This is a genomic window from Pelagimonas sp. (genome assembly GCF_058892305.1).
The window spans coordinates 1-112,772 of sequence record NZ_JBZXVN010000005.1 but is presented as its reverse complement, the minus strand read 5'-3'; the positions used below and the strand labels follow the sequence as shown (position 1 = coordinate 112,772).

Genomic DNA, 112,772 nt, shown 5'->3' with positions numbered 1-112,772 from the left:
AGGCGAAATCAGGGTCACGCCCTTGGTCGAATGACGCAGGCGGGCAATCAGGTCGGTGACCTTCATCCCTGGAAGCTGACCACCCTCACCGGGTTTCGCACCCTGAGCAACCTTGATTTCAAGCTCTTCACAGTGGTTCAGATATTCGGCTGTGACACCAAACCGGCCCGAGGCCACCTGCTTGATCTTCGCACTTGGGTTGTCGCCATTTGGCTCCGGTACAAAATGCGCCGGATCTTCGCCGCCCTCGCCAGAGTCGGATTTCGCACCGATCCGGTTCATCGCCACGTTAAGCGTTTTATGCGCCTCAGGCGACAGCGCGCCAAGGGACATGCCCGGCGTTACGAAACGCTTGCGGATTGATGTGATGCTTTCAACTTCTTCAATGTTGATCGCCTCGCCAAGCGGCTTGATCGCCAACAGATCGCGAAGATGGATCGGCGGGTTGGCCTGCATCGCCTTGGAATAGGTCTTCCACATCTCATAGCTGGCACGGTCACAGGCCGATTGCAGCAAATGCATGGTCTGTGCGCCCCAAGCATGGGTTTCACCGGATTTACGCGCTTTGTAAAAGCCACCAATCGGCAAGACATCCTGACCATTGGCATAGGCCAAGGCGTGGATTTCTTCGGCTTTTTTCTGCAAACCGCCAAGGCCAATACCGGAAATACGGCTGATCATGCCGGGGAAGAATTCCGCACACATCGCCCGCGACAGGCCCACGGCCTCAAAGTTCAAACCACCCCGATAGGACGATATCACCGAGATGCCCATTTTGGACATGATCTTGAGAAGGCCTTGATCCACCGCTTCGCGATATTTCGCAACGGCTTCGGTCAATGTCAGATCAAGCAACCCGCGATTGATACGGTCGGCAAGGCTGTCCTCAGCCAGATAGGCGTTGACCACGGTCGCACCCGAGCCGATCAAAACCGCAAAGTAATGCGGGTCGATACATTCGGCGCTGCGCACGTTGAGGCTACAGAAGGTCCGAAGGCCCTTGCGGGTCAGATGGCTATGCACCGCGCTTGTCGCCAAGATCATCGGCATCGCCACTTTGTCCGCACCGACGTTTTCGTCGGTCAGGATGATGTGGCCGGAACCCGAGCGCACAGCGTCTTCGGCTTCGGAACGGATACGATCCAAGCCTTCGCGAAGCGCACCGGCACCCGCTTCAAAGGTACAGTCAATGGTCACACAGGGTGAGTTGAACTGCTTTTGCAGTTCATCAAACTGAGCGTTGCCAACAAACGGCGTGTCCAGAACCAAAATCTCGGTCTGCGCGCTGCTTTCATCCAGAACGTTCTTAAGGTTCCCGAACCGCGTCTTAAGCGACATGACGCGATATTCGCGCAATGAATCGATCGGCGGGTTGGTCACCTGGCTAAAGTTCTGACGGAAGTAATGCGACAGCGGGCGGTATTTCTTCGACAGAACCGCGCTCGGGGTGTCATCCCCCATCGAGGCCAGCGTTTCTTTGCCATCCTCGGCCATAGGTGCAAGGATTTGCTCAAGCTCTTCAACACTATAGCCGGCGGCGATCTGACGGGTGCGCAATTGCGCGCCCTCAAACATCGCCTTCTCGGTCAACGCACCCAATGGCCCGTCAAGCTCGGTGATCTTCTGCACCCACTCGCCAAACGGCAGCGCCGAGGACAGGCGGTCCTTGATCTCTGTGTCGCGGTAGAGCTTGCCATCTTTCATATCGACCGCAATCATCTGACCCGGCCCAAGCGCGCCTTTTTCGCGAACAGTGCCCTCATCGGTCGGCACCATCCCGGTTTCCGACCCGGCAATTAACATCCCGTCACCGGTCACAACATAACGCATCGGGCGCAGACCATTCCGGTCAAGACCACCACAGACCCAACGGCCATCGGTCATCGCCAGGGCGGCCGGGCCATCCCATGGCTCCATCACACCGTTGCAATAGCTGTACATATCGCGCCACGCCTGCGGCAATTCCACCGCCTGCTTGGACCAGCTTTCCGGCACCAACATGGTTTTCGCCATCGGGGCCGAACGACCCGCACGCACCAGCACCTCAAACACCCCATCCAAAGCCGCCGAATCCGACGCGCCGTTGGAAATGATCGGCTTGATGTCTTCTGCGAAATCACCAAACGACGCCGACGCCATGCGGATCTCGTGCGATTTCATCCAGTTGACGTTGCCCTTAAGCGTGTTGATCTCGCCGTTATGGGCCAACATGCGGAACGGCTGTGCCAACCACCACTGTGGGAAGGTGTTGGTCGAATACCGCTGGTGATAAATCGCGAAAGACGATTCAAACCGCTCGTCCTGCAGGTCGGGATAGAACTCCGCCACCTGCTCGGCCAACATCATGCCCTTGTAAATGATCGACCGGCACGACAGCGACGCAATATAAAGCTCACCCACGGCCGCCGCCGCAGCCGCCTTTTCAATCCGGCGACGGATCACATAAAGCTCACGCTCAAACTGCTCTTCGTCCACACCCTTAGAGTTCGAGATCAAAATCTGCTCGATCTCAGGGCGGGTCGCATTGGCTTTCTCACCCAAGCACGCCACATGCACCGGCACGTGACGCCAGCCATAAATGTAGTACCCCATGCGCAGAACTTCGGTTTCCACGATGGTCCGGCATGTCTCTTGCGCGCCAAAATCGGTACGTGGCAGGAACACCTGCCCCACCGCAATCAGCTCATCTTTGCGCGGGCGGTGCCCTGTGCGCTCGACCTGATCGTAAAAGAAATTCACCGGAATCTGCACGTGAATGCCCGCGCCGTCACCGGTCTTGCCGTCGGCATCAACCGCGCCGCGGTGCCAAATCGCTTTCAGCGCGGTGATACCGGCCTCAACCACCTTGCGGCTCGGCTTGCCATCAATCGACACCGCCAAACCAACACCACAAGACGAATGCTCTTCGCTTTCGTCATAAAGGCCGTTTTCGGCCATCCATGCGCGCTTGGCTTTCTCGGCTGCGACCCAATTTTCATCATATTTGGTCATTCTGGCTCTCCTTCTTCGGCGTCAGTGGGCGCAAACAGTGCTAGCACTTCCGCCTCGGTCAGTTGCTTACGCCCCTCAGGGAAATCATAAGCACGGGTTTTTCGATCAGTGTAATACTCAGTTCCCAGCGTCAGATCGCTGGTGTCATCCAAAAGGCCAACGCAAATGCTGCGCCCGCCTACATAAGGCCCGTCCGTCACTTCATACCAAAGCGAACTGCCGCATGTGTTGCAAAACGCCCGCTTGGCCCAGTCAGACGTCACCGCTTCGGTCACGCTATCCCCGCCGGTGATGTTCAAGTCATCTTTGGCCACATGCAGGCCCATAAAGCGCCCACCGGCCCAGCGTTTGCACATGTCGCAATAGCAGATATTGAACGTGCTCGGCACATTCTTCGCCGTCAATTTGACAGCACCACAGAGGCATTGTCCGGTTTTCTCAGACATAACAGACCTCCGCATCGTACCGCCCGGCCTTCAGGCCGGGCCGCGCCCGACCGTCCCGTCGCACCCAAAGGTGCGCCAAAGTCGTCAGCACACTTTTCGCGTGACGGGAGGGCGCATTCTCGACGCTGGATAGCCAATCAAAGTTAGGCACGACCGAGATGCTTCTCGACGAAACACCGTCACAAGCGCCCACCCAGGCTCGGGCGCGTCCCTCAGTGATCATCCTCACGCCCCCTCATCCAAAACACCAAACTTCGCGACACAATCCGCCCGCGTCAAAACCGTCCGCCCCTCGCCCGCATAGGCAAAGCTGTCGGGCTTGTGGTCGATGTAAATCTCGTTGCTCATCTCAAACCCATTCGGGTCATCAAATACGCCAATCGGAAACTCAAGGTTGCCCGACCATTCACCTTGCATCGTCACGCGGAAAAACATCCCCGATCCGCATTGGTCACAAAATCCACGTTCGGCCCAATGGCTCGACGTGATCCGCTTCAAATGCGTTTCATCATCCCAGCTGACATTGCCCTCGGGCACCGTCACACCAAGCAAGGCCGATCCGGTCCAGCGGCGACACATCTCACAATGACAGGCCCCGAATTTGGTCGGCACATCACGCGCTGTGAAACGAACCGCTCCGCACATGCATCCTCCCATCTTCTCTGTCATTGCTTTACCCTTTCGCAAGGTTTGGCGGTGTTTGGGTCAACCCCTCTGCCGCTTAAGCTGTGTTAATCTTGAATCGCACCCCATCGGGGGCCGAGGCTTGGTTTGGGGGCAATCTCCCCCAAACGCGGGGTGTTTTGCACAGATTGCCAAAATCACCCCTCATGGGGGCCGGATTTTGGGCGGGGCAATCTCCCCCATCGACGATGGGTTTTGGACTGATTGCCCGTCCCTAGATCACTCAGCGGCGACAGCGGCCTTGGCGTTAAGGTCGGTTAACACCGCCTCGACACAGTCGCGCCCGTCGCGGATCGCCCAGACAACAAGGCTCGCGCCACGCACGATATCGCCAATGGCATAGACGCCCGGCATTGCCGTGCGGCCTGTGGTGAACTCGGCCTTGATGGTGCCCCAACGGGTCACTTCCAGCTCGGGCTGATCCCAAAGTGTTGGCAGGTCCTCGGGGGAGAAGCCAAGCGCCTTGATCACAAGGTCAGCAGGCTCATCATACTCAGAACCGTCAATGACTTCAGGGCTTTGGCGGCCCGACGCATCCGGGGCCCCAAGGCGCATTTTCTCAACGATCACCGCTTCGACGGCGTCCCCTTTGAAACCTTTGGGCGCGGTCAGCCATTCGAACTGAACGCCTTCTTCTTCGGCGTTTTGGGTTTCGCGCTGCGATCCCGGCATGTTGGCGCGGTCACGACGATAGAGACATTTGACGCTTGTCGCGCCCTGACGAATGGCTGTGCGCACACAGTCCATCGCCGTATCACCCCCGCCAATGACAACAACCTTTTTGCCCTCAGCATTCAGCTCGCCGCTCTCAAATTCCGCAACCGTATCACCGAAATTTGCTGCACGATTAGAAGCAGTTAGATAGTCGATCGCCTTGACGATACCCGTGGCACCGGCACCCGGCCCACCAAGGTCACGGCTCTTGTAAACGCCAGTGGCGACGATGATCGCATCATGCTTTTCACGCAGTTCCGCAAAGGACACGTCCTTGCCGATTTCGCAGTTCATCACAAACTCAACACCGCTGTCTTCCAGCTGTTTGTTGCGACGCATGACAATGTCTTTTTCCAGCTTAAAGCCGGGGATACCATAAGTCAGGAGGCCGCCTGCGCGGTCATAGCGGTCATAAACCGTGACCTGCACACCGGCGCGGCGCAGCATATCCGCCGCCGCAAGGCCACCGGGGCCTGCGCCGATGATGCCAACGCTTTCGCTGCGCTCATGGGCGGGTGTCACAGGCTTGACCCAGCCTTTTTCCCAAGCGGTATCAGTGATGTACTTCTCAACCGAGCCGATGGTCACAGTGCCGTGGCCGGACTGTTCGATGACGCAGTTGCCTTCGCACAAGCGGTCCTGCGGGCAGATACGGCCACAGATTTCCGGGAAGGTGTTGGTGGCTTGGCTGGTCTGATAGGCCTCTTCCAAACGGCCGGTCGCGGTTAGGCGCAGCCAGTCAGGAATGTTGTTGTGCAACGGGCAGTGGCTCTGGCAATAGGGCACACCACATTGGCTACAGCGGCTCGCCTGCTCCTCAGCTTTCGCCGCGGCGAACTCCGCATAGATCTCATCGAAATCCTGGTTGCGCAGATCAGCATCCCGCTTCTCCGGCATATCACGATCTACATTTACAAACTTGAGCATCGGCTGCTTGGCCATCGGCATTGCCTCTTTCTCGAAAGAACTTGGGTCGGGACTGCATATACAAGCCTGAAAGTGAATAAAAGTCAGGAATGCTGACCTTTATTCACTTTGTCACACGGACATCACAGTCCAAACATAGGTTCAAGTCCAAATTAAAGGTCCACTTCGGTATCAACTTACAGCTTTTCAAAAGAATACAATAGGTTATACACAACATGAACTGCTACTTTGGGCAAAACCAATGACCTACACCTATTTGCTAATTCTCGCTTTGATCCAAGGTATTACCGAATTTTTACCGGTCTCCTCCTCTGGGCACCTGATTCTTCTTCCGAATCTCACTGGCGCTCAGGACCAAGGACAAGTCATCGATGTTGCCGTCCACGTTGGCACATTATTCGCTGTCATCCTCTATTTTTGGGCCGATGTTAAACAAGTCTCGCTTGGCCTACCCCGGCTCCTGACCGGCAAAACTGACACTCCGGGGGCGCGTCTCGCCTTCCTTTTGATTATGGCAACCCTTCCCGTCATTCTCGCTGGGTTGGTCCTGAAACTCACTGGTCTCAGCGATATGATGCGCTCAACCGCCGTTATCGGTTGGACCATGCTGGGATTCGGTCTTGTTCTTTTTTGGGCAGACCGCACCGGACCCGAAATCAAGACCGAGACTGATTGGACCCTCAAAGACGCGATGATCATGGGCCTATGGCAGGCTGTCGCACTTATTCCCGGCACGTCCCGCTCAGGCATCACAATTACCGGCGCGCGCAAACTTGGCTACACACGCCACGACGCCGCCAAACTATCGATGTTGATGTCGATACCGACAATCATCGCCTCGGGCACACTTCTGGGATTAGAAGTCGCCAGCACCGCTGATGCCCAAGCCGCCCGTGACGGGGCCATTGCCGCCGCGATGGCCTTTGTTTCGGCGCTCGCGGCTCTGACCTTGATGATGCGCCTCCTAAAGACGGTCAGCTTCACGCCCTACGTCATTTACCGTGTTATCCTTGGCGTGATCCTTTTGATCATCGCCTACTCCTAACTCGGCCTCTTCTTTCAAAAAATATCCCTAGGGAAGTCCGCTTGCGGGCGGGGGTAGCGCCCCCATTAGACCCGGTGATAGGGACTTCCAGCCAGAATACTGGCTGCGCGATAAAGCTGTTCTGACAACATCACGCGCACAAGCATATGCGGCCAAACCATTTTGCCAAAGCTTAGCAACCGGTCGGCATCTGCCCGCAACGAGGGGTCAATTCCATCGGCGCCCCCGATGATAAAGGCCAAATCCTGCGCCCCGTTATCGCGCCAACACTCCATGCGCCCGGCAAAATCGGGTGAGGTCATAACCTCGCCCCGTTCATCCAACGCACAGATCACCGCACCCTTGGGAACGGCACGTCGCAACAAAACGGCTTCGGCGGCCATCCCGCCGCCTTTTTTGTCTTCGACCTCATGTACAGAAACCGGACCAAGGCCATGGGCCCGCCCGGTTTTGTCAAAGCGTTTCAGATAATCGTCGATCAAATCGCGTTCGGGGCCGGACCGAAGCCGCCCCACCACGCAAAGATGAACGCGCATTTACTGCGCTGTTGGGGCCACACCCTTGGACAAGGGCACCCACATTTTTTCGAGCTGATAGAACTCGCGCACTTCGGGACGGAATACATGAACCACAACGTCACCCGCATCAATCAGAACCCAATCGCCGGTGTCTTTGCCTTCGATCTTGGACAGAACACCAAGACGATGCTTGAGCTCTTCGACCAGCTTGTCGGAAATCGCAGCCACCTGGCGCGAGGATCGACCGGAACAGATCACCATGCTATCGCACACAGAAGATTTGCCGCGCAGGTTCACCTGCACAACGTCTTCGGCTTTGTTCTCGTCGAGAATTTCAAGAGTTGCGGCAAGGATATCTTCACTTGTCGCGTTAACCTGGGGTGCGCCGCTCATGGGGTTCCCCTGCTCAGCGGTATCACCCGCATTTGCCAAAGATGACAGGACATTGTCCTCCTATTCGTTGCGCGCCGTCACAGCCCCGGCGCAGGGCACTGACCTCAAGATAACACCGCAAAGGTAAAATCTCAATGAGGGGCCGCAAACATGCTTTAAAACAGGCAAGGACCGACCGGTTGCCCGGCTGATTTCAACTCTTGCAGGTAGAGTTCGGCCGGAATTGGATGCAACAAGGGCAAAATGCCAAAGGACCCAACCGAGATGTCAATCGAGACCGGCTCTTGTAAATCAGGCCCATCGTCTCGCAAACAAACACCAACGTCGACACCCAAACTACCTTTGGTGTCATCGGGGCTTTGTTCTTCCCATGCGCGGGCTTCGGTCTGCAATTCGCGCATACGCGCGACATCTTCGTCCGTTAACGAAAGCGAATAGCGGCCATTTTCTGCGACTTGATCCAATAGGTATTTCTCAACCAGAGAATCGCTGCCATTGCTGGCCTCGATCTTCAATCGCGCACTCTCGGGAACAAGTTCCAACCCTTTGGGCAGGTGGGCAATGATCTCAAACTCCGCCGGATCGGCTTCGATCGGGTCAAGTTGATTGAGCTTATTCACGGTTGCCACATCAATTGCGGTACAACCGGCCAAAGCCAACGCCAAAACCCAAATGCGACCCATAAAAATCCCCTTATGGAATAATTGTTACCGTCTTACGTCAAACAAACATCGTTTTACAACGCGATGCGCCATGATATTTTTGTCCGTCACACCCAAAACTTGGGGCTGGTTGGTGAAATTCTTTGGACCCCTGCGAGGTTGGTTGGGCGCGAGGCGGTCCCCCGCGCCACCATCTCTAGGCACCGTAGGGCACCCAAACGGTTTTGACTTCGGTCGCCGCATCAAGGAAGTCACGGCCAGCGCCCTCAGCCCCCATCCACTCACGCGCCAACCCGTTGTTGACCCACGTCCGTTTCAGGTTACCCGCGCCGCCGGATTCGATTGCCGCCGACACATCCGCCCCCGAGAAGGACCAGACCGCTTCGACATCCATATGGGTGGCAAGCGCCGGGGCAAGTTCGGCGTGATTGCCGGTCAGGATGTTTACGACACCGCCCGGAACATCAGATGTTTCAAGCACTTGGTAGAAATCAGTCGCGACCAAAGGGAAAGGTTCAGACGCGACAAGCACCACTCGGTTGCCCATGGCAATCGCCGGGGCCATGACCGACACCAGACCAAGCAAGGGTACGTCATCCGGGCAAAGCGCCCCGATCACACCACAGGCTTCGCGCATGGCCAAGGCCACACCACGCATCGGCACTTGGCGCACTTGACCATCGAATTTGTCGGCCCAAGCCGCATAGGTGAACAGCCGATCAACCGAGGCATCAACCTCGGCCGCGCCGGTTTTGCCACCGGTCAGGCGGTTGATCTGGCTGGCGAATTCCTCTTTGCGAGTCGCAAGGTTTTCAGCCAGGAAATACAAGACCTGCGCACGGTTATGCGCGGTGGCTCCGCTCCACCCCTTGGCGGCACGGGCCGCTTCGACAGCGTTGCGGACATCTTTGCGGTTGGCAATCGGGGCCTGCCCGATCAGCTTGCCCGCCTTGTCAAACACGTTGCGGGCATAGCCACCATCGGGGCGCGCTTGCTTGCCACCAACATAAAGCTTGGCAGTACGGTCCACCGGTTGCGGTTCCGCCGTATCCCCTTTGAAGGGCTCAACACGTTTTAATGCCTTGGCTTTGCTCTTGGGCTTGGTATAGGCGCTGAGGCCTTCCCAACCACCTTCGCGACCAAAGCCGCTTTCGCGCACACCGCCAAATCCGGCGGCGGCGTCCATCATATTGGTACCGTTGATCCACACGATCCCGGCAACCAGCTGCGGGGCCATATCCAGCGCGACGTTGATATTTTCCGACCAAACCGACGCCGCAAGCCCATAGCGGGTGTTATTGGCCAGCATGACGGCTTCGGACGGGGTGCGGAAGGTGGTCGAGACCAGAACCGGACCAAAGATTTCATCCTGCATCAATGCCGAAGCCGACGCGAGATTGGAGACCAAGGTTGGCGGATAGTAACAGCCCTCGGGCAAATCGCAGGCGGGTTGATAGACATCGCCTTCGCCACCATGGGCATCGACCAGAGCCGCAATGCGTTCACGCTGAACCGGGTCGACGATGGCGCCAACGTCGATGCATTTATCCAGCGGATTGCCAATGCGTAGCTTGTCCATACGGGCGCGCAATTTTGCGTGGAATTTCTCGGAAATGCCTTCTTGGACCAAGAGACGAGATCCGGCACAGCATACCTGTCCTTGATTGAACCAAATCGCGTCCACCAACCCTTCAACGGCGGAATCAATATCGGCGTCTTCAAAGACGATGTAGGGGGATTTTCCGCCCAGTTCCAAAGTCAGCGCCTTGCCGGTTCCGGCGGTCGCTTCGCGGATGCGGCGGCCCACGGCGGTCGATCCGGTAAAGGCGATTTTGTTGACGTCGGATTTGACGATCATCTCACCAACCTCACCGTCACCAGTGACGATATTGACCACCCCCTTGGGCAGACCCGCCTGACGGCAAATATCTGCGAAGCACAGCGCGGTAAGCGACGTCCATTCCGCCGGTTTCAGCACCACGGTGTTGCCCATGGCCAGTGCCGGAGCGATCTTCCATGACAGCATCAAGAGAGGGAAATTCCACGGGATAATCTGACCACACACACCAAGCGCCTCGGCATCGGGTAGTTCGCTGTCCATCAGCTGGGCCATGCCCGCGTGATAATAGAAATGCCGCTGCGCTTGCGGCACGTCGATGTCACGCGCCTCGCGGATCGGCTTGCCGTTATCAAGGCTTTCGAGAACCGCAAAAAGGCGCGAATGCTTTTGCAGCAACCGCGCCAAGGCATAAAGGTATCGCGCACGACCAGCCCCGCCTAGCTTTGCCCATGCCGGTTGCGCCTTGCGCGCGGCGGTGACGGCACTATCGACGTCGGATTGGGTGGCTTGGGTCAATGTCGCCAACACTTCGCCGGTGGCGGGGTTGCGGCTATCGAACCCGTCGCCGGAGGCGGTAAAGCTGCCGTCGATGAAATGGCCGAACTTGCTGCCTTGATCAACGATCCAAGCCAATGCGTCGCCTGCGGATTCAGGGGCTGGGCCGTAGTCCATGGTTTCGAAGATGTCCTTGATGGTCATTTTGGAGGTCTCCCGCATGCGAAGATGCGTTGTGAAAGCGTGATTGGGCCACAAAGGGCCGCGCCCGACCGCGTGGTGCGATTCAAGGGCAGGCCAGCCGACTGTGGAACATTCAAAGTGTCAGTAACAAACTGACGGATAGGGAAAACGCCGCCCCGTGTGGGGGCGGTCCGGCGCTGCCCAGCACAGGGCCGGGCGAGAGATCGCCGCACATACATCACCTATCCGGCCGCATGACGCCAAGAGGCCGAATAGGCCCCGGTGACGTGGTGTTCGAGCTGGCGTTCGATATCACCCAAAAGCGATGAGGCCCCAAAGCGGAACAGATCGGGACGCAGCCAGCGATCCCCAAGTTCCTCTTTGACCAAAGCCAGATAGTTGATCGAATCCTTGGCCTTGGAAATCCCGCCAGCTGGTTTGTAGCCAACGCGGAAACCGGTTTCTTCGTAATATTCACGAATGGCGCGCATCATCACCAAGCTGACCGGCAGGGTCGCATTGACGCTTTCCTTGCCCGTCGAGGTTTTGATGAAATCCGCACCAGCCATCATGCAGACAAGCGAGGCGCGCGCAACGTTTTGCAGAGTTTCAAGTTCACCGGTCGCAAGGATCGCTTTGACATGGGCATCGCCACAGGCGGCACGCATGGTTTTCATTTCGTCATAAAGCCCCTGCCAATCGCCGTTCAAAACCAAACGGCGGGAAATCACAATGTCGATCTCTTCGGCACCGGCTTTGACGCTTTCTTCGATCTCGGCAATGCGCAGGTGAAACGGCGATAGACCCGCCGGAAACCCGGTCGACACCACAGCAACCGGAATGCCGGTTCCGTCCAAGGCTTTGAGCGCATGGGGGATCATGTCGTGATAGACACAAACCGCACCGGTGGTCAGCCCTTCAAGACCCAGTGCCTCAAGAAGATCGGCGCGCACCGGCTGTTTCGCCTTGGCGCACAGACGCAGCACCCGACCGGCGGTATCATCCCCGGCCAAAGTGGTCAGGTCGATACAGGAAATCGCCCGCGCCAACCACGCGGCCTGATAGTCCTTTTTGACCGACCGCCGTCCGGGCAGTGTTTTGGCCCGGCGTTCAATGGCCGAGCGATTGGCGCGCGCATGCATGACGCGGTCCATGTCCAGATCCATCCCCGGATTGCGAGGTTCGATCGTCTGAGGAAGCTGATGTGTGTCCAAACTGGCCCCGGCTTGCGTTGTTAACTGCGCCATAATGTCCTCCGAAAGAGCGAAAGGCAAACCGCACCCTAGCCCCCACTCGGGCTAGGTTTCAAGCTATTCTGACCAAATAGTCAGATTTTGAAACGTTCGGTCATGTGCATTTTTTGTGCAGTATCCGGTTTTCAGCCCACTCCTTATTGCGAATAAGTCGCAAGAGCATTGACTTTCTGCGAATGATTATCATATTCAGTGTTCGAAAGGGAGACTTTTATGCTTTCTCGCAGAGCGATTCTGGCTGGACTGGCCGCAACCCCGTTGATTGGAACAGGCACCTTTGCCGCTGGGCCGTTGAGCGTGGTTGCCACAACCGGAATGATTGCCGATGCCGCCCGCGCCATTGGTGGTGATCTGGTAACAGTTCAGGCCTTGATGGGCCCCGGCGTTGACCCGCATGGCTATCGCCAAACCCGCTCTGACATTGTCGCGATGACCCGCGCCGATTTGTTGCTCTGGAACGGTCTCTATCTAGAAGCGCAGCTTGAGCATTTCATCGAAACACTCTCCAAGCGTGTGCCTGTCGCCGCCGTGGCAGAAGCGACCCCTAAGGATCAGTTGCTTCACCACGCCGACTATGAAAATCGCCCCGATCCGCATGTCTGGATGGCCCCGCAGCTTTGGCGCCATACGGTTGCGGCCATACGCGACGCGATGATGGCTCAGCGCCCCGAAAACGCCGCCGTGTTTGCCGCCAATGCCGACATCTATCTGGCCGAGGTTGACCGCGTTGGCACCTATGCCAGCAAGATGACAGAGCAAGTGCCGGATCAGGCCCGTGTGTTGGTGACGGCGCATGATGCCTTTGGCTATTTCGGCCGCCAGTTTGGCTTTGAGGTTATGGGTATCCAAGGCATTTCCACCGGTTCCGAAGCCGGGTTGCAGCGCATTCGCACGCTTGTTGACGAGATCGTCACCCGCAAAATCGGTGCTGTTTTTGTCGAAAGCTCGGTGTCCGATCGCAACATTCGTGCCTTAATCGAAGGGGCCGCCGCCCAAGGTCACGACGTCAAAATTGGTGGCGAGCTGTTCTCGGACGCGATGGGCGAACCGGGGAGCTATGAGGGCACCTATGTCGGCATGATCGACCACAACGTTTCTGTCATTGCTGGTGCTTTGGGGGCCGATGTGCCGACCGGCGGCATGGATGGCAAGCTGAGCCATGGGGTATAAAAGATGACCGCGATTGAACTCGCCGCCGAAAATGGCCAGACCATTGCCGAAAACCTCGACAACAGCCCCTTGGCATTGCGCGGGGTCACGGTGTCCTATGGCAATGAGCCCGTGGTATTCTCCGTCGATATGACGATCCAAACCGGCACAATGACCGCGATTATCGGCCCGAATGGTGCTGGGAAATCAACGCTGTTGAAAGCCGCGCTTGGCATTGTCAAACCACTCGCGGGCCGCGTGACGACATGGGGCAAACCGCTCGATGCCCAGCGCCAGCGCATTGCCTATGTGCCACAGCGTGCCAGCATTGATTGGGATTTCCCAACACAGGTGCGTGACGTGGTCATGATGGGGCTGTTTCGCGAACTTGGCTTGTTGCGCCGGGTGCGCGCCAAGCATCATGACAAAGTGATGGAGTGCCTGACGCGGGTCGGGATGCAAGATTTTGCCGACCGTCAGATTGGTCAATTGTCTGGCGGCCAACAGCAACGGGTTTTCTTGGCCCGCGCTTTGGCCCAAGAGGCCGATCTTTACCTGCTCGACGAACCCTTTGCCGGGGTTGATGCTGCCACCGAAGCCGCCATTATCGCCGTTCTGAAAGAGCTGCGTGATGAGGGTAAGACCGTTGTCGCCGTGCATCACGATCTATCGACCGTCGAAGATTATTTTGACCGCGTGTTCCTGATCAATCGCCGTCGCATGGGCGAAGGGTCGGTCGCCGATGCCTTTACCCAAGACGCTCTGCACACCACCTATGGCGGCCGTTTGGGCGACGGGTTGATTGCCCGCGCAGGATAAAACCGAATGCTTGAGGCTCTGACACTTCAGCTCGGCTATAACGCCGTATTGGTGACGCTTGGCTCCACGGCATTGGGCGTGGCGGCGGGTGCGGTTGGGGCGTTTCTATATCTGCGCAAACGCGCCCTTGTGTCCGATGCGATTAGTCACGCGACCCTTCCCGGCCTGGCTCTGGCCTTTTTGGTCATGGTTGCGCTTGGCGGCGAAGGGCGGTTTTTGCCCGGTCTGATGCTTGGTTCGGCCCTGTCGGCCTGGGCTGGCCTCTATGTGGTAAGCTGGATCACCCGCAAAACCCGCCTCCCCGAAGACGCGGCCATTGGTGCTGTCTTGTCAGTCTTTTTCGGGTTCGGGATCGTGTTGCTCACTGTGATCCAAACCATGCAATCGGGTCGCCAAGCCGGGTTAGAAGGGTTCTTGCTCGGCTCGACCGCCGGCATGTTACGTGCCGACGCCCTGGTGATCGCCACAGGCGGGGCGCTGGTTTTGCTGGCCACGATGTTGCTACGCCGCCCGATGTTGATGACCGCCTTTGACGAGAGGTATGCGCAAGTTCAAGGGCTTAATACGGCGCGCATCGACATGGCCCTGATGGTGCTGGTTTTGGCCGTCACGGTTGTGGGCCTCAAAATCGTCGGCCTCATCCTGATTGTCGCGATGCTAATCATTCCCGCCGTTGCCGCCCGGTTTTGGACCGAAAACGCAAGCCGCGTTGCGCAACTTGCCGCGCTGTTTGGCGGGGTATCGGGCTATGTCGGCGCGGCCCTGTCTGCGACAGCCCCTGACCTCCCCACCGGTCCGATCATCGTCTTGGTCGCCTTTGCGCTCTTTGCTTTGTCGTTACTTTTCGCCCCGTCGCGCGGTGTCCTCGCGTCTGCTCTGCGTCACCGCCGCCTCCAACACGAAGTCCACCTGCGTCAGGGGCTTTTGGCCCTCGCCCACGGGCAGCCGGTATATGAAACCATGACCCAGCGTATGCTACGTGGCCGGGGTTTAATGCGCGCCGATGGCGTCCCAACCGACGAAGGCCGCAATGCCGCCGCCCAAGCGCTTTTGGATGAAACCCGCTGGCAGGAACTGCGCCGCATCGAAGAACTCGCCAGCCTCGCCATTCGTGATGACGGCCTGACCCGGATCGACGAGGTGCTAACCTCCGATCAGGTCAAATTGATCGACACCCGCCTCAGCCCCCAAGGAGCCGTGTGATGGGATATGAATTTGTCGCCCTGTCGTTGCCACCGATGGTGATTGGCATGTTGGCTGCGATGGCCTGCGCCCTGCCCGGTAACTTCCTGCTCTTGCGCCGCCAATCGCTTATTGGCGATGCCATTTCGCATGTCGTTCTTCCCGGCATTGTTGTGGCCTTTCTCATCACCGGGGCCATCACGACGCTACCGATGATGTTTGGCGCGGCGGGCGCGGCGCTTGTTGCCGTGGTCCTGATCGAGGCCATCCGCCGTCTTGGCAAAGTCGAACCCGGGGCCGCCATGGGCGTGGTCTTTACCGCGATGTTCGCCGCCGGTGTGTTGCTGTTGGAGCAATCCGATACATCCGGCGTGCACCTTGATGTCGAACACGCCCTTTACGGCAATCTCGAAAGCTTGATCTGGCTTGACGCGGTCGGCTGGTCCTCCGTCACGGATCCAACCGCTTTGGCGGGTTTGCCGCCGGAACTGTTCCGCATGGGCTTTGCCCTGCTGATTGTCGGCGCGCTGACTTGGCTGTTCTGGCGCCCGCTAAAACTCTCAACCTTCGACGAAGGTTTCGCCCGCTCTCTTGGCCTGCCAACCACTCTGATCAGCCTCGGCGTCGTGGTGATGGCCGCATTGGCTGCGGTGGCGGCTTTTGACGCCGTCGGGTCCATCATTGTGATTGCGATGTTCATCTGCCCCCCGGCGGCCGCGCGCCTCATGACCAATCGGCTTGAAACGCAAATCGCGTGGTCGCTGATCTTTGCCTGCGTATCGGCCATCCTCGGATATATCTTTGCTGGCTATGGCCCGCTTTGGATCGGGGCCTCCGCCTCTGTCTCCGCCGCCGGTATGATCGCCACTGTGTCGGGCTTGATTCTCGCTCTCGCTGCACTTTTCGCGCCCCACCGACACGCTTAGGGTCCGGTCCCTTTCACCTTGCCCGTTAATCTCCCCCCAGAGGCCCGCTTTTTCATGGGAAAATCACTCTCTGATACTTAGGAAATTCAGGACTCCAAATTAGAACAAAACGTGAATATGCTACCCCCATGTTTGCCGAACTTAGCATCACATCCAACTTCACCTTTCTCACCGGGGCCTCCCACCCCGAGGACTACATGGACCGTGCCGCCCTGATCGGGCTCAGTGCAATTGCCATTGCCGATGTGAACTCCGTCGCCGGGATCGTGCGCGCCCATACTAAAATGCGTGACATCGCCCGACAGGTTCGCGAACGGATCGACCTTGAAACCCGCGATGGCCCCATTGGCCCACCGGCCCCCAAGCATCTGGCCAAACCAGCCTCACTTCCCATCACCAATGTGCCCCGCCTCATCCCCGCGGCCCGCCTGTGCTTTACCGACGGGATCGAGGCCACCGCCCTCACCGCCACCCGTCAAGGCTGGGCGACCCTGTGTCGACTGCTCTCCACAGGACGGTTGCGGGCGGAAAAAGGCGGCTGCACGCTCCATATGTCCGACCTTCCCGGTGATCTGAGCGGGCTGATCCTGATCCTGCATCCCTCTCCCCAGATGCAACAACCGCCGCGCGGCGCGGACATGTGGCTGCAACAGGCGCAACAGCTGACGCGCCGCCTCCCCCAGAACACATACCTCGCCCTGTCGCCGCAATATGACGGGCAAGACCCCCAGCGCTTTGACCATCACGCCGAATTGGCCCAAACCCTGAACATCCCCACCATCGCCAGCGCCGCGCCGCGTATGCATCATGGCCGCCGCCGTCGCCTTGCCGATGTTCTAACGGCCATTCGCACCGGCACCCGCGTTGACCAACTTGGCCGCAACAGCCTCGCCAATGGCGAACAACGCCTGCGCTCGGAAACCGAGATGCGCAAAATCCTCGGCCCCCATAGCCCCCATGCCGAAGCCGTGACACGCGCCGCCCAACTCGCCGAACGCTGTCAGTTTGATCTTGCCAGCCTGCGCTATGAATACCCGTCTGAAATCACCGACAATGAAACCCCCAGAGGTCGCTTGCGACGCCTCTCCGAAGACGGCCTGCGCTGGCGCTATCCCCACGGTGCGCCGGACAAAGTGCGCGCCATGCTCGAACATGAACTCACCCTGATCGGCAAGCTGAAATACGAACCCTACTTCCTCACCGTGCGCGACATCGTCGCCTTTGCCCGATCCCGCGACATCCTGTGCCAAGGGCGTGGCTCTGCGGCCAATTCCGTGGTCTGCTACTGCCTTGGAGTGACCTCGGTGAGCCCCGAAATCGGCACGATGGTTTTTGAACGCTTTGTCTCAGAGGCCCGCGATGAACCGCCCGACATTGACGTTGATTTCGAACATGAGCGCCGCGAAGAGGTCATCCAACATATCTACGAACGCTACGGCCGCCACCGCGCCGGGCTTTGTGCCACGGTGATCCACTATCGTGGCAAACGCGCCATCCGCGAAGTCGGCACCGCCATGGGCCTATCCCAAGACACCATCGGCGCGCTCAGCTCCCAACTTTGGGGCTTCTTCTCTGCCAAAGGGCTAGAGGAAAGCCGCATGCGTGAGATCGGCCTTGATCCCAATGATCGCCAGCTGCAACTCACCCTTGAACTGGTCTATGAAATCATCGGCTTTCCCCGCCACCTGTCCCAACATGTTGGCGGTTTCATCATCACCGAAGGCCGCCTTGATGAGCTGGTCCCCATCGAAAACGCCAGCATGGATGAACGCACTGTGATCTGCTGGGACAAGGATGACATCGACGCGCTTGGCATTCTCAAGGTCGATGTTTTGTCCTTGGGCATGCTCACCTGCATCCGCAAAGCTTTCGATCTCATCACTCGCCATCACGGCCCATCGCATACGCTCGCCAACCTCCCGCAAGAGGATCCGCGCGTCTACGACATGCTCTGCCAAGCCGACAGTATCGGGGTGTTTCAGGTCGAATCCCGCGCACAGATGAACTTCCTGCCACGGATGAAACCGCGCAATTTCTACGATCTGGTCATCGAGGTCGCCATCATCCGCCCCGGTCCGATTCAGGGTGACATGGTCCACCCCTATATTCGCCGACGTAATGGCGAAGAAGAGGTTAGCTTCCCCTCCGACGCCCTTGGTGCGGTGCTGGGAAAAACCATGGGCGTACCGCTGTTTCAAGAACAAGCCATGCAAATCGCCATCATCGGCGCCGGGTTCACCCCCTCCGAAGCCGACCGATTGCGCCGCTCGCTTGCCACCTTCAAGAAACACGGCAACGTCTCGGAATTTCGCACCCTCTTCATGCGCGGTATGCGCAAAAACGGCTATGACGAAGACTTTGCCGCCCGTTGCTTTTCCCAGATCGAGGGCTTTGGCTCCTATGGCTTTCCCGAAAGCCACGCCGCCAGTTTTGCGCTCTTGGTCTATGCCTCAGCTTGGATCAAATGCCACCATCCCGGCATCTTTGCCTGCGCGCTGCTCAACTCCCAACCCATGGGCTTTTATGCCCCCGCGCAAATCGTCCGCGATGCCCGCGAACATGGGGTCGAGGTGCGCCCGGTTTGCATCAACGCCAGCTTTTGGGACAATATGATGGAACCTGACGACGATGGCGGGTTGGCCCTGCGGCTCGGCTTTCGCCAGATCAAAGGGCTTAGCGAAGAAGACGCGGGATGGATCACCGCCGCGCGTGGCAATGGCTATCAATCGGTGCGCGATGTCTGGCGCAAGGCCGGGCTGGGCCCGGACATCCTCACCCGCCTCGCCGAGGCCAACGCCTTCACCAGCACCGGCCAAAACCGCCGTGACGCCCAATGGGACACCCGCGCTCTAACCAAAGGGCCCGAACTCCCGCTCTTTGCTCTGGATATGGATGGAGAGGCCATCGCCGAACCAACCGCCAACCTACCCGAAATGACGCTTGGGGAATCCGTGGTCGAAGATTACGTCGCCACCAGACTGTCTTTGCAAAACCATCCTGTCGGCTTGTTGAGACCCATCTTAACACCCCAAGCACAAACTCTCGGCAAGGGAGCGAGCCCCCTCTGCGGGTAAACCCGCATTCACCCCCAGGAAATTTAAGGAAAGAAGAAACCATCAGTAAATCTCCTTCTTTCCTCAAATACCGCCACCGAGGGAACCTCATATCCTGAAAAACACCATCTCGGTTGAACGCGACATGTGCCAAGTGCGCCAACGCGAAGCCCCCGCACAGGGCGGGGGCTGAGGCATCAAGCGCGGGCCTTGGCCCTCCCCTTTTGACAGTTCAATCAGATACCGACCTTGATGATCGCATCCGCCAGAATTGGAACCGATTGCTTGTTCAAGCCAGCGATATTCAGACGGCTGTCCCCAACCATATAAATCGCATGCTCCTCACGTAGTTTTTGCACAAGTTCCGGAGTCGCGCCCAGGCGCGAGAACATACCACGGTGCTGGGCAATGAATCCAAACCGATCCGAACCCGACGCCCGTTGTAGCTCGGCCGCAAGCTGTTCACGCAGGCCCAGCATCGAGGTACGCACCTCTTCCAACTCTTTCGCCCAATCCGCGCGCAGCACTGGATCAGTCAGAACCATGGTCACAACGCGCGCACCGTGATCCGGCGGGAAGGAATAGTTCTGGCGGTTCAAAAACGCCAAAGTGCCTTGGTTCAACTTGGTTTTAGACGCATCCGCAGCAATCGACATCAACAAGCCGGTCCGTTCGCGATACACACCGAAGTTCTTGGAACAGCTGGCTGCGATCAGGCATTCCGGAACCGAAGAGGCCACCAAACGCACCGCCGCCGCATCTTCCTCCAGACCGTCACCAAACCCCTGATAGGCGATGTCGATCATTGGAACCGCACCGGTTTTGTTCAGCACATCCACAACGGCTTGCCATTGTGTCAGGTTCAGGTTCGCACCCGTTGGGTTGTGGCAACATCCATGAAGCAGGATAATATCGCCGGGGCCCGCCTGGGCCAAGTCGTCCATCATGCCATCAAAGTTAACGCCACGGGTTTCACCATCGAAATAGCGGTAAGTCACCACTTCGATACCCAGATACTTTAGAATCGCAACGTGATTTGGCCATGTCGGATCAGACACAAACACCCGAACGTCGGTCTTTGCCAGTCGCGCCAGCTCAAACGCCTGACGCACCGCTCCGGTGCCGCCGGGAGTTGCCACGGCCGCAACGTTTTCGCGGGCCACGCTGTCGGACAGAACCAGATTGATCATCGCATCGGCGAACGCAGGATCACCGGCAAGACCGGTATAAGCCTTGGTGTCTTGTTCGTCCCATAGCTTCTTTTCTGCCGCCTTAATCGCACGCATAATTGGCGTTTTGCCCGTTGCGTCTTTGTAAACACCAACGCCGAGGTCAATTTTGTCCTCACGCGTGTCTTCACGATACATCTGCATCAACTGCAGGATTTTATCGGCAGGTTGCTCTTTGAGAGTTTCGAACATCAGTCTTCTCCGGTGGCGACGGGCAGAGTGGGGAACTGCCCCCACTCGCTCCAGGACCCGTCATAAAGCGAATGATCACGTTTCCCCAGCACCTCTAGCGCCAGGTTAATTATGGTTCCGGTCACGCCAGACCCGCAGGATGTGATGGCAGGTTTATCAAGATCAACGCCCGCCGCAGCAAAAGCCGCGCGCAAGCCGTCAGGGTCTTTCATCGTGCCATTTTCAGTCAATAGCATCCCAAAGGGGACGTTTTTAGCGCCGGGAATATGGCCCGACCGCATGCCTTCGCGCGGCTCTGGTTCCTCCCCTCGGAACCGACCAGCCCCACGCGCATCAATGAGCTCATAATCGCGCAGCTTTGAGGCCGCCGACACTTGGGTTACGTCTTTGACCAAATGGGCCTGACGGCGCACGGTCATGTGGCGATCCCGGATCACCGGGGGCAGGTCTTCGACCTCACGCCCTTCCGCCTGCCATTTGGGCAAACCGCCATCCAGAACCGCGATGTTGTCTTGCCCCATCAAGCGGAACAACCACCAAACACGCGCCGCCGAGAACAGCCCCATGCCGTCATAGACAACAACCTGATGGCCATCCCCAACCCCCATAGCCCGCAGGCGCGACATGAATTTCTCAACCGTCGGGGCCATATGCGGCAGATCGGACCGATTGTCAGACACGTCATCAATGTCAAAGAAGCGTGCGCCGGGAATATGCGCGGCGTCATATTCGGCCTTGGGATCGCGGCCCATGGCGGGCAGATACCAGCTGGCATCTAGAATGCGCAGATCGGGGTCTTTGATATGCTTGGCCAACCATTCGGTCGACACAAGGGTTTTGGGATCGTCGTAAGACATGGCATACCCCCGGTGTGATGGATCATTGTGTCCATAGGCCCGGGGGCAGCGTCATGCAAGTCAGACAGCGCAAACAGCTGCTTAAAATGCGTCTTAGCCGGTGATTTTGTTACGGATCACCCCAACAATCGCCAGAACAACACCACCGCCTACGCCGCCACCGGCAACCTGAGTGATGATAGAGCCAATATCGAACGAGCCCATCGCCCCGGCCGCGCCTTCCATGCCACCAACGCCCAGCGCCGATAGAATCGTGCCACCAAGGCCACCGCCGACAATCCCGGCAATCGAGTTGATGAGCACGCCTTGGTTCAGGTTCTTCAACAAACCACCGGCAGCATTGCCACCAATCGCGCCTGAGATCAGACCAATAATCATTTCCATAAGTGTTCCCTCCACACCGTCCCGAATTGATCGGGGTTACGGCGCAGACCTTACAGATTGGGCGCTAACAGCGGTACGGGAAGAACACGGAGATGTTCCCCCTGCTACCCTTGCTTAAGCAAGCGCGCCTTTTGACGGCCCCAGTCACGCTTGGCATCGGTTTCGCGTTTATCGTGGTTTTTCTTACCCTTAGCGATGCCAATTTTGATCTTTACCATGCCCTTGTGGTTGAAATACATAACCAGCGGCACAAGGGTCATGCCCTTGCGCTGGGTGTCATTCCACAGGCGCGACATCTCTTTGCGCGACACCAATAGCTTGCGGCGCTTGCGCTCTTCGTGGCTAAACATTGCCCGGTCATAGGGTGCGATATAAGAGTTCACGAGCCACAGCTCACCCTCTTCGACGGCGGCATAGCTTTCGGCGATATTGGCCGAATTCACCCGCAGGGATTTCACCTCAGAGCCCGACAGGATGATGCCGCATTCAATGTCATCGGCAATCGCATAGTCATAACGCGCGCGCCGGTTTTCGGCGATCACTTTGTAATTCGGGTCTGATACGGGTTTCTTAGCCATAGCGCGTAGATAGTCATTGCACTAAGCCATGTCCATCCGTTGCCCGACCCAATGCCACATCGCGATGCCAAAACTGACTAGCGCAAAGCCATCTTTGGCCCGGCCCTCATTTCAAAGTGTTTTCAGGAGACGAATATGACCCGCGAAATCATTCCCGAAGGCTATGGATCAATCACACACTATTTTTACCGTGCCCGATGCCGACGCGTTCATCAAATTTGCTAAGACCGTTATTGGCGCCAAAGTCATCAAAGATGACCGGTTTGAAACCGGTCGCATCCAACACGCCCGCCTATGTATTGGCACCTCAATTGTCATGCTGAACGAAGCAAACGAGGCTTACCCGGCCAACACCTCACAAATGCATCTCTACGTGGAAGACGCCGACACCTGTTACAAAACCGCTCTGGCAGCAGGGGCAACATCCCTCATGGCCCCGAACACCCGGCCCCATGGCGATTGCATGGCCGGGATCAAGGACCCGAGCGGCAATGTTTGGTGGCTTGCTACGCCACAGACCGTCTAGGCGTAGACGGCGATATGTCTCGACAAATCACGTTTTGTCTTTGTTCTTGTCGCGCGCCGCCTTTTCTTCCTTGGTCAGGGTCTGCCCCCATGTTCCTTTGGACAAGCCCAGCTCAGGCTTGGGCGGTTTGGTTTTGCCTTTGGTGACCTTGCCGCCTTTTTTCAGAAATTCCTGAATAAGCGCATCATCGGTGGTGTCTTTGGGCACATGTTTCATGGCAATCATCCCTTTCGAGGCAGGCTACCCCCACCCTAGCCCGCCAAAATGAAATTACCACGACATTCATCGCCGCAGGTTACGACCCGCGGTAAGTCGAATAGCCATAGGCCGACAAAAGCAAGGGCACATGGTAATGGGCGTCTGCATCCGACATGCCAAAGCGGATTGGGATTTGATCAAGAAACAGCGGGTCATCCCCGTCCTGCCCGGTCGCGCGCAAGTAATCACCGACGAAAAAGATCAGCTCATACGTCCCAGTTTTGAAATCTTCGACCGGCAGAATCGGTGCATCGGTCCGGCCATCGTCGTTGGTCACCGTTTCGGCAATCTTGCGGTGCGCATTTCCCGAAACGCGATAAAGCGCGATCTTGACCCCAGCGGCGGGCACACCGCGTGCGGTGTCCAAAACATGCGTAGTTAGGTATCCATTGGCCATAACCTGCCCTCCTTTTCGACATTTACTGCCATTTCCGACCAAGTCTTGCGCAGTTTGCGTCTACAAGTCTTTTCGGAAAATCTTGAAAATCCTATCTGATTATTCGGATAGTCTATGGGATTAATACCCCTAGGGAGAGTAAAGTAAATATGAACCGCTATCCCCGCGATATGGTTGGCTACGGCCCCAATCGCCCCGATCCGCAATGGCCCGGCGGCGCTAAAATCGCTGTGCAATTTGTTTTGAACTATGAAGAAGGTGGTGAAAATTGCCTGCTGCATGGGGACGGCGGGTCCGAAGGGTTCTTGTCTGATATTCCCGGAGCCCAGCCTTGGGACAATCAGCGCCATTGGAACATGGAATCGATCTATGAATACGGCGCACGGGCGGGGTTTTGGCGATTGCATCGCCTGTTCACCGGGCGCGACATACCCGTTACGATCTACGGGGTGGCGACGGCCTTGGCGCGCTCCCCCGAACAAGTTGAGGCGATGAAAGCCGCCGATTGGGAGATCGCCAGCCACGGGTTGAAATGGGTCGAACATCGCGACATGCCCGAGGCCGATGAACGCGCCCAGATTGCCGAGGCAATCCGCCTGCACACCGAAGTTGTCGGGGAACCACCCCGTGGTTGGTATACCGGACGGTGCAGCATGAACACGGTCCGCTTGGTGGCGGAAACTGGTGCGATTGACTATATCTCAGACACTTACGATGACGACCTACCCTATTGGTCGCAAAATGGCGGGCGCAATCAGCTGATCATTCCCTACACGCTCGAAGCCAACGACATGCGGTTTTCCGGTGCGCCGGGTTGGGTCACGGGGGGCGACTTTGGCGACTACCTGATTGACGCCTTTGACACGCTTTATGCCGAAGGGGCCGAAGGTCAGCCGGCGATGATGTCGGTGGGTTTACATTGTCGCCTCATCGGGCGCCCCGGCAAAATCGCCGGCCTGAAAAAGTTCCTCGATCACATCGCAAAACATGACGGTGTCTGGATGCCACGCCGGATCGACATTGCCGACCACTGGGCCGCCACGCACCCGCCCAAACCCCATAACCGCCCATCGCAAATGGCGCGCGACGAATTCGTCACCCGCTTTGGCGGCGTGTTTGAACATTCTCCTTGGATCGCCGAAAGGGCCTGGGACCTTGAGCTTGGCCCGGCCCATGACCGCGCCGCCGGGGTCCACAACGCTTTGGCGCGCATTTTCCGAACCGCCAGCGAGGAACAACGCCTTGGCGTGTTGCGCGCCCACCCGGATTTGGCCGGAAAACTGGCGCAGGCCCAGCGCCTAACGGCCGAAAGCACATCGGAACAAGCCGGTGCTGGCCTTGATGCCTTGACCGATGCCGAGCGCGCCCGGTTTACGGAACTCAACACCGCCTATACCGAAAAACACGGCTTTCCGTTTATCATCGCGGTGCGCGATTACGACAAATCCGGCATTCTCGCCGCTTTTGAACGCCGCATCGCCAATCCATCACAAACTGAATTCAACGAGGCCTGCAAACAGGTCGAACGCATCGCGCGCCTGCGCCTTGAGGACATGATATGAGTTACGCGTTTCCGCCCGGCGGGCTTCCCGACCAATCGCAAAATCCCGAAGGCACCGCCGTTTTCACCGAGGCTTATGCCGTGATCCCGGCGATCACCATGCGCGATATCGTGACGTCCTTTTTGCCCGGCTGGCGCGACACCCGTGTTTGGATTATCGCACGCCCGTTGACCGGATTCGCCGAAACCTTTGCGCAATATGCGGTCGAAGTCGCCCCCGGCGGCGGGTCGGACAGCCCCGAACCCGATCAGCAAGCCCAAGGCATCTTGTTTGTCACCGATGGCACAATGGCGCTGACCATCGACGGCGCGTCCCATTCCCTATCGTCCGGCGGCTACGCTTATATCCCGGCGGGTAGCACATGGGCCCTCACCAACCCCGCCGACACAGCGCTTAAATTCCACTGGGTTCGCAAACAATGGGAACCGGCCCCCGGCATCGAAAAACCGACGGCTTTCGTCACATCTGATCAAGAAACACCCATCAACCTGATGGCCAATACCGACAAATGGGGCACCACCCGTTTTGTCGAACCTGATGATTTACGCCACGACTGCCACGTCAATATCGTCACCTTCCAACCCGGCGGGCTCATCCCCTTCGCCGAGACCCATGTCATGGAACATGGGCTGTATGTTCTCCAAGGCACCGCCCGCTATCTGCTTAACAAAGACTGGGTCGAGGTCGGGCCGGGTGACTTCATGTGGTTGCGTGCCTTTTGCCCACAGGCCTGCATCGCAACGGGAGACGAACCGTTCCGTTACCTTCTTTACAAAGACGTCAACCGCCACCCCGCCCTTCATCTCGCCAAATAAACGATGAGGAGCGCGAGAGGCTGACCCCTCGCCCGGATATAGGAAACATTATGCAAACGATCCAAGCCTTACCCTTAACGGCCGCCGCTTTCGCCCCGTTTGGCGACGTGCTTGATTGCACGGGTGCGCCGGATAAGTTGATAAATGCCGGGCTTTGCGGGCGCTTTCACGATCGGGCGACTCTGGATTTCGGGCCTGAGGGGCGCGCGGGGCTCAATATATTTAGCGCCGAACCGCGTAGCCTACCCTACACGCTCGATCTGCTTGAACATCATCCAGAGGGGTCGCAGGCGTTTATCCCGATGCATGAAAACCCTTGGCTGATCATCACCGCCGACGCCGGTGACACACCCGGCCAAATCCACGCCTTTCTCGCCGCACCCGGTCAGGCGATCAACTTTCACCGGGGCACATGGCATGGGGTTTTGACCCCGCTGCACGCTCCCGGACTTTTTGCCGTCCTCGATCGGATCGGCACCACCGCAAATCTAGTCGAGCACAGGATGGAGGAGCCTGTGCTCATCACCGGCCCATAGGGCCACCCCATGGTGGACGGCTCCAACAGAAAGGCCGCCACCCCAACCGAGAGGACAAGAAATGACAATCGGAAATGCGCTAGGGACGCCAGAACAGCTGGCCGATCCCGACTTCACCCCGCCATTGGCCAAGGCCGTGCCACTGGGCATTCAACATGTGCTGGCGATGTTTGTCTCAAACGTCACCCCCGCCATCATCATCGCCGGGGCCGCGGGCTTTGGCTTTGGCTCAGATCAAGGCGCTCAGGGCTTTCCTGACATGACCTATATGATTCAGATGTCGATGCTATTTGCGGGCATCGCGACCTTGTTTCAAACCATCGGAATGGGTCCTGTTGGCGCTCGTTTACCCATCGTCCAAGGCACCTCGTTTGCCTTCCTGCCTGTGATGATCCCCGCCGTGGCGGGCCAAGGCACCGGGGCCATGGGGGCCTTGATGACCGGCATCGTGATCGGTGGCATCTTCCACTTCCTCCTTGGCACCGTCATTGGCAAAATCCGCTTTGCCTTGCCGCCACTTGTCACCGGTTTGATCGTGTTGATGATCGGCTTGGCCTTGGTCAAAGTCGGCATTCAGTATTCTGCTGGAGGTGTGCCTCTCAAAGGCAAACCCGAATACGGCACGCTCGCCATGTGGTTCCCGGCCATCGTGGTGATTGTCGTCACACTGGCGCTGAAATTTTTTACCAAAGGCATGCTCTCTGTTGCCGCGGTTCTGGTCGGCATCATCGTTGGCTATGTTGTGGCACTGGCCATGGGTCAGGTGAATTTCGGCAATGTTGGCAAAGCCGCGCTCTTTGCCCTTCCCGAACCGTTTAAATGGGGTTGGGAGATCAACTGGGCCATCATGATCGGCATGTGCTTTATGGCGGTGATCTCGGCCATCGAAACCGTGGGGGACACATCCGGCATCACCAAAGGCGGCGCAGGTCGCGAAGCCACCGACAAGGAAATCACCGGGGCCACCTTTGCGGACGGTCTTGGCACGACCATCGCCGGTCTGTTTGGGGGGCTGCCCAACACGTCCTTTAGCCAGAACGTCGGCCTGATCTCCATGACCGGCATCATGAGCCGCCATGTGGTCACAATCGGCGCGATCTTCTTGATCCTTGCGGGTTGTGTGCCGATGATAGGCGCGATCATCCGCACCGTCCCGATCAATGTTCTTGGCGGTGGTGTGATTGTCATGTTCGGCATGGTCGCGGCGGCAGGTATCAACATGCTGTCTGACGTGACCTGGGATCGTCGCAACATGGTGATCTTCGCGGTGTCCTTGGCGGTTGGCCTTGGTCTGCAACTGGAACCCGATGCATTGCAGCACTTGCCTGCAACAGCAAAAATCCTGATGACCTCCGGCCTGCTTCCTGCTGCGGCGCTGTCGATCATCCTGAACTTGGTTTTGCCCGAAAACTTGGACTGACCGAACACAAAGAAGGGCCCCAATATCTGGGGCCCTTCACGCAGGGGCGGGACAGGCCCCCATCCCTCGCTCATGCGAGAGACTGCTCGTTTTGGACGTTACCGACGACCGGAGACGCGGAAACCGTGATTGCGCAGGCAGCGTACGCTATAACCTTTGCGCTTGTTGCCACGCTGCCAGAACGATGTTTTGCAGGCTTTGGGCAACCGCTTGAACCCACGATAATTATGCTTGAGGCAATTGCGCGTCGCGACCCGGCGGCGGTCTGACTTTTTGCCGTGGGTTGAGCGGATACAATGTTTGGGAATCGGCGGCTTTTTGGTTTTGTACCCACCATGGCCACCATGACCGCGCCCGTTATCGCGCCCGTGGCCAATGATGACCTTGCCGCCATTGTTGCGTTCGGCTTCGCGGATCAATTCGTTGAGCAAATAAAAGGTCGTCGCGCCAATCACCACTTTCTTAAAGGCATCATTGTTGTTGCGCGCTTGGGCGGGGGCGGTGGCAAGTGCCGTGATCAGGGCAGCGGCGGTCAAAACACCGGTAATGAACTTGGCAGACATCTTGTTCTCCTCTCGGGTCAAATCCTTGCGCTGCAGATCAGCGCCGATGGATCAACCCTGCCCTCCCCCTGCAAAATCGGGCAATAACAGCGCTTGGTTATCAAATATCCGCCCTGAAAAAGCTCATCGTTGCTGCGTGTTATTGAATTTCATCGCCGCTCGGCGCAGGTTGGGGACATGAGACATTTCATAGCCCCCCTTCTGATCGCGCTCGCCCTGCCCACCGGGGCGATGGCCGATTGCTTTGTCGAATACAAAGCCAAAATGGATAATCCCCTCCGCCTGCACTACGGCATCCTGTCACTTCAGGGGTCTTGCCCAAGCGCGGGACAAGCCGCAGGATTGGCAAGCCGGCGGGTGTCTGCCGGCGGTTGGACCTTGCTGAATGTTGTGGGTCTGTCACAAAACCCGCCTTCGGGCGCGAAAAAGGCAAATGCTGGTGAGTACTACCTCCGTTACTGACAGCCTGCGCGCAGGCAACCGGATCGTCACTATTGGGATCGCCGTGATAGTGGCGATCCTTGTGTTGTCTGGTGTGATGCTTTTGCTGACCTTGCCCGACGCAAACGCGTTTAATGCGCGGGTCGAAAAGATCTTTGTCGAAAACGACAACCTGACCGCCCAACCGGTGGTCAAATTGTTAGAGATTCTGGCGCAAAGCGGCACCGCCTTCGGCGACACGTTGACAAGTTACCGCATGGTGATCTTTGTTTTGCTGATTTTTGCCGCAGCGATGTTGGTGGCCGCCATGGTGTTCCTTGTGATGCTGGTTGCGTTGAACCGGCGCATGGCCACGATTGAGCGATCGGGCATCGAAGTCAGTTCCTTGGTGATCTCGCGGGCAGAGAACAAAGTGTACCTCAATACGATGGGGTTCAAATTGACCGACGCGATGATGGAAACCATGGCGGTTTTGGCCGAGGCGAGAATGGATGATGACATCATGACCGGGGCCCAGATCGAAGCGGTGATTTCGGGGCGAAATGAAACCGATTGTGAAGAGGCCGCAGGGGCAACACGCATCAAGCGGTTGCGCGATGGGTTGGGCAATCAGTTGGTCTCAGAACTTCTGGTCAAGAACATTGCGCGGCGTGGCTATGTTCTTTCAATCGACAAAAGCGTGATTGAAGTATCGTGATGGATTTCGCAGCGCCTTAGCGCTGCGACCGGCGGGGGCGTTGCGCCAGACCCTCAGAGTTTATTTGGCAAGATGAAGGGCAGAGGCGGTTGGTGACCGAATGGCTTCCCCTGTGACGAACCGGAGAACCTGCGCGAATCCCCTTGCTAAAATCGCATTGCTCCCCTATATCCCCCTCAACAGCGGAGTGCTGGGGTCCAAACCCAGTCACCCACCGGACAATACGCACGGGCCGCTGGCCCGTTTTTTTATGCCCGCAGGAAACATGCCTGCATCCAATGCCTGAAAGGCAGAACACATGAGTGATCTAATCGCCAAATCCGCCATGGATCGGCGTCTGGCTGACATTATCGCCCCGGTGATCGAGGATTTGGGGTTCGAGCTGGTGCGCGTTCGTCTAATGGGCGGCAACACCAAGACCCTACAGATCATGGCCGAACGCCCCGAGGGTGGCATCGAGGTCGACGAATGCGCCAAGATTTCCAACGAAATCAGCGCCATTCTGGATGTCGAAGACCCAGTAGTTGAGGCCTATAATCTTGAGGTCTCCAGCCCCGGTATCGACCGTCCTTTGACCCGTCTCAAGGACTTTGCCAATTTCGAAGGCTATGAAGCCAAGCTAGAGACCAGCGATCTTATCGACGGGCGCAAGCGGTTTCGCGGTGTTTTGGCCGGTGTTGAAGAACAAGACGTTTTGATCAATCTGGATCAGGACGGAGAAACCATCACAGTTGGTCTGAACTATGACTGGCTGTCCGAAGCCAAGCTTGTCATGACCGACGAGCTGGTTACAGAAATGCTGCGGGCGCGCAAAGCGCAGGCCGTGGATGAAACCAAGTTTGACGAGATCGAGGCCGACGACGGCCCTCAGGAGGACTGAACATGGCAATCACCTCTGCCAACCAGCTTGAGCTGTTGCAAACCGCCGAGGCCGTGGCCCGCGAAAAGATGATCGACCCCGGTCTGGTTGTCGAAGCGATGGAAGAATCGCTCGCACGGGCAGCCAAGTCACGCTACGGCGCGGAGATGGACATTCGCGTGTCGATCGACCGCAAGACCGGCAAGGCAACCTTTACCCGTGTTCGCACCGTGGTTGAGGACGAAGAGCTTGAGAATTATCAAGCCGAAATGACCGTTGAGACAGCCAAGCAATATATGGCCGATCCGCAGATTGGTCAGACCTTTGTCGAAGAGGTCCCCCCGGTTGAGCTTGGTCGGATTGCCGCCCAAAGCGCCAAGCAGGTTATCCTTCAGAAAGTCCGCGAAGCCGAGCGTGACCGTCAATATGACGAATTCAAAGATCGCAACGGCACCATCATCAACGGATCGGTCAAGCGCGAAGAATATGGCAATGTCATCGTTGACGTCGGTCGGGGCGAAGCCATCCTGCGCCGCAACGAAAAAATCGGCCGCGAATCTTACCGCCCCGGTGACCGCATTCGCTGCTACATCAAAGATGTCCGTCGCGAGACCCGTGGCCCACAGATTTTCCTAAGCCGGACCGCGCCAGAGTTCATGGCCGAGCTGTTCAAGATGGAAGTGCCAGAAATCTATGACGGCATCATCGAAATCAAAGCCGTAGCCCGTGACCCGGGTTCGCGCGCCAAGATCGCCGTGATTTCCTATGACGGCGGCATCGACCCTGTTGGGGCCTGTGTTGGTATGCGCGGATCGCGCGTTCAAGCGGTTGTAAACGAGCTTCAGGGCGAAAAGATCGACATCATTCCATGGAACGAAGATGTTCCGACCTTCCTTGTGAACGCATTGCAACCCGCAGAAGTGTCCAAGGTTGTTCTGGATGAAGAGGCCGAGCGCATCGAAGTTGTCGTTCCGGACGAACAGCTGTCTTTGGCGATTGGTCGTCGTGGTCAAAACGTGCGCCTTGCGTCACAACTGACCGCGCTCGATATCGACATCATGACCGAGGAAGAAGAATCCAAGCGTCGTCAGGCCGAATTCGAAGTGCGTACCAAGCTGTTCATGGAAACGCTGGACGTCGACGAATTCTTTGCGCAGTTGCTGGTTTCCGAAGGATTCACCAACCTCGAAGAAGTTGCGTATGTTGAGCAAGACGAGCTCTTGGTCATTGACGGTGTCGACGAAAGCACCGCCAACGAGCTTCAGACCCGAGCCCGTGAGTTCCTAGAGGAACAAGCCCGCAAGGCTCTGGCCCGTGCTCATGAGCTGGGTGTGCAGGAGAACCTGATCGGGTTCGAAGGCATGACACCTCAGATGATCGAGGCCCTTGCCGAAGACGGTGTTTTGTCGCTCGAAGACTTTGCGACCTGCGCCGACTGGGAACTGGCCGGTGGCTGGACCACGGTTGATGGTCAGCGTGTCAAAGACGACGGTCTGCTCGAGAAATTCGACGTCTCGTTGGAAGATGCGCAAGGCATGGTTATGACGGCGCGCATCCTTTTGGGCTGGGTTGATCCTGCCGACTTGGAAACCGACGCCGAAGAGGTCGAAGGTGAAGACGGCGACGCGACAGGCGAAGAGGTCTGAATCGGATGTCCAGAGGTGGCCACAACAAAAACCGTGAAGACGGGCCAGAGCGCAAGTGCATCGCCACAGGCGAAACACAGCCGAAATGCGGCCTAATTCGCTTTGTTTTGGGTCCCGATGGGCGGATTGTGCCCGATCTTGCTGGAAAACTGCCCGGTCGGGGCGTATATGTAAGTTCTGACCGCACGGCGCTGGAAATGGCCTTGAAAAAAGGTTTGTTCCAGCGGTCACTGAAACAGCCGGTTCAGGTTCCCGAAGGGATGCTGGACCTGCTTGAGCAGATGTTGTCGCGGCGGGTGATCGATTTGATCAGCCTTGCCCGGAAATCTGGTGACGCGGTAGCAGGCTATGAGAAGGTTAAGGATTGGCTGGGTAAAGAAGAGGCCAGCGTGCTGATCCAGGCGAATGACGGCTCTGAGCGTGGCAAGTCCAAGCTTAGCACACCTTATGGTGGAACCTATATCGGGTGGCTGTCTGCAGATGAGTTGGGAATGGCGTTTGGACGTCAATCTGTGATACATGCGGCGCTTGGCACTGGCGGTCTGGCCTCACGTGTTGTAGAGGAAGCCCAAAGATTGAAGGGTATGCGTGCTCAGGCGTCCAAATCTGGGACGAAAAGCACGGATCGCGGCGGCAGCGGCCGCCGGAAAGGATAAGAAGCTTCATGAGCGATAACGACGGCAAAAAGACATTGGGTTTGCGTGGTGGGGCCCGTGCGGGCAACGTGAAGCAGAGCTTCAGCCATGGGCGCACCAAGAACGTCGTGGTGGAAACCAAACGCAAACGCGTTGTGGTGCCCAAGCCGGGTGCCGGCGGCGGAAGAGGGCCGGGCGTAGGTCCGTCTGGAGCGGGCGGTAAGCGCCCCGCAGGCATCACGGATGCGGAAATGGACCGTCGTCTCAAGGCGTTACAGGCTGCTAAAGCCCGCGAAGCCGAAGAGACAGCCAAACGCGCGGCCGAGGAAAAAGCCCGCGAAGAAGAGCGGAACCGTATGCGTGCGGAAAAAGAAGCTAAGGCAAAAGAAGCTGCCATAGCGGAAGAACGCGCACGCCAAAAAGCCGAGGACGAAAAGCGTAAAGCCGAAGAAGCGGCTGAGGCGGCCAAACGTGCTGCTGCGGCCCCTGCGCCGACGCCTGCTCGTGGCGGAGACGATGCTCCGAATCGCAACAAGCCAAAAGAGGCGACGCCCCGTCGCGATGATCGCGGCAATGACCGCAATGATCGCAACGCCCGGAACACGCGCGGCCGTGACGACAACCGTCGTTCAGGCAAGCTGACGCTGAATCAGGCGCTGGGTGGTGGCGGCAACCGTCATAAATCCATGGCCGCGATGAAGCGTAAGCAAGAGCGTGCGCGTCAAAAGGCGATGGGCGGACAACAGCAGCGTGAAAAGGTTGTTCGTGACGTTCAGTTGCCAGAGGCCATCACAGTTGCTGAACTGGCCAACCGGATGACCGAAAAAGTCGGCGACGTGATCAAGGCGCTGATGAATAGCGGCATCATGGCCACGCAGAACCAGTCGATCGATGCGGACACCGCGGAATTGATCATCGAAGAGTTCGGCCACAAGATCACCCGCGTTTCTGATGCGGACGTCGAAGACGTGATCCAAACTGTTGAAGACAAGGACGAGGATCTGAAATCTCGCCCACCCGTCATCACCATCATGGGCCACGTTGACCACGGTAAAACATCGCTTCTGGACGCCATCCGCGATGCCAAGGTTACTGCGGGCGAAGCCGGTGGGATCACCCAGCACATCGGGGCCTATCAGGTTACAACCGATAATGGGTCTGTGTTGAGCTTCCTCGATACTCCGGGCCACGCGGCCTTTACTTCGATGCGCTCTCGCGGTGCTCAGGTCACGGATATCGTGGTTCTGGTTGTTGCGGCGGACGATGCGGTGATGCCGCAGACCGTCGAAGCGATCAACCACGCCAAAGCGGCCGGTGTTCCGATGATCGTGGCGATCAACAAGATCGACCGCCCGGCAGCGAACCCAACCAAGGTGCGCACAGACCTTCTGCAACACGAAGTTGTCGTGGAACAGATGTCCGGTGACGTTCAGGACGTTGAAGTATCGGCCATTACCGGTCAGGGCCTCAATGAATTGCTCGACGCCATCGCGCTTCAGGCAGAGATTCTTGAGCTGAAAGCCAATCCAGATCGCAACGCCGAAGGCGCGGTGATTGAGGCCAAGCTTGATGTGGGTCGCGGCCCGGTTGCCACAGTTCTGGTTCAGACAGGTACGCTGAAATTGGGCGATATCTTTGTTGTGGGTGAGCAATACGGTAAGGTCCGTGCGCTGATCAACGACAAAGGCGAGCGCATCAAAGAAGCTGGCCCGTCCGTGCCTTGTGAGGTTCTTGGCCTCAACGGCACCCCCGAAGCAGGTGACGTTTTGAACGTGGTTGAAACCGATGCACAGGCGCGTGAAATCGCCGAGTATCGTGCCAACCTTGCCAAGGAAAAGCGCGCCGCAGCTGGTGCCGCAACCACCTTGGAACAGCTGATGCAGAAGGCCAAAGAAGACGAAGATGTTTCCGAACTTCCCGTTTTGGTCAAAGCAGACGTTCAAGGCTCTTCGGAAGCCATCGTTCAGGCGCTGGAAAAAGTCGGCAACGGCGAAGTCCGCGTTCGTGTCCTGCACTCGGGCGTTGGCGCGATCACCGAATCCGATGTCAGCCTTGCCGAAGCCTCCGGATGTCCGGTCATTGGCTTTAACGTTCGTGCAAACGCATCGGCGCGTAACTCGGCCAACCAAAAAGGCGTGGAAATCCGTTATTACAGCGTGATCTACGACCTAGTGGATGATGTCAAAGCGGCGGCCTCTGGCCTGCTCTCCAAAGAGATCCGCGAAAACTTCATTGGCTACGCGACCATCAAGGACGTGTTCAAGGTTACCGGCGTTGGCAAGGTTGCAGGTTGTATCGTCACCGAAGGCGTTGCACGTCGTTCGGCCGGTGTGCGTCTGCTACGCGACAACGTTGTGATCCACGAAGGCACGCTGAAAACACTCAAGCGCTTCAAAGACGAAGTGGCCGAGGTTCAGTCGGGTCAGGAATGTGGTATGGCGTTCGAGAACTACGATGATATCCGCGCCGATGACGTGATCGAAATCTTCGAACGTGAAGAGATCACACGCACGCTGGACTAATCCTAGCACTTTATGACAATTAAAAAGCCCGCCGAATTTCGGCGGGCTTTTTGGTATCCAAAACCTCTATCAAGCGGCTTTTGCTATCGGTTTGACCGGATGCCCCGAATAAAGGCGCCCCCCAACCCGAACACAAATACGCCCATCAGATAGGGTCCTCTCGAAATGTCCCTGAACCGAGACACAACTTCCAAGAATGATCGTTCTAAGCACGGCAATTCTCCCCAAAGAAACCAGTGGAAGAATGGTTAGGTAAGAATGGTTAACAATTCCTTCCACTACCGGTCGGTTGGTTAAGAAAAACGGTCCAACAAGATTGGTACGCAATCTGTTGGGGCCTCTGGACCCGACTTATAGCCAATCCCGAAGGATCGGGATCAAAGGGACGTCTGCCGGCGGCATTGGGTAGTCACGCAACTCACCTGCTCGTACCCATTTCAAGGTCTGGCCTTCCTGCGCCCGAGGGATACCCTCCCATTTGCGACAGGCAAAAAGCGGCATCAGCAAATGGAACTCATCATAACTATGTGAGGCAAAGGTCAGTGGGGCCAAACAGCTTTGCCAAGTATCAATCCCTAGCTCTTCTTGCAACTCGCGTATCAAGGCAACTTCGGGCGTCTCACCTTGCTCGACTTTGCCCCCCGGAAACTCCCACAACCCAGCCATGGATTTGCCCTCGGGGCGTTGGGCGAGCAAAACACGACCATCGCGATCAATAAGGGCAACAGCAGAGACCAGCAGGGTTTTCATTGGCGTTCCAATCATATTTTCAGCGTCAGGGACGAGGGGCCAGCCCCTCGCGCTCCCCGGAGTTTATTGAGCAAGATGAAAGGCGGATCAGGACCGGTAATCGGCGTTGATCGTGATGTATTGATGGGTCAAATCACACGTCCAAACAGTGGATTTGCCGTTGCCCAAGCCAATATCGACTCTGATGTCGATCTCTTGTTCTTTCATCAGAGCTGCGCCGTCTTCTTCGCGATACGTCTCTGCGACCCACCCGTTTTCGGCAACCAGAACATCGCCAAATTTGATCGAAAGAAGGTCACGATCAGCCGCGGCACCGGATTTTCCGATCGCCATAACGATACGGCCCCAGTTCGGATCCTCACCAGCGACAGCCGTTTTGACCAGCGGCGAATTCGCAATGGACAGCGCATGCGTCCGGGCGTCGGTGTCAGTTGCGGCGCCGGTCACCGATACGGTGACAAATTTTGTTGCACCTTCCCCGTCGCGCACAACTTGATGAGCTAGGTCGAGAAACACCTCTTGAAGGGCTGCGCCAAATGCTGGGTTGCCGGTGACATCTACATCAGATGCGCCGGTCGCCGCCATCAATAAAGTGTCCGACGTCGAGGTATCACTATCGACCGTTATACAGTTGAAGGTGCGATTGTTGACCGCGCTGACCAAGTTTTGCAGGTCAGACCGGGCGATTTTTGCATCGGTAAAGATATAGACCAACATAGTTGCCATATCTGGCGCTATCATCCCCGATCCTTTGGCAAAACCGGCGATGCGTACGGGCTTTCCATTGATAACAACCTCGGTCGACGCCCCCTTGGGGAATGTATCCGTCGTCATGATTGCAGCGGCGGCATCCTTGGCCGCCGTATCCGATAGGCCCGCAACCAGATCACCCAATTTGGCAGTGATCCGATCATGCGGCAAGCGTTCACCAATTACGCCCGTTGACGAGGTGAACACGCGGGTTTCTGGCAGGCCGGTTGCCTGAGCAACAGCCGCGCACATCGCGGCAACCGATCCGTCACCAGCTTTGCCAGTAAAGGCATTGGAGTTGCCCGAATTCACAAGAAACGCCGCACCTTCGTCGCTATCAAGTTGAATTTTTGACTGACAGTCCAAGACATTGGACGACCGTGTGGCCGAACGGGTAAACACCCCGGCCACCACCGCGCCAGGATCAAGCTGAGCCAACATGACATCGGTTCGACCCTGATATTTGATCCCTGCGGCAACGGCGGCAAATCGCACGCCTTGAATGACGGGAAGATCAGGGAATGCCGGAGGGGCGAGTGGTGATCGGGGCAGTGACATTTAGTTCTCCAACAAATCAATTTTGGAAAGGATCGAGGTGTCGACCTCATCTCTTTTGGTCCGGGTCACATTGGCAGCGCCAACCAGGTCGTCGATTTTCTTCGAGACCACTTGCTGGCGTATCTGGGCCTCAAGCGCGGAGCGAACCGAGTCCAGAGCAGGTGCCTCTTTGATACGGGTTTCATTGAGCTTGATCACATGCCAACCAAACTGAGTTTTGATCGGACCTGCAACGGCACCGGGCTCAAGCTTTTCAACCGCGTCTTGGAAGGGCGCGACCATCATGCCCTTGCTGAACCACCCCAAGGACCCGCCATTTGGCCCCGATGGGCCGGTGGATTTCTCTTGGGCCAAGCTGGCAAAATCTGCACCTGAGCTCAACTCACCGACCAAGGCTTGGGCCTCTTCTTCGGTGTTCACCAAAATGTGAGACGCGTTGTATTCCATGCCCTGATCGGAGCTCATGTATTCGGCTTCATAAGCGGCTTTCAGCGCCTCTTCGGTGACGGCATTATCGGCCAGGGTCGCAATCACAACCGACGCCAACTGAGTACGGCGTTCGTTATCTAGCGCGATGCGAACACGGGGCGTTTCAACCGCCAGTGCGTCCGTAGATAGAACCTGTTGTTGGATCAACTGGTCGAGAATACCATCCCAGAGCACTTCGTTGCCAAGTTGTTGATACTGCTCCGGCAACAACGCGCGCACCATCAACATATGACCCAATGTGATTTCGACTCCGTCAACGGTCGCCACAACACTCTCCACGCCCAGCTCTTCGGCCTGTGCAGGAATGGCAAAGCTGAGTGCGAGCGCCGCTGCACCCAGAAAATTGCGGGATTTTAACATCGTTTTGGTCCTTCCAGACGGGCCGCGACCTCCGCGGCGTTGACACTCTATGGCCCGGCCCTTACATGCCGATAGGGCTTTGTTTGGGCCGGTCGTTTCCTTCCGTCATATGGGCTGTATGCGCGCCGGGCAAGCAGATGCCTCTAGACGTTAGATGAAACAGGTAGATTGAGCATGTTTGGAAAACTCGCGCGGAAGGTGTTCGGCACCCCGAATGACCGCAAGATCAAGGCCACCCGTCCGCTGGTGGAAAAGATCAACGCGCTGGAGGCCGAGTTTGAAAAACTCGACGATGCTGGCCTGATCACTAAAACTGAAGAGTATAAAAAGCGAATCGCCGATGGCGCAAAGCTTGATGATATGCTCCCAGAGGCTTTTGCAAACTGCCGCGAGGCCGCGAAACGCGCCTTGGGCCTGCGCGCCTTTGATGTCCAGCTGATGGGCGGGATATTCCTGCACCAGGGCAACATTTCGGAAATGAAAACCGGTGAGGGAAAGACCCTCATGGCGACCTTTGCCGCCTACCTGAACGCGCTAACCGGGCGCGGCGTGCATGTTGTGACGGTGAACGATTACCTTGCAAAACGCGATGCCGAGTGGATGAGCAAGGTTTACGGTGCCCTTGGGATGACCACTGGCGTTGTCTATCCCCGTCAGCCCGACGAGGAAAAGCAAGCCGCCTACGCGTCCGATATCACCTATGCCACCAACAACGAGCTGGGTTTTGACTATCTGCGCGACAATATGAAATCTGAGCTCAACCAGATGAGCCAGCGCGACCATTATTTCGCCATCGTCGATGAGGTCGATTCGATCTTGGTCGACGAAGCCCGAACACCTTTGATCATTTCGGGCCCTGCCGAGGACCGTTCCGAGCTTTATGTCCAAATCGACAAGCTGATCCCCGATCTGCAAGAAGACCACTACGCGGTTGATGAGAAAACCAAGAACGTCACATTCACCGACGACGGCAACGATTTCCTTGAGCAACATCTTCAGGCGCGTGGTTTGTTGCCGGAAGATCAGTCGCTTTATGATCCGGAATCGACAACCATTGTTCATCATGTAAACCAAGGCCTGCGCGCCCATGTTTTGTTTACAAAGGACAAGGATTACATCGTTCGCGACGGCGAGGTTGTTTTAATCGACGAATTCACCGGACGTATGATGGCTGGGCGTCGGTTGTCCGAAGGGTTGCATCAGGCGATTGAAGCCAAGGAAGGCTGTAAAATTCAGCCAGAGAACGTCACCTTGGCCTCGGTAACCTTCCAGAACTATTTCCGTCTTTATGACAAATTGGGCGGCATGACCGGTACGGCGGCGACAGAAGCCGAAGAATTTGCCGAAATCTATGGGCTAGGCGTTGTCGAAGTTCCGACCAACCGCCCCATCGCTCGAATTGATGATGACGACAAAGTGTACCGCACCGCGCGCGAAAAATTTGAGGCGATTGTCGAAGAGGTCAAGCTTTCTCACGAGAAAGGTCAGCCGGTCTTGGTTGGCACAACCTCGATCGAAAAGTCCGAGATGCTAAGCCAAATGTTGACGGCTGCTGAGTTGCCGCACAACGTTCTGAACGCCCGTCAGCACGAACAAGAAGCCCAAATCGTTGCCGATGCCGGTAAACTTGCGGCCGTGACCATCGCCACAAACATGGCTGGCCGCGGGACCGACATCAAACTGGGCGGCAATGTCGAGTTCAAGATCATGGAGGCCATCGCCGCCGATCCTGAAGGTGACCCAGAGGCGATCCGTCTGCGGATCGAAGAAGAGCACACCACCGACGAAGCCGCCGTCAAAGAGGCCGGTGGCCTTTATGTGTTGGCGACGGAACGCCACGAAAGCCGTCGGATCGACAACCAGCTGCGCGGCCGTTCCGGCCGTCAGGGTGACCCGGGCCGCTCGTCCTTTTTCCTAAGCCTCGAAGATGACCTGATGCGGATCTTTGGATCGGAACGGCTTGATAAAGTGCTGTCCAGCCTTGGTATGAAAGAAGGCGAAGCGATCATTCACCCCTGGGTGAACAAATCGCTGGAGCGCGCCCAAGCCAAAGTCGAAGGCCGCAACTTTGACATTCGTAAGCAGCTTTTGAAATTCGATGACGTGATGAACGATCAACGTAAGGTGATCTTCTCGCAGCGTCGTGAAATCATGGAAGCCGAGGACCTGTCGGAAATCGTACAGGACATGCGTCACGAAGTGATCGACGAGTTGGTCGACATCTATGCGCCTGACAAAACCTATGCCGAACAATGGAACATGCAGGGCCTATATGCTGCGTCTATTGAAAAACTGGGGCTTGATCTGCCGCTCATCGGCTGGGCCGATGAAGATGGCGTTGATCAGGACGTGATCCGCGAACGTCTTGAAGAAGCCAGCGACACGTTGATGGCCGAAAAAGCCGAGGCCTTTGGCGCGGACACCATGCGCCAGATCGAAAAACAGTTCCTGTTGCAAACCATCGACGGCAAGTGGCGTGAACACCTGTTGACGCTCGAACATCTGCGTTCGGTTGTTGGGTTCCGGGGCTATGCCCAGCGGGATCCGTTGAACGAATACAAAACCGAGGCGTTCCAGCTGTTTGAAAACTTGCTCGAATCTCTGCGTGAAACCGTCACCACCCAATTGGCTCAGGTTCGTCCGATGACGGAAGATGAGCAAAAGGCGATGATGGCAGAGATGATGCAGCAGCAAATGGCGCAACAACAAGCCGTTCAGCAGGCCGCAGATGCGTCATCAGCACCAGCACAACCAGCCGATGCACCAGAGCCGCTCATCGCCGGTTTTGATGAAAATGATCAATCGACCTGGGGTAACCCAGGCCGCAATGATCCTTGCCCATGTGGCTCTGGCAAGAAATTCAAACACTGCCACGGCAGCCTCGCCTAAACACCTAACGGCGGAGTCAGCGGTCAGATTTACCGCGCAGAAATGCCCAAATGACTCCGCCCCCCTGCCCCAGACCTGCCACGTTTGGCTGCCAATCTGCACCCTGATCGTAATAGACAGGAGGCCAAAATGGCGCGTCTCAAGAGTTATCTACTGGCTGGTACAACCTTGGTCTGCGCCTTGGGTATTGGCTACGTCATGCAATTCGGCCTCGCCCTTCCGGGTCAGAGTAAATCCGCTCAGGTCGGCCCGCTGGAAGTCTCGGACATCACCGAAGTCTCCTCAGCGACCGCCCTTCCCCTACCGCCAACTGACTTGCAGTTTGATATTGAAATGCCCGGCCAATCTGTTGAGCTTGCGGCCGCCGATGCCGGTTTGATCGGCACCGAATTGCCACAGGAAAACAGCGCTGAAAGCTTTGGCTGTGACGTTCGCATGGAAGCAAGCCCTGCCGCTGGTGCGATGGTTAACCTATCGCTGTCCTCAGCTTGCCACGCCAGCGAGCGTGTCACAATCCATCATCAGGGTATGGTGTTCACCGAAGTTATGCAGCCCGACGGCTCCCTTGACGTTTCCGTGCCTGCCCTTGCCGAAGCGGCCGTCTTCATGGCGTCCTTTGCAAGTGGTGACGGCGCGATGGCAACAGTTGAAGTGACCTCGATGCCATTTTACGACCGCGTTGTGCTGCAATGGAAAGGCGATGCAGGCCTGCAATTGCACGCCCGCGAATTTGACGCCGACTATTTCAGTGATGGCCACGTTTGGGCCTCAACGGCTGGCGATTTGACCGCGGCGGCCCGCGGCGAAGGTGGTTTCTTGACCCGCCTCGGTCAATCCGACGCGCCCGAAGCCCTCTTGGCGGAAATCTATTCCTACCCAAGCGGCACGACCAAACGCAGCGGCGAAATTGCCCTATCGGTTGAAGCCGAAGTCACAGGTGCAAATTGCGAAACCCGTGTTGAGGCGCAAACATTTGAGATGGCAGCCGGTTCCGACCTGCGTGTCCGCGACATGACGTTAGAAATTCCCGGCTGCGACAGCACAGGTGACTTTCTGGTGTTGAATAATCTTGTCCAAGACCTGACAATCGCCGCGAGGTAAATCGCGCCAGGCAGGACAAGATATGCACATTTGGCGTGCGGCGATATTCGCCGCACTTTTCATTTTAGGGATCGTGTCTTCGGCTTTGGCCCAAGACATCACCCTCCGGTCCCGCGATGGCGCGATCGAATTGACCGGCACCTTTCTTGGGTTTGACGGCGAGTTTTACCGTATCGACACCAAATTCGGCGAGCTAACCGTCGATAGCTCTGGTGTGCTTTGCGACGGCCCTTCTTGCCCATCGCTCACGGACTATGTCGCCGAACTCTCAGTGTCTGGGTCCGCCACTGTTGGCTCGGTTTTGATGCCTGCATTGTTGGAATCCTTTGCTTTGCGCAACGGGCTAAATGCCAAACGACAAACGATAAGTGACAACCGCTTTGCCTATATTCTCAGCGATACCCGCAGCGGCAAAATGGTTGGGATCTTTACCTTTCGGGTAACCAACACCGACGAAGGTTTCGCCGATCTGTTGGCCGGAGAGGCGGATATTGTCATGTCACTGCGCGAAATCCGTCCCTCAGAAATCGCGCTGGCGCGAGAGGCGGGCCTTGGCAATCTCGAAACCCCCAATCGCGCCCGAGTTTTGGCCCTGGATGCTTTGGTGCCTGTGGTCGCGGCCAATAATCCGGTTAACAAGATTTCGCTAACTGATCTCGCAAGGGTTCTCTCTGGAAAACTGTCAAATTGGCGAGAGTTAGGAGGCCCCGATGCCCCGGTCACCGTCCATGTTCGCGATGCCAACTCGGGCCTGTCGCAGGAGCTAGAGGACAAAATACTACAACCGGCTCAGACAACATTGACGGCTTTGGCACAGCGTTACAATACGAACGCAAAATTGGCGGATGCCGTCGCGAAGGACCCATTTGGCATTGGCATCGCCAGCTTTTCCGACATCGGAAACGCCAAACCTTTGTTGATTGGGGGGAATTGTGGCTTCTCGTTGCGCGCCGCGCGCCGCTCGATCAAAACCGAAGATTTCCCATTAACCGCACCTATGTTTCTATACGTTCCGGCCCGCCGCCTCCCGGCTTTGGCCCGTGAGTTTTTGACATTTACCCGCACACCACCGGCGCAAATTGTCATCCGGAGAGCGGGGTTTGTTGACCAAGCTCCCGAGGAAATCCCAATCGATTTGCAGGGAAACCGGTTCACGAATGCGGTGCTTGTGACTGATGGCGATAACTCGTTAAAGGAACTCAAACGTCTAACCCGAACCCTATCTGAAATGCGCCGACTGACCACATCCTTTCGATTTGAAACCGGATCGACCCGGTTAGATGCGCAATCCCGTTCAAATGTTCAACAACTCGCCCGCTCTCTCGAGGCCGGGATTTATGATGGGCGCAAGCTGGTGTTTGTTGGGTTCTCGGACGGGGTCGGCCCGGCGCAGGGGAATTTGACAATTGCCCGAAAACGCGCCGAAACCGTGCGCCGCGCAGTGGAACTGACTGCGGAAACAGCGGATTTGGATCAAATAGAAGTGTTGACCGATGCATTCGGTGAGGCCATGCCCATGGCTTGCGATGAAACGTCTTGGGGGCGTCAGGTGAACCGGCGGGTCGAGGTCTGGGTGCGCTAAAGGCTTGCGGTGGCAAATTCCGTGCACGGAATTTGGGCGTCTAGAGCAACCCTTCGGCTTTGAAACTCAATTCCTGCGATTTGCCGATCACCAAATGGTCATGCAAGGTCAGCCCAAGCACTTCGGCAGCTTCTCGAATTTGCTCAGTCATTTCAATATCTGCCCCGCTAGGTGTTGGGTCCCCTGACGGATGATTGTGCACAAGGATCATCGCCGTCGCGTTCAACTCTAAGGCGCGTTTGACAACTTCCCGCGGATAGACGGGGACGTGGTCGACCGTGCCACGCCCTTGCGCTTCATCGGCGATCAAGACGTTCTTGCGGTCCAAATACAGCACGCGAAATTGTTCGACCTCACCATGTGCCATTGCTGTTTGGCAATAGGTCAGCAAAGCATCCCAACTGCTCACCACGTGCCGTTTTAAAACCTTGGCTTGCGCCAAACGGTGTGCCGCCGCCTCAACGATTTTGAGTTCGGTCACAACCGCGGCGCCGACACCTTTGACCTCTGCCAATCTCATCGTAGGTGCAGAGATAACGCCGTTGAAATCTCCAAATTGGTCAAGCAACTGCCGAGCGAGTGGTTTAACGTCCTGACGAGGAATGGCACGAAACAAGACCAGCTCCAAAAGCTCATAGTCGGGCAAGGCTTCGGCCCCACCAATCCGAAAACGCTCACGCAACCGCGCACGATGATCTTTGATATAGGATGGCAACAGCTTGGAATCGGGCACCGGTTGCACCGGAGCTTCGTCCAAGTCGAACAATGCCGCTTGTGAATCTGAAAAATGTGGTCCCTGAGCCATGCCTCATCTTTGCTGAAGCATGGTGAACGAATGGTAAATGTTGTCACTCCGTTCCCACAAAGAAAAAGCGGCACCCATCTGGGCACCGCTTTCTGAAAAATCTGGGATTTGGGAAGGGGGTCTACCCTTTCATACTGTCCCAAAACCCTTTGACCGACGAGAAAAAGCTCGAGCTTTCGGGGTTGTTGTTTTCGGCTAGGCCTTCAAACTCGCGCAAAATCTCTTTTTGACGAGAGGTCAGGTTCACCGGTGTTTCGACGGCCAGTTCGATGAACATGTCACCGATGCCACCGCCGCGTAGCGCTGGCATGCCTTTGCCGCGCAACCGCATCTGGCGGCCAGATTGGCTTCCCGATGGGATTTTCACCCGCGAACGACCGCCATCAATGGTCGGCACTTCGATATCGCCACCCAAAGCAGCAGAGGTCATCGACACCGGCACTCGGCAATGCAACTCGCTGCCTTCTCGTTCGAAAATCTTATGCTCTTCGACTTCGATGAAGATATAGAGATCACCCGGAGGGCCACCACGCATGCCCGCCTCACCTTCGCCCGCAAGACGAATGCGCGTGCCGGTTTCAACACCAGCTGGGATGTTCACAGACAGTGCGCGTTCTTTTTGAACACGGCCATTTCCACCGCAGGATTTGCATGGGTTCTTGATGATTTGACCAAGGCCAGAACAGGTTGGGCAAGTCCGCTCAACCGTAAAGAAACCCTGTGTTGCCCGAACCTTACCCATACCGGAACAGGTTGGGCAGGTAGTCGGTTCTGCTCCGCCTTCGGCACCAGACCCTTCGCATTCACCACATTGCACCGAAGTTGGCACATTGATGGTTTTCTGCATTCCCGCAAAGGCGTCTTCGAGTGTGATCCGCAGGTTATAGCGCAAGTCCGCCCCGCGTGAGGCGCGCTGACGCCCGCCACCGCCGCGCTGGCCACCCATAAAGTCGCCGAATAGATCGTCGAACACATCAGAGAAGGCACTGCCGAAATCACCGGGGCCACCGCCGCCAAACCCGCCACCGGGTCGACCACCGCCACCCCCCATGCCGCCTTCGAATGCGGCATGACCGTAGCGGTCATAGGCTGCTTTCTTCTCAGGATCTTTGAGGACATCATAGGCCTCATTGATCTCTTTGAACTGAGCTTCTGCGTTTGGATTGTCCGAATTGCGATCCGGGTGCAGTTCCTTGGCCTTCTTGCGATAGGCCTTCTTGAGCTCATCTGCAGAGGCCCCTTTGGAGGCTCCTAGCAGATCATAATAATCACTTTTGGACATCTACGTCCTCCTTTCCAGGAAAGGAAAAGGGCCAGTCCGGCTACCGGACCGGCCCCCGATCAGTGTCACAAACCGGCCTTAGCCACGTTTGTCATCACCCAGATCTTCGAAGTCGGCGTCAACGATATCATCGTCGGCACCAGCAGGACCCTCAGCATCCGCAGCTGCGGGCTCTTCGCCGGCTTCTTCGGCTTGGGCTTTGTAGATCGCTTCACCAAGGCGCATTGCGACTTCGGTCACGTTCTGGATACCGGCCTTGAGCTTCTCAGCTGCAACGTCGTCTTTCTCCAGATCGTCTTTCAGCGCTGCAACCGCAAGCTCAATCGCCTCAACAGTGGACGGATCGACCTTGTCGCCATGCTCTTCAACCGATTTCTCGGTCGAGTGCACAAGGCTCTCGGCTTGGTTGCGGGCTTCGACCAGCTCTTTGCGCTCTTTATCCGCTTCGGCGTTTTCTTCGGCTTCTTGGACCATCTTTTCGATGTCCTCATCCGTCAAACCGCCCGAGGCTTGGATGGTGATCTGCTGCTCTTTACCGGTGGCTTTGTCCTTGGCACCAACGGACACGATGCCGTTTGCGTCAATGTCAAAGGTCACTTCGATCTGTGGCATACCACGAGGCGACGGTGGGATGTCTTCCAAATTGAACTGGCCGAGCATCTTGTTGTCAGCCGCCATCTCGCGCTCACCCTGGAAAACCCGGATAGTCACGGCCGACTGGTTGTCTTCGGCGGTCGAGAAGACCTGAGACTTTTTCGTCGGGATGGTGGTGTTGCGGTCGATCAGACGGGTAAATACGCCGCCCAGAGTTTCGATACCAAGCGACAGAGGTGTTACGTCGAGAAGAACAACGTCTTTGACGTCCCCCTGCAGAACACCGGCCTGAATGGCCGCGCCCATGGCAACAACTTCGTCAGGGTTCACACCCTTATGTGGCTCTTTGCCAAAGAACTTGGTCACTTCGTCAAAGACGCGTGGCATACGGGTCTGACCGCCAACCAGAACGACTTCGTCGATGTCAGCCGTGGTCAGGCCGGCGTCTTTCAACGCGGCTTGGCAAGGCTTGATAGACGCTTTGACCAGATCACCAACAAGGCTTTCCAGTTTGGCGCGGGTCAGTTTCACAACCAGGTGCAAAGGTGCGCCTGTGGCCGGGTCCATGGTGATGAACGGCTGGTTGATTTCGGTCTGAGTGGCCGAAGACAGTTCGATTTTGGCTTTTTCAGCGGCTTCTTTCAGACGCTGCAGGGCCATCTTGTCTTTGGTCAGGTCGGCACCGTGCTCTTTTTTGAACTGGTCCGCGAGGTAGTTGACGATGCGCATGTCAAAGTCTTCACCACCAAGGAAGGTGTCGCCGTTGGTCGATTTCACTTCGAACAGACCGTCGTCGATTTCCAGAATGGTCACATCGAAAGTACCGCCACCAAGGTCATAGACCGCGATGGTTTTGCTTTCTTTCTTGTCCAGACCATAGGCCAGAGCCGCCGCTGTCGGTTCGTTGATGATCCGCAGCACTTCGAGACCGGCAATTTTACCGGCGTCTTTGGTGGCCTGACGCTGGGCGTCGTTAAAGTACGCAGGAACGGTGATAACCGCCTGAGTGACTTCTTCGCCAAGATAGCTCTCGGCGGTTTCTTTCATCTTGCCGAGGATAAAGGCAGAGATTTGCGACGGAGAGTATTTCTCACCCTTGGCCTCAACCCATGCATCGCCATTGCCGCCATCAACGATGGCGTATGGAACAATGTCCTGATCCTTGGTGACTTCTGCATCGGTGACGCGGCGGCCAATCAGACGCTTCACCGCAAAAACGGTGGCTTCTGGGTTGGTAACAGCCTGACGTTTGGCTGGCTGGCCAACAAGGCGTTCGTCGTCAGCAAATGCAACGATAGAAGGAGTTGTGCGTGCGCCTTCGGCGTTTTCAATGACGCGGGCGGCAGAGCCGTCCATAATGGCAACACAAGAGTTCGTTGTACCGAGGTCGATACCGATCACTTTACCCATGTTCGATCCCTTTCTTAACAGGCGATATCACGTGGCGCTGGACCCGTAACGGCATCCGGTGCCCCGTATGGCAGGAACGCCGGTCCGGCCGGATCCGGCGCGTTCGGACGGTATATAAGGAGCCGCTTTTGTCCCTGCAAGCACCTGCAACACAGCAAATGTGCAGAATTGCTTGGCTAACGTTAGGAATCACGAAAGAAAGAGGCATGAAACCTGCAAATTCACCCGTGATCCGCCAAAAGGGCTTTGTCATTCATCCCGAATTTCTGGATCGGGCCGAACAAGAATCGCTTGTTGAGGAGTTGCGCGGGATTTTGCGGAGCGCCCCTTTGGTTCAGCCCGTGACCGCGCGGGGAAAACCGATGTCGGTGCGGATGAGCGCGGCGGGTGATTTTGGCTGGATCAGCGACAGGCGCGGCTATCGCTATGAAACGCAGCATCCAAATGGCGCAGCATGGCCCGCCATCCCAGCCTCAATTCTTAAAATTTGGTATAAAGTTGACAGCTGTCAACACCTCCCCAAACGCGACCCGGAATGCTGTTTGATCAACTGGTACGGCGAAGACGCGAAGATGGGACTGCACCAAGATCGCGACGAGGCGGCTTTCGACTACCCGGTGGTGTCTATCAGCCTTGGCGACGAGGCGTTGTTTCGGATGGGTAATGTGGACCGTGGCGGCAAAACCGAGTCGATCTGGCTGAAATCCGGCGATGTTGTTGTGATGGGTGGTGACGCACGGCTGGCGCATCACGGTGTGGACCGGCTCCGGTTTGGGTCATCAAGCTTGCTGCCGCAAGGCGGGCGGATCAACTTGACTTTACGTGTTGTGACGTGACCGAAACGGACTACCAATCCCGTTCTTGATCCTGTTTCTTCGCCAGTGCTAACCTGATATTGCGCGTTTTGATCAATGAGACATTTTAGTCATGCCCTTTTTACGCCTTGTCCTTGGCCTCGTATTTTTGACGACGTCCGCCCTTGCCGACCCCCCAATTTTGCCGGCCAATCCCCAATGGTTAATGATTGACCGAAATCGCGAAGTCTTTGTTCGAAAGTCGGATCAAGTCACCGGGGGATGTTGGCGCAACACTCAAAGGTCGATTGACGAAGTTAGCCTCGAACTCATTCGCAGTGGTTTTGACATTGCCAAAACTGATGATTTTGGAACCATCGCTGAGGTAACTGCAATTGGTTACGCCCTGAATCAGTACAATTGCGCAGTTATCGTTCAGATCAATGTTTGGACGCCGGTGCTACAGGACGTGATCGTAGATGGCAAAGAGTTCACCAGCATTTACCGACACAAGATTTGGAGCACATCTTCAATTTTGACAGGACCAAAAAACGGCATGAGCAGCCGGGTCGCGCAAACTCATCGCCACATGGTTCAGAGCTTTCTTCTAGATTTAGCATCCGAAACGAAAAACGTTCTCACACAAGCCGCTCGGAACTGATCAAGGTGCCATCAGACGACAACAGCCATGCATCATTTTCTGCGCCTCGCCAGTCACAAAAACCGTCGCCTCTATCCCGGTAAATGTTTCAATCATCGTACTCCAGCATTGCTCGGTTTCGATCAAGGCCGAAACATGCAGCGTGCCGTCGCTGGCCATAATGGCCGTTGCGCGGGTATTTTCACTTGCCGTCGCGATCGGACCAGACGCAAGATGCCGCCCTGGCCCTTCGTATCCGGCGCGATAAATCACACCCTCCCCCTCTGCGTAGCGTAGGGACCATGCCGCTTCGGAGCCGGAACATTGCAAATACGGCCATTCTGGAAAAGTAGCCCCCGGAACAATCTGCAAATAGCGCGCAAAGACCCACCCCATGCCCGCCTCTCCGGCGCTGACCTGTGCCCACCGACCTGACGCGTCCAAGGCTTCAATTTGAACATAGTCCGCATCATGGGCCAAAACGCCGATTACTTGCCCCTTGGAAGAAGGTTTAGAACGGATGTTCAGAGTGTCATCAGAGGCCACATCCACAACATTGTAGAGCGCTGGAAAGGACTCCGCCAAGGCCGCCGAAGACATCAACAGAAAAACCGTCAGCATCTTGATAATGTCATTTACTCCGATTGGATCGAGCAGCAACCCGACAAAACTTCCATGTTATATCCGCTGATCACAACGGTTCCGTTCAGGCCGAACAAGCGGTCCGACATGCCATCGGAACAAATTTCCTTGTCCATCACAATTGCAATATTTTCCCCCTGTGCGCTCCCTAAAATAGCAAAGGGGGCCGGGCGGGCATTGGCGGCGCGGGCAAGCCCCATCTGGAACGGGCGGTCATGTCCTTCGGGGGTCGACAAAATCGCAGGGCCGCCGTTTTGCACATCAAGAGACCAAAACGGTTCGGTCCCGAAACAATTGAAATGCACGGCGTTTGGCAGCGCCGTGTCAGGTTGCTCGGCCAGAAACGTCATCGAGGCCCATCCCGAGCCTTCGTCAACATTGACCCGGCCCCAGTTGTCCTGAACCTCGACCACTTCGACCGACTTGGCATCAAAGGCCAAGGTGCCGATGATATTGGCCCCTGCCATCGGACGGGTCCGAACATTCAGCACGTCATCAGAGGCCACACCCGTCACATCAAACAGGGCTGGCAAATCTTGGGCAACCGCCGTCGTTGCGGTGGCAAGCATCAGGGCAAGGGCGCGGATCAGCATAGGAAACTCCTTGGTCAATTGACCCAAGACTATGCGGAACATCGGTTTTGCCAAAGTGCGGTATTCCATAGTCCGGAATACCGTCTAATCTTAGCGACGGGCCCCCCAAGAGGCCGAGGCATGTTTGCGGGTGTAAAATTCACCCATCAAGCCAATCATGATAAGAAAGATCGACAGATACAGGGCGTATTCCCAGCTGGAATTACGAGGGCTGTAGTCGAGAAACGCAAAACCGCGCGATTGGTCGATACAGTGGAACAATGGGTTCCAATCAAACATGGTTAGCATGTAGGGCGGCAAGGTGTTTGCAACGAACATCTTGCCAGAAGCAATCATATTTGCGCGCTGATACACCGTTGAGATGATGCCGACCGGGGTTGGGAACCACGGTTTGGCGGCCAAAAACACCATTCCAATTGCCGCGCCCGAGAACCAAGCAAGCAAGACCATGCCCAGACACCCAATCGGATCATAGATTTCCAAAAGGACACCAGGGGCAAAGGCCGCGTCATAGACAAACAAAATCGCAACAAGCGACAGAACCTGAATGTACAGTGTGCTGATCATCGCGGCTGCAATCGCAATCGCCGTGTTCATCGGGGCGTGTTGCATCATCGGACTTGCCGGACCTTCGGACCCGGACACCGCACCCAGTGTTTTGGAATGCGTCATGTAGAGGAAAATCCCGGTCATGATATAAACCATGAAATCGCCACGCAGCGCCGTTCCACGCAGGCCCAGAATTTGGAACATCACATAAAACGCCATGACGAAAACAATCGTCTGCAGCATGTTCATAAAGATCGCCATAAAGGCGTTCCCGTGGGATTTACGCACAGATCGAACAGAATTGTGGTAAATCAGTTCAGCAATATAAATTGCCGAGCCCAGCCGAGACCGGGGTGTTGTCATCTGAAACATGGGGCGCTGCTCCGATACGCGGCCTGATACTTTCGGCATTCTTGCCGTTCTTGTTGAATGGCACCATAAGACGCAAAGGCTTTCAAATCAATAAAACCCGACATTTTGCCGGGAAGGGGACATTTCGTGGACTATTCGGAACTGACAACAGTGATCCGCAAGCTGGCACTGGAGGCCGGTGACAAGATCATGGAGATCTACAACGCCGACGATTTCGACGTGAAAGTGAAATCGGATGACAGCCCGGTGACCGAAGCGGACGAAGCCGCAGACGCGATCATCTCGGCCGGATTGCGCGCCACTTTTCCCGATGTCGCCCTTGTCACAGAGGAACAAGCCGACAGCCATGGTGTTGACGCCAAAACCTTTTTGATCGTTGATCCGCTGGATGGCACCAAGGAATTCATCAAACGCCGCGGTGATTTCACCGTCAACATCGCCCTGGTCGAAGACGGTGTACCGGTGCGCGGTGTGGTCTATGCCCCGGCCCGCGAACGGATGTTCTATACTCTGGCAGATGGATCAACCGTCGAAGAGATGGGTCCCTTTGACAAAGACACCGCCGGCGAAACCAAAGCCATCTCTGTTAGCACACCTGACAACAGCGCGTTGATGTTGGTCGCGTCCAAATCACACCGCGATCAAGCCACCGAAGATTACATCGCCAAATATGCCACCAAAGACAGCAAAAGCGCCGGATCGTCGTTGAAGTTTTGCCTTGTCGCCACGGGTGAGGCCGATTTGTACCCACGCGTTGGCCGCACGATGGAATGGGACACCGCCGCAGGTCAGGCCGTGTTGCATGGTGCCGGTGGCAAAGTTGTGCGTTTCGACGATCACACCCCGTTGGTCTATGGCAAAGACGGTTTCGCAAACCCGTTCTTTATCGCCTACGCGCCGGGCGTTGAGCTGCAAAAGGCCTAGTGCATGGCCTTGTCCGTCAGTGTGGTGGTTGTGAGCCGGGGCCGCCCCCAGGCCCTTGCCCGCTGCCTGATGGGCTTGGCCCAACTTGACTACGCCCCATTCGAAGTGATTGTGGTGACTTGCCCGGATGGGGAAGCCATTGTGCGCGCCCGGCCGGATGCGTCATTCATCAAGCTTGTTGGCTTTGACGTCCCCAACATCTCAGCGGCCAGAAACCTTGGCATCGCACAGGCAGCGGGTGACGTTGTCGCGTTTATAGATGACGACGCGGTTCCCGAACCGCTCTGGCTTGCACATTTAACGGGTCCGTTCGAGCAACCCGATGTCTCAGCCGCCGGTGGCTATGTCATCGGGCGAAATGGCATTTCATTTCAGTGGAGGGCCCGGACGGTAGATTGCACCGGCACGCCGTCCCCCTACCCCCTACCGGACACAAGGCCGGTTGTACCAAAAATCCCCAATGGCCATGCCCTCAAGACGGAGGGAACAAACATGGCGTTTCGACGGACTGTTCTTCGGGAATTGGGCGGGTTTGACCCCCAGTTTCACTTTTACCTAGATGAAACCGACCTCAACATGCGCCTTGCTCAACAGGGCCATCAAACCGCTATAGTGCCTCTCGCTCAGGTCCATCACGGTTTCGCAGAAAGTGAGCGGCGAGAGGCGTCGCGCGTCCCCAAGGACCTGACCCAAATTGGGGCCTCGCAGCGCGTGTATCTAAGGAAATTTTGCCCCAAAGCGGATCAGGACCGCGCTTGGGTGGCCTTTTGCGAAGAGCAGAGGTTGCGGCTGTTTCGATTTGCCAAAAAGCGTCAACTAAACGCGGAACGGATGGCGCAATTACTGCGCGGATTACAGGATGGCGGAGCCGAAGGTCAAAGGCGGCCCATCACAACCCTGCCAGTCCCAAAGGCAGTTGCACCGGCGTTTCAGGACTTTCCCGGACGTCCCAACGCCCCACGCGTCGTGTTGGCCGGTCGGATTTGGCAAGCCCCTAGATTGCGACGTCGTGCTGCCGAACTGGTCGAAGACGGCAGCATTGTGAGCTTGTTCATTTTTCTACCAAGCCCAAGGTTCCATACGGTTTCGTTTACAAGCGGTGGGTATTGGGAACAATTTGGCGGAAGATTTGGGCGCAGTGAACGCACCCAGCGCTTCTCTCGTTACTGTCGGTTCGCGACACGAGTGAACGAAGAACAGGACCGAGTATCCGCAGTCCGCGGCTAAATTGTACAGAAAAACCGCCATTTCGCAGCAGAACTACAACGAATTGGAAACAATACCCGGTTATTCAGCCTATCGTATCAAAAATTTGGTAGCGACCTCAAAAATCGCGTGCGATAAGCTGTCAAAAGATAAAAACAGGAGCAGACCGATGCGCAAGAAGGTCACGAAAGCCATTTTTCCCGTTGCAGGTATGGGAACCCGCTTTCTTCCGGCAACCAAATCGGTACCCAAAGAGATCATGACTTTGGTCGATCGTCCGCTGGTCCAGTATGCCATTGACGAAGCGCGCGCCGCTGGGATCAAAGAGTTCATTTTTGTGACCTCGCGCGGCAAAGGGGCCTTGGAAGATTATTTTGACCACGCGCCACAACTCGAACAAGAGCTGCGCAAAAAGGGCAAGGATGAACTTCTCGACATTTTGAAGTCCACAAACATGGACTCAGGTGAAATCGCCTATATCCGCCAGCACCGGGCCCTTGGCTTGGGACATGCTGTTTGGTGCGCCCGCCGATTGGTCCACAACGAACCCTTTGCCGTCATGCTACCCGACGATGTGATCGCCGCCGAGAAACCATGCCTACAGCAAATGGTTGAAGCCTACGAAGAAACCGGTGGAAATATGGTCGCCGCAATGGAAGTTCCTGCGGAAAAAGCCTCTAGTTACGGTGTCTTGGACATCCAAGAGGACATGGGAAATATGGTCAAAGTCAAAGGCATGGTTGAAAAACCTGCCGTTGACCAAGCGCCGTCTAATTTGGCCGTCATTGGCCGTTACATTTTGTCGCCTGATGTCTTCCGCCACCTGAACAGGATCAAGTCCGGTGCTGGTGGTGAAATTCAGCTCACCGATGCGATTGCCCGCGAGATCACCGAGGGCAATGGCGTTTACGGCTATCGCTTTCGGGGCCAACGCTTTGATTGCGGGTCCAAAAGCGGCTTCTTGCAAGCCACCGTGGCATTTGGCCTATCGCGCGATGATCTAAAAGACGACCTCGAAGGGTACTTGCACGAAATCATGTCTGCACGAAAAGCGGCGGAATAGACCTTTGGCACATGTTTTAGTAACTGGTGGCGCGGGCTATATCGGTAGCCATGCCTGTAAGGCACTAAAAGCCGCCGGGTTTACGCCCGTGACCTTTGACAATCTGTGTACCGGCTGGCAGGACGCGGTGAAGTTCGGGCCATTTGAACGCGGTGATCTAACGGATCGGGCCCGGTTGGATGAGGTTTTTGCCAGATGGCAGCCCGTCGCCGTGATGCATTTCGCAGCGCTTAGCCAAGTTGGCGAAGCCATGGCCAAACCCGGCATGTATTGGCGCAATAATGTCGAAGGATCACTGACCCTGATCGAGGCCGCCGTCGCCGCCGGATGTCTGGACTTTGTGTTTTCCTCAACTTGCGCAACTTACGGCGAACACGACAACGTTGTTCTGGATGAAAACACGCCGCAAGAGCCGCTGAATGCCTATGGGGCCTCAAAACGCGCGGTAGAAAACATATTGCGCGACTTTGAGGCCGCTTACGGATTGCGCCATGTGATCTTTCGATACTTCAATGTGGCTGGTGCGGACCCAGAAAGCGAGGTTGGAGAACATCATCGACCCGAAACTCACCTCATCCCGGTCATGTTAGAGGCGATTGATGGCAAACGCCCGGCGCTAACCATTAACGGCACCGATTACGAGACGCCCGATGGCACCTGCATCCGTGACTACGTGCATGTCTGTGATCTGGTTGATGCCCATGTTCTTGGCCTGAAATGGTTGCAAGACGGCAAAGGCAGCCAGGTTTTCAATCTTGGCACCGGCAGTGGGTTTTCGGTCAAAGAAGTCATCACTTCCGCCGGTACCGTCACCAATCAGGAAGTCCCCTGTTCCGAAGGACCACGCCGTGCCGGAGATGCCACCAAGCTGGTATCTGGGTCCTCGCGCGCCAGTGAGGACCTTGGCTGGAACCCGACGCGATCAACGATGGCAGAGATGATTGCAGATGCATGGCGGTGGCACAAAAATGGCCATTACGACGCCTGAGGCTCCGACCCGACTGCTTGACCTGACACGGTTGATAAGCCGGGCGGGTCGTCCGATGACGGGTGTCGACCGGGTCGAATTCGCCTATCTAGACAACCTATTAGACCAAGGAGAGCTTTGGGGCTTGATCCGTAGTTCATTGGGTTATGTCTTGCTAGACCCTGCTGGATGTACCGCGCTACGTGATCGAATTCTTGATCAGAATTGGGGGCCGGCGGACCGGTTGTCAAAACTGCGCAAGGGGCTGCATCCGGTACGCCGTCAGGCCGAAACCTACTTGCGCAGAATATGCCGCGACCGTTGTCTGCCCCTACGCCTGTCGCGGATGCTGGCGCGCCATTTGCCAATGGGTATGCATTACCTCAACACCGGTCATTCGAACCTAACCGATCGGGTGCTATCGGCCATGCGGCTCCGCAAGGCGCGGGTGGCGGTGATGATCCATGACACTATTCCGCTGGACTTTCCCCAACACCAACGCCCCGAAACCATCGCGCCCTTTCGCGCCTTTCTGAATCGGGCCTGCACCCATGCCGATGTGATCCTGTGCAACTCCCGTCAAACCGCAGACGACATTGGCCGACATGTGACCGGCCCACTCCCGGACAGGATCATCGCTCATCTTGGTGTGTCTATTCCCGAAACGGGAACAGCCCCAGAAGGCCCTTGGACCGCCCCCTATTTTATCTGCCTCAGCACAATCGAGCCGCGAAAAAACCATGCGCTTCTGCTCGATATTTGGCCAGACATTCCTGATTCTCACCTTCTGATATGCGGCAATCGCGGTTGGGAAAACCATGATGTTTTCAGTCGCTTAGATGCAAAGCCAGAGCGCATCCACGAATTGCATGATCTGCCGGATGATCAGCTTTTTGCTCTTTTGCAAGGCGCAGCCGGATTGCTCTTTCCGAGCTTTGCCGAAGGCTATGGCCTCCCGCCTATCGAAGCCGCCGCTCTTGGCGTTCCGGTGCTTTGTAGTAACCTCCCGATTTTCCGGGAAGTTCTGGGAAATATTCCCGTTTACGCAGAGGCTTCGGACAGGTATCTTTGGCAAACAACGATAATAGAGATGGCTGACCAGCATCGAACAGGTTTAAGTGGTACTCAGACGTTCACTCCTCCCTCTTGGGATGAACATTTCAAGACCGTCTTAACCTTGATCTGATAGCGACCATCTATAACGAGGGGCCGGTCAACCGGCTTGGACAAGGGCACACGATTGGGCGCATGGCAGTCATACCGACTTCGGGTTCAGCGTAAGCGCTGGCGCATTCGTGCGTTTCGCAAGCGACGCGATTTGCGCCCCGTGGCCAATCGTACTTCCGATATTGCGCCGTCTGATATCCTGTTGTTCTCGACGCAACGAAATGAAGGCGTGCGCCTACCGTGGTTTCTGAAATACTATCGGGACATGGGAGTTAACCATTTTTTCTTTGTCGACAACGACAGCACCGACGGGTCGCTTGATTACCTTGCCAAACAACCAGATGTCTCTGTTTGGACCACCCAAGCCAGCTATAAGAGATCGCGCTTTGGGGTGGATTGGCTGAATTGGCTGGCTTTGAAATACGCCCATGATCACTGGGCGCTGACTGTCGATCCGGATGAGCTTTTCTTGTATCCCTTTTGTGATACGCGCCCTTTGCGTGCCTTGACCGACTGGCTCGATGCCTCCTCGATCAAATCTTTTAGCGCCATGCTGTTGGATATGTATCCCAAGGGGCGGATCGATGCCCAACCATATCAAGCCGGGCAGGACCCGCTTGAAATTGCCTCTTGGTTTGATGCGGGCAACTACACCGTTGAAAAGAATAAACAGTTCGGAAACCTATGGATTCAAGGCGGGCCACGGGCCCGGATGTTCTTTCAGGACAAACCGAAACTGGCCCCGGCGCTGAACAAAATTCCATTGGTAAAATGGAACCGCCAATACGCCTATGTCAGTTCGACCCACAACCTTTTGCCACGCGGCTTAAATCAGGTTTACGACGAATGGGGCGGCGAAAAGGCCAGCGGCATTCTGCTGCACACGAAATTTCTCGACACCTTTGCCGCCAAAGCCGAAGAGGAATTGGCGCGCAACCAACACTATGGGGCCAGCCGCGAATATATCGCCTATGCAAACGGCGTTAAGGACAATCCTGATCTTTGGTGCAAGTGGTCTGAAAAATACATCAACTGGCGCCAGCTTGAGATTTTGGGGCTGATGTCCAAGGGGAACTGGGCATGAGTGTCGGGATCGTCATGCTGGTCCACACCGCGCTTGACCGCGCCGAAGAAGTTGCACGCCATTGGACACGCGGCGGATGCCCTGTTGTCATCCATGTCGACAAAATGGTGCCACGCCAAACCTATGACGCCTTTGTTGCGCGCCTGTCCGATACGCCGATGGTGTTGTTTTCCAAACGCCACCGATGCGAATGGGGCACATGGGGGCTTGTGGCCGCCTCTCAGGACGCTTCGGAACTCCTGCTCGAAAAATTCGAGGAGGTGCGCCATGTCTATCTATCATCCGGATCTTGCCTACCGCTGCGCCCCGTAGAAGAGCTTGTCGACTACCTCGAACAACGCCCACGCACCGATTTTATCGAGAGCGCCACAACCGCAGATGTCCCTTGGACCGTAGGCGGGTTGGACCAAGAGCGCTTTACGATGCATTTCCCGTTCAGCTGGCGCAAGAACCGCTACCTGTTTGACAAGCTTGTGGAGTTTCAGCGGGCAGCCGGCTACAAACGCCGAATTCCGCGCGGTTTGGTCCCCCATATGGGGAGCCAATGGTGGTGCCTCACCCGCCAAACTCTCACCGCTATTCTACAGGACCCTGAACGCGATAAGTTTGACCGTTATTTTCGCCATGTTTGGATCCCGGACGAAAGCTATTTTCAAACTCTGGCGCGGCTTTATTCCACCAATATCGAAAGCCGGTCGCTAACACTGTCCAAGTTCGACTTTCAAGGCAAACCGCATATTTTTTACGACGATCACCTGCAATTGCTTCGGCGGTCTGACTGTTTTGTGGCGCGCAAAATTTGGCCAGAGGCCGGGCGTCTTTATGATGCGTTCCTGACCGACCCCAACGGTGCCATGTCCCAGCAAGAACCCAACCCCGGCAAAATTGACCGCATTTTTGCCAAAGCAGTTGATCGGCGGACCCGCGGTCGCCCTGGCCTTTTCATGCAAAGCCGTTTCCCGAATTTGGGTTGGGAGAACGGGGTGACGGCCGGGCGTTATTCGGTTTTCCAAGGGTTTGCAGAGCTGTTTCAAGATTTCGAAAGCTGGCTTGCCCGTGCGACCGGTGCTCAGGTGCATGGCCACCTATATGGCCCTGATTGCGCTGAATTTTCCGGTGGTCAGATGGTCATCAATGGGGCCCTGTCCAATAACGCCAATCTTCGTGATGCCAACCCGCGCGCCTTTTTGACCAACCTACTTTGGAACACCCGTGGCGAGCGGCAGTGTTTTCAATACGGGCCCCATGATAACCCCAAAATCAACTGGCACATGTCGCGCGATCCCAATGCCCAGATCAGCGTGATTTCGGGCGCTTGGGCTGTGCCGCTTTTTAAATCCAATACCAATTTCGCGGAAATTCGTGCCGAAGCCGCCGCCCTGCAAAAGATTGAGAGCAAGATGCTCGATGAATTGCGAAGTCCGGACGTCAAGGCGCGGGTGCGCATTTGGACAATGGCCGAATTTATCGAAGCACCGATGGAACCCTTGCAGGTGATCATCGACGAAATCGGTCAGAAAAGCCTGCGCCGCCTTGCCGAAGCCCCGCGTTTGGAAGATTTGGCCGGTTTTGGTCAGTTCTTGCAGAACCTAAAGAACCAGGGGATGCACCCGTATCTCATGGGTGACTTCCCGGTTGACCCCGCGCCGCGCAACCTGTCCGGTGGTCATCGCAAACCTTACTTGATCAAGAAATAGGCCCTTTGAATGTCTGATCGTTTCGATTGTTTTGTGGTGTTCGCCGAAATGCGCACTGGGTCCAATTTCCTTGAGGCCAATCTAAATGCGTTTGACGGTATCACCTGTCATGGCGAAGCGTTCAATCCGCATTTCATTGGCTATCCAAACTCCGAAGACATCCTTGGCATCACTCAGGATGAACGCGACGTTGATCCCACGCGCTTGCTTGGCCAAATCCGCAAGGCCACACCAAGCGGCATTGGTGGGTTCCGCTATTTCCACGACCATGATCCGCGTATTTTGAATGACCTTCTGAGCGACCCGAAAATCGGCAAGATCATTCTGACCCGCAACCCAGTTGATAGCTATGTTAGCTGGAAAATTGCGCAAGCCACCGGTCAGTGGAAGCTGACCAATGTCAAACGGCGCAAGGACGGTCAGGCGCAGTTTGATGCAGCAGAGTTCGAACAACACCTTGCCGATTTGCAGGCCTTTCAAGTGCAGATCATGAACACCTTGCAACGCAGTGCGCAGACAGCGTTTTATGTCGCCTACGAAGACTTGCAGGATGTCGACATCATGAACGGGTTGGCGCGCTGGCTCGGGGCGTCATCGCAATTGGACAGCTTGAACACAGCGTTGAAACGGCAAAACCCACAACCCGTTTCTGAGAAAGTTAAAAATTTCGACGAAATGGAAGGATCTTTGGCGCGGCTGGATCGGTTTAACCTAACCCGAACACCAAATTTTGAACCGCGTCGTGGTCCGGTTGTCCCCTCCTATGTGGCGGCGGCAAAAACGCCCCTTCTTTACATGCCAATTCGCTCCGGCCCAGAAGCCACCGTTTGCAAATGGCTGTCTGCTTTGGACGATGTCGACGAAAACGAGCTTGAGCGGAATTTCAAGCAAAACACGCTACGGGCCTGGAAACGCCAACACCCCGGCCATCGCAGTTTTACCGTGATCCGCCACCCTTTGGCGCGGGCACATGAGGCATTTTGTTCGAAAATTCTAACCACGAAGAAAGGCAGCTTTGCCGGTATTCGTAAAACCCTTCGACGCGCCCATAACCTCCCTATTCCAGAAGGTGAGCCGGGCGACGATTACACTGTTGATGCCCATCGCACGGCCTTTACCGCCTACCTGGCGTGGGCCAAGGCCAATCTATTGGGGCAAACGGCGGTTCGGGTCGACGGGCATTGGGCAACGCAGGCCCAGTGTATCCAAGGCATGTCCGAATTCACTTTGCCGGACATGATCATCCGCGAAGACGAGATGGCGCTTTACCTTCCGGCCTTGGCCATGCAGGTGGGACACCCTGCCCCGCCCGAGCCTGTGGCAAACCCAAATTCCGCCCCCTTTGCGCTTGCCCAAATCTACGATGACCAAATCGAAGCTTTGGCCCGCGAGGCCTATATGCGTGATTACATTATGTTTGGCTTCGACAACTGGGCCTAGAAGCCGGCCAGTTCTAACGGGCGCCTTGACGCGACCGCGCATGTGACCTTGGCAAATTCGGCGCGGGTTACGCGGCTTTGACAGATTCTGTTTCCGTCAAAATTGTATAGAGCGTTGTCGGATTCGGATTTGCCCGCAGCTTGGCGCACAGGCTTGCTTCTCGCAGATTGCGAGACACCAAAGCCAAGGCTTTGAGGTGCTCTACACCGGCGTCCTGCGGTGCAAACAACGCAAAAACCAAGTCGACAGGCTGCCTGTCAACCGAGTCAAAATCCACCGGCTTTTCCAAGACCAAAAAGGATCCAACAACCGAGTTCAGACCTTCGATGCGGGCGTGTGGCAAGGCAACCCCCTGCCCCACACCAGTTGGTCCAAGCGTTTCACGCTCCATCAAGGCTTCGACAATCTCTTGAGTTGGCAGATCATAAGCCGAGGCCGCCAGATCGGCGACCTCATGCATAAGCCGCTTCTTGCTAGAAGCCGACGCAATAGTTTTGACGGCCTCAGGCTTGATGAGATCAGCGAATTTCATAGTCTACCTGTATTCAGAGCGCTTTTCGCGACACTCCGGCTTTATGGATCAATCCAGCCGATATTGCCGTCTTCACGTCGATACACGACGTTTACGCCATCCTTTTTTTCGTTGCGGAACACCAGAACCGGCGCACCGGCCAATTCCATCTGCATCACGGCTTCACCCACTGTGAGAGATGGGATTTTTGTCTCCATCTCAGCCACAATAATGGGCTGCAGCGAGTCAGGTTCTTGTGCTTCCGAATCCGTATCGCTGGCGAGGATATACGAGGATGCACCGAATATTTCAACGGGCTCTGTTCTATCTTTGTGGTGGTCTTTCAACCGGCGCTTGTAGCGACGCAGCTGTTTGTCCAATTTTTCACCACAGTCATCGAAGGCTGCATAAATTTCAGTCGCATGTGCTTTGGCTGCTGCTGTCAGCCCGGTCGACAAGTGAACCGTGGTTTCACAGACAAATTCATGTCCGCTTTTGGAGAAGATAACATTCGCATCTGTAGGGCGCTGCGAATACTTTTGTAAGACAGCCCCTAGTTCGTCTTTCACGTGGGTTTGCAAGGCGTCGCCAATGTCGATGTGCATTCCCGTGATTTGATAGCGCATGTTGCATCCTTTTTGTTTTTGGCAACCAAGACGATACGTGCTGGCCAAGGCCAGGTGTTCGGTTAGTCGCTTTTCAGGAAAGACACTTGGCAGTGGCTTGTCAAAACCCGTCCCCGCAAGCGGAAACAAAGGTCAGACAAAGATCCAGCAAACCAAAATGCCATGCCCCATTTGACGGTGGAAAGCGGGGGAGAGTCAATGACAACGATCAAGAAAATTAAGCCAACTGCCTAACAAAGCGTCGCAGGTAAAAGAATAACACCGCTCAACCAATGCGAAAGTTGTCGCCCAAATAGACGCGACGTACATTTTCGTTGCGAACCACCTCTTCGGGGGTGCCTGACATCAAAACCTGGCCATCATGGAGGATATAAGCGCGGTCAACGATCTCGAGAGTTTCGCGCACATTGTGGTCCGTTATCAAAACACCCAACCCTCGTGTTTTGAGATCCGCAACCAGATGGCGAATGTCGCCCACACTAATAGGGTCGACCCCGGCAAAGGGTTCGTCCAGCAAAAGGTACTTGGGATCCGCCGCCAAGCAACGCGCGATTTCGACCCGACGCCGTTCGCCACCCGAAAGGGCAAGCGCCGGCGCACGCCGCAAGTGTTCGATCGAAAACTCGCCCAGCAATTCTTCGAGGCGCTCGCGACGGCGGTGCCGGTTTTTCTCCGCGATATCGAGAACCGCGCCGATGTTGTCCTCAACAGACAGTCCGCGAAAGATCGACATTTCCTGTGGGAGATAGCCGATCCCCATGCGAGCACGGCGATACATCGGAAGATAGGTCGCATCGCGCCCATCAATCATGACCTGCCCACCTTCGGGGTTTACCAGCCCGGCAATGGCATAAAAGGAGGTGGTCTTGCCCGATCCGTTCGGGCCAAGAAGCGCAACCGCCTCACCTCGGTTCAAACGTAACGACACATCACGGATAACCACGCGTTTGGCATAGCTTTTGCGCAGGTGTTCAATGACCAAACCGGCCTGACCATCAGTTACTGTTAACTTTGGATCCGCCATTATTGGCCGTCCTGATTGAGAACCGTCTTCACCCGCCCCGACATCTGGGCCGTCCCGGCCTCAAGATCGACAGTCATCTTTTGCGAGGTCAGCGCGCTGGTCCCTTGGGTCAACAAGACGTTGCCTGTCATAACGACAACGCCCTTTTCAAGGGAGTAGTCGGCACGTTCCGCCTCGGCCGCCTCGGTGCCACTGACCATGGTTACGCCGCCGGTGGCTTCCATCCGCTGGATTTCCTGGGCCGCCTCGGAATAGACCACCAAGACCCGCGGTGCCGCCAAGCGCATCTCACCCTGCGCAATAATCACGTTGCCAGTATAAAGAGCCGTGCCGTCCTTTTGGTTCACCGACAAGGAATCTGCGGTGACTTCAACCGGGGCTTTGGTGTCTTGGTTCCCACCAAAAGACACCTGCGCCCCTTGCGCAAAACTCATAACGGGTAGCAGCACAGCTGCAAAGATAACGGCAATCAATCGGGTCATGCGGTGGCACTCACTTGTTTTGTGGCAGATATAGCAGTTTTACGCCGCCCGTGAACAACATTTGTATGTCTTCGCTGCCCGGAGCCGTTTCAATTCTCATTTTCCCCGCTTCGAGGGTTCCCAATGGCCCCTCCCCGTGTACAGCACCGTCGCTTTCGGCTTCGATCCGATCGATCCCAGACACAAGCGTTTGCGTGGTCAAAACGTACCCGGTTGAGCTTTCGATGCGGACGCCGTCGTGAAGTGTGAGCTGCTGGTCACCGTCTCGCAAGGTGGCCCGCTCAGCGTCGAGACGGATTTCAGAGCCATCTTGCATCTGCAACCGCGCCGACACCTCCTCAGCCTCGATTTCACCCGACGGCTTGGGCAAAGCAGATCGCGCGGTCATTGTCACCAGATCACCGCGCTCGGTTGTTCCGGCATAATAAGGTGCGCTGACCATTTCGGTCACCGCATCACCGGCCCGCTTCAAGGCATCTGCGAACGGCACTTCGTTCACTGGATCATTGCTACGTGAAAAGAGGAATATCGTCGACAAAAGCCCCAGCGCCACAACGGGGAGCAGGATTTTTAACCAGGCTATGACGTTGGAATAGAGCCCCTGGGATCGGGCCATGGATCAGCCCCTTCTCTCTTCAGGCATGGGCGAAAATATCGCTGTCTGGCCAACCTTCCAGGTCAAGCAACGCGCGGGTCGGAAGGAAGTCAAAACACGCCTGCGCCATTTCGGTGCGGCCTTCGCGCGCCAACCGGTCGTTCAGGGCCTCTCGCAACCGATGCAAATACAAGACATCTGAGGCCGCGTAATCCACCTGTGCTTTGGTGAGCTCTTGAGCCCCCCAATCACTGGATTGTTGTTGCTTTGAAATATCGACGCCAATCAATTCTTGGGTCAGGTTCTTCAAACCATGTCGGTCGGTATAGGTGCGCACCATCTTGCTGGCGATTTTGGTACAATAGACCGGTGCGCTCAGAGCGCCAAAGGCATGATACATCGCCGCAATGTCAAACCGACCGTAGTGAAAGAGCTTGAGAACCGTCGGATCAGTCAAAACGCGTTCCAGATTTGGGGCTGATTTTTGACCTTTGGCAACCTGAACCAAATGAGCGTTCCCATCGCCACCCGACAGCTGGACAACACACAACCGGTCGCGCCGAGGAACCAAGCCCATGGTTTCACAATCGATGGCCACAATTTGGCCCAAGTCCAAGTCATCCGGCAAATCGCCCTGATACACGAGATTGGCCACGAATGCCCCTTTCTTTGCTGCCTGATCCATACATGCCTGCGTCCGACATATCGACCGAGGGTCTGGCTTTCAACTCACCGACTAGGGCACCTGCGCCATATTTCGCCGCCCACCGTCCCAATTCAGACCAGATTCGGGCGAAATTGGGCGCAAATGTGACGAAAGCGTGCCCCGATTCGGGCGCAATCCTCACGCTTTTCCGAAAATTGTAACATTCCGTGATGGGATGATTTCGTGTGTAGATTGTTGCCTTCGGTGCCGGCCTGACGCTCATCCTCTCCGATGCGCATCCTTGGCCCCAAACGCCACCACTAGGGGATTATCGGGAAATGGCTTCATTTTGCACAGTTTCATTGTTTCCGTATTGCCGCCTAATGCCATTTCATTCGCCGCGGCGGGGCCATATTTCGTATCCGCCATTCCGGCCAAGCCGCAGTTCGTTTCCCCCCTGGCAACAAAGATCCCGAGATGTGACGATTACTGTTTCCGCAACCAAGACCCCGTGCGGCAAACCTTTTGGCCCTCGCCGCTGATGCCATTTAGCGTCAAATGAGAGGTACGGGGAATAAAAACCGGCGTGTCTCATATCTGAAAACGAGTAGATTTGTGTCGCCGCAACCCATTCATTCCACAACACATTTCAACCTAAAAGTGTAATGCAACGCCGATGTTGACGCAGAAGCGCCTCATTGTCATAACAAAGAGGTCGAGCGGATATGACAAATTCACGTCACATTTCGCACAAACCGGCACTTGGGGGTTAGTGCTTCACTTCGGGAGTAAATGGTCAGTCTGCTGCTTTAAACTGCGCCTAGATCTGTAAAACTTGAGGCGATTTCGCCGAAACCTTTCAACGTTCCGTCTGCTCGGAGCGACGGTCAAGTTTTGCCTGAACCTAGCCAGAACCGCTTCGGGTCCTGAACATGCTTCCGTCACGATTGGCTCAAGGGAGGTCAACTTGACACTGCACATTCGCCAGCCGCTGCCCACGGCAACAATCGATGCCCTGATTGACGAAGCACTGTTCGCAAAGTCGAGCGCGTCTTCTTATCGTGATATGTTCAAGCGCTCCTTGGACGTTACGCTGGTTCTGATCGCAGCCCTACCTGTTCTGTTCTTCGTACTGGTGTTCGCAGCGCTGGTTGCGCTGGACGGCAAGTCGCCGTTCTACATGCAAAAGCGTGTTGGCCAGAACGGTCGCATCTTCCGCATGTGGAAGCTGCGCTCGATGGTCACCAATGCCGACGAAGCACTGGCCAAGCACTTGGCCGCTGATCCCGCCGCGCGTGTTGAGTGGGACCGCTTTCAGAAACTAAGCCGTGACCCGCGCATCACCAAGATCGGTCAACTGATCCGCAAGACCTCGATCGACGAGCTGCCGCAGCTTTGGAACGTTTTGCGCGGTGACATGTCCTTGGTTGGTCCGCGCCCTATGATGCCCTGCCAGCAGGAAATCTATCCTGGCACCGCCTATTATGCGCTGCGCCCTGGTATTACCGGTTTCTGGCAGACATCGGTTCGCAATGAATCGAGCTTCTCTGAGCGCGCCGCCTTTGACACGGCTTACCTGCGCGAGCTGTCTTTTGTCACCGATGTAAAAACCATCCTAAAGACGTTCAAAGTTGTTGTTCGCGGCACTGGCTGCTGATCGCATATTATCCAACCATGACTGGCCCCGTCATTTTGGCGGGGCTTTTCTGTGTTTGACCTTGGGAAACTGCGTGGCCATGTTAAGTGCGCACAAAAGGAGTTGGCATGCCCCCGAGCATTTCGTTTCTAGATCATTTGGTGTTGACGGTCGCAGATATCCCAAAGACCATCCATTTTTACGAGACCGTCCTTGGGATGCAGTCCACAGAGTTCACCCCGGCGGATGGGTCGACTCGCTGGGCGCTTGCCTTTGGGACGCAAAAGATCAATTTGCATCCGGCCGGAGGTGAGTTTGACCCCAAGTCAGAACATCCAACACCAGGAAGCGCCGATTTGTGCTTCTTGTCTGATCAGCCTCTAAGCGAATGGCAGCCCCATTTGTCGAGTCATGGGGTACAAATAGAAGAAGGCCCCGTGCCGCGAACCGGGGCAACGGGACCTATCTTGTCACTCTATATACGTGATCCCGATTGCAACCTGATCGAAATCTCTAATCGCGCTTAGGGTTCTGACCCTAGCCTCGTTTGGCTTCGGCGCGCAGTTTGTCCATTAGGACTTGCAAGTTTTCCACCGTACGGTCGTTGGTCAAGCGCCCCTCGTCATCAAACTGATTGAAGGACTGGGCCAATCCGATTTCCGGGCCGGTTACAAAACGCGGCTGCGAATAAACCAAAGCCTCACGCGTGGCCACCTGAGCGCGTTCACCGCCGGAGCGACCCGCCGCCGCCGAGATAATCGCCACAGGTTTGTCTTGCCATGGGTTTCCATCAACTCGGCTTATCCAATCAAAAGCGTTCTTGAGAACACCGGGAATGGATTTGTTGTATTCCGGAGTAGAGACAATAATCGCATCGGCGCCTGCAATCAGGTCCGCAGCGGCCTGAACCACAGCGGGCACTCCTTCGGCCTGTTCGAGATCGCCATCATAAAGCGGGAAACGAATGTCCGCGAGCAATAGCTCTGCTGACCCAAGAAGCCGTGCAGCTTCTTTCACAAATTTTGTATTGGTTGAGTCAACGCGCAATGCACCGCTGATCCCGACAATCTTAAGCTCTGCCATCTTCATCTCCTATCAACGTGTTACATAGGTCATAGAAAACAGAAAACGCCGCGTCCATTCGCGGCGTTTCCATAGGGTATGTGCATTTACGCACCTAAGTTGGGAAAACCCAATCAAGCGTTCGGAAGAATAACAATCTCAACCCGGCGGTTTTGAGCCTTGCCTTCTGGTGTCAGGTTGGAAGCAAGCGGTTGATCTTCGCCCCGCCCAATGGATTGCACGCGGAAAGAGGGAACACCCTCGGACAATAGCACATTGGCAACTGAACGTGCACGACGTTCAGACAAGTCAAGGTTATAGGCCGCTTCGCCATCACTATCGGTATGCCCGATCACCTGCGCCGTGGTATCCGGATAAGCCAACAGGCTTTGCGCAACATCCCGCAAGTCGGCGGTGAGGGTTGGGCGCAGCTCGGCACTGTCCGTTGCAAACAGAATGTCCTGCGGCATGGTCACAATCAGGCGATCACCCGTGTTGCGAATACCAACATCATCGCCCAGTTGCTGACGCAGCTCAGCTTCTTGTTTATCAAGCTGGTTGCCAATAAGGCCCCCCGCCGCGGCACCGACCAAAGCACCGGCCACAGTCGCCCGATTGCGTTCGCCCTTGTCATCGCCACCGGCAAGCCGGCCGGCAACAGCACCAAGGCCCGCGCCAATCAACGCCCCGGTCTTGGCTTTTCGGTTGGGGTCAGTTTCTTCGAAAATCGGACCAGTGGTACAGGCGGTCAGGCCCAGAGCGGCCGCAGCCGCAAGAAAAATCGGGGAAGTTGCCCGGATCATGATATGCCTCTTTCGTGTTTTCGCCCCTTTGAATGGGGTCATTCACTGCTGATATACAATATCATGGTGCCTGAGTGCACGGGTGTCACGGGGAAATCGGCAAATTGCTGCCCATGATAGCTCGGTCACACGTCCACGCGCGCCGCTTCCCAAGCAAGGATCGCCCGCTTAACCGGTAACCCCCAATGATAGCCCCCAAGTCCACCGGATTTGCGTAAAGCCCGATGGCAAGGAATCAGAAAGCTGATTGGATTTCGCCCGACGGCTGTGCCCACGGCCCGCACAGCTTTGGGTTTCCCAATACTCCCGGCTAGCTCGGAATAACTTGTGACATACCCCGACGGGATACGCATCAAAGCTTCCCAAACTTTGATCTGCATCGGAGACCCTATCAAATAGAGCGGCACCTCGCCCTCTTGTTGCACCCCAAAAGCGCTAAGAACCCAGGGCCGCAAGAACATCGGATCCTCGATAAAATCAGCCTTGGGCCACCGCGAGAGAAGGTCCTCAAACGCAGCGGCTTCGCCACTTTCCGAGGCAAAAGCGATCCCGCAAATGCCTTTGGCCGTACCGGTGACCAAGGCCGGGCCAAACGGGCTTTCGAACCAGCCCCAATAAATGGTCAACCCGGCCCCGCCTTTGGCGTAATCGCCGGGGCTCATCGCCTCCCATCGCAAAAAGAGGTCGTGCAATCGACCGCTTCCGGACAATCCGGTGGCATGAGCGGTTTCAAGCGTCGTAAACCGTTCAGACAAAAGCACTTTGGCGTGGCCCAATGTCAAATATTGTTGAAAGCGTTTGGGAGACACACCGGCCCAGCGCGTGAAAATCCGCTGAAAATGGGTCGGGCTCATCCCCATGGTAGCGGCCAATTCGTCAAGGGTTGCGTGTTCGCCCATACCGTCGATCTTTTCAATCGCACGTCGCATGACATTGAAATGATAACCATCCTGAGGCAAATCTTCGGGCATGATGTGTGTCCTTTACTGTGAACACCAATCTAACGTTGCCCCGGCGTTGTCGCGACCCGGATTTTGCGAAATGATCACGCGCGACGGTTTTGACGGTCCACACTCTGGTGACGACGTTCCGACATGAGCAATGCCACCTGCGCGCGCGTTAAACACGAACGGGCAGCCCTCTCATGAAACACCCCGCGGGGCGGGCAAAGGCCGGATGCCTCCAATTGGGTAGGATTGGGAGGAGGAATAAACAGGCTCTCTGCCCATATGCCATTCACTCTGATCACCTGATGACGTGCGAACAACAGCTGGTGATACACATAACCCGACGGAGAAATGGCCGGTTTCTTCGGATCTGAGAGGAAACGCGACGGCACCAAGACCTCATCTTGACCAAACAGCAGCTGTACTTCGGCCCCCCCTAGCAGAACTTGATGATCGGGAGACACCTCAACAAAACTGGAAGGCGCTATCGGATCAACCAGCTTTGACCAGATACGCACAGGGGCCAAGCGCGTGTTGCGGCGCATGCGCAGGAGAGGCACCTGAAAACGGCCAATCCACCGCAGCGGTTGGTATCCGTCGTCGCGGGTCAAAACCTTGTCCCCACGGCAAAGCCAGGCGATTGGCACCTCGCCTTTCTGGGTCATGACCCGATTGTTGGGACCAAAAGACGGCACATCCCGGCGCCCCAAATAAGGTGCCGCTGGGGCATCTGTCGCTGCGCGCACCCCCAACAAAGGGTAAGACACCCCCGCTTGCAGAGGAGCCGAGGTGATGTAACCAACATGACTCCCATCAAGTTCGATACGGTCCAAATAGATTAGGTCGCCCCCTGGCCCTTCAACCTCATAGTAACTGTCGGTGCAAATCTTGCCACGCGCGATCTCCCCCCCGCCGCCATCGGCGGTGTTCGATACAAGCCCGGTTACGCTACTGACTGTCTTGCCTTGCTCGGCCTGAGAAAGAAATCCGTGTGGACATGAAAACACGACCCGATGTTTACTTGGGTCAAAACCAACCCGGACGCTCCAGGAATTCGATCCAGGCGTGTAAACAATGCCATTGGGTGAATAGCCAATAACGGTCGGCATCTGCGTCTTTCATCTCAGTTGGCCAACGTCGTCGCACAAATCACTTTCGATGTGATTAACCGCGACGCTGATACCCTTGCACCTTATGGGCAAAGCCGGGCATACCCCGGTTATGGCCAAGCAGATGGATTACAAAACCCTGCGTGAGATTTTCACGCGCTTTCAACAAGGCGAGCCGGAACCAAAAGGTGAGCTGAACCATACCAATGTCTATACATTGGTTGTGGCGGTCGCCCTGTCCGCCCAAGCCACAGATGCCGGTGTGAACAAAGCGACAGACAAGCTTTTCAAAGTCGCAGACACGCCGCAAAAGATGCTCGACCTTGGCGAAGACGGGGTCATTGAGCACATCAAAACAATCGGTCTTTTCCGGCAAAAGGCCAAGAACGTCATCAAAACCGCCCGCATTCTCGTTGAACAATTTGATGGTGAGGTCCCCAATTCCCGTGCAGCCCTAGAAAGCTTGCCGGGCGTTGGCCGCAAAACGGCCAATGTGGTGCTGAACATGTGGTGGGGGCATCCGGCCCAAGCCGTTGACACCCATATTTTCCGCATTGGGAACCGGTCGGGCATCTGCCCCGGCAAAGATGTTGTCGCCGTCGAACGGGCGATCGAAGACCACATACCCGTTGATTTTCAAAACCATGCGCATCACTGGCTGATCCTGCATGGGCGTTACATTTGTGTGGCGCGTAAACCAAAATGCAAGGCGTGTCACATAAACGACCTCTGCCAATTCGAGGACAAAACCGAATGAAAAAGTATCAAGTTGTCGGTATCGGTAATGCCGTTGTTGATGTTCTGACCCGCTCTGAGGACACGTTTCTTGACCTGATGGGCATTCAAAAAGGCATTATGCAACTGGTTGAACGCGATCGTGCCGAAACCCTTTATGCCGCGATGAATGACCGTGTCGAAGCGCCCGGTGGATCGGTTGCCAACACCTTGGCCGGGATCGGAAACTTGGGTCTCCCCACGGCCTTTATCGGCCGCGTTCACGACGACGCGCTTGGCCATTTCTACGCCGAAGCGATGGAAAAAGGCGGCACCGATTTCGTCAACCCACCGATGACAGACGGTGAATTGCCAACGTCGCGTTCGATGATCTTTGTTTCCCCGGATGGCGAGAGGTCGATGAACACCTATTTGGGCACCTCCGCCGAACTTGGGCCGGATGACGTTTCCGATGATGTGACCCATCAAGCCGAAATCATTTTCCTCGAAGGCTATTTGTTTGACAAAGACAAAGGCAAGGACGCCTTCCTTCGCGCCGCGCGCACCTGTCGGTCGGCGGGTGGCAAGGCTGGCATCGCCATTTCCGATCCGTTTTGTGTTGAGCGCCACCGCGAGGATTTTCTAAAACTCATCGCCAATGAAATGGATTTTGTCATCGGGAACGAGGAAGAGATCCGCTCTCTCTACCAAGATGACAGCCTTGAAAAAGACTTGGCTCGCGTGGCCGAAGTGTGTCCATTGGTGGTTTGCACCCGGTCTGGGGATGGCGTGACCATCATTCACAACGGAACACGTTACGACATTCCGGTCGAAAAAGTTGTACCCATTGATGCGACCGGTGCGGGTGACCAATTCGCTGCCGGGTTCCTATTCGGCCTCGCAACCGGGGCCGACATGGAAACCGCTGGGCGCATGGGCTGCGTTTGCGCGACCGAAGTCATCAGCCATATGGGGCCACGCCCAGAGGCCAACATGCAAGCGCTGTTCCGCCAGCATGGATTGATCGCCTAATCACAACAGCTGTCTAATACAGAGCGGGTGGCCCGGTGACGGGCTGCCCGCTTTAAATTTAGGCCTGCACGGGTTTGCCCATCAAACCTCGCATCACATCCAACCAACCCGTATGCCCGGTGACCAATTTTTGGCATTTGCGCATCAGCTTGGTCGACCTTGCTGGCAAATGTGTGGGCTGTTGTCCTGTCAGCTCAACACAAACCGCCATCGCAAAGGCGCGGGTTTCTTGACGCAGATATCCCTGCCATCCCGCTTGCTCCGCCCCAGACATTTGGATTTCGCCCAAGCCACAGGTGATACAATGCAGATCCGTTGCCAATTCTTCGACCTCCGGTGCGCCGGGGAAATCCAACTGGGTCATATGCAACTTTTTGTGCATCATTTCGTGAACAAGTGTCGATAGAAAGACCATCGGGCGCGTCATCATATCGGCGTCATAGGTGATAACGGAGGTGTTGCCATCGGATTGCCACGTCCCGCCAACCTCGCCCATAGCATTATAATCAATCCGGTATTCGGCTGGGATCATGTCCAATGGGCGCACGTCGATCGTTTGTTCAATACCCAAATGCCAGGCAATGGCATCAATCAACCCACGCGCTACGGATTGCGGGTCCCCCTTTGGCACCGGAAAGTTCTGTGCCGTGGGTGGGATCAGTTTTGTGCTGCTGCTTAGCAGGCCATTCTGGATCGCCCACTTAAAATTCTCCAAAACCATGTCTGGGTGTCGAGATCAACCATAGGGCCAAAGAACATATACCTCCTCCACTCTGAGGGGATTCAGCATAGGTTCTCTAGACCTGCAACGGTATCAATGGGCTTCAGCCCAATTTGCACCCTGTCCGGCATCCACCACCAAAGGCAAGTCAAGCTTGACCACCGGGTCCGCTGCACCTTCCATTACGCCGCGCGCCACGCCAATCAGATCATCGACAGCGCTTGCCTCGACCTCAAACAACAGTTCATCGTGAACCTGTAGCAGCATTTTGGCAGGCAGATTGGCAATGGCATCTGGCATGCGGATCATCGCACGGCGGATGATATCGGCGGCGGTGCCTTGGATTGGGGCGTTGATTGCGGCGCGTTTGGCGAACCCGGCGCGCGGCCCCTTGGCGTTGATTTCCGCCATATGGATCACCCGGCCAAACATTGTTTCAACACGCAGGTTCTCTTTGGCGAATTCCACCGTTTCATCCATGTAACGACGAATGCCGGGAAAACGTTCAAAATAGCGGTCGATAAAGCCCTGCGCCTCTTTGCGCGGAATCCGCAAGTTGCGTGCAAGGCCAAAGCCCGAAATCCCATAAATGACCCCAAAGTTGATTGCTTTCGCCTGACGACGAACGTCGGACGTCATTTCATCCAATGGAACGTTGAACATTTCGCTGGCGGTCATTGCGTGAATGTCATGCCCCTGCTTGAAGGCCTCTTTAAGTGCGTCAATCCCGGCCATTTGCGCCAAGACACGCAACTCAATCTGACTATAGTCGAGCGAGACCAAAACCTTGCCCTCAGGCGCAACAAAGGCCTCGCGGATGCGGCGCCCGTCTTCGGTGCGTACCGGGATGTTTTGCAGGTTCGGATCGGTCGAGGCCAAACGCCCGGTGTTGGCACCCGCAATCGAATACGACGTGTGCACCCGGCCTGTTTCGGGGTGGATATGTTCCTGCAAAGCGTCTGTATAGGTCGATTTCAGCTTTTGCAGCTGACGATACTCCAACACCCGCGCGGCAAAATCATGCTCCGCCGCAAGGTCTTCCAAAACATCCGCCGGGGTCGACCATTGGCCGGTTTTGGTTTTCTTCCCACCCTCAAGGCCCATTTCCTCAAACAGGATTGCGCCGACTTGGGCCGGGCTTTGCACGTTGAATTCGCGACCGGCCAATTCGTACAATTCGGCTTCAAAACCCGCCATTTTCTGGGCAAATGTGTTGGACATGCGCGAAAGAACATCGCGATCAACTTTGATCCCGTCCATTTCCATCTTGGCCAGCACGGGCACCAAAGGACGTTCGAGTGTTTCGTAAACGCGTGTGACCTTGGAACGATGCAACAAAGGTTTGAACATCTGCCAGAGGCGCAGGGTAATATCGGCATCTTCGGCGGCATATTTCACCGCATCCGCCACCGGGACCTTGTCAAAGGTAATTGCGCTTTTGCCGGTGCCCAGCAACGATTTGATCGGAATGGGCGTGTGGTTCAGATAGCGATCTGAAAGCGCATCCATGCCGTGATTGTGCAAGCCACCATGAAGCGCGTAACTTAGCAGCATGGTGTCATCAATCGGATTAATATCAATGCCATAGCGCTTGAACACCTTGGCATCATATTTCATGTTTTGACCAATTTTGATGATGCTCGGATCTTCGAGCATCGGCTTGATCGCGTCCAACGCAGCCTCAAGCGGAATCTGCCCCTCGGCCAGATCATCATTTCCAAACAGGTCATCCGTCGATGCGGCGCGGTGGATCAACGGAATGTAACAGGCCTCACCCGCCGTGACGCAAAGCGAAACACCAACCAAGTCACACTGCATTTCATCAAGGCCGGTGGTTTCAGTGTCGACCGCAACCCACCCCGTGGCCTGCGCCTTGGCGACCCATTTCGCCAGCGCGTCGAGATCAGAAACGCATTCGTATTTCTCCGGATCAATCGGCGCTTGCTCTTGCTCGGCAACCTCTTCGGCCCCCGCTGGCGCATCGGCAATCACTGGGGCTTCGGCCCCTAATGACGTGGCCATACGTTTGGTGAGCGTGCGAAATTCCATCTCGGCAAGGAACCCCAAAAGGGTCTCCGCCTCTGGCTCTCGCACTTCCATCTCGTCAATGGTGAAATCCAGCGACATCCCGCAATCCAGTTGAACCAACTGTTTTGACATCTCAATTTGATCGCGTTTGTCGATCAAGGTCTGGCGGCGTTTGGGTTGTTTGATCTCTTCGGCACGGTCCAACAGCTCTTCGAGAGACCCGAATTCGTTGATCAAAAGCGCCGCTGTTTTAATGCCAATCCCCGGTGCGCCGGGCACATTGTCAACGCTATCCCCGGCCAAGGCCTGAACATCCACAACACGTTCCGGCCCAACGCCAAATTTCTCGTGCACTCCGTCACGATCAATCCGCTTATTCTTCATCGGGTCGAGCATTTCGACCCCATCGCCAACCAATTGCATCAGGTCTTTGTCGGAACTGACAATTGTCACGCGGCCACCAGCTTCGCGCCCCTGACAGGCCAGCGTCGCCATGATGTCATCGGCCTCAAAGCCTTCGACCTCGTAACAGGCGATGTTAAAGGCGCGCGTCGCATCGCGTGTTAGCGGGAATTGCGGGCGCAGATCTTCTGGGGCGGGCGGGCGGTTGGCCTTGTATAGGTCATATAGATCATTGCGAAATGTTTTTCCGGAATGATCAAATATAACAGCAACATGCGTGGGGGCATCCGGGCCCGAATTCCCCTCGGCATAGCGCTGCAACATGTTGCAAAAACCGGCAACGGCCCCAATAGGCAACCCATCGGATTTGCGCGTCAAAGGTGGCAGCGCATGATACGCCCGAAAGATAAATGCCGATCCGTCAATCAGATGCAGATGGCACCCTTTGCCAAAACCCATGACCTGTTCCCCTCATGTTCGCGTCGTCGCCAACATGCCCGAAGCCCGGTCAGATTGCCAGATCAGCAAAGACAGAAGCCGCAAGAAATGGAGTGTGTCCTGACAGTTTTAAGCTGTTGGAACCCAGCCAGATATCAGACCTTGCCTTCAAAGTCCTTATGGACATATTTGCAATCGCAATAGGGGCATTCCACCCAACCGTGTTCTGTCGGCATCTGCAACCAGACCCGCGGATGACCCAAAGCACCCTCGCCGCCATCACAAGCGACACGGAATTTGTCGACAATCTTTGTTTCGGGTGCCTTTATCGTCATGGCTTTGGTTCCCTTTTTTCGAACACTGGCTTAACAGCCTTATGAGCCAAGCCAGCCGCAGGAGCAAGCACGCGCAATGACACAGGATGCGATACGTATCAGCAATCTGCAAAAGACCTATGAAGGCGGCAAGCAAGCCCTCAAGGGAATTGATCTAACTGTGCCTGCTGGGTCTATCTTTGGGCTTTTGGGGCCTAACGGGGCTGGGAAGTCGACTCTTATCAACATTCTTGCCGGATTGGTGGTGAAATCCGCTGGCAAGGCCGAGATTTGGGGATGGGATCAGGATAAAAACCCGCGCCAATCGCGCGCGGCTATTGGCGTCATGCCGCAAGAACTCAACCTCGATCCGTTCTTTTCCCCCCATGGTGCGCTTGAAGTGCAAGCCGGGTTATATGGTGTTCCCAAAGAACAGCGGAAAAGCGACGAAATCCTTGAAATGGTAGGTCTTTCCGACAAGCGCGACGCCTATGCCCGCACACTTTCGGGCGGGATGCGGCGTCGGTTACTGCTCGCCAAAGCGCTTGTTCATCACCCACAAATCCTTGTTCTGGATGAACCAACCGCCGGCGTTGATATTCAATTGCGTCAAATGCTCTGGGAAAATATCCGCAAACTCAACAAAGAACGCGGAATGACCATCATCCTGACCACCCACTACCTCGAAGAAGCCGAGGAAATGTGCGATGAAATCGCCATTATTGATCAAGGCAACCTAGTGGTGCGCGACAGTACCGCAAATTTGCTCGGCCAGCTCGACGCGAAAACCATGCTGATCACACCCGAACATGTACCGGAATCCCTGCCCTGCGGTCCCGGCCTGACGGTTGATACCCGCTCGGACGGCTCCATTGCCGTTAACTACAACGCCAAACAAACCCGCGCAGAAGATGTGCTAACCGCCGTCCATGCCGCCGGAATTCGCATCCGCGACGTCCGCACAGAACAGGCCGATCTTGAGGATGTCTTCTTGTCCTTGACCAACAAAAGCTAAATCCGACAGGAAAACGACCTGTCCCACTCTAAGGCAGTGAAGACAGCGAAATCTATTGTCACAGTGAGGCTGGCGCTGAAGCAAAAGCCCAAAGGCTTTTGCTGAGACAAAGAGCGCAGGCTATGGGCCTGCACCTTTTAGGAACCCCTTACTCCGGGGCGCGCGCCAGCATTCTGCCCAAGGGCCGACCGGCCAGAATATGCACATGCAAATGCGGCACCTCCTGAACGCCATCTTTGCCAGCGTTGGAAATCAGGCGAAATCCGTCCGCTTCAACCCCTTCGGATTTGCACACCTCGCCAACCGCGCGAACATAATCAACAATCTCGGCCTCAGTCGCGTTTTGGGCAAAGTGATCGAAACAGACATAGGGCCCTTTGGGAATCACCAAAACATGCGTCGGGGCTTGCGGATAAAGATCGCGGAATGCCAAGCTATGCTCAGTTTCCAGCACAGTATTGTTCGGAATTTCCCCACGCAGAATTTTCGCAAAAATGTTCTGCTCGTCGTAAACGTAGCTCATGAATTTCAGCTCCCAGCCGCAAATATCGTTTCCCGCTTAGGTATCGCCCATAATCCCGGCTGCCTCAATCCGCATACAAATGATCGTGGTCAATGATTTGACGCGCTTGCTCTTGCGACACCGACAAGAAGTTCGCCACGGTTGCGGCATTCGTTTCGAGGGTTTCAATCTCACGCATGCGCAGCAAGTTGGCGAAGTTGGCATCGCGAATCCGGTCGCTTTCATGCACCATGTCGTTTCGCACCGTTGGCAACAGGCGCTGCAAAGTCTCCGGCGGCGTGCGTTCACCAGCCAAACCAACGCGCATCGCATGACCGATAAGGTATTCATCCGAAAACTGCGTTTCGACTTCCAGAATACGGGTCAACGATCGGTCGCGCCCAAAATCCTCCAACAGGTCAAGGTTGGCAGGGTCCATACAAACGATCAGACGATCCGTTTCATAGTAATCAAACAACATTCGCATCAAGGCGCGGCGGTGTCTGTGTCGCTTGCCCATTGTCGATTGGATACCACCTAGATCAGGAAGCTCACAGCTATCCTCGTTGAACAGATATTCGATACAGGGGATGTTCGTCATCTGCCGGATGCGCTCAAGCAACCGTTTGGCGACATGCCATTTTTTGCAAACAACGATCATCAACTCACGTTCCCGTCCAAGCGAGCTTTCTTTCTCCCAGAAACGCGATGCAAACCGCCGACCAATCCGGCCTTTGTTGGACAAGAATTTATAGAGCGAGCGCCCCTCGTTCGAAATTTTGAAGCGCTGCCCTTCGGACGAATAGAGCACCCCCAACCGACGGCGCAGCTCGGTTGCCTCAGGGCTGATCTTGCGGGCAAACAGAAAATCCTGACTAAGCAACAAGTCATAGTGGTCGTTATAAAACACCACCGGCATGCCGTAGTCAGTGAACATCAAGAACGTCAGCGTCCGGCATTCGATTTCATGACCGGGAACCAGGTGGCGCACCAGAGTCTGAAAAAACGTCTCATCCGGAATCCATGTGGTGCGGAAAAATCGCATCACATCTTTACGCTTCTTGATAAAATCCAAAATCCATTCGACGGTTCGACGGCGCAGACACCACCATTGCGATCCGATCATAATTTCAAGATCAGCTGGGATTTGTCGTGTCAGACCAAGACGTTTTTGCGCCTCGAACATCGCATAGAAGCGGCGTTTTTGCGTGCGTTCATTGAACCAATGCCGATAGATAAGCCGCTCTTCCTTCCAACCGGTTTTGATCCAGTCCGATTGAAAATAGTCGTAGCTTTCGATGTAGTCGCAATCGCGTCGATCCAGAAACTCATGGGCGTATTCCGCCGATTTGATCGCCATGCAATCGCCCGACAACATGTAAAAATGCGTTGCGCGTGGAAAGGCATCGACCGCGGATTGCACCGCGTAAATCGTCGCTTCAACAAGGCTCCATTCGCCCCATCCACATTTGATTCGCTTGTGGGCAAAGGTCACATTCGGGTTGTCACCCAACGCGTTTTGAATCTTTTTGAAATCATCCGGATTCGCACGCGCATCGAAGTGGATCGACATATAGTCGCCCACGGCGGTTAGGCTTTGCGCCTGTTTTATGATCGCTTCTGGGTCTTTATGACACAGCAGGATGAAGGCGATTTTTGCCATTTAGGAAACCATCTGCCCTATTTTTGCCTGATTGTTTATGTTGATAGACATGAACAGGCGTTGAATAAAGCCGATTATTTTGCTTTTTAGGGCGCAAAGGGCGTCAAAAACAAGATGACGCGGCAGCTGGAGGCAGCGAGTTATGGGTTTTCCGGGAACCTGGATGACCGAAAGTCAAAGCATGGTGTATCGGGTTGTTCCGAAATGCGCCTGTTCGACGATCGGTCAAATTATGTATTACTCCGATCACGGAGCGTTTTTTGACGGTGACATCCATGATGCCACTGACGGGTTGCACAAGTGGGCGCGCGAAGAAAGCCAGCCCGCAATCAAGGCAAACGTGAAAACGCGCACCAGCTATGCCTATACTTGCGTCCGCAACCCCTACACGCGCATTTTGTCGAGCTTTTTTGACAAGATTTGCGGGATTCAACGCAATGGTCGGCGCTATCGGGGCAACCTTGTTCCGCTCTTGATCCAAAAATACGGGATCGAGGTTGGTGGCGATGACGGCAAACAAGAGTTTGATCAGATCAAAAGCTTTCGCCGTTTCTTGCTATTTACGCGCGATACCATCCGCTGGCGTCGCCCGATGGAGCCCGACATTCATTGGTCGGCCATGTCCGGCCATATCAGCACCTTCATCGTGAATGGTGGTCGCTACAACAATATCTTTTGGACAGAAAAGTTCAACGAGGGCATGCAAAGCGTTTTGGATGCGGTCAACACTCCGAATGAGGTTGATCTTGCCAATATCCCGCGCTTCAACGAATCCGAAGGGCATGGCCCCAAGCGGGCGCATCCGGTTGAGGATTATTTCGACGATATGTCGATGCACCTGATCAAGGAAATCTTTCACCGCGACTTTGCGCTTTTCAAATATGATTTTGACAATCCGGCCAACAAGATGCCGATTGGTGAGATCGACCTTGACGAGGTGCACGCCAAGCTTGGCGATTAAATGCGGCTCGATAAATTCAAATTTCCGAACACCGCGCAAAGCCCTTGCGCGGTGGCGGGGACCAAGGGTTCATTCCCCTGTTTTGTGGTCGCGAGGATCATCAACATCTCCTGCGAAAGGCGTTCAAATCCCCTCTAAATCCGACGACGGGATAATCGGGAAAAACTGACCCGAAGACCAAAGCCCAAACCAACCATCGTGATGCGCCCCAAGATCGACGAGCCGATAAAAGCTTTTGCGATCAATCAATGCCTCTAGGTTGGCCCGCACCAAGACATAAGGCGATGGCTCACCGGTTTCCGGATCACGGATCACACGAATGGGATGGTTCGGGCCGGCAATCGCCTGATCCCCAACATGCGTGTGGAAAGTCAGGATTTGCGCCTCGCCTTCCCCTTCACGTTCGAAATCCACCGCTACAAACGGGGCGTCCTCGACGGTGATTCCTACCTTTTCGACCGGTGTCACGAGGAAATATTTGTCGTCATCTTTGCGCAGGATCGATGAAAAAAGCCTCACAAGCTCAAATCTGCCGATGGGTGTACCAAGGTAGTACCATGTGCCATCCCGTGCGATCCGCATGTCCAAATCACCGCAAAACGGCGGATTCCACTTGTGAACCGGGGGCAAACCCTTGCCTTTGGCCGCTTTGACCGACGCGGCAATACCTTCTGCCGATGGTGTCACAAGATTTTGTTCGCTCATATCTTTTGCCATTTCCAACTCACACGATACATTCATATCTAACACGATTGATTGCAATGGAGAGTTCACATGGCTGACGCCGAAAATCTGGTCGCTGATATTGAGGCGCTGGAAGAGAAACTGGCGCAGGCCAAGCAATCAATCAATGCGCGCTTTATCGGACAGGAACGGGTCGTTGAGCTCACCTTGTCGGCGCTTTTGTGTGGTGGGCACGGGTTACTCATTGGTCTGCCCGGCCTTGGCAAAACCCGCCTTGTCGAGACGTTGAGCACTGTTATGGGGCTAAATGGCAACCGCGTTCAGTTTACGCCGGATTTGATGCCCGCCGATATTCTTGGCTCTGAGGTTTTGGAAACCGGGGCGGATGGCAGCCGGGCGTTCAAATTCATCCCCGGCCCGATCTTTTGCCAGCTGATGATGGCTGATGAAATCAACCGCGCCAGCCCGCGCACCCAATCCGCACTGCTTCAGGCGATGCAGGAAAAGCAAGTGACCGTCGCCGGGGAAACCCGAACCCTTGATGCGCCGTTCCATGTTTTGGCAACGCAAAACCCGATTGAACAAGAGGGGACATATCCGCTCCCCGAGGCGCAATTAGACCGCTTTTTGGTTCAGATCGACGTGAATTATCCGGATCGCGCGACCGAGCGTGATATTCTATTGGCAACAACCGGAACCGAAGAAGCCGAGGCCCATCAGGTCTTTACCGCGCAAGAGCTGATTGATGCTCAAACCCTGCTCCGGCGAATGCCCGTTGGCGATGCGGTGGTTGAGATGATCCTTGATTTGGTCCGCGCCTTCCGCCCCGAAGACCCGTCCGCCCCCGAACGCGTACGCGAGTTGGTGGCTTGGGGGCCCGGCCCGCGCGCCGCCCAGGCGTTGATGTTGACCGTGCGCGCCCGCGCCTTGTTGCAAGGGCGTTTGGCCCCATCCCCTGAGGATGTGATCAACATGGCCCGCCCGGTTTTGACGCATCGAATGGCACTGACCTTCTCGGCCCGCGCCCGCGGCGAAGACCTTGGGACATTGATTGGTGAGGTCGCCGCGGGTGTTGCCCGAACTGAGGCGGCTGCGTGACCCAAACAACCGCCCAACTCAAAAGCCGCGCCCAAGACGAGGCCAGCCGCTTTCCAGCGCTGCTTGCCCGTGCCGAACAATTGGCCGGGACGGTTTTGCTAGGCGAACATGGTCGTCGACGCGCGGGCTTGGGGGATGATTTTTGGCAATATCGCCCGATGCGCGCTGGCGATAGCCTGCGCTGGGTGGATTGGCGGCGCTCTGCCAAAGGTGATGATCAATTTATCCGCGAACGGGAATGGCAAGTCGCGCAAAGTGTACAGCTTTGGGTCGATCCCGGTGCCTCGATGCGGTTTTCGTCGCAAAAGGACCTGCCGACCAAAGCGGATCGCGCCCAGCTCATCGCCCTCGCAGCGGCTGTTTTATTGATCCGGGGCGGTGAACGGGTTGGCCTGACCGGTTGGGACCTCCCCCCTCGACGCGGCGAGGCACAGGTGCTGCGACTGGCCGAAATGCTCAGCCGCGAAGACACCACCGATTACGCCGAACCCGAGGCACGCGGCATGCTTCCCCATGCCCGGTCTCTGTTCATTTCGGATTTCATGTCCGACATTGCGCCAATCGAAGCCGCCCTGACCAAAGCCGCCGATCGCGGTGTACGCGGCGTGTTGGTTCAGGTTCTCGACCCCAGCGAAGAGGCCTTCCCATTCCAAGGCCGAACCATCTTTGAAAGCGTCGGCAAATCGCTGGCGCATGAGACCCTCAAGGCCGGAGAGTTGCGCGACCGCTATTTGCAACGCTTAGCGGAACGCAAAGACCGTCTTGAAACACTCTGCCGCCTGACGGGCTGGCAATTTTACTGTCATCACACGGATCACAGCGCGCAATCGGCCCTTTTGTGGCTCTATCGGGCGCTGGACGGAGGACACGGATGACCCTGTTTGGCGTACTTGGTTTCACCACACCGATGTTGTTGGTGTCTTTGCTGGCGCTGCCGATCCTTTGGGTGATTTTGCGGGCTGTACCGCCTGCGCCTGTGCGACGGTTGTTTCCCGGTGTGGTCCTTCTTTTGGGGCTCAAGGATGATGATCAGGTCACCGATCGCACCCCTTGGTGGCTGCTTTTGCTCCGCATGTTGGCCGTCGCAGCGGTCATCGTTGGGCTTGCAGGCCCGATCCTGAATCCTGATCCCAAACAAGAGGCCGAGGGTGATGCCCCCCTGTTGGTTGTGATGGATGCCAGCTGGGCCTCGGCCAGCGATTGGCGAGCGCGCATGCGGGCCTTGGATGGTTTGCTGGCCAAAGCCGGACGCGATGAACGCCCCGTTGCCTTGTTGCGCCTAAGCAACCCCGAACCCGTCCAGTTTTCCAGCGCCGATGTGCTGCGCAGTCGGCTCTCCGGCATTCAACCGGAACCATGGCAACCCGGTTCGACCACCGCGACCCAAGCCATTGCTGCGCTACCCGACGATGATTTTGACAGCTATTGGATGTCTGATGGCTTAGACCGAGAGAGCCGCAACGGTTTGCTACGCCTTTTGGAGAACAAAGGAGACGTGCAAGTTTTTGAAAACCCGCGCGCTCTATATGCCTTGGGCCCCGCGACTTTGGCGGATGGGGCGCTCAACCTCACCTTGCATCGTCTGCGCCCCGGCCCAGAAGTCGAGGTTTCGTTGGTTGGGCACGGAACCGATCCGGCAGGCAATCCCGCTGTGCTGTTTCAAGCTCCGGTGACATTTGCCGAGAACGCGCTGACGACCGAAACCAAGCAGGCTTTGCCGGCTGAAATGCGCGCTCGCATCACCCGATTTGAAATCGCAGGCACGCGAAGCGCCGGAGCCGTGACACTTCCTGATGATAGCTTGCGGCGTCGCGAAGTCGCTTTGATCGCAGGACGTGAGGGACGCGAAGGGCTGCAATTGCTCGACCCGCTGCATTACTTGGTCAAAGCGCTGGCCCCCACGGCCGATCTTTTAAACGGATCGCTCAGCGAGGTCTTGTTGGCCAATCCCGACGTCATCGTTTTAGTCGATGTCGCAACCCTCGCGCCGGGCGAAGAAGCCGCCGTTCTGGAATGGCTCGACAAAGGGGGCTTATTGCTCCGCTTTGCTGGTCCGCGCCTTGCCGCCAGTGATGTCAGCCGGAGTACCGAAGACCCGCTGATGCCCGTTCGCCTACGCGCGGGCGGGCGCACGGTTGGCGGCGCGATGAGTTGGGGCGAACCCAAAACCTTAGCGCCCTTTGACGAAGACAGCCCTTTTGCCGGGCTGAGTACTTCGGACGAAATCACCGTAAACAGCCAAGTCATGGCGCAACCAGACCCGGCCTTGGCAGAGCGGGTGATTGCACAGCTGAGCGATGGCACCCCTTTGGTGACACGCAAATTGGTCGGCCAAGGTCAGGTGGTTCTTGTCCATGTGACGGCCAATGCCGAATGGTCGACCCTGCCATTGTCGGGCCTCTTCGTTCAGATGCTGGAACGATTGGCCATTTCCTCGAGCGCAGGGGCCGTCGAAGCAGAGGCGATGGATGGCACAACGTGGCAACCGATCTCGGTTCTAGACGCCTTTGGTGTGCTGCGTGATGGCGAAACATTGCCCGGTGTCGATGGTGTTGACCTTGTCGATGGCGAGTTGACCACAGAGCTACGCCCCGGATTGTATCAGGGTGAAAACCGCAGTTTGGCCCGAAATGTGATTGCCGCAGACACCGAATTGGCCCCGATGATCTGGCCCGACCATATCGCAGTCGAAGGGTTGAGCCGCCCACAAGAGACCCCTCTTGGCGGATGGTTGCTCGGCGGTGCAATTGCCCTGCTGCTTGCCGATGTCATTGCGTCTTTGGCTTTGTCTGGCCGCTTGGTCGGTGCGCGCGCGGCGGCTGGGCTGATCCTCGTTTTGGCCTTGCCCTTAGAAAGCCGGGCGCAAAGCCCCGATGATCAACTGGCGATTGCCGCCACGTCCGAAGTGGTCTTTGCCCATGTCCTAACCGGCGATGCCAAGCTAGATCAATTGGCCGGCGCGGCGATGCGCGGCCTGTCGGACACATTATTCTATCGGACATCTGTTGAACCCGCCCTGCCCATGGCCGTTAATCTCGAAGAAGATGAGTTGGCGTTTTTCCCGTTTATCTACTGGCCGATTTCACCGGATCAGGCCATTCCCTCGGATGCAGCCTATGCCAAGCTGAATGAATACCTGCGCTCGGGTGGCATGATCCTGTTTGACACCCGCGATGCCGATATTGCCGGGTTCGGCACTGCCACGCCAAACGGGCGCAAGTTGCAGGCTCTGGCCGCGCGTTTGGATATTCCACCGCTGGAACCCATCCCCGAAGACCACGTTCTTACCCGGACCTTTTACCTGCTTCAGGATTTTCCGGGGCGCTACACGGGCCGTGACGTTTGGGTCGAAGCCGCCCCACCAGATGCCGAATTGGTCGAGGGCATGCCGTTTCGCAACTTGAACGACAACGTCACCCCGGTGGTGATTGGCGGCAACGATTGGGCCTCGGCTTGGGCCGTTGATCAAACTGGATCGCCGCTTGTGCCCCTTGGCCGGAGCTTTACCGGTGAGCGCCAACGCGAGATCGCCAATCGTTTTGGTGTTAACTTGGTGATGCATGTGCTGACCGGAAACTACAAATCGGATCAGGTTCATGTGCCTGCACTCTTGGATAGGCTGGGCCAATGACCGGACAAATCGTTTTTGACCCGCTTTTGCCGTGGGCTGTGATTTGGGGTCTGGCGGCGTTGGCCATGGCCGGTGTTATTCTCGCGCTTTGGCGGGGGCTGTCTGGCTGGGCTTTGCGTTTGCTGGCCGCGATTGTCTTGATCGCCGCTTTGGCGCAACCGTCCTATCAAATCGAAGATCGCGCCGCGCTGGCCGATATCATGCTGATCCTTGAGGATCAAAGCGCCTCACAACGGCTTGCGGATCGGGCCGGTGTCACAGCCTCGTCCGCCCAAGAGCTTGAGGCGCGGCTCGCCGCCCGCCCAAACACAGAAATCCGCCGCATCTCGGTCCCCGATGGCACCGGCAACGCCGGGACCGAGCTGATGACGGCGCTCTCCTCTGTCTTGGCCGAAGAGCCGCGTGGGCGCATCGCCGGGATATTCATTCTCTCTGATGGTCGATTGCATGACCTCGAACGCGCACCGGATTTGCCCGCGCCGCTGCATCTTTTGCTCACCGGCCGCGACACGGATTGGGACCGCCGCCTGAGCGTGCGCAACGCCCCCGGCTTTGCCATTCTGGGGGAAGAGGTCAAACTCACGCTGCGGATTGATGATGATGGCGCAGCCCCGAATGACACGCAAACCGACATCTTGATTTCCGTCGACGGGGCCGATCCGCAACGCTTTACCGTTCCCATTGGCAAAGATTTGGAGATGCCCGTCACATTGCCCCATGGCGGGATGAATGTGATCCAATTCACCGTCCCCACCGTCGAGGGAGAGCTAACCGATCGCAACAATACCGCGCTTGTACAGATCAACGGCGTGCGCGACCGTTTGCGGGTTTTGCTGGTCTCCGGCGAACCTCATGCCGGCGGGCGCACATGGCGCAACCTTCTGAAATCGGATAGCTCGGTTGATCTGGTGCATTTCACCATCCTACGTCCGCCTGAAAAACAAGACGGCGTCCCGGTCAACGAATTGTCCCTGATCGCCTTTCCGACGCGTGAACTCTTTCTGGAAAAGATTGACGATTTCGACCTGATCATCTTTGACCGCTACAAGCGGCGCGGGATATTGCCGTCGATCTATCTCGATAATGTACGCAATTACATCGAAGGCGGTGGTGCGGTTTTGGTCGCCGCGGGGCCTGACTTTGCCTCGGCGGATTCGCTCTATCGCTCGCCTTTGGGCGATGTGTTGCCGGCGGAACCCACCGCGCGGGTCATTGATTTGCCTTTCCAACCCAAGGTCACGGAACTCGGGCTGCGTCATCCGGTGACTGCCGGCCTAACCGGGGCCGAGGAATGGGGCCGCTGGATGCGCCAGATCGAGGTTGAGCCCAACACCGGAACCACGGTTATGGAAGGCAATGACGGCAAGCCGCTTTTGGTTCTTGATCGTGTTGGCGAAGGGCGCGTGGCGCTTTTGGCGTCCGATCAGGCGTGGCTTTGGAGCCGTGGTTTTGAAGGTGGCGGTCCGCAACTGGACTTGCTGCGCCGCCTGTCACATTGGATGATGAAAGAGCCGGAGCTCGAAGAAGAAGCGCTATGGGCGGAACCGTCGGGGCAAACCATGCGGATCATCCGCCGCTCGCTCAAAGCCGATGTTGGTTCAGTGACCATCACACGGCCGGACGGTTCTCAAGAACAGATCGAACTCAGCGAAACCAGCCCGGGTCGCTTTGAAGCGCTCTATGATGGGCCAGAGATTGGCTTGTACCGTTTGGCCGAAGGCAAACTGGAGGCCGTTATCGGCCTTGGCCCCGCCGCCCCAAAAGAGTTTGAGAAAACAATCGCCAGCGGCACCCCCATGGCCGAATTGATCGCCACCCGGCGTGGCGGTGTCATGCCGTTGCAAGACGGCGTGCCGCAAATCAGATCGGTGCGTTCGGGGCGCCCCGCCGCAGGTCGCGGTTGGGTGGGGGTCACCCCACGCGAAGCCTTTGAAACACTGGATGTGCGTCAAACGCCTTTGTTACCGGCGTGGTTGGTTTTGCTTTTGGCCGCTGGGATGATTGTCGGAGCGTGGTTGCGAGAAGGGCGTAATTAATCCGATAGGTCTATTCAAGCTCTAGCTCAAACACCTCGTCCGACCACCCATCCACAAAACAACGTGCGCGAATAAACACGCTTTTGGCCCCGTCGGGAACCGCGACGCCGGAAAGGCCTCGGGTGAAAGGTTGTTCGTTCACATGCGGATGCGCCAAAACGCGCAGGCCAAGGACTGTGCCATCCGCATCTTCGACCCGCCACCCGTCGGCATAATGGTCCCACCCGGTATCAGGGTGGGTCAAGGTCACGGACACGCGGCCATCGGGGCTTATTTCGGCGGCGGCTACGACCGGGGCATCAGCCAAGCCCTGGGTCGCAAGGCACAAGAAAGGAATCACATATTTCATGCCAGCAAGCCTAGCAGCGAAACCCGCAGCGCAAAGTCACGAGCTTGTGCGGTCGCTGGTATCCAACAGGACTTCGCGTGAGACCGAGGCAAATTCGCGGCGGATGATGACGGCAACGGTAAACACCGTTGCTAGCAGCAATGGAATGGCCCCACCCAGCCAGGCCGCCGAGGCGATGCCGAAATAAACCGCGCGCAAACCACGGTTATAGGCGCGGGCGGCGGTGATATTGACTTCGGCGGCTTTCATGGCGCGCGGCATCGCAACGGGGTCCGACGCGTCATTCGGCACCGCCGCCATCAAAACCGAGCAGTATCCAAACAACCGGTGTGACCAGACAAATTTCAAAAAGGCATTCGCCGCCATAATCAGCATCAAAATGAGCTTGAGCTCCCACACCACCACAGGATCGGCACTTGCGGTCAAATCCTGCGCTACGCCGCGCAGCTGATCGGCATTGCCCAATAGGGCAAGCCCACCACCAATGGCGATCATACTGGCCGAGGCAAAAAACGCGGTTCCTTGACGAAGGCTTGCAACGATCTGGCTGTCAAAAATGCGCGGTTCTCGGGTCACGAATTCCCGCATCCAAATGCGACGATATTCCGCCATCAACTGTGACGTGGAGGGGCGGCGTTTAGGCGGGTGTTCGATGATGTGGCTGATCCCCAACCAAAACACCAAAAACACGCCAACCGCCGCAAGATCAAGCGGCGTCAAAGCGGCAATGAGCGTGTCCCAGCCCATCTAGAACGGTTTGACCACGACGGCCCAAAGAATGGCGATGGCCCCGAAGACGCTCACCTCGTTAAAGATACGGAGGAACATTTCGGATTCGGTGAACACACCTTTGCGGGCGCGCAGAACCAGCCGCCCAGTCCAGACATAATGCGCGGCCAGTGCCGCCACCAACGTCAATTTTAGATGCACCCAAGCGGGCCAACCCAAATCGTGCGACATCCAAAGCCCGGTGATCAAGGCGATCACCCCAAGACCGGCGGAAAATCGATAGAGCCGGATCGTCAGGTCCCCAAGAGGGCCAAATTCACCCAAGCGGTCCCATTCACGCTTCCAATAGATCAGCGCGCGCGGCACGGCAAAGATAGAGGTCATCCATCCCATGACGCATAGCAAGTGTATGATTTTCACCCATTCCATAGCTGCAAATGACCTATCTCGGTGACAAAGTGCAAGGCGAGACTGCCTGCCCCTCAAAATTATGCTCGCTATTTTCGAATTTTGGTTATATTAGTTTACCAATTATTGCGAGGTGCCCTATGCAAATGCCGAAACCCGATGCCAGCGTATTGGCCCGAAAGGCGCGGATTGTTGCCCAATTGCAGGCCGTTCTACCGCAAGGGGCTGTCATCTCGGATGAGGCAGAAACACGCGCCTATGAATGTGACGCGTTGACGGCCTATCGCTGTCCACCTTTGGTCGCCGTGCTTCCCGCCAACACCGAAGACGTCAGCGCGGTGTTGAAAATCTGCTATGCCGAAGGGGTGCCCGTGGTGCCGCGTGGGTCCGGCACGTCCCTAGCTGGTGGCGCGCTTCCAACCGCGGATTGCGTCATTTTAGGCGTGGCGCGCATGAACGAGGTTCTGGAAACCGACTACGACAACCGGTTTATCCGAGTGCAGACCGGGCGGACCAATCTGTCGGTGACCGGAGCGGTCGAAGAAAACGATTTCTTTTATGCCCCTGACCCGTCGTCGCAATTGGCCTGTGCCATTGCAGGCAACATTGCGATGAACTCCGGCGGGGCACATTGTTTGAAATATGGGGTGACCACCAACAATCTGCTGGGTGTGACCATGGTTCAAATGGATGGCACAGTGGTGGAAATTGGTGGCGCGCATCTTGATGCCGGTGGCCTCGACCTTTTGGGGCTCATCTGTGGGTCCGAAGGACAGTTGGGCGTTGTGACCGAAGCCACATTGCGCATTTTGCGCAAACCCGAAGGCGCACGTCCGGTCTTGATGGCCTTTGATAGCAATGAAGTCGCCGGGGAATGTGTCAGCGACATTATCAAGGCCGGTGTATTGCCGGTTGCCATTGAGTTTATGGATTGCCCCATTCTGGAAATTGCCGAAAACTTCGCCAAGGCGGGATATCCCGAGTGCGAAGCGCTTTTGATCATCGAAGTCGAAGGGTCAGACGCCGAAATTGACGAACAGCTGAGCAAGATCTTGGACATCGCGCGCCGCCACAACCCGGTTGAGCTTCGCGAGGCGCAAGATAGCGACGATGCCACCCGCATATGGCTTGGCCGCAAATCGGCCTTTGGCGCGGTCGGCCAAGTCGCGGATTACATGTGCTTGGATGGCACGATCCCGGTCTCCGAACTGCCCCGCGTTCTGAGTGGCATTTCCGAGCTGTCGACCAAATATGGCTTGCGTGTTGGCAATGTATTTCACGCAGGGGATGGCAATATGCACCCTTTGATCATGTTTGACGCCAACAAACCCGGCGACCTTGAACTCTGTGAGCAGATGGGTGCCGAGGTGCTTAAGCTATGTGTCGAGGTCGGTGGATGCCTCACCGGGGAGCACGGGGTTGGCATCGAAAAACGTGATCTGATGGTTGATCAGTTTACCCCCGAGGATTTGGAAGTGCAGATGGCGGTCAAAGATGTGTTTGATCCAAAATGGTTGCTGAATCCGGCCAAGGTTTTTCCTTTGGCGTCGTCTGAAACCCGTCGCACAGGCAAGATCGCAGCAGAGTAAGGGGCCAGCCCCATTGCACCAAGGCGCATTCACCCCGGAGTTTATTTGGCAAGATGAAGACACTGTCCCCACAAACAGAAGCCGAGCTGGCAGAGTGCATTTCCTCCGCCCAAGGGCCGTTGCACATTCAAGGTGGCGGAACCCGGTCAATCGGTCGGGTTAACACCGCCACAACGCTGGAAACCACCGGAATTTCGGGCATTTCTCTTTACGAACCCGGTGCGCTGACTTTGGTGGCGCAGGCCGGGACTCCCTTGGCCGAGATTGAGGCGGCCTTGCTCCCTGAACGGCAACGATTGGCTTTTGAGCCACAGGATTTGCGTGGGTTATTGGGAACAACGGGGCAATCCACCATCGGTGGCGTGGTAGCGAGCAACAGCAGTGGACCGCGGCGAATTCAAGCCGGGGCCTGCCGTGACTTCACCCTTGGCACGCGGTTTGTTGATGGCACCGGAACAGTTTTGAAAAATGGCGGCCGGGTGATGAAAAACGTCACCGGTTATGATCTTGTCAAATTGTTGAGCGGAAGTTGGGGCACCCTTGGCGTGCTGACCGAGGTCAGCTTGAAAACCCAGCCTTTGCCGGAAACGGCAGCCTGCATTTTGATCAATGGGTTAAGCGATAGTGAGGCGGTGACCGCCATGTCACGCGCCTTGGGCTCGCCCTATGAAATCACTGGGGCCGCGCACGCCCCCGCCGGAATAGATGGCCATCCGGTCACCATGTTGCGGATCGAAGGGTTTGAAGGCTCTGTCAGCTATCGGGCCCAAGAGCTCCGCAAAATGTTCTCCGATAAGGATGTTGCGATTGAGCGATCACCGGACCGGTTGAAAGACGGCTGGCGTTGGGTCCGTGATGTCGCGTTGATGCAGGACAACCCCGGCGACGTTTGGCGCATTTCGTGCAAACCATCGGACGCGCCAGAATTGGCGCACCGGCTAAAGGCCACGTCACTCTTGTACGATTGGGGCGGCGGCTTGATCTGGGCCTTGATGGCCGAAGGAAGCGATGCCCGCGCGCGTTTAGGAGATTTTGGCGGTCACGCGACCTTGGTCCGCGCGTCGAAATCCGGGGTAACACAGCCGACTTTTCATCCAGAACCAGCAGCGCTGGCAACGCTTTCCAAATCTTTGCGCGCCAAGTTTGACCCCAAGGGAATTTTGAACTCTGGGATCATGGACTGATGGAACTCAACTCGCTCGTCGCCTTTGGTGTCACTTTTGTCGTTGGGCCGGTTTTATGCGCTGTTTTATTGCGCCTACCGGCTGGCTTGCGAACAATGGCGACAATAGGCGTGGCCTTGGTTGCCGCGATTTGGGCCGCCCATCATTTTCAAACCTCCTCCGCCAACGGGGCGGTCGAAGCCTTGGCCGCCATGTGGCTGGCTTGGGTGTTGGGGGTTAGCATGGTTGGATTGGCATTGCTGCACCGTATTGATCATCCGCGCGTTCGACGCGGCATCACCCTTACCGCCATTTTGGCAACCACTCTGCCTTGGTTCGGATTGGCCACGGCGCAAATGATGGCCTGATATGCAAACGACCTTTACCGACGAGCAGTTGAAAGACCCCGCCACGGCGCGTGCCAATGAGATTTTGCGCAGTTGTGTGCATTGCGGGTTTTGCACCGCCACCTGCCCCACTTATCAGGTACTGGGGGATGAGTTGGATAGTCCGCGCGGTCGGGTATACCTCATCAAAGACATGTTGGAAAATGAGCGGGTGCCGGATGAAAAGACCGTCCAACACATTGATCGCTGCCTAAGCTGCCTTGCCTGTATGACGACCTGTCCATCCGGTGTGCACTATATGCATTTGATTGATCACGCGCGGTCTTACATCGAAAAGACCTATAAACGCCCGCTGTCTGATCGCATGCTGCGCTGGGTATTGGCGAAAATCCTGCCGCATCCGACCCGGTTTCGCCTAGCACTATTAGGGGCCAAAATCGGTCGTCCCTTTGCGTTCTTGATGCCCGATGCGCGGTTGAAAGCCATGCTGGCTATGGCTCCCAAATCCATTCCACCAGTAAGCCGCAACGACGATCCGCAAAGCTTTGCCGCAAAAACCCCGCGCAAAATGCGCGTGGCCTTGATGACGGGTTGTGCGCAAAAGGCGCTGAATACCGATATCAATGATGCCACCATCCGCCTCCTGACCCGGTTTGGGTGTGAGGTGGTGGTCGCCAAAGGCGCCGGATGTTGCGGGGCGTTGACCCACCACATGGGGAAAGACGACCAAAGCCACGCCGCCGCCGCCAAGAACATCACGGCTTGGGGCGCGGAAATGTCCGGGGACGGGCTTGATGCAATTGTCATCAACACCAGCGGATGTGGCACGACGGTCAAGGATTACGGCTATATGTTCCGCAATGACAACCTTGCCGATGGGGCCAAAGCGGTGTCCGATATCACCATGGATATCAGCGAAGTCCTCATGAAACTGGACTTACCCGAAGGGGCCGCCAAAGGCCTACGCGTGGCCTATCACGCGGCGTGCTCCTTGCAGCATGGGCAACAGATCAAAACCTACCCCAAAGACCTCTTGAAACGCGTGGGGTTTGAGGTTGTTGAACCGGCTGATAGTCATCTGTGTTGCGGATCGGCGGGCACCTATAACCTTATGCAGCCTGAAATTTCCGGGCAACTCAAGGAACGCAAAGTGAAAACCCTCGAAGCCAAGAAGCCCGATGTCATCGCGGCGGGCAATATCGGCTGTATGATGCAAATTGGGTCGGGCACGAACACGCCAATTGTTCACACTGTTGAGCTTTTGGATTGGGCGACTGGCGGGCCTAAACCACCAGCGCTTGCCTAATTGCACCACCATTCGAGCGAAAATCTCGAATTCGGAAAACGTTGCTCGGTGAATTGATCATTTTGCCCTAATTTTGCCGCATCCTTTGGATACCCAGTGGCAAAACGGGATTGATCTGTGCGCGCGATATTTGCGATCTGTCTGATTTTATGGGGCAACTGTGCTTTGGCACAGGGGCTTTTTTCGCTCAATAGCAACCAAGACGGCCGCAAATGGGAGGCCGTCGGGCGCCTTGAAATTTCTGGGCAAGCCTTTTGCACCGGTGCGTTGATTGCCCCGGAATTGGTTCTGACCGCCGCTCATTGTTTGTTTGACCCCGTCGAAGGCACCCGCGTTCCGGTTGAGGAAATCCAGTTTCTGGCCGGTTGGCGCAACGGGCGCGCGGCGGCCTATCGCCGGGTGCGCAAGGCGGTCCCGCTGCCTGACTATGACTATGCGGCCTCGTCCAACACCACGCGCGTGCGCCATGATCTGGCCTTGATCGAGCTACAACATCCTATTCGCAATACCACAATTGATCCGTTTGAAACCGATATCCGCCCCAATCAAGGCGCGCGCGTTGGCGTTGTTTCTTATGCACACGACCGATCCGAAGCGCCTTCGTTGCAGGAATTGTGTCAGGTGATGGCGCAACAAGACGGCATGTTGGTGCTGTCCTGCGCAGTTGATTTCGGGGCCTCTGGTTCCCCTGTGTTTTCGTTTGATGCCGAAGGGACGCCGCGCATCGTGTCGGTCGTTTCCGCCAAGGCGCAGGCCAACGGGGAACCTGTTTCCCTTGCCGCGCCTTTAAACGGATTGCTCGACACATTGATAATTGAATTGGAAAACGCGGGAGAAAAAGGTGTCGGCCTATCGACTATGGCCGCCGGAAGCCGCCGCGAAACAGGAGCTAAATTTATTAAGCCATGAAATATTTTTTAACGATTGCAGTGGTTTTGTTTGCAAGTGTTCATTCCGCCCTCGCCTTTGACGTCATGGACCGCCGCGGTGAATTACTTGGCTGGGAAGCCGTTGGCCGCGTCAATATTGGTCGCGGATATTGCACCGGCACATTGATTGCCCGCGACGTGGTTTTGACGGCTGCGCATTGTGTTTATGGCAAAGATGGTCAAAGCATCCCGACCTCATCCATTCGATTCATGGCCGGCTACCACCACGGCCAAGCGATCGTCACGCGCAGAGTCACCAAAGTGGTGATTGCCCCCGGTTATGACCATTCCGAAGGCGGGCCTTTTTCGGCTGACGCGATGTCGCGTGACGTGGCCCTGCTCAAACTCGACAGAAAAGTAGTAGGCTCAGAGGCTGACCCTTTTAAGCTTTTAAAAGGCGTTAGTCCCGGCAAGGCAGTAAGCGTCGTGTCCTATGGCCGTGGTCGGGATAACGTCTTGTCGCGCGAGGCGAAATGCAACGTCCTTTTCACTTATCCACGCGGCATCATTAGCATGGACTGCGATGTCACCTTTGGGACCTCCGGTGCCCCCGTCTTTGTCAAAGAAGAGGGGTTGCTGCGCATCTTGGCGGTGGTTTCTGCCCTCGGTAAAGACAAAGATGGCAAGAAAATCGCCTTTGCCGTTTTGGCGTCCGACTTGGTCAGCGAGCTGATGGCAGAGCTGCGCAATGATGCCTCCCGCCCCAAACCCGGCAGTGGTGCCAAGCGGGTCACCATCGGACAACGCACCGCTGGCGGCGCGCGGTTTGTGAAACCCTAGGGCTTGAAACCCAAATTGACCTTCCCCATCTCGATGTCATCAGGGTGCCTAACGCTGGGCCCTGACATCGAACACATGCCTGTCCCAATTGGGAAGGTTTCAACAAGGATCGCTCAACGGAGGATTCCATGCGACATTTTGATTTTGCCCCCCTGCACCGTGCATCTATCGGCTTTGACCAGATTGCAGAGATGATGGACCGAGTGCTGGCAAATGACGCCCCACAACAGGGCTACCCCCCTTATAACATTGAAAAAACATCTGACGATGCCTATCGTATTTCCTTGGCCGTCGCCGGGTTTTCGGATCAGGATTTGACCATTGACGTCAAAGAACAGTCTTTGGTTGTGACCGGGCGAAAAGCGGACGGGAACAAGGGTAAGACCTACCTGCATCGTGGCATAGCTACCCGCGCGTTTGAGCGGAGTTTCCACCTAGCGGATCACGTACGCGTTGTGGGGGCCTCTCATTCGGATGGGATGCTTCACATTGATCTGGCCCGTGAAATCCCCGAGGCGCTAAAACCGCGCCGTATCGCCATTTCCAAACCTGAATCGGCGTCGACCGAACAGGAAGTGGTTGACGCACAGGCGGTAAACTAACCCCCGTTTACAATCTGTGTTTCGATGGCCCCGGCATCTCCTCCGCCGGGGCCATTTGCGTTTGTCATTGACTGTTTGCACGACTGATTTATGCCTTAGCCTATGGATTGGCGATCAGTGAATTTCGATTGGAACAGAGCGCGGGCTTTTTTGGTCACCGCCGAGGAAGGCTCGCTTTCTGCGGCTGCGCGTGCCCTTGGTATGGCGCAACCCACATTGGGCCGTCAGGTCTCCGGACTTGAAGAAGAGCTTGGCGTGACCCTGTTTGAACGGGTCGGACGTGGGCTTGCCCTTACCCAAGCCGGGCATGAATTACTGAGCCATGCCAAGGCCATGGGCGACGCAGCGCTTGAGATTTCCCTAGTGGCCAGCGGTCAGTCCGAAGAGCTTGAGGGCACTGTGAGCATCTCGGCCACCGAGCTATATTCGATCTGGGTGATGCCTCCAATCATTGAACACTTGCGCGTCCAAGCGCCCGGTATCAAAATCAATATCGTCTCCTCAAATTTGGTTAGCGATTTGCGTCGCCGCGAGGCCGATATTGCTATCCGAAATGCCCGGCCCGAGGACCCCGATCTTTTCGGAAAACTGATTGCCACAGATACTGGAACGTTTTTTGCCTCTCGTGCGTATTTGGACCGGCTCGGCCCGTTTTCTAACCTCGGCGATCTCGGGCGGGCCGAGTTCATCGGCTTGGGTGAAAACGATGACATTATCACCCCATTTCAAGAATTCGGCATTCCGGTAACCGAGGCCAATTTCAAAACAAACACCACGTCCCACTATGCACATTGGATGCTTGCAAAACAGGGCGTTGGCATTGGCGTTGGCCCCTGTGCCATGGGCGATGCCGACCCGGATCTACACCGAATTCTGCCGGATGAGCCGAAATTTGAATATCCCGTTTGGTTGGTCGCTCATAGAGAGCTGCGCACCAACCCGCGCATTCGTTTGGTTTGGGATGTGATCGCCGAAAAGCTCCCCGGTTTGCTAACCGGGGAAACCGACTAGCCCGATCCGATAAGCGCCCCGGCGGCAAATACAAGCGCTCCGCCAACCACAACTTGGAAGGTTGCCCGCCAAAACGGGGTGTCCATGAACTTGTTCTGGATCCAAGCAATCGCCCAAAGTTCAACAAAAACAATGATCAACGCCAAAGTCGTCGCGGTCCAGAAGTCCGGGATGAGATAAGGCAAAGCGTGACCAAGCCCGCCAAGCGTGGTCATGATGCCAGAGGCAAATCCGCGCTTCCATGGCGACCCACGTCCGGACAATTGCCCGTCATCCGACGCCGCTTCGGTAAAGCCCATCGAAATCCCAGCCCCAACCGAGGCCGCGAGCCCCACCAAAAAGGTCGTCCAAGTGTCTTGTGTTGCAAATGCGGTGGCGAAAATCGGGGCAAGAGTCGACACCGATCCGTCCATCAACCCGGCCAAACCGGGTTGGACCCAAGTCAGCAGGAACTGCCGTTTTTCAGTGGCCTCTTCGTCGTCCAACGCCACGTCGGACAAGCCCGATGTCAAGTTTTCTGCCGCGTTTTGGTGCCCCGCCTCGGCCGCAGCCAAATCGCCAAGCAACTTGCGGGTTCCGGCATCACTGCTCCGTTGCGCTGCAGAAAGATAGAACCGTTCGGCGTCTCGCTCCATCGCGGCGGCCTCTTGGCGGATTTTTTCGAGCGACAGGTTTTCAACAAGCCAAACCGGGCGGCGGGCGTAGTAGCCGGCGACATGTTCACGTCGGATAAGGGGAACAACCTCGCCGAACCGGTTTTGATGCAAGTCGATCAAAGCGGCGCGATGCGTGTCCTCTTCGGCCGCCATACCGTCAAATACACTGGCGGTTTCCGGGTATTCGCCGCGCAATCGTTCAGCGTAACTTCGGTAGATCCGCGCATCGTCTTCCTCAGATGAAATAGCTAGGGCAAGGACTTCTTGCTCGGACAAATCATCAAAGCCGCGTCGATGGGTTAAAAAGCGCATGGAGGGCCTCTTTATTAGAATGACTCTAATGTAACTTTTTTTAGCATGATCGCAATCCGGATTACTGAACTATTCAGTTTAGATTCCACTTGAAAAACTAAACCGTACAGTTTACTTAACTAAACGAAACAGTTTAGAAGGATCAAAACGATGCGTTCCATAGCTCTTGCTGCCCTGCTTGTTGCCTCCACTGGCGCAGCTGCCATGGCTTTACCTACTTTTTCATTGCCCGACCTGACATTTCCCGCGCCCACAGGCGACGTAACTCAGGGCTGCTCGAACCTCGCGACAGGTGATATTCTTTGCGAGTGACACTTGGTTCCTTGCCGCGAGCGAATCACCGCCTCTATAAAGGGGCGGTGATTTCGGGAAAAAAACATGACTTCTGATACTGGCGTCCGAAAGGGTCGCAAATTCGATCAGGTACTCGACGGTGCGCGCGACGTATTTTTGCGTGACGGGTTCGAGGGGGCCAGCGTTGATGACATCGCCAAAGAGGCAGGTGTTTCAAAAGCCACGCTCTATAGCTATTTCCCGGACAAACGCCTGTTGTTCATGGAAGTTGCCTCGGCGCAATGTCGTGCCCTGGCATTCGCAGCTCTGACGAACATGGATCTAACAGCACCGCCGCGACAGGTTCTAACCATGGCCGGTCAGACATTTTTGCGGTTCATTTATTCCGACATGGGCCAACGCATGTTTCGAATCTGTGTCGGGGAAGCCGATCGTTTTCCTGACATTGGCCGTGAATTCTATCACAGCGGGCCGATGGTCATGCGCCATGCCACCATCGAATATCTTAGCGCCGCACGTGATCGAGGCGAACTGCACATCGAGGATATGGCCCTCGCGGCGGATCAATTTGCCGAGTTGTGCAAAGCGGACCTCCATCCAAAACTGATGTTCGGCATCCAAACGACCGTTAGCGACGACGAAATAGCGCGGATTGTGGATGGTGCTGTCGAAACCTTCATGGCACGTTACGGCGCATAAGCGGCCCACCTTTGAGGCCGTGACTTGCCTTGGAGAACGTGCATGCAGGTAGTTTCGGAAAATCGCTGTTTTGGTGGGGTGCAAGGTGTCTATAGCCATGCTTCAAAAGCATGCGCATGTGACATGACCTTTGGTTTATTTCTTCCCGACGCGGCGCAGTTCGGCGAGGTGCCGGTGCTTTGGTATTTGTCAGGCCTGACCTGCACCCATGAAAACGCTATGGTCAAAGCCGGGGCTCAGGCCTGGGCCGCCGAAGAAGGCATCGCTCTGATTTTTCCAGATACATCGCCGCGCGGCGACGATGTTGCCAATGACGAGGCCTATGACCTTGGCCAAGGGGCCGGGTTTTACGTGAATGCAACCGAAGCCCCATGGGCCCCACATTTCCGCATGTGGGATTACATCGCGGATGAGCTTCCAGCCCTCCTCGGTGAAAACTTCGCCGTCGATCTTGAGCGTCAATCAATCACCGGCCATTCCATGGGTGGGCATGGGGCGCTCACCCTTGCGATGTCCCTGCCCGGCCGTTTCAAATCAGTGTCGGCCTTTGCGCCGATTGCCCACCCCACCACCAGCGATTGGGGCCGTAAACAGCTCACGGCCTATTTGGGCACTGATGAGACAAAATGGGCCTGCCACGACGCCACGCTATTGATGCAGAACACTGGCTTTGACGGCCCGATCCTGATTGATCAGGGGGCGGATGATCAATTCCTTGACCTTCTCAAACCCGAAGCCCTAAGCGCGGCCATGGCAGCCAAACGTCAGGACGGCACCTTTCGAATGCAAAAAGGCTATGATCATAGCTACTTCTTTGTCTCGACCTTCATGGAAGATCACGTAGCTTTTCATGCCAATGCGCTATACGCCTGACATTGAAACCAACCATGTTTAACGCGGCCAGCATCCTTGGGCATGGCCGCGTTACCGGATAAATTGATGACCCAAACAACCCTATATATCGACGCAGATGCCTGCCCCGTCAAAGCCGAGGCCGAGCGGGTGATCACCCGCCATAAGGTTCCGATGAAACTGGTATCAAATGGCGGATTGCGCCCACCTGCCAATCCTTTGGTTGAAACCGTCATCGTCCCCGATGGCCCGGATGTTGCCGATATGTGGATCGCCGAACGCGCCGGAAAGGGCGACGTTGTTGTGACATCCGACATGCCCTTGGCGGCGAAATGCGTTGGGGCGGGAGCGCAGGTTTTGCGCCATGATGGCTCCTCTCTGACGCAGGCCAATATCGGGCAACAGCTTGCGATGCGTGATCTGATGGCTGATCTGCGCTCCGCCGATCCGTTCCGTCAGGGGGGCGGCAAAAGCTTTTCCAAGGCGGATAGATCACGCTTCTTGGATGCGTTGGAACGCGCGCTCAGAGCGGCAAAGAAAGAGGCTGGGATATGAAACCCGAAGCAGTGATTTTCGACATTGGCAACGTGTTGATCGAGTGGCAGCCCGAACGGTATTATGATGCCAAAGTCGGCCAAGAGCGCCGCCGCGCCATGTTTGCCGCCGTCGATTTGCATGGCATGAATGATCAGGTGGATCGCGGTGCGGATTTTCGTGACACGATCTATGCCACCGCCGAAGAATACCCCGAATTTCGAGATGAAATCCGCATGTGGCACGATGATTGGTTGGAATTGGCCAAACCCGCCATTCCGCAATCGGTCCGCCTTTTGCGTCAGTTGCGCGCCCAAGGGATCAAGGTTCTGGCGCTGACCAATTTCGGCATCGGCACATGGGCCATTGCGACGCCGGTCTATGAGTTCCTCAATGAATTCGATCACGCCTATGTCTCGGGGCACATGGGAGTGATCAAACCCGAGGCACGCATTTACGAAATGGTCGAGGATGACTGTGGTCTTGACCCAGCCGCGTTGTTGTTCACCGATGATCGGATCGACAATATCAACGCCGCCCTAGCGCGTGGTTGGCAGGTGCATCATTTCGACGGGCCCCAAGGTTGGGCCGATTGTCTTGTCGCCAAGGGGCTTTTGACACCGGAGCAAGCCACATGATCACCTACATCCCCTTTGCCGAAGGTGAAGCCAAGCTAGATTGGATCGCCTTGACCGACGCGATTGAAGCCGGGCACGCCCTTCCCAAGGCTAAGATCACCGATACGTTTTTGTACCGGGGCAAAGACACTTTGCTAAACCGGTCGGCGTGGATTGATGGGTTGGGGTTGGCAGTCAAGGCGGCAACGATCTTTCCGGGCAATCCCGCCAAGGGCGACCCAATGGTCAATGGTGCGGTGAACTTGTTTTCCGATAGCCATGGAGGCCTTGAGGCCGTGGTCGATTTCCATCTGGTGACCAAATGGAAAACCGCCGGAGATAGCCTTTTGGCGGCCCGCAAACTGGCGCGCCCCGATAGCAAGCGCATCTTGATCGTTGGGGCGGGGACCGTTGGCCGGTCCCTGCACGCCGCCTATTCCGCAGCCTTCCCGCAGGCATCTTTCATGCTTTGGAACCGCTCCGAGGGGTCGGGTAAGGCGATGGCCGATGATCTGGGGTTAGATTGGGCACCCAATCTTGAAACCGCGATTGGTGAGGCGGACATTGTGACATCGGCCACCATGGCGTCAGAACCTTTTATTCGCGGCGAATGGCTCCAACCCGGCACACATTTGGATTTGATTGGGGCCTACCGCCCAGATATGCGCGAAGCCGATGATAGCGCGTTACAACGCGCCCGCATTTTTGTTGATAGCTTTGACACCACGATCGAGCATATCGGCGAGTTGAAAACTCCGTTGTCCACGGGGGCGATTACGCGGGACGTTATTCTTGCGGACTACTATGAAATCGACGCCTTTAAGCGGACCAGTGATGACGAAATCACTCTGTTTAAAAACGGCGGCGGGGCGCATCTCGACCTGATGGTGAGCCGCTATATTCTGGATAGTTGGAACGCCGCATGATGTTTGCATGGTTGATCGTTGTTGCGGGATTCCTAAGCGCAGCGGCGCTGCCGGTTTACCGAGAGCTAAAACGCCAACCCAAACCCAAAGCCGGCCCTATGGCGCAGCTGACACAGGGGGCGACGCGCTACCGTTGGTATGGCGATCCCGGTGCCCCCGTCGCGGTTTGTGTACATGGCCTGTCCACACCATCAGTCGTGTTTGACGAGTTGGCGCAAGAGTTGGTTTTGATGGGCTATCGGGTGTTGACCTATGACCTCTATGGGCGAGGATCGTCATCAACACCCAAAGCCCGCCAGACTCCAGAGTTTTTCGCCAAGCAATTCAACGACCTGATGACAGATCAGGATATCGGCAATGACATCACGCTTATCGGGTATTCTATGGGTGGCGTGATCGCCACCCATATCGCCGTGCAAAACCCAGACCGGTTTCGCGAGGTGATTTTGTTGGCCCCAGCGGGAATGACACCGGTCGCAGACCGTCCCACACGCTGGGCCATGGCGACACCGTTACTTGGGGATTGGGCCTTTCATCTCATTTATCCCCGCCACATGAGCGACAGCCTTAAACGAGACGCCGCAAGCGGCACCAAAGCGGTCAGCATTTTGGACGAACAACTGGCCGAACTTGGAACACGCGGGTTTATTGGCTCCATTCTGTCGTCTCTGCGTGGTTCCCTGCGCCAAAAACAAGAGGCGACACACCGCAAATTGGCCCAAACCAATGTTCCGGTAACGGCGATCTGGGGGCGGGATGATACAGTTATCCCACTACGGGCCTTGGGTACGCTTACACAATGGAACCGCAATGCCCGTCAGGTTGTGATTGACGGGGCCGGGCATGGCATGCCCCACACCCACGCCGTTGAAATCGCCGATGCGTTGGCGGATGGCTATTAAGCTGGCTGAACCGTAGGTTGCCGTCTCTCCTTGATCGGCAGGTGGACCAGCGCGCTAAACGCCCCAACGCCAACCCCAATCCACCAAACCATCGTATAGTCGCCAAAGAGATCATACATCCGACCGCCCAACCACACGCCCAAGAACCCGCCAATTTGGTGAGACAAGAAGACGATCCCATAGAGGGTGCCCATGTAGCGCAACCCGTAAAGATGCGCGACCAAACCCGATGTCAAAGGGACCGTCGCCAACCACAAGGCGCCCATCGCCGCCGAAAAGATGATCACACTTGTTGGCGTGATCGGCATGAGGATAAAGACGGCGGAGACTATAGTGCGTAGTGTGTAAATACCCGCCAGCAAGTATTTCTTGGAATACCGATTGCCAAGCCAGCCTGCCGTCAGCGTGCCAATGATATTAAACACGCCGATAAACGAAAGCGACACCGCCCCCAACATGGAAGTTGTCGAAATACCGATGCTATCCAAAAGGCCTCCGACCATAATCGGGCCACACAGCTCGCGGACAAAGGCCGGAAAATGCGCCGTGATAAAGGCCAGTTGATAACCGCAGCTGAAAAAGCCGAGGAAGATCAAAGTAAAGGACGGATCGCGTGCCGCTTTGCCCAGTATGGCCCCCATGCTTTCTTGCAGCTCTTGCTTGCTGGCCGTAGGGGCGCGCATGAGCGGTAGCAATAGCAACACCGACAGGATTGCAGCGGCAAAAACGAGAAAGACTTGCTGCCACGGCATGGCGCTTAGCAGCCACTCGGCCATCGGTGCGCCGAAAATCTGTCCGGCGCTGCCTGCTGCGGTCGCAATGGCAAGGCTCATTGAGCGATGTTCGTCACTGCTGGCGCGTCCGACAACCGCCAGGATCACGCCAAAACCTGTGCCTGCAATACCAAAACCAACGAGAATTTCATACATTTGGTGGGCTTCAGGCGTTACGGCCGCGCTCGACAAAACCAAACCGGCCGCATATATTACCGCACCCAAAATGATGGCTTTGCGGTCGCCAACCTTTTCCGCAATCGCGCCAAAGAACGGCTGTCCGATCCCCCAAGCAAGGTTTTGAATGGCGATGGCGAGGCTAAATTCGGCCCGCATCCACCCGAACTCCTCAGCGATTGGAATTTGGAACACCCCAAAGCTGGCTCGGATCGCAAAGGAGACAAGGATGATGGCACACCCCACAACGAGGACGGGGGTAAATAACGGGGTACGGGTTTGCATCAAAATCGCTCCTCTAGCCGACGCAAGATGCAGAACCGATGGAATCTGGTCAAATCGAATTATTTCATGCATCGCATAAGGATATTTTATGCGTCTTTGTCCTCTACACTTTGGGCGCAACTTTGGATAAGCCCGCCCTATGACGAGCCTACATGATATTTACGACGCCCGCGTAGCCGCCGGCACCCTCAAAAGCGACGACGCCCAGCTCGCGGCCTTGCCCGAGTTGGAACGAATTCGCGAGGAATTGGCCAAACCCGTTAAACGCGGATTTTTCCGAAAAGCGCCGGAGCCGCCCAAAGGCTTGTACCTTTGGGGGGGCGTGGGTCGCGGAAAGTCCATGTTGATGGATTTGTTTGTCGATGCGCTGGATGTCCCGGCGCGCCGGGTGCACTTCCACGCCTTCATGCAAGAAATTCACACCGAAATGCACCGTCTGCGCTCAGACGGCGTCGAAGATCCAATCAAACCCGTTGCCAAGGCCGTGAGCGATGCGGTTCGTGTGTTGGCCTTTGACGAAATGCAAATCACCGACATTACCGATGCGATGATTGTTGGGCGGCTGTTCGAACAACTCTTCGCGGCTGGCTGCGTGGTTGTGACCACCTCAAACCGTATTCCCGATGACCTTTATAAAGATGGGCTGAACCGCCAGCTGTTCTTGCCGTTCATTGAGCATCTCAAAGACAAAATGGTGGTCAAGGAACTGGTCTCAGAAAAGGACCATCGGCAAGATCGCCTCCAAGGGGCACAGGTCTATTTCACCCCCGCGAATGCGGCGTCACGGGCCGAGATTGACAAGCTTTGGGAGGAACTGACCCATGGACTTGAGGAGAGGCTAACACTGCATGTGAAAGGGCGCGAAGTTGAGCTTCCGCGCTATCACAACGGTGTTGCCCGTGCGCCGTTTTTTGATCTCTGTGGCAAAATGCTAGGCCCCGGTGACTACCTAAAACTGGCGGAAAACGTCCGGGTTTTGATCATCGAAGACATTCCGCAACTGAGCCGCCGCAATTTCAACGAAGCCAAACGGTTCGTGACCTTAGTCGATGCGCTCTATGAGGCTGGTGTCTGCCTTATTGCCTCGGCAGCCGCCCGTCCTGAGATGCTTTATGTCGAGGGGTCGGGAAGCTTTGAATTTGAACGCACCGCCAGCCGGTTGCGTGAAATGCAAAGCGCAGACTGGGGTGCCAAGGCCTTTGGCACATAGCGCAAAACGTCTGCCAGATAAAAAATCAGGGTCCCGAAGGACCCTGAAGACTGCTCGTTGGCTATTGTCTGCCTGGTTTATTATCTCTTAATTCGTTTCCGGAATGCGCAGGGTCATGCCTGCGGTTAGATCACCGGGATTGGCCAAAACGTCTTGGTTTGCGTTGAGGATTTGCAAGTATGCGACCGTTGTGCCGTAAAAGCGGAACGCGATCCCCGGCAGGCTATCCCCCTCTTTAACCGTATAGGTGCGCACATTGGCTTTGGGCGCGGTGACGGCGGCGGTTTGTTCATCGGCCAAGGCTTTGATCCGCGCCGTTGGTTGCGGTGCAGGCATCGGTTTGCCCGTCATCACCTCACCTTGCGCCTGAAAAGCCCCGATAATCCCATAACTCATCGCGGTGACAGCATCATCCTTGACCACAGGCTTGGGGGCGGCGGCTTTGGGAACCGGCGCAATCACAGGGGTCGACGCAGGAGCCGGACGTAGATTGGATGGACGCGCAACGGGGCGCACAGGCGGAATTTTCGCGACTTCAGCTTCAAGGGCCGCAACCACCGGCACAGGTGTCGCAGTGGTTGTAACCGGTTGGTTTAGAACAACACCCGACTGCACCAGAGCAGGCTGCAGGCTGAGTGTTGCGGGTTCTGAGCGGCTGACTTCGTTCAGCTCTCTCTCACCGGTGCCGGATCGATCATCCAAACCCCAAAGAACAGCACCGATCATAGTGACCGTGCCAAATGACAAAGCGATAAGCCGGATCATGCGCGCCCCCAAAGGCTGGGCGCGTTGCCGGATTGGCCGGCGTAGCGTTGCGAAACCATGTGTATTCCCCCAAAGAACCGCGTTTTGAAAGTGGCAGCTTTCAGCGATTTCCTTTGTTATAGGCGAATCACCTGAACGGCGTCAACATTTAGTACGCTCGTCAAGTGCTATGAATGGCACAGGCAAACAACCACAAGGGGTTGCGGTCTATTTTGCAGGCAAAACCAGCGACTGACCGGCCCGCAAATCGTCTGGACGGCTCAGAATAGCTTGGTTGGCGGCGAATAGAGGCCCGGTCATATTGACGTCGCCGTAAATCTTTTCGGCGATGGAAACCAAGCTATCGCCGGATTGAACGACATAAACATCCGAAACCGACGCCACAGGAGCGGACGTGCCCGCCGCCGGGGCCTCATCCAAGGAACGGCGCACAATCGTGTGCAAGAGGCTACCCGGTTGACCCGGTGCGCTTTCCCGCCCAGTGGCATGGTTTAGACTAGAGAGAGTTTGCCACGTCATTTTGCGCAGCGACTGATCGTCAAGATCACCCTGCTGAGTGGCCATCGCAACAGGACGTTGCGGCGCGAGAACCGCTGGTGGCATGTGCTGAGTTAGCAATGTGTCAGATTGAGCCATCGGTTCGCTTGCGGTGAGAGCCGGTTCGGCGCGTGTTACAACAGGTTCCGGCATCGGTTCGACGGCAGCGCGGCGCCCCGCCCCCGGTTGAAGCACGACCAATGCCACCGTTACGACGACAAATCCTAGGCCCAACAAAACCATTCTGATCATAATTCACTCCTCGCGCTCATCGACTTGCCGCCGTGCTTAGGCCAAGGCCCACCCACGCATTCAAGCCACCGCGGTAATACTTTAGCTTGGTTGCCGGATATCCGGCCTCAAGCAGGCTGCGCACAGATTCAGCGGCCTCCGGATCATCCGAGCCAGTCCCGAAAACAACCAAATCAAAGGCACCGGAAAAATCACCGTTGCGCACCCCCAAAGCGTTCAACAAGTCATCCCGATAAGGGTTGCCAGGGCGCAATGTTGCGGAAGGGACGTTAACAGCCCCCGGAATGGTGCCGACGGCATAGCCTTCGGGCAGGCGCGTATCGACCAAAAGGCCAGAGCCCCCCGCGACAAACAGCTCAAGGAAATCAAGCATTTCCAATTCCCCAATAGTTCCGACACCCGGCGCGGCTTGCATAGGCTGCAAACAGGCAGGGGGGCAAGCAACGCCCGAACGGGAAATGGATATCGACGCACCATTCACCGTCATCTGAAACCGGTCGCGGTCTTCAGAAATACGGCTGTCTTGCGCGCTAACCGGCAGAGCCAGCGCAATCGCGGCAACTGCGGTCAGTAAAAGACCATGGTTCATCTGCTCGTCCTCTGACGGGTTTTTGACCGTCACTTGTTATACTTATTCCAAAATATAGGGCACGAGGTGCGAATCAGTCAATATGCAGGGGCCAACCACAAGGGTCATTTCCCCGTGAAACCGCCATATTTCAGCCGATTTCCCGCAGAACGTGCCCCGCAAGGTACAAAGAGCCGCAGATCAGAACCCGTGCAGATGGGTTTGACGCGGCAATATCTGCCAATGCCTGAGTGACATCATCCGCCGTTTTCGCAGCCATGCCGACACTGCGCGCCATCTTCGCCGTGTCGTCGGCGGGCAATGTGTTGGCCTCGCCGGGGATGGATATCGCCGTCAACTGTTGCGCCTGCGCCGCCAAGGGGCGCATGTATCCCGTTGCATCTTTGGTATTGAGCATCCCGCAAATGAGATAGGTCGGGCGCTCGGGCAATCCCGCCAGATGTTTGGCAAGGGCTTCGCCCGCTGCAGGGTTGTGCCCGCCGTCTAGCCACAATTCAACATCCGGTGCGACATCCACCAAAGGCCCTTCGCGCAGGCGCTGCATGCGAGCGGGCCAATAGGCATCGGTCATGGCCCCCTCATACGCGGCCTCACCCAGATCAAGATGCCGCAAAACGGCCAAGGCCGCTCCGGCGTTTTGATACTGATGCGCGCCGGGTAGGTTGGGCAAAGGCAAATCAAGCAACCCGCGTTCATCCTGATAAATCAGGCGGCCACGCTCTTCGTAGACATGCCAATGCTGACCATGCGCAATCAGCGGCGCACCCAGCGCTTGCGCGCGGGCTTCGATCACTTCGAGCGCCTCGTCGGGCTGAGGGCCAACAACGCAGGGAACACCGCGCTTGATGATGCCCGCTTTTTCACCGGCGATCTTGGCCAGGGTGTTTCCGAGAAACTGCTCATGGTCGATCGAGATCGGTGTGATCACCGTCATCTGAGGCTTTTCCACCACATTGGTCGCGTCCAAACGCCCACCCAACCCGGTTTCCAAAAGCGTGAAATCGGCAGGGGTACGCGCCATGGCCAAAAGCCCAGCACAGGTGGTGATTTCGAAATAGGTGATCTGTTCACCACCATTGGCGGCGTAACATTCATCAAGAATAGCGGTCAGGGCCTCTTCGGAAATCAGCTCTCCTGCCAAGCGAATGCGCTCATGAAACCGCGCCAGATGCGGCGAAGTATAGGCATGCACGCGCTTGCCCGCCGCCTCAAGCCCAGCGCGGATCATCGCCTGTGTCGATCCTTTGCCATTTGTTCCGGCCAAATGAATGACCGGTGGCAAATCGTTTTCAGGATGATCCAAAGCCGCCAAAAGCCGCCAAACTCGGTCCAACACCAAATCCATCACCTTGGGATGAAGTGCCATCATCCGATCCAGAATGATGTCCGACTTGGCTTGGCTCATTTTTTATCGGCCTGATTTTCGATTTGATCTTCGGGACCGGGGGCCGGCAAATCGCCCCATGTGGGCGGTGTTTGCTTCATCAACATGCGGCAAATCACGATCAATTCGTCACGCAAAGACCGGCGATCGGTGACGCGGTCCAACATGCCGTGTTCCAAAAGGTATTCGGCGCGCTGGAACCCTTCGGGAAGTTTTTCCCCGATGGTTTGTTCAATCACACGCGCCCCGGCAAAGCCGATCAAGGCGTTGGGTTCAGAAATCTGAACATCGCCCAGCATCGCATAAGACGCCGTCACACCACCGGTGGTCGGATGTGTCAGAACCACGATATATGGCAGGTTCTTTTCTTTGAGCATCTGCAGCGCGACCGTGGTGCGCGGCATTTGCATCAGGCCTAGAATACCCTCTTGCATGCGTGCGCCACCTGCGGCGGAAAACAGAATGAACGGACGGCCAAGGCGCGCGGCCTCTTCGGCACCGGCGACAATCGCGTTGCCGACATACATGCCCATCGACCCGCCCATAAAGCTAAAGTCCTGTGCCGCAGCAACAATTGGCGTGCGGCCGATTTCGCCGGTCGCGACAACCATCGCTTCTTTCTCGCCGGTCTTTTTCTGTGCGGCCTTCATGCGTTCGGGATACTTCTTTTGATCCTTGAACTGCAGCGGGTCTGTGATGGGCTCTGGCACGTCGACTTCGTTGAACACGCCCCCATCAAAGAGCGCAAGAAACCGATCACGCGGAGTGATGTGCATGTGATGGTCGCAATTTGAGCAAACATTCAGGTTGTCGCTGATTTCGCGATGAAACAACATGGTGCCGCATTCACCGCATTTCGACCAAAGGTTTTCGGGCACTTCGCGGCGCGAAAAGATCGAGTTGATGCGAGGACGGACGTAGTTGGAGATCCAGTTCATGGGGCACCCTGCCGAATTGTGTCTTATGCCAAAAGGCGATTTGGCCTGACTTAAGCCTGACTGCGACAAAATGCAATCACACGCGCAAGGCCAGACGGGCCGCAAGCCAATAAATCACCAAAAACAGGAATTCCCCCGGCATATGGGCACGAATGGCGGCCACGGCTTCGGGGCCATAGGGCAATTGCCAGATCGCGAGGCCCGACATGTCCCCCTTGAGCGACACCAGTGCCAGCGCGGTAAAATTGTTGGCAAAATGAATGGCGATGGCCGGGCCTAGCGTGCCGGTGCGCGCCGTTAGATCGGCGGCCAGCACACCAAAAAGAAACGACCAAATCACAAAGAAACGGGCGTTTTCGCCATAGACCTCGGGTTGATAGTGAAGAATTGCAAAGATCAGAGACGGCACAAAAATCCAAACGGCCGGATTGCTAAAGCGCGCCGCCAGTTGCGATTGCAGATATCCGCGAAAGACCAGCTCCTCGGCTCCGGTTTGGATCAACAACGCCAAAACGGTCAGCGGCAAAAGCTGCATCCAAGTGCCAAACGGCACGCCGGGCAAGAGATCCCGCCCACCGACCAAAGTGAGCAGCAAAAGCGAAATTGCCAGCAAAATTGCCAATGGACGTAAGACCAATTTGAATTGGTGCCACACAGCCGAACGCGGCCCGATCAAGCTGGCGAAACTACGAGTGTGAAGCATTTCGCTCGCCACGATGGCACCTAGCCCCATGCTTCCGGTCAAGATCAACACGGCCAACAAAGCCATGGCGGTATCGGCGCGTTGGATGCTACTCACGAGATCAAAATATCCCTCGGCGGACATCAATGCGCGCAAAACCGCAAAGACCCCTTGGATCAGCGCAAAATGCACAAAGGCAATAATAACAATGCCAACGGCCAAGCGCCCAAGGCCGGCAGAGGGCCGGGCAGGCATTACCAAACGCTCATACGGGGCGTATTTCATTGCATTACTCTTTCGACCGTGGCTGCATGATCGTCACACGGGGGCCGCTGTCAACGTTTGTCTGCACCACCACCGATTGACGCGGCGCACAGGCATGCTACCAACCGAATATGATCGAGGTTTTGCTCAAAACACTGCCGTTTTTCGGGTTGATCGGGTTGGGCTATGGCGCAGCACGGAGCAAATTCTTTGACGAGTTCGCGACCGCGCATCTGACCAAATTCGTGTTCTATTTTGCACTCTCGGCGATGTTGTTCCGCTTTTCGGCCAACCTATCGCTTTCTGAAATCTTCGAACCGCGCTTGGCCGCCGCCTATTTGTGGGGGACCGGGTTCGTTTACGGCGTGGTGATGTTCGTCGCTTTTTGGCGCGGCCTCGACACGCCCACAGCGGCGATTGAGGCGCAAGTCGGGGCCATCGGCAACACCGGCTTTCTTGGCGTACCTATGTTGGCATTGCTACTTGGCCAAGAGGCCATCGGCCCGATCATCTTGATCCTGTCGATCGATTTGATCGTGTTTTCCTCGCTATTGGTCATCTTGGTGACCGGGTCCCGCGAAGGGCGTTCCAAGCTGGCCGTTTTTAAAACGGTTGGTGTTGGCCTACTTAAGAATCCGATGATTGTGTCAATCTCGCTTGGGCTATGCGTTTCAGCCACCGGAGTGCAGATTCCCGAGGTGGTGAATTCCTTTCTGACAACGTTGGGCAATGCAGCCACACCCGGCGCGCTTTTTGCTATTGGCGCATCCTTAGCCAGCAAGTCCGCTGAACGCATTCATGTGGCCGCTTGGCTTAGCTTTGCCAAACTGATCTTGCATCCGCTGTTTGTCGCCTGCGCGGCCTATATGTTTTTTCGGGTTGATCCCTACCCGGCCTCGGTTGCGATTTCCGCCGCGGCTTTGCCGGTTGCAGGCAACGTCTTTATCCTTGCCCAGCACTACGGCGTCGCCCCGCAACGTGTGTCTGCCGCCATTTTGGTATCAACCGCCGTCAGCATCCTAACTGTCAGCACAATCATTTCTGCCGTGTCGGTCTAGGGTCAGGAATCTCTGCCCTGACAGGGAAGCCTTACAAGGTTAGTTTTTCAGCTATTAAATGACGACAGGGACATTGCAGCCATGGATTACATAGAAAAATCCCCAATCGAGACCGGGTTTGCCGAAGTGTTTTACGACCGCATAGAACCCGAGCTGAACATGCTTGAAGGCCAACGCCAACACATGCATGACACCGGTCGACGCAAGTTTTGGTTGATCTTAGGGATTGGGATCGCCGTCGCAGTTGGTGCTTATGTCCTGCTGCGGGACCACGAATACCAATTGTTCGCAGTGATTGGCTGTTTGGCCATCGGCCTGTTTGTGGCCGGACTGGCCAAGAGCAAAGCCACCCAAGGCTACTCTGGCACGATCAACAATCTGATTATGCCGGTGGTTTGTGAATTTTTGGGGGACACGCAATATGATCGCCACGCTCAAAAAGGCTTCTCCCTTGGCCGTTTTAAAGAGCTCAAGCTCATTGGTTCCTATGACGATGAATACCTCGAAGACCGGATCGAAGGCACGCAGGATGGGGTGCGCTATGCGATGGTCGAGGCAAGGTTAACCGAAACTTCAACTGATTCAGATGGGGACAGCAACACCTCGACCGTGTTCAAAGGACTGCTGTTTCGGATCGACCTGCCTAGCCCGGCACCAACCCGTATTCTCATCACCCGAGATTACGGCAAGGTTGGAAACACCTTTGCCGGTATGTTTTCGGGCAACAAAGGGCGCGGCATGCCCCGGGTTGAAACCAACCATCCGGAGTTTGAAAGGCACTTTGAATTGCATGCCGACGACGCCCAAGCGGCATTGGACTATTTGCCGGGGGCCTTCCTCGACAACCTTATGGACATTGCCGCAACCGCCGATGGCGGCCCCAAGGGGATGCGCGCGGCCTTTGATGGGCGTGATTTTCATTTGGCGCTGGATCGCAGCCGTCCGTTTCTTCGGATGCCCGGCGTGCATGAACCCTTGGATGGGATCAGCACCGAGATCAACAAAGTGTTTGAGGATTTCTCGCTGGTCAAGCGGATCATCACCCTGCTCACAACCTAGGTCGTGTTG

110 protein-coding genes (1 of these 110 running past the window's edge) are annotated in these 112,772 nt (G+C 56.2%); 57 read left to right on the top strand and 53 right to left on the bottom strand.

Annotation, left to right across the window (positions count from 1 at the left end; all coding sequences use genetic code 11):
- From gltB to AC5EFR_RS02200, 4 genes are all read right to left on the bottom strand, one after another.
- Positions 1 to 2,991, bottom strand: the 5' portion of a protein-coding gene (gene gltB / locus AC5EFR_RS02215; RefSeq protein WP_493574338.1) for a glutamate synthase large subunit. Its footprint begins 1,545 nt before the window's first position; only the first 2,991 of its 4,536 coding nucleotides appear in the window; it begins with the start codon at positions 2,989 to 2,991; its stop codon lies off the left edge, out of view.
- Positions 2,988 to 3,437, bottom strand: coding sequence for a GFA family protein (locus AC5EFR_RS02210; protein WP_493574337.1), 450 nt, complete (start codon positions 3,435 to 3,437; stop codon positions 2,988 to 2,990). Before AC5EFR_RS02210 ends, gltB begins: the two co-directional genes overlap by 4 nt.
- A 225-nt stretch (positions 3,438 to 3,662) precedes the next feature.
- Entirely contained in the window at positions 3,663 to 4,106 is a 444-nt protein-coding gene (locus tag AC5EFR_RS02205) for a GFA family protein (RefSeq protein WP_299937254.1), read from the bottom strand.
- Between the two features lie 234 nt (positions 4,107 to 4,340).
- Entirely contained in the window at positions 4,341 to 5,777 is a 1,437-nt protein-coding gene (locus tag AC5EFR_RS02200; RefSeq protein ID WP_493574336.1) for an NAD(P)-dependent oxidoreductase, read from the bottom strand.
- Positions 5,778 to 6,003: 226 nt separating this feature from the next.
- Here AC5EFR_RS02200 and AC5EFR_RS02195 point away from each other — a divergent pair, with 226 nt between their 5' ends.
- Positions 6,004 to 6,807, top strand: coding sequence for an undecaprenyl-diphosphate phosphatase (locus tag AC5EFR_RS02195; protein ID WP_493574335.1), 804 nt, complete (start codon positions 6,004 to 6,006; stop codon positions 6,805 to 6,807).
- Positions 6,808 to 6,872: 65 nt separating this feature from the next.
- Here AC5EFR_RS02195 and rlmH read toward each other — a convergent pair whose 3' ends face one another.
- The 5 genes from rlmH to deoC form a co-directional block, all read right to left on the bottom strand.
- Positions 6,873 to 7,343: a 23S rRNA (pseudouridine(1915)-N(3))-methyltransferase RlmH gene (gene rlmH, locus AC5EFR_RS02190; RefSeq protein ID WP_493574334.1), complete on the bottom strand. Its 471-nt coding sequence runs from the start codon at positions 7,341 to 7,343 to the stop codon at positions 6,873 to 6,875.
- Positions 7,344 to 7,718 (bottom strand): ribosome silencing factor, encoded by a 375-nt coding sequence (gene rsfS / locus AC5EFR_RS02185; protein WP_493574333.1) that lies wholly within the window; start codon positions 7,716 to 7,718, stop codon positions 7,344 to 7,346.
- 155 nt (positions 7,719 to 7,873) lie between these two features.
- Entirely contained in the window at positions 7,874 to 8,401 is a 528-nt protein-coding gene (locus AC5EFR_RS02180; RefSeq protein ID WP_493574332.1) for a hypothetical protein, read from the bottom strand.
- Positions 8,402 to 8,576: 175 nt separating this feature from the next.
- Positions 8,577 to 10,919 (bottom strand): aldehyde dehydrogenase family protein, encoded by a 2,343-nt coding sequence (locus tag AC5EFR_RS02175; protein WP_493574381.1) that lies wholly within the window; start codon positions 10,917 to 10,919, stop codon positions 8,577 to 8,579.
- A gap of 221 nt (positions 10,920 to 11,140) precedes the next feature.
- Positions 11,141 to 12,145 (bottom strand): deoxyribose-phosphate aldolase, encoded by a 1,005-nt coding sequence (gene deoC / locus AC5EFR_RS02170; RefSeq protein ID WP_493574331.1) that lies wholly within the window; start codon positions 12,143 to 12,145, stop codon positions 11,141 to 11,143.
- A gap of 219 nt (positions 12,146 to 12,364) precedes the next feature.
- Between deoC and AC5EFR_RS02165 the strand changes: the two genes are divergently transcribed.
- The 5 genes from AC5EFR_RS02165 to AC5EFR_RS02145 all read left to right on the top strand — a co-directional run bounded on the left by AC5EFR_RS02165 (position 12,365) and on the right by AC5EFR_RS02145 (position 19,301).
- Positions 12,365 to 13,321: a metal ABC transporter solute-binding protein, Zn/Mn family gene (locus tag AC5EFR_RS02165; RefSeq protein WP_493574330.1), complete on the top strand. Its 957-nt coding sequence runs from the start codon at positions 12,365 to 12,367 to the stop codon at positions 13,319 to 13,321.
- A gap of 3 nt (positions 13,322 to 13,324) precedes the next feature.
- Positions 13,325 to 14,119 (top strand): zinc ABC transporter ATP-binding protein AztA, encoded by a 795-nt coding sequence (gene aztA / locus AC5EFR_RS02160; protein ID WP_493574329.1) that lies wholly within the window; start codon positions 13,325 to 13,327, stop codon positions 14,117 to 14,119.
- A gap of 6 nt (positions 14,120 to 14,125) precedes the next feature.
- Positions 14,126 to 15,322, top strand: coding sequence for a metal ABC transporter permease (locus AC5EFR_RS02155; protein WP_493574328.1), 1,197 nt, complete (start codon positions 14,126 to 14,128; stop codon positions 15,320 to 15,322).
- On the top strand, positions 15,322 to 16,227 hold the full coding sequence (locus AC5EFR_RS02150; protein ID WP_493574327.1) for a metal ABC transporter permease: 906 nt from the start codon (positions 15,322 to 15,324) through the stop codon (positions 16,225 to 16,227). The genes AC5EFR_RS02155 and AC5EFR_RS02150 overlap by 1 nt, the downstream gene beginning before the upstream one ends.
- 128 nt (positions 16,228 to 16,355) lie before the next feature.
- A complete protein-coding gene (locus tag AC5EFR_RS02145; RefSeq protein ID WP_493574326.1) occupies positions 16,356 to 19,301 on the top strand; it encodes an error-prone DNA polymerase in 2,946 nt (981 codons plus the stop codon).
- Positions 19,302 to 19,516: 215 nt separating this feature from the next.
- Here AC5EFR_RS02145 and AC5EFR_RS02140 read toward each other — a convergent pair whose 3' ends face one another.
- The 4 genes from AC5EFR_RS02140 to smpB form a co-directional block, all read right to left on the bottom strand.
- Positions 19,517 to 20,701, bottom strand: a complete 1,185-nt coding sequence (locus tag AC5EFR_RS02140) for an amino acid aminotransferase (protein ID WP_493574325.1) — start codon at positions 20,699 to 20,701, stop codon at positions 19,517 to 19,519.
- Positions 20,701 to 21,558, bottom strand: a complete 858-nt coding sequence (sseA, locus tag AC5EFR_RS02135; RefSeq protein ID WP_493574324.1) for a 3-mercaptopyruvate sulfurtransferase — start codon at positions 21,556 to 21,558, stop codon at positions 20,701 to 20,703. The genes AC5EFR_RS02140 and sseA overlap by 1 nt, the downstream gene beginning before the upstream one ends.
- Before the next feature lie 93 nt (positions 21,559 to 21,651).
- Complete coding sequence (locus AC5EFR_RS02130) at positions 21,652 to 21,942, bottom strand: hypothetical protein (RefSeq protein ID WP_493574323.1); 291 nt, start codon at positions 21,940 to 21,942, stop codon at positions 21,652 to 21,654.
- 104 nt (positions 21,943 to 22,046) lie between these two features.
- On the bottom strand, positions 22,047 to 22,520 hold the full coding sequence (gene smpB, locus AC5EFR_RS02125) for an SsrA-binding protein SmpB (protein WP_493574322.1): 474 nt from the start codon (positions 22,518 to 22,520) through the stop codon (positions 22,047 to 22,049).
- A gap of 163 nt (positions 22,521 to 22,683) precedes the next feature.
- On the opposite strand from smpB, the gene AC5EFR_RS02120 reads away from it, so the two are divergent.
- Positions 22,684 to 23,046 (top strand): VOC family protein, encoded by a 363-nt coding sequence (locus AC5EFR_RS02120; protein WP_493574321.1) that lies wholly within the window; start codon positions 22,684 to 22,686, stop codon positions 23,044 to 23,046.
- 27 nt (positions 23,047 to 23,073) lie between these two features.
- Here the strand turns inward: AC5EFR_RS02120 and AC5EFR_RS02115 are convergent, their stop codons facing one another.
- Together AC5EFR_RS02115 and uraH are read right to left on the bottom strand one after the other, a co-directional pair.
- Positions 23,074 to 23,262, bottom strand: a complete 189-nt coding sequence (locus AC5EFR_RS02115; RefSeq protein WP_299923059.1) for a hypothetical protein — start codon at positions 23,260 to 23,262, stop codon at positions 23,074 to 23,076.
- Positions 23,263 to 23,341: 79 nt separating this feature from the next.
- Positions 23,342 to 23,701: a hydroxyisourate hydrolase gene (gene uraH, locus AC5EFR_RS02110; protein ID WP_493574320.1), complete on the bottom strand. Its 360-nt coding sequence runs from the start codon at positions 23,699 to 23,701 to the stop codon at positions 23,342 to 23,344.
- A 149-nt stretch (positions 23,702 to 23,850) separates the two neighbouring features.
- Between uraH and puuE the strand changes: the two genes are divergently transcribed.
- The 4 genes from puuE (at position 23,851) to AC5EFR_RS02090 (ending at position 28,034) form a co-directional block, all read left to right on the top strand.
- Complete coding sequence (gene puuE, locus AC5EFR_RS02105; protein ID WP_493574319.1) at positions 23,851 to 25,263, top strand: allantoinase PuuE; 1,413 nt, start codon at positions 23,851 to 23,853, stop codon at positions 25,261 to 25,263.
- Entirely contained in the window at positions 25,260 to 26,078 is an 819-nt protein-coding gene (locus AC5EFR_RS02100) for a bifunctional allantoicase/(S)-ureidoglycine aminohydrolase (RefSeq protein ID WP_493574318.1), read from the top strand. Before puuE ends, AC5EFR_RS02100 begins: the two co-directional genes overlap by 4 nt.
- Positions 26,079 to 26,128: 50 nt before the next feature.
- On the top strand, positions 26,129 to 26,614 hold the full coding sequence (locus tag AC5EFR_RS02095) for an ureidoglycolate lyase (protein ID WP_493574317.1): 486 nt from the start codon (positions 26,129 to 26,131) through the stop codon (positions 26,612 to 26,614).
- Between the two features lie 61 nt (positions 26,615 to 26,675).
- On the top strand, positions 26,676 to 28,034 hold the full coding sequence (locus tag AC5EFR_RS02090; protein ID WP_493574316.1) for a uracil-xanthine permease family protein: 1,359 nt from the start codon (positions 26,676 to 26,678) through the stop codon (positions 28,032 to 28,034).
- Between the two features lie 98 nt (positions 28,035 to 28,132).
- On the opposite strand, the gene AC5EFR_RS02085 is transcribed toward AC5EFR_RS02090, so the two are convergent.
- A complete protein-coding gene (locus tag AC5EFR_RS02085; RefSeq protein WP_493574315.1) occupies positions 28,133 to 28,597 on the bottom strand; it encodes a hypothetical protein in 465 nt (154 codons plus the stop codon).
- A gap of 177 nt (positions 28,598 to 28,774) precedes the next feature.
- Here AC5EFR_RS02085 and AC5EFR_RS02080 point away from each other — a divergent pair, with 177 nt between their 5' ends.
- From AC5EFR_RS02080 to infB, 6 genes are all read left to right on the top strand, one after another.
- On the top strand, positions 28,775 to 29,059 hold the full coding sequence (locus AC5EFR_RS02080; RefSeq protein ID WP_493574314.1) for a hypothetical protein: 285 nt from the start codon (positions 28,775 to 28,777) through the stop codon (positions 29,057 to 29,059).
- Positions 29,031 to 29,735 (top strand): hypothetical protein, encoded by a 705-nt coding sequence (locus AC5EFR_RS02075; protein WP_493574313.1) that lies wholly within the window; start codon positions 29,031 to 29,033, stop codon positions 29,733 to 29,735. The genes AC5EFR_RS02080 and AC5EFR_RS02075 overlap by 29 nt, the downstream gene beginning before the upstream one ends.
- A 298-nt stretch (positions 29,736 to 30,033) precedes the next feature.
- Positions 30,034 to 30,615 (top strand): ribosome maturation factor RimP, encoded by a 582-nt coding sequence (gene rimP / locus AC5EFR_RS02070; protein ID WP_493574312.1) that lies wholly within the window; start codon positions 30,034 to 30,036, stop codon positions 30,613 to 30,615.
- A 2-nt stretch (positions 30,616 to 30,617) separates the two neighbouring features.
- A complete protein-coding gene (gene nusA, locus AC5EFR_RS02065) occupies positions 30,618 to 32,240 on the top strand; it encodes a transcription termination factor NusA (RefSeq protein ID WP_493574311.1) in 1,623 nt (540 codons plus the stop codon).
- A gap of 5 nt (positions 32,241 to 32,245) precedes the next feature.
- Entirely contained in the window at positions 32,246 to 32,896 is a 651-nt protein-coding gene (locus AC5EFR_RS02060; RefSeq protein ID WP_493574310.1) for an RNA-binding protein, read from the top strand.
- An 8-nt stretch (positions 32,897 to 32,904) separates the two neighbouring features.
- On the top strand, positions 32,905 to 35,397 hold the full coding sequence (gene infB, locus AC5EFR_RS02055) for a translation initiation factor IF-2 (protein WP_493574309.1): 2,493 nt from the start codon (positions 32,905 to 32,907) through the stop codon (positions 35,395 to 35,397).
- A gap of 351 nt (positions 35,398 to 35,748) precedes the next feature.
- On the opposite strand, the gene mutT is transcribed toward infB, so the two are convergent.
- The 3 genes from mutT to AC5EFR_RS02040 form a co-directional block, all read right to left on the bottom strand.
- Entirely contained in the window at positions 35,749 to 36,147 is a 399-nt protein-coding gene (gene mutT, locus AC5EFR_RS02050; RefSeq protein WP_493574380.1) for an 8-oxo-dGTP diphosphatase MutT, read from the bottom strand.
- Positions 36,148 to 36,234: 87 nt separating this feature from the next.
- Entirely contained in the window at positions 36,235 to 37,455 is a 1,221-nt protein-coding gene (gene argJ, locus AC5EFR_RS02045) for a bifunctional glutamate N-acetyltransferase/amino-acid acetyltransferase ArgJ (RefSeq protein WP_493574308.1), read from the bottom strand.
- Entirely contained in the window at positions 37,456 to 38,304 is an 849-nt protein-coding gene (locus tag AC5EFR_RS02040) for a peptidylprolyl isomerase (protein WP_493574307.1), read from the bottom strand.
- Between the two features lie 174 nt (positions 38,305 to 38,478).
- On the opposite strand from AC5EFR_RS02040, the gene secA reads away from it, so the two are divergent.
- From secA to AC5EFR_RS02025, 3 genes are all read left to right on the top strand, one after another.
- Complete coding sequence (gene secA / locus AC5EFR_RS02035; protein ID WP_493574306.1) at positions 38,479 to 41,193, top strand: preprotein translocase subunit SecA; 2,715 nt, start codon at positions 38,479 to 38,481, stop codon at positions 41,191 to 41,193.
- Between the two features lie 129 nt (positions 41,194 to 41,322).
- Positions 41,323 to 42,294: a translocase gene (locus tag AC5EFR_RS02030; RefSeq protein ID WP_493574305.1), complete on the top strand. Its 972-nt coding sequence runs from the start codon at positions 41,323 to 41,325 to the stop codon at positions 42,292 to 42,294.
- Positions 42,295 to 42,316: 22 nt separating this feature from the next.
- Positions 42,317 to 43,876: a phosphate ABC transporter substrate-binding/OmpA family protein gene (locus AC5EFR_RS02025; protein WP_493574304.1), complete on the top strand. Its 1,560-nt coding sequence runs from the start codon at positions 42,317 to 42,319 to the stop codon at positions 43,874 to 43,876.
- A 40-nt stretch (positions 43,877 to 43,916) separates the two neighbouring features.
- Here the strand turns inward: AC5EFR_RS02025 and radC are convergent, their stop codons facing one another.
- From radC to dnaK, 3 genes are all read right to left on the bottom strand, one after another.
- Entirely contained in the window at positions 43,917 to 44,681 is a 765-nt protein-coding gene (gene radC / locus AC5EFR_RS02020; protein ID WP_493574303.1) for a RadC family protein, read from the bottom strand.
- A gap of 121 nt (positions 44,682 to 44,802) precedes the next feature.
- Positions 44,803 to 45,963 (bottom strand): molecular chaperone DnaJ, encoded by a 1,161-nt coding sequence (dnaJ, locus tag AC5EFR_RS02015; protein ID WP_493574302.1) that lies wholly within the window; start codon positions 45,961 to 45,963, stop codon positions 44,803 to 44,805.
- Between the two features lie 78 nt (positions 45,964 to 46,041).
- Positions 46,042 to 47,967 (bottom strand): molecular chaperone DnaK, encoded by a 1,926-nt coding sequence (gene dnaK, locus AC5EFR_RS02010; RefSeq protein WP_299923005.1) that lies wholly within the window; start codon positions 47,965 to 47,967, stop codon positions 46,042 to 46,044.
- A 206-nt stretch (positions 47,968 to 48,173) separates the two neighbouring features.
- On the opposite strand from dnaK, the gene AC5EFR_RS02005 reads away from it, so the two are divergent.
- Both AC5EFR_RS02005 and AC5EFR_RS02000 read left to right on the top strand, forming a co-directional pair.
- Positions 48,174 to 48,803: an alpha-ketoglutarate-dependent dioxygenase AlkB family protein gene (locus AC5EFR_RS02005; protein ID WP_493574301.1), complete on the top strand. Its 630-nt coding sequence runs from the start codon at positions 48,174 to 48,176 to the stop codon at positions 48,801 to 48,803.
- A gap of 184 nt (positions 48,804 to 48,987) precedes the next feature.
- On the top strand, positions 48,988 to 49,422 hold the full coding sequence (locus AC5EFR_RS02000) for a hypothetical protein (protein ID WP_493574300.1): 435 nt from the start codon (positions 48,988 to 48,990) through the stop codon (positions 49,420 to 49,422).
- Here the strand turns inward: AC5EFR_RS02000 and AC5EFR_RS01995 are convergent, their stop codons facing one another.
- From AC5EFR_RS01995 to AC5EFR_RS01985, 3 genes are all read right to left on the bottom strand, one after another.
- Positions 49,423 to 50,022, bottom strand: a complete 600-nt coding sequence (locus AC5EFR_RS01995) for an SH3 domain-containing protein (RefSeq protein WP_493574299.1) — start codon at positions 50,020 to 50,022, stop codon at positions 49,423 to 49,425.
- Positions 50,023 to 50,036: 14 nt separating this feature from the next.
- A complete protein-coding gene (locus tag AC5EFR_RS01990; protein WP_493574298.1) occupies positions 50,037 to 50,636 on the bottom strand; it encodes a COG3650 family protein in 600 nt (199 codons plus the stop codon).
- A 90-nt stretch (positions 50,637 to 50,726) separates the two neighbouring features.
- Positions 50,727 to 51,557, bottom strand: coding sequence for an ABC transporter permease (locus tag AC5EFR_RS01985; protein ID WP_493574297.1), 831 nt, complete (start codon positions 51,555 to 51,557; stop codon positions 50,727 to 50,729).
- A gap of 126 nt (positions 51,558 to 51,683) precedes the next feature.
- Here AC5EFR_RS01985 and cysQ point away from each other — a divergent pair, with 126 nt between their 5' ends.
- The 8 genes from cysQ to AC5EFR_RS01945 all read left to right on the top strand — a co-directional run bounded on the left by cysQ (position 51,684) and on the right by AC5EFR_RS01945 (position 61,105).
- Positions 51,684 to 52,481 carry a 3'(2'),5'-bisphosphate nucleotidase CysQ gene (gene cysQ / locus AC5EFR_RS01980; RefSeq protein WP_493574296.1) on the top strand — a complete coding sequence of 266 codons (798 nt, stop codon included), beginning with the start codon at positions 51,684 to 51,686 and terminating at the stop codon, positions 52,479 to 52,481.
- Between the two features lie 3 nt (positions 52,482 to 52,484).
- On the top strand, positions 52,485 to 53,708 hold the full coding sequence (locus tag AC5EFR_RS01975) for a glycosyltransferase family 2 protein (RefSeq protein WP_493574295.1): 1,224 nt from the start codon (positions 52,485 to 52,487) through the stop codon (positions 53,706 to 53,708).
- Between the two features lie 148 nt (positions 53,709 to 53,856).
- On the top strand, positions 53,857 to 54,750 hold the full coding sequence (galU, locus tag AC5EFR_RS01970; protein WP_493574294.1) for a UTP--glucose-1-phosphate uridylyltransferase GalU: 894 nt from the start codon (positions 53,857 to 53,859) through the stop codon (positions 54,748 to 54,750).
- 4 nt (positions 54,751 to 54,754) lie between these two features.
- Positions 54,755 to 55,738, top strand: a complete 984-nt coding sequence (gene galE, locus AC5EFR_RS01965) for a UDP-glucose 4-epimerase GalE (RefSeq protein ID WP_493574293.1) — start codon at positions 54,755 to 54,757, stop codon at positions 55,736 to 55,738.
- Positions 55,719 to 56,903, top strand: a complete 1,185-nt coding sequence (locus tag AC5EFR_RS01960; protein WP_493574292.1) for a glycosyltransferase family 4 protein — start codon at positions 55,719 to 55,721, stop codon at positions 56,901 to 56,903. The genes galE and AC5EFR_RS01960 overlap by 20 nt, the downstream gene beginning before the upstream one ends.
- Positions 56,904 to 56,957: 54 nt before the next feature.
- Positions 56,958 to 57,968, top strand: coding sequence for a glycosyltransferase family 2 protein (locus tag AC5EFR_RS01955; RefSeq protein ID WP_493574291.1), 1,011 nt, complete (start codon positions 56,958 to 56,960; stop codon positions 57,966 to 57,968).
- Positions 57,965 to 59,665, top strand: coding sequence for a DUF5927 domain-containing protein (locus AC5EFR_RS01950; protein ID WP_493574290.1), 1,701 nt, complete (start codon positions 57,965 to 57,967; stop codon positions 59,663 to 59,665). Before AC5EFR_RS01955 ends, AC5EFR_RS01950 begins: the two co-directional genes overlap by 4 nt.
- A gap of 9 nt (positions 59,666 to 59,674) precedes the next feature.
- Entirely contained in the window at positions 59,675 to 61,105 is a 1,431-nt protein-coding gene (locus AC5EFR_RS01945) for a nodulation protein NodH (protein WP_493574289.1), read from the top strand.
- Positions 61,106 to 61,172: 67 nt separating this feature from the next.
- Here the strand turns inward: AC5EFR_RS01945 and AC5EFR_RS01940 are convergent, their stop codons facing one another.
- The 7 genes from AC5EFR_RS01940 to AC5EFR_RS01910 form a co-directional block, all read right to left on the bottom strand.
- On the bottom strand, positions 61,173 to 61,637 hold the full coding sequence (locus AC5EFR_RS01940) for a PTS sugar transporter subunit IIA (protein WP_493574288.1): 465 nt from the start codon (positions 61,635 to 61,637) through the stop codon (positions 61,173 to 61,175).
- A 41-nt stretch (positions 61,638 to 61,678) separates the two neighbouring features.
- On the bottom strand, positions 61,679 to 62,242 hold the full coding sequence (gene hpf / locus AC5EFR_RS01935; RefSeq protein WP_493574287.1) for a ribosome hibernation-promoting factor, HPF/YfiA family: 564 nt from the start codon (positions 62,240 to 62,242) through the stop codon (positions 61,679 to 61,681).
- Between the two features lie 265 nt (positions 62,243 to 62,507).
- The gene (gene lptB, locus AC5EFR_RS01930) at positions 62,508 to 63,266 is read right to left on the bottom strand and encodes an LPS export ABC transporter ATP-binding protein (protein WP_299922977.1); all 759 of its coding nucleotides are present in this window, start codon (positions 63,264 to 63,266) and stop codon (positions 62,508 to 62,510) included.
- Entirely contained in the window at positions 63,266 to 63,748 is a 483-nt protein-coding gene (gene lptA / locus AC5EFR_RS01925) for a lipopolysaccharide transport periplasmic protein LptA (protein WP_493574286.1), read from the bottom strand. Before lptA ends, lptB begins: the two co-directional genes overlap by 1 nt.
- A gap of 10 nt (positions 63,749 to 63,758) precedes the next feature.
- Positions 63,759 to 64,364 (bottom strand): LPS export ABC transporter periplasmic protein LptC, encoded by a 606-nt coding sequence (gene lptC / locus AC5EFR_RS01920; protein WP_493574285.1) that lies wholly within the window; start codon positions 64,362 to 64,364, stop codon positions 63,759 to 63,761.
- A gap of 19 nt (positions 64,365 to 64,383) precedes the next feature.
- Positions 64,384 to 64,998, bottom strand: a complete 615-nt coding sequence (locus AC5EFR_RS01915) for a ribonuclease D (protein ID WP_493574284.1) — start codon at positions 64,996 to 64,998, stop codon at positions 64,384 to 64,386.
- Positions 64,999 to 65,268: 270 nt separating this feature from the next.
- Complete coding sequence (locus tag AC5EFR_RS01910; protein WP_493574283.1) at positions 65,269 to 65,418, bottom strand: hypothetical protein; 150 nt, start codon at positions 65,416 to 65,418, stop codon at positions 65,269 to 65,271.
- A 538-nt stretch (positions 65,419 to 65,956) separates the two neighbouring features.
- On the opposite strand from AC5EFR_RS01910, the gene AC5EFR_RS01905 reads away from it, so the two are divergent.
- Both AC5EFR_RS01905 and AC5EFR_RS01900 read left to right on the top strand, forming a co-directional pair.
- Positions 65,957 to 66,646, top strand: coding sequence for a sugar transferase (locus tag AC5EFR_RS01905; protein ID WP_493574282.1), 690 nt, complete (start codon positions 65,957 to 65,959; stop codon positions 66,644 to 66,646).
- 107 nt (positions 66,647 to 66,753) lie between these two features.
- Positions 66,754 to 67,152, top strand: coding sequence for a VOC family protein (locus AC5EFR_RS01900; protein WP_493574281.1), 399 nt, complete (start codon positions 66,754 to 66,756; stop codon positions 67,150 to 67,152).
- Positions 67,153 to 67,162: 10 nt separating this feature from the next.
- Here the strand turns inward: AC5EFR_RS01900 and AC5EFR_RS01895 are convergent, their stop codons facing one another.
- From AC5EFR_RS01895 to AC5EFR_RS01880, 4 genes are all read right to left on the bottom strand, one after another.
- Positions 67,163 to 67,708, bottom strand: a complete 546-nt coding sequence (locus tag AC5EFR_RS01895) for an NADPH-dependent FMN reductase (RefSeq protein WP_493574280.1) — start codon at positions 67,706 to 67,708, stop codon at positions 67,163 to 67,165.
- Positions 67,709 to 67,821: 113 nt separating this feature from the next.
- Entirely contained in the window at positions 67,822 to 68,490 is a 669-nt protein-coding gene (locus tag AC5EFR_RS01890; RefSeq protein ID WP_493574279.1) for a YiaD family glycine zipper/OmpA-like lipoprotein, read from the bottom strand.
- Between the two features lie 125 nt (positions 68,491 to 68,615).
- Positions 68,616 to 69,461 (bottom strand): methylated-DNA--[protein]-cysteine S-methyltransferase, encoded by an 846-nt coding sequence (locus AC5EFR_RS01885; protein WP_493574278.1) that lies wholly within the window; start codon positions 69,459 to 69,461, stop codon positions 68,616 to 68,618.
- Between the two features lie 74 nt (positions 69,462 to 69,535).
- Positions 69,536 to 70,546 (bottom strand): Hint domain-containing protein, encoded by a 1,011-nt coding sequence (locus AC5EFR_RS01880; RefSeq protein ID WP_493574277.1) that lies wholly within the window; start codon positions 70,544 to 70,546, stop codon positions 69,536 to 69,538.
- 112 nt (positions 70,547 to 70,658) lie between these two features.
- Here AC5EFR_RS01880 and nth point away from each other — a divergent pair, with 112 nt between their 5' ends.
- The gene (gene nth, locus AC5EFR_RS01875; protein WP_493574276.1) at positions 70,659 to 71,303 is read left to right on the top strand and encodes an endonuclease III; all 645 of its coding nucleotides are present in this window, start codon (positions 70,659 to 70,661) and stop codon (positions 71,301 to 71,303) included.
- The gene (locus AC5EFR_RS01870) at positions 71,300 to 72,292 is read left to right on the top strand and encodes an adenosine kinase (protein WP_493574275.1); all 993 of its coding nucleotides are present in this window, start codon (positions 71,300 to 71,302) and stop codon (positions 72,290 to 72,292) included. Before nth ends, AC5EFR_RS01870 begins: the two co-directional genes overlap by 4 nt.
- 58 nt (positions 72,293 to 72,350) lie before the next feature.
- On the opposite strand, the gene AC5EFR_RS01865 is transcribed toward AC5EFR_RS01870, so the two are convergent.
- The 3 genes from AC5EFR_RS01865 to AC5EFR_RS01855 form a co-directional block, all read right to left on the bottom strand.
- Positions 72,351 to 73,013 carry a hypothetical protein gene (locus tag AC5EFR_RS01865; RefSeq protein ID WP_493574274.1) on the bottom strand — a complete coding sequence of 221 codons (663 nt, stop codon included), beginning with the start codon at positions 73,011 to 73,013 and terminating at the stop codon, positions 72,351 to 72,353.
- A 93-nt stretch (positions 73,014 to 73,106) separates the two neighbouring features.
- The gene (polA, locus tag AC5EFR_RS01860) at positions 73,107 to 75,902 is read right to left on the bottom strand and encodes a DNA polymerase I (RefSeq protein ID WP_493574273.1); all 2,796 of its coding nucleotides are present in this window, start codon (positions 75,900 to 75,902) and stop codon (positions 73,107 to 73,109) included.
- 134 nt (positions 75,903 to 76,036) lie between these two features.
- Positions 76,037 to 76,216: a zinc-finger domain-containing protein gene (locus AC5EFR_RS01855; protein ID WP_493574272.1), complete on the bottom strand. Its 180-nt coding sequence runs from the start codon at positions 76,214 to 76,216 to the stop codon at positions 76,037 to 76,039.
- Between the two features lie 76 nt (positions 76,217 to 76,292).
- Between AC5EFR_RS01855 and AC5EFR_RS01850 the strand changes: the two genes are divergently transcribed.
- A complete protein-coding gene (locus tag AC5EFR_RS01850) occupies positions 76,293 to 77,210 on the top strand; it encodes an ABC transporter ATP-binding protein (protein ID WP_493574271.1) in 918 nt (305 codons plus the stop codon).
- A 148-nt stretch (positions 77,211 to 77,358) separates the two neighbouring features.
- On the opposite strand, the gene AC5EFR_RS01845 is transcribed toward AC5EFR_RS01850, so the two are convergent.
- Complete coding sequence (locus AC5EFR_RS01845) at positions 77,359 to 77,733, bottom strand: histidine triad nucleotide-binding protein (protein WP_493574270.1); 375 nt, start codon at positions 77,731 to 77,733, stop codon at positions 77,359 to 77,361.
- Positions 77,734 to 77,797: 64 nt separating this feature from the next.
- Positions 77,798 to 79,375 carry a DUF5928 domain-containing protein gene (locus AC5EFR_RS01840; protein WP_493574269.1) on the bottom strand — a complete coding sequence of 526 codons (1,578 nt, stop codon included), beginning with the start codon at positions 79,373 to 79,375 and terminating at the stop codon, positions 77,798 to 77,800.
- A gap of 142 nt (positions 79,376 to 79,517) precedes the next feature.
- Here AC5EFR_RS01840 and AC5EFR_RS01835 point away from each other — a divergent pair, with 142 nt between their 5' ends.
- Positions 79,518 to 80,336, top strand: a complete 819-nt coding sequence (locus AC5EFR_RS01835) for a sulfotransferase family protein (protein WP_493574268.1) — start codon at positions 79,518 to 79,520, stop codon at positions 80,334 to 80,336.
- 123 nt (positions 80,337 to 80,459) lie between these two features.
- Here the strand turns inward: AC5EFR_RS01835 and AC5EFR_RS01830 are convergent, their stop codons facing one another.
- Complete coding sequence (locus tag AC5EFR_RS01830) at positions 80,460 to 81,041, bottom strand: DUF1285 domain-containing protein (protein WP_493574267.1); 582 nt, start codon at positions 81,039 to 81,041, stop codon at positions 80,460 to 80,462.
- Positions 81,042 to 81,110: 69 nt separating this feature from the next.
- Here AC5EFR_RS01830 and AC5EFR_RS01825 point away from each other — a divergent pair, with 69 nt between their 5' ends.
- From AC5EFR_RS01825 to AC5EFR_RS01810, 4 genes are read left to right on the top strand one after another with little or no spacing between them, the layout of a single operon-like run.
- On the top strand, positions 81,111 to 82,118 hold the full coding sequence (locus AC5EFR_RS01825; protein ID WP_493574266.1) for an AAA family ATPase: 1,008 nt from the start codon (positions 81,111 to 81,113) through the stop codon (positions 82,116 to 82,118).
- Positions 82,115 to 82,993, top strand: a complete 879-nt coding sequence (locus AC5EFR_RS01820) for a DUF58 domain-containing protein (RefSeq protein WP_299937143.1) — start codon at positions 82,115 to 82,117, stop codon at positions 82,991 to 82,993. Before AC5EFR_RS01825 ends, AC5EFR_RS01820 begins: the two co-directional genes overlap by 4 nt.
- On the top strand, positions 82,990 to 85,749 hold the full coding sequence (locus tag AC5EFR_RS01815) for a DUF4159 domain-containing protein (protein ID WP_493574265.1): 2,760 nt from the start codon (positions 82,990 to 82,992) through the stop codon (positions 85,747 to 85,749). The genes AC5EFR_RS01820 and AC5EFR_RS01815 overlap by 4 nt, the downstream gene beginning before the upstream one ends.
- Entirely contained in the window at positions 85,746 to 87,785 is a 2,040-nt protein-coding gene (locus tag AC5EFR_RS01810) for a DUF7408 domain-containing protein (protein ID WP_493574264.1), read from the top strand. Before AC5EFR_RS01815 ends, AC5EFR_RS01810 begins: the two co-directional genes overlap by 4 nt.
- A gap of 10 nt (positions 87,786 to 87,795) precedes the next feature.
- On the opposite strand, the gene AC5EFR_RS01805 is transcribed toward AC5EFR_RS01810, so the two are convergent.
- Genes AC5EFR_RS01805 through AC5EFR_RS01795 form a run of 3 tightly spaced genes read right to left on the bottom strand, consistent with a single transcriptional unit; the run spans position 87,796 to position 89,292 of the window.
- A complete protein-coding gene (locus AC5EFR_RS01805) occupies positions 87,796 to 88,134 on the bottom strand; it encodes a hypothetical protein (RefSeq protein ID WP_493574263.1) in 339 nt (112 codons plus the stop codon).
- Between the two features lie 36 nt (positions 88,135 to 88,170).
- Entirely contained in the window at positions 88,171 to 88,881 is a 711-nt protein-coding gene (locus AC5EFR_RS01800) for a DUF599 domain-containing protein (RefSeq protein ID WP_493574262.1), read from the bottom strand.
- A complete protein-coding gene (locus AC5EFR_RS01795; protein ID WP_493574261.1) occupies positions 88,882 to 89,292 on the bottom strand; it encodes a CopD family protein in 411 nt (136 codons plus the stop codon). It lies immediately after the preceding gene.
- Between the two features lie 119 nt (positions 89,293 to 89,411).
- Between AC5EFR_RS01795 and AC5EFR_RS01790 the strand changes: the two genes are divergently transcribed.
- The 8 genes from AC5EFR_RS01790 to AC5EFR_RS01755 all read left to right on the top strand — a co-directional run bounded on the left by AC5EFR_RS01790 (position 89,412) and on the right by AC5EFR_RS01755 (position 96,998).
- The gene (locus AC5EFR_RS01790; RefSeq protein ID WP_493574260.1) at positions 89,412 to 90,860 is read left to right on the top strand and encodes an FAD-linked oxidase C-terminal domain-containing protein; all 1,449 of its coding nucleotides are present in this window, start codon (positions 89,412 to 89,414) and stop codon (positions 90,858 to 90,860) included.
- A gap of 62 nt (positions 90,861 to 90,922) precedes the next feature.
- A complete protein-coding gene (locus AC5EFR_RS01785; protein WP_493574379.1) occupies positions 90,923 to 92,044 on the top strand; it encodes an FAD-binding protein in 1,122 nt (373 codons plus the stop codon).
- Positions 92,044 to 92,391 (top strand): hypothetical protein, encoded by a 348-nt coding sequence (locus tag AC5EFR_RS01780; protein ID WP_493574259.1) that lies wholly within the window; start codon positions 92,044 to 92,046, stop codon positions 92,389 to 92,391. Before AC5EFR_RS01785 ends, AC5EFR_RS01780 begins: the two co-directional genes overlap by 1 nt.
- A 1-nt stretch (position 92,392) precedes the next feature.
- Positions 92,393 to 93,676, top strand: coding sequence for a glycolate oxidase subunit GlcF (glcF, locus tag AC5EFR_RS01775; RefSeq protein WP_493574258.1), 1,284 nt, complete (start codon positions 92,393 to 92,395; stop codon positions 93,674 to 93,676).
- A 165-nt stretch (positions 93,677 to 93,841) separates the two neighbouring features.
- Positions 93,842 to 94,585 (top strand): trypsin-like serine peptidase, encoded by a 744-nt coding sequence (locus tag AC5EFR_RS01770; RefSeq protein ID WP_493574257.1) that lies wholly within the window; start codon positions 93,842 to 93,844, stop codon positions 94,583 to 94,585.
- Positions 94,582 to 95,385, top strand: a complete 804-nt coding sequence (locus tag AC5EFR_RS01765; protein ID WP_493574256.1) for a trypsin-like serine peptidase — start codon at positions 94,582 to 94,584, stop codon at positions 95,383 to 95,385. Before AC5EFR_RS01770 ends, AC5EFR_RS01765 begins: the two co-directional genes overlap by 4 nt.
- A gap of 128 nt (positions 95,386 to 95,513) precedes the next feature.
- Entirely contained in the window at positions 95,514 to 95,987 is a 474-nt protein-coding gene (locus tag AC5EFR_RS01760) for an Hsp20 family protein (protein ID WP_493574255.1), read from the top strand.
- A 102-nt stretch (positions 95,988 to 96,089) separates the two neighbouring features.
- Complete coding sequence (locus AC5EFR_RS01755; RefSeq protein ID WP_493574254.1) at positions 96,090 to 96,998, top strand: LysR family transcriptional regulator; 909 nt, start codon at positions 96,090 to 96,092, stop codon at positions 96,996 to 96,998.
- Here the strand turns inward: AC5EFR_RS01755 and mbfA are convergent.
- The gene (gene mbfA / locus AC5EFR_RS01750) at positions 96,995 to 97,966 is read right to left on the bottom strand and encodes an iron exporter MbfA (protein WP_493574253.1); all 972 of its coding nucleotides are present in this window, start codon (positions 97,964 to 97,966) and stop codon (positions 96,995 to 96,997) included. The two genes, AC5EFR_RS01755 and mbfA, sit on opposite strands and share 4 nt — an antisense overlap.
- A gap of 378 nt (positions 97,967 to 98,344) precedes the next feature.
- Between mbfA and AC5EFR_RS01745 the strand changes: the two genes are divergently transcribed.
- The 6 genes from AC5EFR_RS01745 (at position 98,345) to AC5EFR_RS01720 (ending at position 102,790) form a co-directional block, all read left to right on the top strand.
- Complete coding sequence (locus AC5EFR_RS01745) at positions 98,345 to 98,959, top strand: TetR/AcrR family transcriptional regulator (RefSeq protein WP_493574252.1); 615 nt, start codon at positions 98,345 to 98,347, stop codon at positions 98,957 to 98,959.
- A gap of 42 nt (positions 98,960 to 99,001) precedes the next feature.
- Positions 99,002 to 99,832: an S-formylglutathione hydrolase gene (fghA, locus tag AC5EFR_RS01740; protein WP_493574251.1), complete on the top strand. Its 831-nt coding sequence runs from the start codon at positions 99,002 to 99,004 to the stop codon at positions 99,830 to 99,832.
- A gap of 66 nt (positions 99,833 to 99,898) precedes the next feature.
- Positions 99,899 to 100,366: a YaiI/YqxD family protein gene (locus tag AC5EFR_RS01735; protein ID WP_493574250.1), complete on the top strand. Its 468-nt coding sequence runs from the start codon at positions 99,899 to 99,901 to the stop codon at positions 100,364 to 100,366.
- Positions 100,363 to 100,983 (top strand): HAD family hydrolase, encoded by a 621-nt coding sequence (locus AC5EFR_RS01730; protein ID WP_493574249.1) that lies wholly within the window; start codon positions 100,363 to 100,365, stop codon positions 100,981 to 100,983. Before AC5EFR_RS01735 ends, AC5EFR_RS01730 begins: the two co-directional genes overlap by 4 nt.
- Positions 100,980 to 101,888: an ornithine cyclodeaminase family protein gene (locus AC5EFR_RS01725; protein WP_493574248.1), complete on the top strand. Its 909-nt coding sequence runs from the start codon at positions 100,980 to 100,982 to the stop codon at positions 101,886 to 101,888. Before AC5EFR_RS01730 ends, AC5EFR_RS01725 begins: the two co-directional genes overlap by 4 nt.
- The gene (locus tag AC5EFR_RS01720) at positions 101,885 to 102,790 is read left to right on the top strand and encodes an alpha/beta fold hydrolase (RefSeq protein WP_493574247.1); all 906 of its coding nucleotides are present in this window, start codon (positions 101,885 to 101,887) and stop codon (positions 102,788 to 102,790) included. Before AC5EFR_RS01725 ends, AC5EFR_RS01720 begins: the two co-directional genes overlap by 4 nt.
- Here AC5EFR_RS01720 and AC5EFR_RS01715 read toward each other — a convergent pair.
- Complete coding sequence (locus AC5EFR_RS01715) at positions 102,787 to 104,025, bottom strand: MFS transporter (RefSeq protein WP_493574246.1); 1,239 nt, start codon at positions 104,023 to 104,025, stop codon at positions 102,787 to 102,789. The two genes, AC5EFR_RS01720 and AC5EFR_RS01715, sit on opposite strands and share 4 nt — an antisense overlap.
- A gap of 139 nt (positions 104,026 to 104,164) precedes the next feature.
- Between AC5EFR_RS01715 and zapE the strand changes: the two genes are divergently transcribed.
- Positions 104,165 to 105,235 carry a cell division protein ZapE gene (zapE, locus tag AC5EFR_RS01710; protein WP_493574245.1) on the top strand — a complete coding sequence of 357 codons (1,071 nt, stop codon included), beginning with the start codon at positions 104,165 to 104,167 and terminating at the stop codon, positions 105,233 to 105,235.
- Between the two features lie 87 nt (positions 105,236 to 105,322).
- Here zapE and AC5EFR_RS01705 read toward each other — a convergent pair whose 3' ends face one another.
- The 6 genes from AC5EFR_RS01705 to AC5EFR_RS01680 all read right to left on the bottom strand — a co-directional run bounded on the left by AC5EFR_RS01705 (position 105,323) and on the right by AC5EFR_RS01680 (position 110,667).
- A complete protein-coding gene (locus AC5EFR_RS01705) occupies positions 105,323 to 106,000 on the bottom strand; it encodes a LysM peptidoglycan-binding domain-containing protein (RefSeq protein WP_493574244.1) in 678 nt (225 codons plus the stop codon).
- Positions 106,001 to 106,207: 207 nt separating this feature from the next.
- Positions 106,208 to 106,789 carry a LysM peptidoglycan-binding domain-containing protein gene (locus AC5EFR_RS01700; protein ID WP_493574243.1) on the bottom strand — a complete coding sequence of 194 codons (582 nt, stop codon included), beginning with the start codon at positions 106,787 to 106,789 and terminating at the stop codon, positions 106,208 to 106,210.
- A 16-nt stretch (positions 106,790 to 106,805) separates the two neighbouring features.
- Complete coding sequence (locus tag AC5EFR_RS01695; RefSeq protein ID WP_493574242.1) at positions 106,806 to 107,378, bottom strand: rhodanese-like domain-containing protein; 573 nt, start codon at positions 107,376 to 107,378, stop codon at positions 106,806 to 106,808.
- 130 nt (positions 107,379 to 107,508) lie between these two features.
- Positions 107,509 to 108,783, bottom strand: coding sequence for a bifunctional folylpolyglutamate synthase/dihydrofolate synthase (locus tag AC5EFR_RS01690; protein ID WP_493574241.1), 1,275 nt, complete (start codon positions 108,781 to 108,783; stop codon positions 107,509 to 107,511).
- Entirely contained in the window at positions 108,780 to 109,700 is a 921-nt protein-coding gene (gene accD / locus AC5EFR_RS01685; RefSeq protein ID WP_493574240.1) for an acetyl-CoA carboxylase, carboxyltransferase subunit beta, read from the bottom strand. Before accD ends, AC5EFR_RS01690 begins: the two co-directional genes overlap by 4 nt.
- Before the next feature lie 76 nt (positions 109,701 to 109,776).
- On the bottom strand, positions 109,777 to 110,667 hold the full coding sequence (locus AC5EFR_RS01680; protein WP_493574239.1) for a CPBP family intramembrane glutamic endopeptidase: 891 nt from the start codon (positions 110,665 to 110,667) through the stop codon (positions 109,777 to 109,779).
- Between the two features lie 110 nt (positions 110,668 to 110,777).
- Here AC5EFR_RS01680 and AC5EFR_RS01675 point away from each other — a divergent pair, with 110 nt between their 5' ends.
- Both AC5EFR_RS01675 and AC5EFR_RS01670 read left to right on the top strand, forming a co-directional pair.
- The gene (locus AC5EFR_RS01675; protein WP_493574238.1) at positions 110,778 to 111,704 is read left to right on the top strand and encodes an AEC family transporter; all 927 of its coding nucleotides are present in this window, start codon (positions 110,778 to 110,780) and stop codon (positions 111,702 to 111,704) included.
- 81 nt (positions 111,705 to 111,785) lie between these two features.
- Positions 111,786 to 112,763: a DUF3137 domain-containing protein gene (locus AC5EFR_RS01670; protein WP_493574237.1), complete on the top strand. Its 978-nt coding sequence runs from the start codon at positions 111,786 to 111,788 to the stop codon at positions 112,761 to 112,763.
- The last annotated feature ends 9 nt before the right edge of the window (positions 112,764 to 112,772 follow it).

What these genes read in the sequence shown, in the direction of transcription:
- AC5EFR_RS02205 (WP_299937254.1), bottom strand. Translation starts at nt 4,106, where the DNA reads ATGACAGAGAAGATGGGAGGATGCATGTGCGGAGCGGTTCGTTTCACA.
- AC5EFR_RS01680 (WP_493574239.1), bottom strand. Translation starts at nt 110,667, where the DNA reads ATGAAATACGCCCCGTATGAGCGTTTGGTAATGCCTGCCCGGCCCTCT.
- lptA (WP_493574286.1), bottom strand. Translation starts at nt 63,748, where the DNA reads ATGACCCGATTGATTGCCGTTATCTTTGCAGCTGTGCTGCTACCCGTT.
- nusA (WP_493574311.1), top strand. Translation starts at nt 30,618, where the DNA reads ATGGCAATCACCTCTGCCAACCAGCTTGAGCTGTTGCAAACCGCCGAG.
- mutT (WP_493574380.1), bottom strand. Translation starts at nt 36,147, where the DNA reads ATGAAAACCCTGCTGGTCTCTGCTGTTGCCCTTATTGATCGCGATGGT.
- accD (WP_493574240.1), bottom strand. Translation starts at nt 109,700, where the DNA reads ATGAACTGGATCTCCAACTACGTCCGTCCTCGCATCAACTCGATCTTT.
- dnaK (WP_299923005.1), bottom strand. Translation starts at nt 47,967, where the DNA reads ATGGGTAAAGTGATCGGTATCGACCTCGGTACAACGAACTCTTGTGTT.
- AC5EFR_RS01810 (WP_493574264.1), top strand. Translation starts at nt 85,746, where the DNA reads ATGACCGGACAAATCGTTTTTGACCCGCTTTTGCCGTGGGCTGTGATT.
- AC5EFR_RS02165 (WP_493574330.1), top strand. Translation starts at nt 12,365, where the DNA reads ATGCTTTCTCGCAGAGCGATTCTGGCTGGACTGGCCGCAACCCCGTTG.
- AC5EFR_RS01995 (WP_493574299.1), bottom strand. Translation starts at nt 50,022, where the DNA reads ATGCTGACGGTTTTTCTGTTGATGTCTTCGGCGGCCTTGGCGGAGTCC.
- deoC (WP_493574331.1), bottom strand. Translation starts at nt 12,145, where the DNA reads ATGGCGCAGTTAACAACGCAAGCCGGGGCCAGTTTGGACACACATCAG.
- rlmH (WP_493574334.1), bottom strand. Translation starts at nt 7,343, where the DNA reads ATGCGCGTTCATCTTTGCGTGGTGGGGCGGCTTCGGTCCGGCCCCGAA.
- AC5EFR_RS02210 (WP_493574337.1), bottom strand. Translation starts at nt 3,437, where the DNA reads ATGTCTGAGAAAACCGGACAATGCCTCTGTGGTGCTGTCAAATTGACG.
- AC5EFR_RS01950 (WP_493574290.1), top strand. Translation starts at nt 57,965, where the DNA reads ATGAGTGTCGGGATCGTCATGCTGGTCCACACCGCGCTTGACCGCGCC.
- AC5EFR_RS02060 (WP_493574310.1), top strand. Translation starts at nt 32,246, where the DNA reads ATGTCCAGAGGTGGCCACAACAAAAACCGTGAAGACGGGCCAGAGCGC.
- AC5EFR_RS02155 (WP_493574328.1), top strand. Translation starts at nt 14,126, where the DNA reads ATGCTTGAGGCTCTGACACTTCAGCTCGGCTATAACGCCGTATTGGTG.
- AC5EFR_RS01880 (WP_493574277.1), bottom strand. Translation starts at nt 70,546, where the DNA reads ATGCCGACCGTTATTGGCTATTCACCCAATGGCATTGTTTACACGCCT.
- AC5EFR_RS01975 (WP_493574295.1), top strand. Translation starts at nt 52,485, where the DNA reads ATGGCCTTGTCCGTCAGTGTGGTGGTTGTGAGCCGGGGCCGCCCCCAG.
- AC5EFR_RS01990 (WP_493574298.1), bottom strand. Translation starts at nt 50,636, where the DNA reads ATGCTGATCCGCGCCCTTGCCCTGATGCTTGCCACCGCAACGACGGCG.
- AC5EFR_RS01850 (WP_493574271.1), top strand. Translation starts at nt 76,293, where the DNA reads ATGACACAGGATGCGATACGTATCAGCAATCTGCAAAAGACCTATGAA.
- puuE (WP_493574319.1), top strand. Translation starts at nt 23,851, where the DNA reads ATGAACCGCTATCCCCGCGATATGGTTGGCTACGGCCCCAATCGCCCC.
- AC5EFR_RS02145 (WP_493574326.1), top strand. Translation starts at nt 16,356, where the DNA reads ATGTTTGCCGAACTTAGCATCACATCCAACTTCACCTTTCTCACCGGG.
- AC5EFR_RS01910 (WP_493574283.1), bottom strand. Translation starts at nt 65,418, where the DNA reads ATGGCGGATACGAAATATGGCCCCGCCGCGGCGAATGAAATGGCATTA.
- AC5EFR_RS01675 (WP_493574238.1), top strand. Translation starts at nt 110,778, where the DNA reads ATGATCGAGGTTTTGCTCAAAACACTGCCGTTTTTCGGGTTGATCGGG.
- fghA (WP_493574251.1), top strand. Translation starts at nt 99,002, where the DNA reads ATGCAGGTAGTTTCGGAAAATCGCTGTTTTGGTGGGGTGCAAGGTGTC.
- AC5EFR_RS01735 (WP_493574250.1), top strand. Translation starts at nt 99,899, where the DNA reads ATGACCCAAACAACCCTATATATCGACGCAGATGCCTGCCCCGTCAAA.
- AC5EFR_RS01895 (WP_493574280.1), bottom strand. Translation starts at nt 67,708, where the DNA reads ATGGCAGAGCTTAAGATTGTCGGGATCAGCGGTGCATTGCGCGTTGAC.
- AC5EFR_RS01890 (WP_493574279.1), bottom strand. Translation starts at nt 68,490, where the DNA reads ATGATCCGGGCAACTTCCCCGATTTTTCTTGCGGCTGCGGCCGCTCTG.
- AC5EFR_RS01805 (WP_493574263.1), bottom strand. Translation starts at nt 88,134, where the DNA reads ATGAAATATGTGATTCCTTTCTTGTGCCTTGCGACCCAGGGCTTGGCT.
- AC5EFR_RS01765 (WP_493574256.1), top strand. Translation starts at nt 94,582, where the DNA reads ATGAAATATTTTTTAACGATTGCAGTGGTTTTGTTTGCAAGTGTTCAT.
- AC5EFR_RS01690 (WP_493574241.1), bottom strand. Translation starts at nt 108,783, where the DNA reads ATGAGCCAAGCCAAGTCGGACATCATTCTGGATCGGATGATGGCACTT.
- AC5EFR_RS01780 (WP_493574259.1), top strand. Translation starts at nt 92,044, where the DNA reads ATGGAACTCAACTCGCTCGTCGCCTTTGGTGTCACTTTTGTCGTTGGG.
- AC5EFR_RS02195 (WP_493574335.1), top strand. Translation starts at nt 6,004, where the DNA reads ATGACCTACACCTATTTGCTAATTCTCGCTTTGATCCAAGGTATTACC.
- sseA (WP_493574324.1), bottom strand. Translation starts at nt 21,558, where the DNA reads ATGTCTTACGACGATCCCAAAACCCTTGTGTCGACCGAATGGTTGGCC.
- AC5EFR_RS01745 (WP_493574252.1), top strand. Translation starts at nt 98,345, where the DNA reads ATGACTTCTGATACTGGCGTCCGAAAGGGTCGCAAATTCGATCAGGTA.
- AC5EFR_RS01715 (WP_493574246.1), bottom strand. Translation starts at nt 104,025, where the DNA reads ATGCAAACCCGTACCCCGTTATTTACCCCCGTCCTCGTTGTGGGGTGT.
- radC (WP_493574303.1), bottom strand. Translation starts at nt 44,681, where the DNA reads ATGGCTCAGGGACCACATTTTTCAGATTCACAAGCGGCATTGTTCGAC.
- aztA (WP_493574329.1), top strand. Translation starts at nt 13,325, where the DNA reads ATGACCGCGATTGAACTCGCCGCCGAAAATGGCCAGACCATTGCCGAA.
- AC5EFR_RS02085 (WP_493574315.1), bottom strand. Translation starts at nt 28,597, where the DNA reads ATGTCTGCCAAGTTCATTACCGGTGTTTTGACCGCCGCTGCCCTGATC.
- AC5EFR_RS02025 (WP_493574304.1), top strand. Translation starts at nt 42,317, where the DNA reads ATGCACATTTGGCGTGCGGCGATATTCGCCGCACTTTTCATTTTAGGG.
- AC5EFR_RS02130 (WP_493574323.1), bottom strand. Translation starts at nt 21,942, where the DNA reads ATGGAAATGATTATTGGTCTGATCTCAGGCGCGATTGGTGGCAATGCT.
- dnaJ (WP_493574302.1), bottom strand. Translation starts at nt 45,963, where the DNA reads ATGTCCAAAAGTGATTATTATGATCTGCTAGGAGCCTCCAAAGGGGCC.
- AC5EFR_RS01945 (WP_493574289.1), top strand. Translation starts at nt 59,675, where the DNA reads ATGTCTGATCGTTTCGATTGTTTTGTGGTGTTCGCCGAAATGCGCACT.
- AC5EFR_RS02000 (WP_493574300.1), top strand. Translation starts at nt 48,988, where the DNA reads ATGATTGACCGAAATCGCGAAGTCTTTGTTCGAAAGTCGGATCAAGTC.
- AC5EFR_RS01790 (WP_493574260.1), top strand. Translation starts at nt 89,412, where the DNA reads ATGCAAATGCCGAAACCCGATGCCAGCGTATTGGCCCGAAAGGCGCGG.
- zapE (WP_493574245.1), top strand. Translation starts at nt 104,165, where the DNA reads ATGACGAGCCTACATGATATTTACGACGCCCGCGTAGCCGCCGGCACC.
- AC5EFR_RS01870 (WP_493574275.1), top strand. Translation starts at nt 71,300, where the DNA reads ATGAAAAAGTATCAAGTTGTCGGTATCGGTAATGCCGTTGTTGATGTT.
- mbfA (WP_493574253.1), bottom strand. Translation starts at nt 97,966, where the DNA reads ATGCGCTTTTTAACCCATCGACGCGGCTTTGATGATTTGTCCGAGCAA.
- AC5EFR_RS01755 (WP_493574254.1), top strand. Translation starts at nt 96,090, where the DNA reads ATGGATTGGCGATCAGTGAATTTCGATTGGAACAGAGCGCGGGCTTTT.
- infB (WP_493574309.1), top strand. Translation starts at nt 32,905, where the DNA reads ATGAGCGATAACGACGGCAAAAAGACATTGGGTTTGCGTGGTGGGGCC.
- argJ (WP_493574308.1), bottom strand. Translation starts at nt 37,455, where the DNA reads ATGTCACTGCCCCGATCACCACTCGCCCCTCCGGCATTCCCTGATCTT.
- AC5EFR_RS01830 (WP_493574267.1), bottom strand. Translation starts at nt 81,041, where the DNA reads ATGAGCGAACAAAATCTTGTGACACCATCGGCAGAAGGTATTGCCGCG.
- AC5EFR_RS01700 (WP_493574243.1), bottom strand. Translation starts at nt 106,789, where the DNA reads ATGATCAGAATGGTTTTGTTGGGCCTAGGATTTGTCGTCGTAACGGTG.
- lptB (WP_299922977.1), bottom strand. Translation starts at nt 63,266, where the DNA reads ATGGCGGATCCAAAGTTAACAGTAACTGATGGTCAGGCCGGTTTGGTC.
- AC5EFR_RS02075 (WP_493574313.1), top strand. Translation starts at nt 29,031, where the DNA reads ATGCTGGTGAGTACTACCTCCGTTACTGACAGCCTGCGCGCAGGCAAC.
- polA (WP_493574273.1), bottom strand. Translation starts at nt 75,902, where the DNA reads ATGGGTTTTGGCAAAGGGTGCCATCTGCATCTGATTGACGGATCGGCA.
- AC5EFR_RS02180 (WP_493574332.1), bottom strand. Translation starts at nt 8,401, where the DNA reads ATGGGTCGCATTTGGGTTTTGGCGTTGGCTTTGGCCGGTTGTACCGCA.
- rsfS (WP_493574333.1), bottom strand. Translation starts at nt 7,718, where the DNA reads ATGAGCGGCGCACCCCAGGTTAACGCGACAAGTGAAGATATCCTTGCC.
- lptC (WP_493574285.1), bottom strand. Translation starts at nt 64,364, where the DNA reads ATGGCCCGATCCCAGGGGCTCTATTCCAACGTCATAGCCTGGTTAAAA.
- AC5EFR_RS01760 (WP_493574255.1), top strand. Translation starts at nt 95,514, where the DNA reads ATGCGACATTTTGATTTTGCCCCCCTGCACCGTGCATCTATCGGCTTT.
- rimP (WP_493574312.1), top strand. Translation starts at nt 30,034, where the DNA reads ATGAGTGATCTAATCGCCAAATCCGCCATGGATCGGCGTCTGGCTGAC.
- AC5EFR_RS01845 (WP_493574270.1), bottom strand. Translation starts at nt 77,733, where the DNA reads ATGAGCTACGTTTACGACGAGCAGAACATTTTTGCGAAAATTCTGCGT.
- nth (WP_493574276.1), top strand. Translation starts at nt 70,659, where the DNA reads ATGGCCAAGCAGATGGATTACAAAACCCTGCGTGAGATTTTCACGCGC.
- AC5EFR_RS02150 (WP_493574327.1), top strand. Translation starts at nt 15,322, where the DNA reads ATGGGATATGAATTTGTCGCCCTGTCGTTGCCACCGATGGTGATTGGC.
- AC5EFR_RS01695 (WP_493574242.1), bottom strand. Translation starts at nt 107,378, where the DNA reads ATGAACCATGGTCTTTTACTGACCGCAGTTGCCGCGATTGCGCTGGCT.
- AC5EFR_RS01865 (WP_493574274.1), bottom strand. Translation starts at nt 73,013, where the DNA reads ATGGTTTTGGAGAATTTTAAGTGGGCGATCCAGAATGGCCTGCTAAGC.
- AC5EFR_RS01885 (WP_493574278.1), bottom strand. Translation starts at nt 69,461, where the DNA reads ATGCCCGAAGATTTGCCTCAGGATGGTTATCATTTCAATGTCATGCGA.
- AC5EFR_RS01730 (WP_493574249.1), top strand. Translation starts at nt 100,363, where the DNA reads ATGAAACCCGAAGCAGTGATTTTCGACATTGGCAACGTGTTGATCGAG.
- AC5EFR_RS02095 (WP_493574317.1), top strand. Translation starts at nt 26,129, where the DNA reads ATGCAAACGATCCAAGCCTTACCCTTAACGGCCGCCGCTTTCGCCCCG.
- AC5EFR_RS01725 (WP_493574248.1), top strand. Translation starts at nt 100,980, where the DNA reads ATGATCACCTACATCCCCTTTGCCGAAGGTGAAGCCAAGCTAGATTGG.
- AC5EFR_RS02005 (WP_493574301.1), top strand. Translation starts at nt 48,174, where the DNA reads ATGAAACCTGCAAATTCACCCGTGATCCGCCAAAAGGGCTTTGTCATT.
- AC5EFR_RS02030 (WP_493574305.1), top strand. Translation starts at nt 41,323, where the DNA reads ATGGCGCGTCTCAAGAGTTATCTACTGGCTGGTACAACCTTGGTCTGC.
- AC5EFR_RS02115 (WP_299923059.1), bottom strand. Translation starts at nt 23,262, where the DNA reads ATGAAACATGTGCCCAAAGACACCACCGATGATGCGCTTATTCAGGAA.
- glcF (WP_493574258.1), top strand. Translation starts at nt 92,393, where the DNA reads ATGCAAACGACCTTTACCGACGAGCAGTTGAAAGACCCCGCCACGGCG.
- AC5EFR_RS01900 (WP_493574281.1), top strand. Translation starts at nt 66,754, where the DNA reads ATGCCCCCGAGCATTTCGTTTCTAGATCATTTGGTGTTGACGGTCGCA.
- AC5EFR_RS01720 (WP_493574247.1), top strand. Translation starts at nt 101,885, where the DNA reads ATGATGTTTGCATGGTTGATCGTTGTTGCGGGATTCCTAAGCGCAGCG.
- galU (WP_493574294.1), top strand. Translation starts at nt 53,857, where the DNA reads ATGCGCAAGAAGGTCACGAAAGCCATTTTTCCCGTTGCAGGTATGGGA.
- smpB (WP_493574322.1), bottom strand. Translation starts at nt 22,520, where the DNA reads ATGGCTAAGAAACCCGTATCAGACCCGAATTACAAAGTGATCGCCGAA.
- AC5EFR_RS02080 (WP_493574314.1), top strand. Translation starts at nt 28,775, where the DNA reads ATGAGACATTTCATAGCCCCCCTTCTGATCGCGCTCGCCCTGCCCACC.
- AC5EFR_RS02100 (WP_493574318.1), top strand. Translation starts at nt 25,260, where the DNA reads ATGAGTTACGCGTTTCCGCCCGGCGGGCTTCCCGACCAATCGCAAAAT.
- AC5EFR_RS01825 (WP_493574266.1), top strand. Translation starts at nt 81,111, where the DNA reads ATGGCTGACGCCGAAAATCTGGTCGCTGATATTGAGGCGCTGGAAGAG.
- AC5EFR_RS01815 (WP_493574265.1), top strand. Translation starts at nt 82,990, where the DNA reads ATGACCCTGTTTGGCGTACTTGGTTTCACCACACCGATGTTGTTGGTG.
- AC5EFR_RS02040 (WP_493574307.1), bottom strand. Translation starts at nt 38,304, where the DNA reads ATGTTAAAATCCCGCAATTTTCTGGGTGCAGCGGCGCTCGCACTCAGC.
- uraH (WP_493574320.1), bottom strand. Translation starts at nt 23,701, where the DNA reads ATGGCCAATGGATACCTAACTACGCATGTTTTGGACACCGCACGCGGT.
- AC5EFR_RS01940 (WP_493574288.1), bottom strand. Translation starts at nt 61,637, where the DNA reads ATGAAATTCGCTGATCTCATCAAGCCTGAGGCCGTCAAAACTATTGCG.
- AC5EFR_RS02200 (WP_493574336.1), bottom strand. Translation starts at nt 5,777, where the DNA reads ATGGCCAAGCAGCCGATGCTCAAGTTTGTAAATGTAGATCGTGATATG.
- AC5EFR_RS01670 (WP_493574237.1), top strand. Translation starts at nt 111,786, where the DNA reads ATGGATTACATAGAAAAATCCCCAATCGAGACCGGGTTTGCCGAAGTG.
- hpf (WP_493574287.1), bottom strand. Translation starts at nt 62,242, where the DNA reads ATGCGCTATCAAATCACGGGAATGCACATCGACATTGGCGACGCCTTG.
- AC5EFR_RS01960 (WP_493574292.1), top strand. Translation starts at nt 55,719, where the DNA reads ATGGCCATTACGACGCCTGAGGCTCCGACCCGACTGCTTGACCTGACA.
- AC5EFR_RS01795 (WP_493574261.1), bottom strand. Translation starts at nt 89,292, where the DNA reads ATGGAATGGGTGAAAATCATACACTTGCTATGCGTCATGGGATGGATG.
- AC5EFR_RS02090 (WP_493574316.1), top strand. Translation starts at nt 26,676, where the DNA reads ATGACAATCGGAAATGCGCTAGGGACGCCAGAACAGCTGGCCGATCCC.
- AC5EFR_RS01835 (WP_493574268.1), top strand. Translation starts at nt 79,518, where the DNA reads ATGGGTTTTCCGGGAACCTGGATGACCGAAAGTCAAAGCATGGTGTAT.
- AC5EFR_RS01855 (WP_493574272.1), bottom strand. Translation starts at nt 76,216, where the DNA reads ATGACGATAAAGGCACCCGAAACAAAGATTGTCGACAAATTCCGTGTC.
- AC5EFR_RS02175 (WP_493574381.1), bottom strand. Translation starts at nt 10,919, where the DNA reads ATGACCATCAAGGACATCTTCGAAACCATGGACTACGGCCCAGCCCCT.
- AC5EFR_RS01705 (WP_493574244.1), bottom strand. Translation starts at nt 106,000, where the DNA reads ATGATCCGGCTTATCGCTTTGTCATTTGGCACGGTCACTATGATCGGT.
- AC5EFR_RS01840 (WP_493574269.1), bottom strand. Translation starts at nt 79,375, where the DNA reads ATGGCAAAAATCGCCTTCATCCTGCTGTGTCATAAAGACCCAGAAGCG.
- AC5EFR_RS02120 (WP_493574321.1), top strand. Translation starts at nt 22,684, where the DNA reads ATGGATCAATCACACACTATTTTTACCGTGCCCGATGCCGACGCGTTC.
- AC5EFR_RS01800 (WP_493574262.1), bottom strand. Translation starts at nt 88,881, where the DNA reads ATGGGCTGGGACACGCTCATTGCCGCTTTGACGCCGCTTGATCTTGCG.
- AC5EFR_RS01985 (WP_493574297.1), bottom strand. Translation starts at nt 51,557, where the DNA reads ATGTTTCAGATGACAACACCCCGGTCTCGGCTGGGCTCGGCAATTTAT.
- AC5EFR_RS02140 (WP_493574325.1), bottom strand. Translation starts at nt 20,701, where the DNA reads ATGTTCGAAACTCTCAAAGAGCAACCTGCCGATAAAATCCTGCAGTTG.
- secA (WP_493574306.1), top strand. Translation starts at nt 38,479, where the DNA reads ATGTTTGGAAAACTCGCGCGGAAGGTGTTCGGCACCCCGAATGACCGC.